The organism is Kribbella voronezhensis, assembly GCF_004365175.1.
Lineage (GTDB): Bacteria > Actinomycetota > Actinomycetes > Propionibacteriales > Kribbellaceae > Kribbella > Kribbella voronezhensis.
On the sequence record NZ_SOCE01000001.1, the window covers coordinates 3,041,074 to 3,156,416 of the forward strand.

At 68.6% G+C, this 115,343-nt stretch carries 95 protein-coding genes (2 of these 95 only partly in view); 48 read left to right on the forward strand and 47 right to left on the reverse strand.

Annotation, left to right across the window (positions count from 1 at the left end; translation table 11 throughout):
- Positions 1–82: the start of a type I DNA topoisomerase gene (gene topA / locus EV138_RS13895; RefSeq protein ID WP_133979336.1), read on the reverse strand. It extends 2,693 nt beyond the left edge of the window; the window shows 82 of its 2,775 coding nt (coding positions 1–82); it begins with the start codon at positions 80–82; its stop codon lies off the left edge, out of view.
- Positions 83–339: 257 nt separating this feature from the next.
- Entirely contained in the window at positions 340–1,665 is a 1,326-nt protein-coding gene (locus EV138_RS13900) for an alpha/beta hydrolase family protein (protein WP_166678586.1), read from the reverse strand.
- 259 nt (positions 1,666–1,924) lie between these two features.
- Here EV138_RS13900 and EV138_RS13905 point away from each other — a divergent pair, with 259 nt between their 5' ends.
- The 4 genes from EV138_RS13905 (at position 1,925) to EV138_RS13920 (ending at position 10,496) form a co-directional block, all read left to right on the forward strand.
- Positions 1,925–5,626, forward strand: coding sequence for an NPCBM/NEW2 domain-containing protein (locus EV138_RS13905; protein ID WP_166678587.1), 3,702 nt, complete (start codon positions 1,925–1,927; stop codon positions 5,624–5,626).
- 300 nt (positions 5,627–5,926) lie between these two features.
- Entirely contained in the window at positions 5,927–7,228 is a 1,302-nt protein-coding gene (locus EV138_RS13910; RefSeq protein ID WP_133979342.1) for a cytochrome P450, read from the forward strand.
- Positions 7,229–7,351: 123 nt separating this feature from the next.
- Entirely contained in the window at positions 7,352–8,911 is a 1,560-nt protein-coding gene (locus EV138_RS13915) for a GGDEF domain-containing protein (protein WP_238158124.1), read from the forward strand.
- A gap of 19 nt (positions 8,912–8,930) precedes the next feature.
- Complete coding sequence (locus EV138_RS13920; RefSeq protein WP_238158125.1) at positions 8,931–10,496, forward strand: GGDEF domain-containing protein; 1,566 nt, start codon at positions 8,931–8,933, stop codon at positions 10,494–10,496.
- Here the strand turns inward: EV138_RS13920 and EV138_RS13925 are convergent.
- On the reverse strand, positions 10,490–11,923 hold the full coding sequence (locus EV138_RS13925) for a DUF7059 domain-containing protein (RefSeq protein WP_133979344.1): 1,434 nt from the start codon (positions 11,921–11,923) through the stop codon (positions 10,490–10,492). The two genes, EV138_RS13920 and EV138_RS13925, sit on opposite strands and share 7 nt — an antisense overlap.
- A gap of 132 nt (positions 11,924–12,055) precedes the next feature.
- On the opposite strand from EV138_RS13925, the gene EV138_RS13930 reads away from it, so the two are divergent.
- The gene (locus tag EV138_RS13930) at positions 12,056–13,441 is read left to right on the forward strand and encodes a hypothetical protein (RefSeq protein WP_166678588.1); all 1,386 of its coding nucleotides are present in this window, start codon (positions 12,056–12,058) and stop codon (positions 13,439–13,441) included.
- A gap of 7 nt (positions 13,442–13,448) precedes the next feature.
- Here the strand turns inward: EV138_RS13930 and EV138_RS13935 are convergent, their stop codons facing one another.
- From EV138_RS13935 to EV138_RS13960, 6 genes are all read right to left on the reverse strand, one after another.
- A complete protein-coding gene (locus EV138_RS13935) occupies positions 13,449–14,240 on the reverse strand; it encodes a class I SAM-dependent methyltransferase (RefSeq protein ID WP_133979347.1) in 792 nt (263 codons plus the stop codon).
- Between the two features lie 3 nt (positions 14,241–14,243).
- On the reverse strand, positions 14,244–15,038 hold the full coding sequence (locus EV138_RS13940; protein WP_133979349.1) for a DUF2785 domain-containing protein: 795 nt from the start codon (positions 15,036–15,038) through the stop codon (positions 14,244–14,246).
- A gap of 339 nt (positions 15,039–15,377) precedes the next feature.
- Entirely contained in the window at positions 15,378–16,133 is a 756-nt protein-coding gene (locus EV138_RS13945) for a hypothetical protein (protein WP_133979351.1), read from the reverse strand.
- Between the two features lies 1 nt (position 16,134).
- Entirely contained in the window at positions 16,135–17,136 is a 1,002-nt protein-coding gene (locus EV138_RS13950; protein WP_133979353.1) for an ABC transporter ATP-binding protein, read from the reverse strand.
- Positions 17,137–17,517: 381 nt separating this feature from the next.
- Positions 17,518–19,824, reverse strand: a complete 2,307-nt coding sequence (locus tag EV138_RS13955; protein WP_133979356.1) for a sodium-translocating pyrophosphatase — start codon at positions 19,822–19,824, stop codon at positions 17,518–17,520.
- Between the two features lie 217 nt (positions 19,825–20,041).
- On the reverse strand, positions 20,042–20,401 hold the full coding sequence (locus EV138_RS13960) for an STAS domain-containing protein (RefSeq protein WP_439648982.1): 360 nt from the start codon (positions 20,399–20,401) through the stop codon (positions 20,042–20,044).
- A gap of 213 nt (positions 20,402–20,614) precedes the next feature.
- On the opposite strand from EV138_RS13960, the gene EV138_RS13965 reads away from it, so the two are divergent.
- The 9 genes from EV138_RS13965 (at position 20,615) to EV138_RS14005 (ending at position 32,066) form a co-directional block, all read left to right on the forward strand.
- Entirely contained in the window at positions 20,615–22,930 is a 2,316-nt protein-coding gene (locus EV138_RS13965; RefSeq protein ID WP_133979358.1) for a DEAD/DEAH box helicase, read from the forward strand.
- A gap of 39 nt (positions 22,931–22,969) precedes the next feature.
- Positions 22,970–23,602 carry a hypothetical protein gene (locus EV138_RS37990; protein WP_238158126.1) on the forward strand — a complete coding sequence of 211 codons (633 nt, stop codon included), beginning with the start codon at positions 22,970–22,972 and terminating at the stop codon, positions 23,600–23,602.
- 445 nt (positions 23,603–24,047) lie between these two features.
- Positions 24,048–24,815, forward strand: a complete 768-nt coding sequence (locus EV138_RS13975; protein WP_238158127.1) for an RICIN domain-containing protein — start codon at positions 24,048–24,050, stop codon at positions 24,813–24,815.
- Positions 24,816–25,406: 591 nt separating this feature from the next.
- Entirely contained in the window at positions 25,407–26,831 is a 1,425-nt protein-coding gene (locus EV138_RS13980) for an extracellular solute-binding protein (protein ID WP_133979360.1), read from the forward strand.
- The gene (locus EV138_RS13985) at positions 26,831–27,754 is read left to right on the forward strand and encodes a carbohydrate ABC transporter permease (protein ID WP_232828340.1); all 924 of its coding nucleotides are present in this window, start codon (positions 26,831–26,833) and stop codon (positions 27,752–27,754) included. Before EV138_RS13980 ends, EV138_RS13985 begins: the two co-directional genes overlap by 1 nt.
- Positions 27,751–28,572, forward strand: coding sequence for a carbohydrate ABC transporter permease (locus EV138_RS13990; protein ID WP_112241385.1), 822 nt, complete (start codon positions 27,751–27,753; stop codon positions 28,570–28,572). The genes EV138_RS13985 and EV138_RS13990 overlap by 4 nt, the downstream gene beginning before the upstream one ends.
- A complete protein-coding gene (locus EV138_RS13995; protein WP_133979362.1) occupies positions 28,572–29,657 on the forward strand; it encodes an ABC transporter ATP-binding protein in 1,086 nt (361 codons plus the stop codon). The genes EV138_RS13990 and EV138_RS13995 overlap by 1 nt, the downstream gene beginning before the upstream one ends.
- Entirely contained in the window at positions 29,657–30,907 is a 1,251-nt protein-coding gene (locus EV138_RS14000) for a CehA/McbA family metallohydrolase (protein ID WP_133979364.1), read from the forward strand. The genes EV138_RS13995 and EV138_RS14000 overlap by 1 nt, the downstream gene beginning before the upstream one ends.
- A 460-nt stretch (positions 30,908–31,367) precedes the next feature.
- Positions 31,368–32,066 (forward strand): response regulator transcription factor, encoded by a 699-nt coding sequence (locus tag EV138_RS14005; protein ID WP_133979366.1) that lies wholly within the window; start codon positions 31,368–31,370, stop codon positions 32,064–32,066.
- Between the two features lie 715 nt (positions 32,067–32,781).
- Here the strand turns inward: EV138_RS14005 and EV138_RS14010 are convergent.
- The 5 genes from EV138_RS14010 to EV138_RS14025 form a co-directional block, all read right to left on the reverse strand.
- Positions 32,782–33,186: an NYN domain-containing protein gene (locus EV138_RS14010; protein ID WP_133979368.1), complete on the reverse strand. Its 405-nt coding sequence runs from the start codon at positions 33,184–33,186 to the stop codon at positions 32,782–32,784.
- Between the two features lie 5 nt (positions 33,187–33,191).
- Entirely contained in the window at positions 33,192–33,671 is a 480-nt protein-coding gene (locus EV138_RS14015) for an Rv3654c family TadE-like protein (protein ID WP_133979370.1), read from the reverse strand.
- The gene (locus EV138_RS38590) at positions 33,668–34,096 is read right to left on the reverse strand and encodes a TadE family type IV pilus minor pilin (RefSeq protein WP_369410783.1); all 429 of its coding nucleotides are present in this window, start codon (positions 34,094–34,096) and stop codon (positions 33,668–33,670) included. The genes EV138_RS14015 and EV138_RS38590 overlap by 4 nt, the downstream gene beginning before the upstream one ends.
- A gap of 71 nt (positions 34,097–34,167) precedes the next feature.
- Entirely contained in the window at positions 34,168–34,377 is a 210-nt protein-coding gene (locus EV138_RS14020) for a DUF4244 domain-containing protein (protein WP_112241398.1), read from the reverse strand.
- Positions 34,378–34,478: 101 nt separating this feature from the next.
- Complete coding sequence (locus tag EV138_RS14025; RefSeq protein WP_133979372.1) at positions 34,479–35,318, reverse strand: aldo/keto reductase; 840 nt, start codon at positions 35,316–35,318, stop codon at positions 34,479–34,481.
- Positions 35,319–35,696: 378 nt separating this feature from the next.
- On the opposite strand from EV138_RS14025, the gene EV138_RS37270 reads away from it, so the two are divergent.
- Positions 35,697–35,861, forward strand: a complete 165-nt coding sequence (locus EV138_RS37270; RefSeq protein ID WP_166678590.1) for a hypothetical protein — start codon at positions 35,697–35,699, stop codon at positions 35,859–35,861.
- A gap of 115 nt (positions 35,862–35,976) precedes the next feature.
- The gene (locus EV138_RS14030; protein WP_133979374.1) at positions 35,977–36,273 is read left to right on the forward strand and encodes a YciI family protein; all 297 of its coding nucleotides are present in this window, start codon (positions 35,977–35,979) and stop codon (positions 36,271–36,273) included.
- Here EV138_RS14030 and EV138_RS14035 read toward each other — a convergent pair.
- From EV138_RS14035 to ssd, 4 genes are all read right to left on the reverse strand, one after another.
- Positions 36,266–36,991, reverse strand: coding sequence for a type II secretion system F family protein (locus EV138_RS14035; protein WP_133979376.1), 726 nt, complete (start codon positions 36,989–36,991; stop codon positions 36,266–36,268). The two genes, EV138_RS14030 and EV138_RS14035, sit on opposite strands and share 8 nt — an antisense overlap.
- Before the next feature lie 600 nt (positions 36,992–37,591).
- Entirely contained in the window at positions 37,592–38,443 is an 852-nt protein-coding gene (locus EV138_RS14040) for a type II secretion system F family protein (protein WP_133979378.1), read from the reverse strand.
- The gene (locus EV138_RS14045; protein WP_133979380.1) at positions 38,440–39,597 is read right to left on the reverse strand and encodes a TadA family conjugal transfer-associated ATPase; all 1,158 of its coding nucleotides are present in this window, start codon (positions 39,595–39,597) and stop codon (positions 38,440–38,442) included. The genes EV138_RS14040 and EV138_RS14045 overlap by 4 nt, the downstream gene beginning before the upstream one ends.
- A complete protein-coding gene (gene ssd, locus EV138_RS14050; protein ID WP_238158129.1) occupies positions 39,594–40,676 on the reverse strand; it encodes a septum site-determining protein Ssd in 1,083 nt (360 codons plus the stop codon). The genes EV138_RS14045 and ssd overlap by 4 nt, the downstream gene beginning before the upstream one ends.
- A gap of 248 nt (positions 40,677–40,924) precedes the next feature.
- Between ssd and EV138_RS14055 the strand changes: the two genes are divergently transcribed.
- Positions 40,925–42,679, forward strand: coding sequence for a glycosyl hydrolase family 18 protein (locus EV138_RS14055; protein ID WP_133979382.1), 1,755 nt, complete (start codon positions 40,925–40,927; stop codon positions 42,677–42,679).
- Positions 42,680–42,707: 28 nt separating this feature from the next.
- Entirely contained in the window at positions 42,708–44,261 is a 1,554-nt protein-coding gene (locus EV138_RS14060; protein WP_133979384.1) for a glycoside hydrolase family 18 protein, read from the forward strand.
- Between the two features lie 73 nt (positions 44,262–44,334).
- Here the strand turns inward: EV138_RS14060 and EV138_RS14065 are convergent, their stop codons facing one another.
- Positions 44,335–45,069, reverse strand: a complete 735-nt coding sequence (locus EV138_RS14065) for an SGNH/GDSL hydrolase family protein (protein WP_133979386.1) — start codon at positions 45,067–45,069, stop codon at positions 44,335–44,337.
- Between the two features lie 62 nt (positions 45,070–45,131).
- On the reverse strand, positions 45,132–46,004 hold the full coding sequence (locus EV138_RS14070) for a LysR family transcriptional regulator (protein ID WP_133979388.1): 873 nt from the start codon (positions 46,002–46,004) through the stop codon (positions 45,132–45,134).
- A 71-nt stretch (positions 46,005–46,075) separates the two neighbouring features.
- On the opposite strand from EV138_RS14070, the gene EV138_RS14075 reads away from it, so the two are divergent.
- On the forward strand, positions 46,076–47,293 hold the full coding sequence (locus tag EV138_RS14075) for an MFS transporter (protein ID WP_238158130.1): 1,218 nt from the start codon (positions 46,076–46,078) through the stop codon (positions 47,291–47,293).
- Positions 47,294–47,297: 4 nt separating this feature from the next.
- Positions 47,298–47,747 carry an aminoacyl-tRNA deacylase gene (locus tag EV138_RS14080; RefSeq protein WP_133979390.1) on the forward strand — a complete coding sequence of 150 codons (450 nt, stop codon included), beginning with the start codon at positions 47,298–47,300 and terminating at the stop codon, positions 47,745–47,747.
- 15 nt (positions 47,748–47,762) lie between these two features.
- On the opposite strand, the gene EV138_RS14085 is transcribed toward EV138_RS14080, so the two are convergent.
- Both EV138_RS14085 and EV138_RS14090 read right to left on the reverse strand, forming a co-directional pair.
- Positions 47,763–48,692 carry a helix-turn-helix domain-containing protein gene (locus tag EV138_RS14085; RefSeq protein WP_133979392.1) on the reverse strand — a complete coding sequence of 310 codons (930 nt, stop codon included), beginning with the start codon at positions 48,690–48,692 and terminating at the stop codon, positions 47,763–47,765.
- 5 nt (positions 48,693–48,697) lie between these two features.
- A complete protein-coding gene (locus tag EV138_RS14090; protein ID WP_133979394.1) occupies positions 48,698–50,422 on the reverse strand; it encodes a chitinase in 1,725 nt (574 codons plus the stop codon).
- 454 nt (positions 50,423–50,876) lie between these two features.
- Between EV138_RS14090 and EV138_RS14095 the strand changes: the two genes are divergently transcribed.
- Complete coding sequence (locus tag EV138_RS14095; protein ID WP_202866712.1) at positions 50,877–51,698, forward strand: HAD family hydrolase; 822 nt, start codon at positions 50,877–50,879, stop codon at positions 51,696–51,698.
- A 292-nt stretch (positions 51,699–51,990) separates the two neighbouring features.
- Here the strand turns inward: EV138_RS14095 and EV138_RS14100 are convergent, their stop codons facing one another.
- The gene (locus EV138_RS14100; protein WP_133979398.1) at positions 51,991–52,782 is read right to left on the reverse strand and encodes a Fic family protein; all 792 of its coding nucleotides are present in this window, start codon (positions 52,780–52,782) and stop codon (positions 51,991–51,993) included.
- Positions 52,783–52,861: 79 nt separating this feature from the next.
- Between EV138_RS14100 and EV138_RS14105 the strand changes: the two genes are divergently transcribed.
- From EV138_RS14105 to EV138_RS14115, 3 genes are all read left to right on the forward strand, one after another.
- A complete protein-coding gene (locus EV138_RS14105) occupies positions 52,862–55,096 on the forward strand; it encodes a bifunctional glycosyltransferase/CDP-glycerol:glycerophosphate glycerophosphotransferase (RefSeq protein WP_133979400.1) in 2,235 nt (744 codons plus the stop codon).
- Positions 55,097–55,232: 136 nt separating this feature from the next.
- The gene (gene argS, locus EV138_RS14110) at positions 55,233–56,939 is read left to right on the forward strand and encodes an arginine--tRNA ligase (RefSeq protein ID WP_133979402.1); all 1,707 of its coding nucleotides are present in this window, start codon (positions 55,233–55,235) and stop codon (positions 56,937–56,939) included.
- A 9-nt stretch (positions 56,940–56,948) separates the two neighbouring features.
- Complete coding sequence (locus EV138_RS14115; RefSeq protein ID WP_133979404.1) at positions 56,949–57,980, forward strand: alpha/beta hydrolase; 1,032 nt, start codon at positions 56,949–56,951, stop codon at positions 57,978–57,980.
- Here the strand turns inward: EV138_RS14115 and EV138_RS14120 are convergent, their stop codons facing one another.
- Entirely contained in the window at positions 57,981–59,183 is a 1,203-nt protein-coding gene (locus tag EV138_RS14120; protein ID WP_133979406.1) for a serine hydrolase domain-containing protein, read from the reverse strand.
- A gap of 212 nt (positions 59,184–59,395) precedes the next feature.
- Between EV138_RS14120 and EV138_RS14125 the strand changes: the two genes are divergently transcribed.
- Entirely contained in the window at positions 59,396–60,385 is a 990-nt protein-coding gene (locus tag EV138_RS14125) for a GNAT family N-acetyltransferase (RefSeq protein ID WP_133979408.1), read from the forward strand.
- A 49-nt stretch (positions 60,386–60,434) separates the two neighbouring features.
- Here the strand turns inward: EV138_RS14125 and EV138_RS14130 are convergent, their stop codons facing one another.
- On the reverse strand, positions 60,435–61,958 hold the full coding sequence (locus EV138_RS14130; protein WP_133979410.1) for an MFS transporter: 1,524 nt from the start codon (positions 61,956–61,958) through the stop codon (positions 60,435–60,437).
- A gap of 164 nt (positions 61,959–62,122) precedes the next feature.
- Here EV138_RS14130 and EV138_RS14135 point away from each other — a divergent pair, with 164 nt between their 5' ends.
- Positions 62,123–62,818 carry a TetR/AcrR family transcriptional regulator gene (locus EV138_RS14135; RefSeq protein ID WP_133979412.1) on the forward strand — a complete coding sequence of 232 codons (696 nt, stop codon included), beginning with the start codon at positions 62,123–62,125 and terminating at the stop codon, positions 62,816–62,818.
- 13 nt (positions 62,819–62,831) lie between these two features.
- Here EV138_RS14135 and EV138_RS14140 read toward each other — a convergent pair whose 3' ends face one another.
- The 3 genes from EV138_RS14140 to EV138_RS14150 are packed head-to-tail and all read right to left on the reverse strand — an operon-like array spanning position 62,832 to position 66,480.
- Positions 62,832–64,049, reverse strand: a complete 1,218-nt coding sequence (locus tag EV138_RS14140; RefSeq protein WP_238158131.1) for a DUF2786 domain-containing protein — start codon at positions 64,047–64,049, stop codon at positions 62,832–62,834.
- A 47-nt stretch (positions 64,050–64,096) separates the two neighbouring features.
- A complete protein-coding gene (locus tag EV138_RS14145; RefSeq protein WP_133979414.1) occupies positions 64,097–65,050 on the reverse strand; it encodes a sigma-70 family RNA polymerase sigma factor in 954 nt (317 codons plus the stop codon).
- Positions 65,047–66,480 carry a DHA2 family efflux MFS transporter permease subunit gene (locus EV138_RS14150; protein ID WP_133979415.1) on the reverse strand — a complete coding sequence of 478 codons (1,434 nt, stop codon included), beginning with the start codon at positions 66,478–66,480 and terminating at the stop codon, positions 65,047–65,049. The genes EV138_RS14145 and EV138_RS14150 overlap by 4 nt, the downstream gene beginning before the upstream one ends.
- 127 nt (positions 66,481–66,607) lie before the next feature.
- Between EV138_RS14150 and EV138_RS14155 the strand changes: the two genes are divergently transcribed.
- Positions 66,608–66,895 carry a hypothetical protein gene (locus EV138_RS14155; RefSeq protein WP_133979416.1) on the forward strand — a complete coding sequence of 96 codons (288 nt, stop codon included), beginning with the start codon at positions 66,608–66,610 and terminating at the stop codon, positions 66,893–66,895.
- A 121-nt stretch (positions 66,896–67,016) separates the two neighbouring features.
- Entirely contained in the window at positions 67,017–68,411 is a 1,395-nt protein-coding gene (locus tag EV138_RS14160) for an FAD-binding oxidoreductase (RefSeq protein WP_133979417.1), read from the forward strand.
- Here EV138_RS14160 and EV138_RS14165 read toward each other — a convergent pair.
- From EV138_RS14165 to EV138_RS14185, 5 genes are all read right to left on the reverse strand, one after another.
- Positions 68,398–68,796: a hypothetical protein gene (locus EV138_RS14165; protein ID WP_133979418.1), complete on the reverse strand. Its 399-nt coding sequence runs from the start codon at positions 68,794–68,796 to the stop codon at positions 68,398–68,400. The genes EV138_RS14160 and EV138_RS14165 overlap by 14 nt on opposite strands.
- Positions 68,777–69,523, reverse strand: coding sequence for an SDR family NAD(P)-dependent oxidoreductase (locus EV138_RS14170; protein ID WP_133979419.1), 747 nt, complete (start codon positions 69,521–69,523; stop codon positions 68,777–68,779). The genes EV138_RS14165 and EV138_RS14170 overlap by 20 nt, the downstream gene beginning before the upstream one ends.
- The gene (locus tag EV138_RS14175) at positions 69,516–70,772 is read right to left on the reverse strand and encodes an AMP-binding protein (RefSeq protein WP_133979420.1); all 1,257 of its coding nucleotides are present in this window, start codon (positions 70,770–70,772) and stop codon (positions 69,516–69,518) included. The genes EV138_RS14170 and EV138_RS14175 overlap by 8 nt, the downstream gene beginning before the upstream one ends.
- Positions 70,769–71,020, reverse strand: a complete 252-nt coding sequence (locus EV138_RS14180) for an acyl carrier protein (protein ID WP_133979421.1) — start codon at positions 71,018–71,020, stop codon at positions 70,769–70,771. The genes EV138_RS14175 and EV138_RS14180 overlap by 4 nt, the downstream gene beginning before the upstream one ends.
- Before the next feature lie 84 nt (positions 71,021–71,104).
- A complete protein-coding gene (locus EV138_RS14185) occupies positions 71,105–71,287 on the reverse strand; it encodes a hypothetical protein (RefSeq protein ID WP_133979422.1) in 183 nt (60 codons plus the stop codon).
- 172 nt (positions 71,288–71,459) lie between these two features.
- Between EV138_RS14185 and EV138_RS14190 the strand changes: the two genes are divergently transcribed.
- Positions 71,460–73,715 (forward strand): hypothetical protein, encoded by a 2,256-nt coding sequence (locus tag EV138_RS14190; protein ID WP_133979423.1) that lies wholly within the window; start codon positions 71,460–71,462, stop codon positions 73,713–73,715.
- Here EV138_RS14190 and EV138_RS14195 read toward each other — a convergent pair.
- The gene (locus tag EV138_RS14195) at positions 73,712–75,277 is read right to left on the reverse strand and encodes a glycoside hydrolase family 10-like protein (protein WP_133979424.1); all 1,566 of its coding nucleotides are present in this window, start codon (positions 75,275–75,277) and stop codon (positions 73,712–73,714) included. The genes EV138_RS14190 and EV138_RS14195 overlap by 4 nt on opposite strands.
- A 194-nt stretch (positions 75,278–75,471) precedes the next feature.
- Between EV138_RS14195 and EV138_RS14200 the strand changes: the two genes are divergently transcribed.
- Both EV138_RS14200 and pseI read left to right on the forward strand, forming a co-directional pair.
- Positions 75,472–75,993 carry a GNAT family N-acetyltransferase gene (locus EV138_RS14200; RefSeq protein WP_133979425.1) on the forward strand — a complete coding sequence of 174 codons (522 nt, stop codon included), beginning with the start codon at positions 75,472–75,474 and terminating at the stop codon, positions 75,991–75,993.
- A 5-nt stretch (positions 75,994–75,998) separates the two neighbouring features.
- On the forward strand, positions 75,999–77,057 hold the full coding sequence (gene pseI / locus EV138_RS14205; protein WP_133979426.1) for a pseudaminic acid synthase: 1,059 nt from the start codon (positions 75,999–76,001) through the stop codon (positions 77,055–77,057).
- Between the two features lie 88 nt (positions 77,058–77,145).
- Here pseI and EV138_RS14210 read toward each other — a convergent pair whose 3' ends face one another.
- A complete protein-coding gene (locus EV138_RS14210; protein WP_133979427.1) occupies positions 77,146–77,592 on the reverse strand; it encodes a GtrA family protein in 447 nt (148 codons plus the stop codon).
- A 120-nt stretch (positions 77,593–77,712) separates the two neighbouring features.
- Here EV138_RS14210 and EV138_RS14215 point away from each other — a divergent pair, with 120 nt between their 5' ends.
- Positions 77,713–78,666, forward strand: coding sequence for a glycosyltransferase family 2 protein (locus EV138_RS14215; RefSeq protein ID WP_133979428.1), 954 nt, complete (start codon positions 77,713–77,715; stop codon positions 78,664–78,666).
- Complete coding sequence (locus EV138_RS14220) at positions 78,667–80,148, forward strand: class I SAM-dependent methyltransferase (protein WP_133979429.1); 1,482 nt, start codon at positions 78,667–78,669, stop codon at positions 80,146–80,148.
- Between the two features lie 55 nt (positions 80,149–80,203).
- On the opposite strand, the gene EV138_RS14225 is transcribed toward EV138_RS14220, so the two are convergent.
- The 6 genes from EV138_RS14225 to EV138_RS14250 form a co-directional block, all read right to left on the reverse strand.
- Entirely contained in the window at positions 80,204–81,976 is a 1,773-nt protein-coding gene (locus EV138_RS14225; protein WP_133979430.1) for a hypothetical protein, read from the reverse strand.
- Positions 81,969–82,799, reverse strand: a complete 831-nt coding sequence (locus EV138_RS14230; protein WP_133979431.1) for a hypothetical protein — start codon at positions 82,797–82,799, stop codon at positions 81,969–81,971. Before EV138_RS14230 ends, EV138_RS14225 begins: the two co-directional genes overlap by 8 nt.
- Positions 82,799–85,126, reverse strand: a complete 2,328-nt coding sequence (locus EV138_RS14235; RefSeq protein ID WP_133979432.1) for a glycosyltransferase family 2 protein — start codon at positions 85,124–85,126, stop codon at positions 82,799–82,801. Before EV138_RS14235 ends, EV138_RS14230 begins: the two co-directional genes overlap by 1 nt.
- A 175-nt stretch (positions 85,127–85,301) precedes the next feature.
- Positions 85,302–86,093, reverse strand: a complete 792-nt coding sequence (locus EV138_RS14240; RefSeq protein ID WP_133979433.1) for an N-acetyltransferase — start codon at positions 86,091–86,093, stop codon at positions 85,302–85,304.
- Complete coding sequence (gene rffA / locus EV138_RS14245; RefSeq protein ID WP_133979434.1) at positions 86,093–87,238, reverse strand: dTDP-4-amino-4,6-dideoxygalactose transaminase; 1,146 nt, start codon at positions 87,236–87,238, stop codon at positions 86,093–86,095. Before rffA ends, EV138_RS14240 begins: the two co-directional genes overlap by 1 nt.
- Before the next feature lie 11 nt (positions 87,239–87,249).
- Positions 87,250–88,269, reverse strand: a complete 1,020-nt coding sequence (locus EV138_RS14250; protein ID WP_133979435.1) for a glycosyltransferase family 2 protein — start codon at positions 88,267–88,269, stop codon at positions 87,250–87,252.
- A 75-nt stretch (positions 88,270–88,344) separates the two neighbouring features.
- On the opposite strand from EV138_RS14250, the gene EV138_RS14255 reads away from it, so the two are divergent.
- A complete protein-coding gene (locus tag EV138_RS14255) occupies positions 88,345–90,696 on the forward strand; it encodes a hypothetical protein (protein ID WP_238158132.1) in 2,352 nt (783 codons plus the stop codon).
- Between the two features lie 12 nt (positions 90,697–90,708).
- On the opposite strand, the gene EV138_RS14260 is transcribed toward EV138_RS14255, so the two are convergent.
- The 5 genes from EV138_RS14260 to EV138_RS14280 form a co-directional block, all read right to left on the reverse strand.
- On the reverse strand, positions 90,709–91,638 hold the full coding sequence (locus tag EV138_RS14260) for a hypothetical protein (RefSeq protein ID WP_133979436.1): 930 nt from the start codon (positions 91,636–91,638) through the stop codon (positions 90,709–90,711).
- Between the two features lie 53 nt (positions 91,639–91,691).
- A complete protein-coding gene (locus tag EV138_RS14265; RefSeq protein WP_133979437.1) occupies positions 91,692–92,909 on the reverse strand; it encodes a hypothetical protein in 1,218 nt (405 codons plus the stop codon).
- Complete coding sequence (locus EV138_RS14270) at positions 92,906–94,597, reverse strand: hypothetical protein (protein WP_202866713.1); 1,692 nt, start codon at positions 94,595–94,597, stop codon at positions 92,906–92,908. The genes EV138_RS14265 and EV138_RS14270 overlap by 4 nt, the downstream gene beginning before the upstream one ends.
- Before the next feature lie 73 nt (positions 94,598–94,670).
- The gene (locus EV138_RS14275; RefSeq protein ID WP_238158133.1) at positions 94,671–97,007 is read right to left on the reverse strand and encodes a hypothetical protein; all 2,337 of its coding nucleotides are present in this window, start codon (positions 97,005–97,007) and stop codon (positions 94,671–94,673) included.
- Positions 97,007–99,280: a hypothetical protein gene (locus EV138_RS14280; RefSeq protein WP_238158134.1), complete on the reverse strand. Its 2,274-nt coding sequence runs from the start codon at positions 99,278–99,280 to the stop codon at positions 97,007–97,009. Before EV138_RS14280 ends, EV138_RS14275 begins: the two co-directional genes overlap by 1 nt.
- 162 nt (positions 99,281–99,442) lie before the next feature.
- Between EV138_RS14280 and EV138_RS14285 the strand changes: the two genes are divergently transcribed.
- The 6 genes from EV138_RS14285 (at position 99,443) to EV138_RS14310 (ending at position 107,580) form a co-directional block, all read left to right on the forward strand.
- Positions 99,443–100,168 (forward strand): class I SAM-dependent methyltransferase, encoded by a 726-nt coding sequence (locus EV138_RS14285; protein ID WP_133979438.1) that lies wholly within the window; start codon positions 99,443–99,445, stop codon positions 100,166–100,168.
- Positions 100,169–100,226: 58 nt separating this feature from the next.
- Positions 100,227–101,243, forward strand: a complete 1,017-nt coding sequence (locus EV138_RS14290) for a glycosyltransferase (protein ID WP_133979439.1) — start codon at positions 100,227–100,229, stop codon at positions 101,241–101,243.
- On the forward strand, positions 101,240–102,190 hold the full coding sequence (locus EV138_RS14295; protein WP_133979440.1) for an NAD-dependent epimerase/dehydratase family protein: 951 nt from the start codon (positions 101,240–101,242) through the stop codon (positions 102,188–102,190). Before EV138_RS14290 ends, EV138_RS14295 begins: the two co-directional genes overlap by 4 nt.
- Complete coding sequence (locus EV138_RS14300) at positions 102,187–104,556, forward strand: hypothetical protein (RefSeq protein ID WP_133979441.1); 2,370 nt, start codon at positions 102,187–102,189, stop codon at positions 104,554–104,556. Before EV138_RS14295 ends, EV138_RS14300 begins: the two co-directional genes overlap by 4 nt.
- A 68-nt stretch (positions 104,557–104,624) precedes the next feature.
- The gene (locus tag EV138_RS14305; RefSeq protein ID WP_133979442.1) at positions 104,625–105,239 is read left to right on the forward strand and encodes a class I SAM-dependent methyltransferase; all 615 of its coding nucleotides are present in this window, start codon (positions 104,625–104,627) and stop codon (positions 105,237–105,239) included.
- Between the two features lie 88 nt (positions 105,240–105,327).
- Positions 105,328–107,580, forward strand: coding sequence for a hypothetical protein (locus EV138_RS14310; RefSeq protein ID WP_133979443.1), 2,253 nt, complete (start codon positions 105,328–105,330; stop codon positions 107,578–107,580).
- Here EV138_RS14310 and EV138_RS14315 read toward each other — a convergent pair.
- Complete coding sequence (locus tag EV138_RS14315; RefSeq protein WP_133979444.1) at positions 107,565–108,593, reverse strand: PseG/SpsG family protein; 1,029 nt, start codon at positions 108,591–108,593, stop codon at positions 107,565–107,567. The genes EV138_RS14310 and EV138_RS14315 overlap by 16 nt on opposite strands.
- Positions 108,594–108,827: 234 nt before the next feature.
- Here EV138_RS14315 and pseB point away from each other — a divergent pair, with 234 nt between their 5' ends.
- From pseB to EV138_RS14355, 8 genes are all read left to right on the forward strand, one after another.
- The gene (gene pseB / locus EV138_RS14320) at positions 108,828–109,811 is read left to right on the forward strand and encodes a UDP-N-acetylglucosamine 4,6-dehydratase (inverting) (protein WP_112241505.1); all 984 of its coding nucleotides are present in this window, start codon (positions 108,828–108,830) and stop codon (positions 109,809–109,811) included.
- Positions 109,801–110,940 carry a UDP-4-amino-4,6-dideoxy-N-acetyl-beta-L-altrosamine transaminase gene (gene pseC / locus EV138_RS14325; RefSeq protein ID WP_238158135.1) on the forward strand — a complete coding sequence of 380 codons (1,140 nt, stop codon included), beginning with the start codon at positions 109,801–109,803 and terminating at the stop codon, positions 110,938–110,940. Before pseB ends, pseC begins: the two co-directional genes overlap by 11 nt.
- Positions 110,941–110,976: 36 nt before the next feature.
- The gene (locus tag EV138_RS14330) at positions 110,977–112,440 is read left to right on the forward strand and encodes a hypothetical protein (protein WP_238158421.1); all 1,464 of its coding nucleotides are present in this window, start codon (positions 110,977–110,979) and stop codon (positions 112,438–112,440) included.
- Positions 112,440–113,276 (forward strand): hypothetical protein, encoded by an 837-nt coding sequence (locus EV138_RS14335; protein ID WP_133979445.1) that lies wholly within the window; start codon positions 112,440–112,442, stop codon positions 113,274–113,276. Before EV138_RS14330 ends, EV138_RS14335 begins: the two co-directional genes overlap by 1 nt.
- Positions 113,273–114,001, forward strand: coding sequence for a cytidylyltransferase domain-containing protein (locus EV138_RS14340; protein WP_133979446.1), 729 nt, complete (start codon positions 113,273–113,275; stop codon positions 113,999–114,001). The genes EV138_RS14335 and EV138_RS14340 overlap by 4 nt, the downstream gene beginning before the upstream one ends.
- A gap of 38 nt (positions 114,002–114,039) precedes the next feature.
- Positions 114,040–114,834 carry a class I SAM-dependent methyltransferase gene (locus tag EV138_RS14345; protein WP_133979447.1) on the forward strand — a complete coding sequence of 265 codons (795 nt, stop codon included), beginning with the start codon at positions 114,040–114,042 and terminating at the stop codon, positions 114,832–114,834.
- A gap of 108 nt (positions 114,835–114,942) precedes the next feature.
- Entirely contained in the window at positions 114,943–115,284 is a 342-nt protein-coding gene (locus tag EV138_RS14350; RefSeq protein ID WP_133979448.1) for a DUF485 domain-containing protein, read from the forward strand.
- On the forward strand, positions 115,281–115,343 hold the beginning of the coding sequence (locus EV138_RS14355) for a monocarboxylic acid transporter (RefSeq protein WP_133979449.1). It continues 1,578 nt past the right edge of the window; the window shows 63 of its 1,641 coding nt (coding positions 1–63); it begins with the start codon at positions 115,281–115,283; the stop codon falls past the right edge of the window. Before EV138_RS14350 ends, EV138_RS14355 begins: the two co-directional genes overlap by 4 nt.

The window sequence follows — 115,343 nt, forward strand, 5'->3', positions numbered from 1 at the left end:
GCGACTCGACGATCACCAGACGTCGACTGGTCACTGCCTTGGTTCCGGATACCCCTGCCACTGCGCTCCTAGCTCTTGCCATTCGTCTCACGCCCACAACGCCGACGGCCGGACGACTGTTCCCCCGCGACTCCACCGACCCGTTCGAGGACAGAGTACGGCCGACAGCAACGCATTTCTCAACGCACGGTAACCGCTCGGGGCGTCCCGGACCTCATCAGCGTTCCAGAAAACGGCCGGAGAACGCGCCCACCGCGCGTCGGACGAGACCGACGGCACACCCCGGATCGATTGCTCCGGCTGCCCCGACAGTACGCCGTACCGCAACCCGGCCGCCGCTCAGCGGGCGAACCGTACCTCCGGGTAGTCGGGGGATTCCTTGCGCAGGAGCCTTTGCGGACGGTGCACGAGGAACTGGTCGAAGAACGCGGCCAGGTACGCCCGTTGCGCCGCGACGCTGCGGTCGGGATCGATGGTGCCGACGCGCAGTTCGATCGAGTCGTCGACGATCGAGCTGTCGCCGAAGATCTTGGGCAGCAGTTGTGGATAGACGACCTGGAAATCCGAGAAGGACTGGTTCAGCGCGCCGGGCAGTTGCAGGTTGAGCTTCCAGCCCTGCTGCGCCTTCCAGAACGCGGCCCACGACTTGTCGTAGTACGCGGACTTCGGGTCCGACCGCTGGCTGGTGTCCGAGCCGAACAGCAGGAACGGCCGGTCGAGTCCCTGCCGGGCGACCTTGCCCAGCGGACCGTCGTCGAAGGTGTACTGCAGCATCCCGTCGAGGTCGGCGCCGGCTTCGATCCGGCGGTCCGCGAGCATCGCCTCGGCGGTGGTGAACCCTCCGGCCGCGAAACCGAACATGCCGACCTTGTGCAGATCGAGTGCCGTCCGCAGACCGAACGGCAGAGCCCGCCGCTCGGCGTCCGGATTGAGGCCGTAGGAGAGCAGGGTGAGCTGATCGAGGACGAAGCGCACGTCGGCCGTCCTGGTCGCGATCGCCGCCTGGTACGCCGGTACGTCGGGCTCGTCCTCCAGTCCGGGCACGAACCGGCCGCCCGGGAACGTCACCGGGCCTTCATGGGTGTGATCGATCGTCACGACCAGGTAGCCGCGGCTGGCGAGATCCTCGGCCTGGGCCGTGTTGAGCAGCCGGCTGAACCCGTACGCCGGCGAGAACAGCACCACCGGGTGCTTGCCGGACTCGACCGCGACTCCGATCCGGCCGTGCGTCCGGCTGTTCGCGTAGTCGAAGGTGCCCTCCGGGAGCCCGGCCCAGACCCAGGGCGCCTGGACGGCATCGGCGGTCTTGGCCGGCATGTACTTGGCCACCGGCCCCTCGTCGTCGTCCCCGGCCGGGTACCAGATGCCGACCATCAGTTCGCGCTTGCGGCCAGGTGCCGTCGGGTCCGTCCGCCGGTGGTCGATCAGGTGCAACTCGGTGGTGCCGACCTCGTACCGTCCGGTCGGCGCCGGCAGTTTCACCTTGGCCGGCTTGACCTGCGGCTCGTCGGCCCCGCCGGAACCAGTCGCCCGTACGGCGGGCTGTCCCCCGCGCTCCGGGTCGCGCGGCGCTGCATGGGCGAGAGCGGGAACAGCCAACAGCGCGCTTGCCGCCAGCCCCGCGACCACGGCCCGGCGGCGACTGAAAACTTGATTGTTCGCCATGCGAATCATCGTCACCGGACCGATCGCGGCGTGGGCCCACCGTCCGATGGAGACCTGATCTCAACTTCGTGACAGTGACGCAGAGAGGACGCTGAGACGCGGGTAGGTGCCGACCTAGTGACAAGGGACGGTCCCGTGAGCTATCAATAGCGCAATCCTGTTCATAGATGCGTGAAGTGAGGCACTCGTGAGCATCTCTGTTCGCAAGAAACGTTCATCGCTATCGGTTAAACGTTCAGTAACTCTGCTGGGTACCGCGGTGGCTCTGGTTGCGGGTGCCCTGGTCGCCGGCGGCGTCCCGGCCTCGGCGCGAACCGCCGCCGGGGACACCTCGCTCGGCGCCGTGACCGACTTCGCCGCCGACGCCTCGACGTACACGTTCAGCGCCGGGCCCGCGAAGGTCCGCGTCGTGTTCCTCAAGGACGACGTGTTCCGGCTCTGGCTCGCGCCGGACGGGACGTTCGCCGACCCCGCGAACACGCCACCGACCGACCCGGGCGCGCCGGCGTCGAACATCGTCGTCAAGACCGACTACGCGAAGCCGAAGACCACCTGGCGCGACCTCGGCAGCTACTACTCGCTGAAGACGGGCGCGATCGAAGTACGGGCGAACAAGTCGCCGCTGCGTTTCTCGCTCTACCGGTCCAACGGTCAGCAGGTCTGGGCCGAGACCGCACCGCTGTCGTGGAACGACACCTCGACGACCCAGTCGCTCAGCCGCGGGGCGAACGAGCAGTTCTTCGGCGGCGGCATGCAGAACGGGAGGTTCTCCCACCGCGACCAGACCATCGCGGTCGCGCGCGACTTCAATTGGGAGGACGGCGGCAACCCGAACGCCTCGCCGTACTACATGAGCACCGCGGGCTACGGCGTACTGCGGAACACCTTCTCGCCGGGCAGTTACTCCTTCACCGACCCCGTCGTCACCACGCACGACGAGAAGCGGTTCGACGCGTACTACTTCGTCGGTGACCTCAAGACCTCGCTGGACCGCTACACCGAGCTCACCGGCCGGCCCTTCATGCCGCCGATCTACGGACTCGAGTACGGCGACTCCGACTGCTACAACCGCGGCCACTACGGCACGGACCCGGACCCCAGCAACGACTGGAAGGTCAACCCGGAGAAGGTCACCACCCTGGACGCGGTGAAGGTCGCCCAGAAGTTCCGGGACAACGACATGCCCGGCGGCTGGATGCTCGTCAACGACGACTACGGCTGCGGGTACTCCGCCAACACCGACTCCGAGCAGGTGGACGGCACCTGGTGGGGCAAGCGGGACATCCCCGCGCTCAAGGAGACCGGCGACGAACTGCGCAAGCGGAACATCCAGATGGGTCTGTGGACCCAGTCGTCACTCGACCAGCAGCCGGCCGAGGTGGGCGATGCCGGAGTACGCGTGCGCAAGCTGGACGTCGCCTGGGTCGGCCCGGGCTATCGCTACGCGCTGAGTGCCTGCGACACCGCACACGACGGCATCGAGCAGTACAGCAACGCTCGTGGGTACGCGTGGATGGTCGAAGGCTGGGCAGGTGCGCAGCGGTGTGCAGTGCAGTGGACCGGTGACCACAGCGGTTCGCTGGACGCGATCAAGTGGCAGATCCCCGCGATCACTGGCTCCGGCAACTCCGGGATCGCCTACAGCGCAGGCGATGTGGACGGCATCTTCGGTGGTTCGCCGACCAGCTACACGCGCGACCTGCAGTGGAAGGTGTTCAACCCGGCCTTCATGACGATGTCCGGCTGGGCCACCCCCGCGTTCAAGCAGCCGTGGACGTACGGCGAGCCCTACACCTCGATCAACCGCAAGTACCTCAAGCTGCGCGAGCGCCTGCTGCCGTACTTCTACTCGTACGCCGCCGAGGCACACCGCACCGGCTCGCCGCTGGTCCGCTCGCTGGTGCTGGAGTACCCGAACGACCCGAACACCTGGGGCGACGCCGCGAAGTACGAATTCCTGGCCGGCAAGGAGTTCCTGGTCGCGCCGTCCTGGAGCGCCGACGAGGTGAAGAGCGGCATCTACCTGCCCAAGGGCAACTGGGTCGACTACTGGACCGGCAAGGTCTACCAGGGTCCGACCACGGTGAACGGGTACCACGCACCGCTCGACACGTTGCCGCTGTTCGTCAAAGCCGGCGCCGTCGTACCGATGTGGAAGAGCGGCATCAACTCGGCCGCCGAGCAGGGCTTCGCGGACCGGCTCACTGTCGACATCTACCCGCAGGGCAAGTCGTCGTTCTCGCTCTACGAGGACGACCGCGTCACCCGCGACTACAAGCAGGCCAAGTCGGCCACGCAGCAACTGGAGGTCTCCGCACCGACAGCAGCCCGCGGCGACATCACCGTCAAGATCGGCGCCAGCTCGGGCTCGTACGCCGGTAAGCCGACCACCCGCCCGTACGAGCTGACCGTGCACACCGGCACCACCCCTCGCACCGTGTCGGTGGACAACAAGGGCCTCACCAAGCTGGTCAGCAAGAACGCGTACCTCGCGGCCTCGACCGGCTGGTACTACGAGAACGGCGTAGTACTGGTGAAGACCGCACCGATCTCGACGGCACGTTCTGCGACCGTCCTCCTGGCCGGAACCACTTCGGTAGGCGGCGGCAAGACGGTGGCGGACACCTTCGGCACCCCGGAGCTCACTACTCCTTCACTGTGGAACGCACCCGGCCAGGCGACCGAAGTGACGGCCAGCTTCCACAACGCCGGTACGACGACGATGCGCGACGTACGACTGGCTCTGAACCTCCCGGCCGGATGGACGGCCAGCGGTTCGAACACCTTCGCCGCTGTCGACCCGGGGAAGACTGTCACCACCAAGCTGCAGGTGACTCCAGGCGCCGACGTGAAACCGGCGAGCTTCACCTTGCGGCTCGACGCTACCTACCTGGCGCATGGCATCTCGTATACAAACAGTGCGGTGGCAACAGCACAGTTGCCGTACGCATCGTTGTCGCAGGCAGCGACCGTGGTCGGCGTGAGCGACGCGACGACCTATGCCCAGGGCAACTTCGACGGTTCCGGCGACAGCTTCAACGGCGAAGCACTCGCAGCGGCCGGCTACACACCAGGTGCCAAGGTCACAGTGCAGGGCGCGGAGTTCACCTGGCCGACGGGCGCACCCGGTACGCCGAACGTGGTGAAGAACCAGACCGCGCCGATCCTGGTCTCGGGTAGCGGCTCCCACCTCGCCTTACTCGGGGCCGGAGCCAGCCTGAACGCCAAGGGCAGCGTCACTGTCATCTACACCGACGGGACCGAGTCGCAGTCCACGCTGCAACTGCCGAACTGGTGCTGTCAGGACCCGACGACCGGTGGTGCCGCTCTGGCGGTCTCGGTCAAGGGCCGCTATACACCGTCCGGTCTGGGCAACACGACTACTGACTACCGGGTCTTCTACAGCGCGGTACCGCTGACCCCAGGTAAAACAGTGAAGGCGATCAAGTTGCCCGGTGGCGGTCTCGGGTTCTTCGCGGCCACCATCGCGGACAAGCCTTTGCCCCCGGCACCGACCGGGCAACCGTGGGTCAGCGACCTGGAGTTCCTCGACTCGACCAACGGCTGGGGACCGGTCGAGCGCGACCACAGCAACGGCGAGGACGCGGCCGGGGACGGTGGGCCGATCACGCTCGACGGTACGCAGTACGCCAAGGGCCTCGGAACTCACGCGCCTTCCTCGGTGAGTGTGCGGCTCGGTGGCAACTGCTCCACCTTCACCGCCAAGGTCGGTGTCGACGACGAGATGGAGGACCGCGGCAAGGTCAGCTTCAAGGTCGCGGTGGACGGCGTGATGAAGTACACATCGGATCTGCTCACCGGTTCCTCGCCCACCGTGGGGGTTTCGGTCGACGTCACCGGCGGCCAGACCCTCACCCTGCAGGTCACCGATGCCGGCGACGGCGTCACCAGCGACCACGCGGACTGGGCGGAGGCGAAGCTGACTTGCAAAAACCTCTGAGTCTGACCTGCGGGATCGCCTGACGCATCCGACTTTCGGCTGGTTCTGCCCTGAGATACCCCGGAACCCACCTGCTCGCCGTCCCAGGGGACGGTACAGGTGGGTTCCGGTGGCATCCCGGCCCTCCGACATGACAAGGTCTGACTGGCACGACGGCGAAACCATGGCCCCCTCCCATGGTGGTGCCAGCGCCACTACACAAGTAGTGCCAACACCATCAGAACTGGTCCGCGGAAGAGCTAGCTTCGGAGTATCCGAAAGCCGTCGGGGGCAGCACGTCAGAGAGGGCGCGTGGGAGTCATGGTTGCGACATACCTGAAGAGATGGGTCGGCAGCCGGGTACTGAGCAGAACCACCCGCAAGGGTGGTCTCAACCTGTCCAAGATGCGGGTGTTCCCGCGCCAGGTCTCGATGCCGTTGCGGCGCAGCGGCCTGGACCCGGTGCCGGAGCTCGGCGCGATCCGCGAGGTCGAGCCGGTGCACAAGCTGGCCAACCTGTTCGGCCTGAACGTCTGGGTGGTCAGCGGCCATGCCGAGGCGAAGGCCGTGCTGGCCGACAGCGAGAACTTCAGCAACGACATCCGGCCGCTGGTCGGCTCGGACCCGAACAAGCCGTCCGAGGGGATCGGCGGCCTGGGGTTCACCGATCCGCCGGACCACACCCGGCTGCGCAAGCTGCTCACGCCGGAGTTCACCAAGCGCCGGCTGGCCCGGCTGGAGCCGGCGATCGAGAAGATCGTCAACGACCAGCTGGACCTGATGGAGGCCAAGGGCCCGGTCGCCGACATCGTCGCCGACTTCGCCTTCAACGTGCCCTTCCTGCTGATCGCCGACCTGCTCGGCGTCGAGGAGTCCGACCGCGACCGCTTCCGGGCCCTCGGCCCGGCCCGGTTCGACCTGTCCGGCGGCGGGATCGGGGTGTTCGGCTCGGCGAGTGAGTCGCGCGACTTCCTCTTCGAGATCGTCCGCAAGCAGCGTAAGGACCCGGGCGACGGCCTGATCGGCTCGATCATCCGCGAGCAGGGCGACACCATCGACGACATCGAGCTCGGCGGCCTCGCCGACGGCGTGTTCCTCGGTGGGTACGAGACTTCCGCGTCCATGCTCGCCCTCGGCACCCTCGTGCTGCTGCGCGACCCGGAGAACTTCGCCCGGATCAGGAACGAGCCCGGCGCGGTCGACGCGATCGTCGAGGAGCTCCTGCGGTACCTGACCGTCGTCCAGGTCGCCTTCCCGCGGTTCGCCCGGCACGACCAGGAACTGTTCGGCCAGCAGGTGAAGAAGGGCGACCTGGTCGCCGTGTCACTGTCCGGCGCCGACCGGGACAAGGCCGTCTTCGGCCCTGACGCGGAGGACTTCTGGCCGCAACGGGCTCCTGCAGCCCACCTTGCCTTCGGGCACGGCATGCACCGCTGCGTCGGAGCCGAGCTGGCAAGGATGGAGTTGCGGGCGGCCTTCACAGCGCTCGCCCACCGGTTCCCGGACCTGTCACTGGCCGTGGCGGAGGAGCAGTTGCGGTTCCGCGACTTCTCCATCGTCTACGGCGTCGAGTCGCTGCCTGTGCAGCTGCACGCCACCGAGTCCCAGCAGGTCGCCGGCTGAACCCCAGCCGGCCCTCGCTTGCCGCTCTGACGACAAGGTCGTGACAGCGAGCCCCCACGCGGACACAATGGGCGGTCCGACCCGAACAAACGGGTGACCTCCGAGGGGACTGGCGAGCACTAGATGGCGATGGGCGGGGGCCGGCTCACCGAACGGATTGCCGCCGCGATGACCCTGGCGCAATCCGGCGGTCACGTCACGGCCGCTGCCGAACTCAAGGCGATCCGCGCCGAGCTCGGCAGCGAACCCAGCTACGAGCTCGCCGCCGCGGAGTACGTCCGCGGGGTGACCGCTCATCACGCCTGCGACGCCGACGAGGCCCTGGCCGCGGTCGAGGCCTGTCTGGCCGTCGGCCGGGCGATCGAGGAGCCGGGCTGGGAAGCGAACGCGCTGCCCATCCGGATCATCACCCTGGCCCGGAGCGGGCGCAGCGGCGACACCATCAGCGACCTGGTCAGCGCGGAGCACGCCCTCGAACGAACCACCGACGCGGGACTGGCCGCCTGGGCGCACACCGGCATCGGGTACGCGTACGACGTACTGCGGATGTTCGAGTTGTGCGTGCCGCACTACGAGCTCGCGGCGGCGGCTGACGCCGATGTGCTGGAGCTCGCCGAGGTGCCGGCGATCGACCGGTTGAACCTGTCGGAGACCCATCTGCGCTGGGCACACGAGCTCGAGCGGCTCGGCGACCCGGCGTACGAGACGGAGATCCAGGAGCGGCTGGCGTCGGCCGAGCACTGGGCCAAGGAAGCCGAGCAAGTGATCGTCGACGACGAGAGCCAGGAGTACTGGCGATTGAGCGCGCGGCTGTGGCTTGCGGCTGCCCGGACCGCAGCGGATCCGGCCCGTGCTGTCGCGGACCTGGAGGACTGCCGCGACGAGATCGGCAAGCTCGGTGAGACCGAACGGCTTGCGATCGCCGGGGCCTACCTGGCCAGGGGACTGGCCGCGCAGGGCCGGATCGAGGCGGCGACCGCGGCCGCCGATCGGGCCCTGGACGACCTGATTCCGCTGGCCGATCCGGCGACGGTGATGCTGGTGCTGCAGACCAGGTCGGAGCTCGCCGCCCGCACCGGCGAGTTCGGGGCCGTCAAGGGCCTGGCCTATGCGCGATCGGTGGCCCGGGGCTGGTGGAAGGAACGCCAGCGCGCGGTGAACGCCGTACGGCGTGCGCTGGAGACGCATGATCTGCCCGCCCGCCACGACGCGGAATGGCATGCCGCGCGGCAGGATCCGCTGACCGGCATCGGCAACCGGCGGGCCCTGGACGAGCGGCTCATGGAAGCCCGGGACTCCAGGCGCGCGGTGACGCTGCTGGCCATCGACGTCGACGACCTGAAGGTTGTCAACGACACCCACGGGCATGCTTGCGGAGACGAACTTCTGCAGGTTGTTGCAGATCTGCTGGTAGAACAGGCGCGAGCCACCGACGCCGTGATTCGATCGGGAGGAGACGAGTTCTTCGTGGTACTGGACCAACCGGACGCGAAGGGCGGCGCCCAGCTCGCGCAGCGGATCCGGTCTGCGGTGGGCACCGTCGCGGCGACGACCTCCAAGCCGTGGCTCAGCCGGCTGAGCCTGAGCATCGGGTACGCCGCGACCGCCGAAGGAGTGCCGGTGGAACTACTGGTCCAGGTCGCGGACAGCCGGTTGTACGAGGACAAGCGTCGCGCGCGGTGAGCGTGGCAAAGGAGGTCGGGTGCGCGAGACGTCGGGGGTGACCGCCCGGATCGCAGCGGCGATGACGCGCGCCCAGTCGGGCAATCCGGCCGAGGCCGCGACCGACATCCGCCGGCTGCTGAGCGAGCTCGGTCCGGAGCCGTCGAACGAACGCGCCGCCGCGGAGTACGTGCGAGCCGTCACGGCCCACTACCGCGCCGACACCGACGAGGCGCTGGACGCGGTGGACGGCTGCATCCGGGTGTCCCGGGCCATCGACGAACCGGGCTGGGAGGCGAACGCCCTCGCGCTGCGGATCGTCACGCTGATCCGGGCCGGCGAGGGCGGCGACTCGGTCGCCGATCTGGTCGCCGCCGAGAACGCGCTCTCCCAGACCCGCGACCGTGGTCTGGCCGGCTGGGCGCACACCGGGCTGGGCTACGCCTACGACCTGCTGCGGTTGTTCGAGTTGTGCATCCCGCACTTCGAGCTCGCCGCCGAGGCCGACGCCGATCCGCTCGGGTTGCCGGAGTCGCCCGCGATCAACCGGCTCAACCTGGCCGAATCGAACCTGCGCTGGGCCCACGAGATGGAACGGCTCGGCGACCCGGCGTACGACGAGGAGATCCGGCGCCGGCACGACGAGGCGCGGCGCTGGGCCGGTGAGGCGATCGAGGTGATCGTCGGCGCCGACCTGATCGGGTACTGGCCGATGACCGGGCGGATGTGGCTGGCCGCCTGCGACCGCGAGGCGGACCCGGCCGGCGCGGCGGTGATCCTGCGCGACTGCCGCGATCAGCTGGCCAAGCTCGGGTCGATGGAGCTGGCCGCGATCGCGGGAGCCTATCTGGCCAAGGCCTATGCGGCACTCGGCCGACTGGACGACGCGCTGGAGGCGGCGGACCGGGCGGGTACCGATCTCCCGCCGACGTCGGACCCGCCGGTCGAGGCGCTGGTGCGGCACACCGCAGTACAAATCGTTGCAGGTACGGGCGATCCCGGCGCTTCGGTCGGGCTGCAGTACGCGCGAGCGATCACGCGCGGCTGGTGGGCCGAACGCCTCCGCGGTCTGTACGCCGTCCGCAGCGCGCTCGCGAACCACGAACTCTCGATCCGGCACGACGCCGAGTGGCGAGCCGCGCGAGAAGATCCGCTGACCGGCGTCGGCAACCGGCGTGCGCTCGACGAACGGATGTCGCTCGCCGCCGACTCAGGACGCTCGGTCGCCGTGATCGCCATCGACGTGGACAATCTCAAGGTCGTCAACGACAGCCACGGCCACGCCTGCGGAGACGCAGTACTGCGCCGGGTCGCGCAGTTGCTCACCGAGCAGTGCCGCGCCGAAGACGTCGTGGCCCGGGCGGGCGGCGACGAGTTCGTCGTCGTCCTCGACAACCCCGACGAGCGCGGCGCCCGCGAACTGGTCGAGCGAATCAGGGCGACGGCCGAGCGGGTGGCAGCCACCGCTGTCGAACCGTGGTTCATGATGCTCCGGCTCAGCATCGGCCACGCCACCAGCACCGACGGCACCCCGATCAGCGCACTCCTCACCGAGGCCGACGCCCGCATGTACGCCGAGAAGCGCCGTCGCCGGTCCGCTCAGTAGTTCAAAAATCCTTCGGTGACGAGGGTTCTGATCTTCGGCAGGTACTCCGTGTGGACATCGTCGCGCCCCAGCAGGCTGCCGAGCGCGTCGAGGATCTGGCCGACACTGAGCTCACCGTCGCAGGCACCGACGAACCCGGCCAGCACGGTGTCGGCCTGCTCGGCCCTGCGCATCCCGCGCTGACGCCGAAGCACGATCGTCGCCGGATCCTCGGCACCCGGCTGCCCGGCGGTCTCCTGGACCACGTCGTCGGCGACCACGAGATGCAGGCCGGTCAGGTCGGCGGGCAACCCTTCGCGACGTTCGAACCGATCCAGCACGGCCGGCCCGATCGGCTGCTCGATCTCGTACGGCCATTCCTCCGCGTCCAGGCTGCCCGGGAGATTCCGCAGGTTGATCCAGCCCATCCCGATCGCCTCGACCCTCTGCTCGTCGAGCCACCGCAGCCAGGCGTCGTACCGGCTCGTGTACTCCGGCCGGCCGTGCAGGCCCGCGTCGCGCAACCACAATTCGACGTACTCCGCCGGATCCAACTGCTCGCGCTGAACCGCCCAGGCCGCCCGATCGCCTGTCCAGGAGGCTATTCGCTGCTGCCAGTCCTCGCCTTTGATACACGTCCAGTTGGCCAGAAGCTGGCACCAGCCGCCTTCGGTGAGCTGCCCGGGCGCCTGCCGGACCAGTTGCTCGACCACCGAATCCCCCGCGAACCCGGTCTCCCGATAGGTGAGCCGCCCATCGCTCGGCGGTGCGATCACGTACGGCGGGTTGCTGACGATGAGGTCGAAGCGCTCGCCGGCGACCGGTTCGTACAGACTGCCTTCGCGAACGTCCAGCTCGATCGCGTTCAGCGCGGCCGTCCAGCGGGTCAGCTGGAGGGCGCGTGGATTCACGTCCGTGGCGACGATGTGGTTGACGCGGTCGGTCAGATGCAAGGCCTGGATGCCGCAGCCGGTGCCCACGTCGAGCGCTGTCTCGGCCTTGACCGGAACGGTCAGCTTGACGAGGCTCAGACTAGCCGGGGCGATGCCGAGAACGTAGTCGGGTCGCATCGGCTCGCGGCGGCCGTCCAGTCCTGGCGTCAGGTCGGCAACGACCCACCACTGCCGCTCGTCTTCCGCATAAGGTCGGATGTCGACGGCGGCGATCACTTCGTCACCGTGTTGCTGGATGATGCCTAGGGCAAGTAATTGTGGATAGGTCTGCGGAAACGCCTTACGGACGGTCGTTTCCGGTACCGCCCGCTGCAGGAGGAAGAGCCGGATCATCGTGTCGATCGGCTCACCTACGGCCGTCCTGCTCGTGGCGAGTGTCGTCTCGTTCCGCGCCAGCGCCCTGTTGGCCTGGGCGCCCAGCCGCTCGGCGACCCCTTCAACCGTGTATCCCGCCGCGCCGAACTCGGCACGCAACTGCTCCGCTATCGCATCCACGGCTCCATCCTCCCAGACGTCCCGGAGGTCGCTCCCGGAGTTATCCACAGGTTGCGGATTCAGGCCGACGGGAGCGGGTCCGATGCTGGCATATTCAAAGCATCAGAAGGTCGCAGCTGAAGGGAATGACGGATGAAGATGCGTGCGGGGCTCGCCTTGACCGCGGGTCTGGTGCTCGTGTCCGGGTGCGGGGCATCAGGGCTGGAGACAGGCGCCGGGACGGTCGAGAAGAAGACGGCCGAGGCGTTCCTGACGACCGCCGAGTCGACTTGGCACCGCCAGGTCGACGACGAGTCGAACAAGAACCTCAGCGCCGAGGCGCGCTGCTATTTCGTCACCGGTGCCGATGGCAACAAATCTCTGGGGACGGTCGCCTGCGGCCCGCTCCGCCGCCTGGGCAGCGCGGAGCGCCAGGTGTGGGACGTGGCCCGGATCGAGACGACAGGAGCGGACAAACCAGGGCTGGAGCTGCCCGAGGACGAGCCATGGAAGCTCTCCCAGGTCAGACCGGACAACAGTGAGCTCTGGCGTCCGGACAACAAGAAGGCGGCGGACGACGCGGACGCCTTGGCGGCGCCACCCGCGCCGGCTGCTCCGGCAGGCCTGACCGAGGTGAGTGACAAGAGCCAGACTCTCGACCTCGAGCCGGCGGGCGACAAACTCGTCGTACCGGACGGAACCCTTACGCTGAAAGGGATTGCTACCCCCGAGACGATCGGCAGCGGTGCCGAGGTGCGGGCACCTGCCAGTGGTGAGAAGTTCATCGCCGCCGTGTTCGGCACCGCACCGACCATGGATCCCTTGACGGGGCGCGAGCTCGTCGATCCTGCGAGCGGCGACGCAAAGGCCGTTGCGACGAAGTGGACCGTCACAGTAGGTGGTCAGCAACGACCGGTCGACATCTTTCCCGATGCGGCCGGCTCGGCCGTCGTGCCGGAGCGGACCCTGATCGCCTCGGTTCCGAAGGACGCCGCCGAAGTGTTGCTGACAGCAACCAATGGACCAGTAGTCCAGACCCTGTCCCTGGCCACCGGGAAGCGCACCAGCACGACCGCGGCAGCCTTCTACCGAACGGGAACGATGGCCACGCTGAACAAGTCAGTCCCCGCCAAGTCGATCACCCTTGGGTACAGCTTCCGGAGCAAGTTCTCGTATTCGCTGGGCCGGGCCGCCTTGATGCCCTGGGACCCCGCGGCCGGGTGGGCGCCGGACGGCCAGACGTGGATCCGGGTGGAGCTGAAATCGAGTCTGGAGTACACGTTCCTCCAGTACGACAAGTCATGGGCCGACCCGATGCTGACAGCCACCGCCGACGGCACCTCGGTCGGGAGATCGGCCGGCGTCAACTCTCCGGAGGCCGACATCATCGCCATCGCGGTACCGGCTGGGGCCAGATCCATCCAGCTCAAAGCGCAGCCACGACTGAACTTCACCAGCAACAGCTTCAGCCCTCACAACTCACCCAAGTCAGGCACGGCCGTCTACCCACCCCTGACCGCCACAGCCACCTTCAACTGAGCTGTGGTCAGCGGGCGGTCGTGTAGAGCACGGTGCCGGACTCGATGAACGCTTCTGGAGGGAGTTCGGCCAGTTGCCGCTCGGCATCCGCCAAGCATTCCGCGCGGAGGTCGGCCGCAAGCAGGGCGATCCGCCGCGCCATCGCTCCGATGACCTGGGAGTGCGCCAGGAACTCCTCGGCCGTCGGGTGATGGTGAAACCGCTCGACGGTGATCTCGACCTGGCCGAAGTTCGCGGCCCGCAGAGCCGCCTCGAGCTCCACCGGGTCGGAGGTGACCGCGTTGGACGGCATCTGCGGCGAGGGATCGGGCGGGCCGCCGTACTCGTCGATCACCCGCACCCAGACGTCGTACGCCGGATGCGGGTCGTGGCCCGACCAGGTCACCGCGGCGAAGGAACCACCAGGCGCCACCACCCGGCGTACCTCGGACAAAGCAGCAGGGAGGTCAGGGAGATGGAACAACACGAACGGCATGACGACGGCGTCCAGACTCGCCCCGGCGAACGGCAGAGCCTGGGCGTCGCCGACCACCCGGGCGAACCGGGCCGGCGCCTGCCGGAGCATCGCCTCGGTCAGGTCGGCACCGATGACTCGCGCCCTCGGAGCGAGCTGCTCGAGATGAGGCAGCAACCGGCCCGGACCACATCCGAGCTCGGCGACGCGACGGGCCTCGCCAAGGTCGAGCCGATCCGCGACAGCCCGTGCGTGCACGGCAAGCACATCGGCCCACTTCCCGGCGTACGCCGTGGCGACGGCGGCATAGTTCGCCCGGATCGCGGCGGTGACGGGTTCGGTCATCGATCAGAAATAGTAGGGCGTCGCGGCATGGAAAACCTCGACGAGCTTGGCCTTGATCGCGTCGCGACGAGGGACCTGGACCGGTGGCTTCTCGCGGTCGAGCACCACGCCGTTGTCGACCATGGCGTAGACCACGCGCAGGGTGCGGAGCGTGTTGGAGGACTCGGGAGCGATCCCGCCCGAGGTGTGCATGCTGATCGCGCGGACCGCGGGGTCCAGCCAGCTGGTCGCGTCCGCCGCACTGAGGTCCGGCCGGGTCAGGGCGGCCGACAGAGCGAATCCCAGCCGGTCGTCCTCGAGATCCTGCATCACGTGCTCGGTGGGGGTCAGCAGGCGGCCGATGCCGAGCCGGAGCATCTCCACCGGCTCGACGGCGGGAACGAGCGCCAGCGCCCCCAGCAGGTCGCTGCCATGGGCCATCGCGTGCAGCCAGCCGAGCTTCGGGTCGTAGCCGCGCAGATCCTCCTCGGCCACGTACCAGCGCTCGAACGGCGGCACCCAGGCCGGCTCGAAGACCCCGGCCGACACGATCGAGTCGAGGATCAGCGGCGCGAACGTCCGGGCCTGGATCTCCTCGTCCCCGAACCGGCTCACCATCTCGTCCCCGAGCGCCCGGAGCTGCTCGGTGCTCAGCACACCCTTCCCGATCCAGGTCGCCAGCGTCGAGTACGCCTGGCCGTCCCGAACCGCGGGATCAGGCGACCGCAACATCCCCGACAGCTCACCCACCAGTTCGTCGAGCGGACGATCATCCGGTACAGCGAAGCCCCCGGCACGAACCCGCGCCCAATCCGTCATGCAGCGCAGGCTAGACGCTCCACCGGTCCACCCACCAGCGCCCCGCCCACCGACCGACATCCGGAGCGAAATCACCCTCGACCACGCGACTCCGCAAAAGGAAGCGGCCCGTGGGGCATCTGGTGGATGCTCCACGGACCGCGGCGACCAGGACCCCTCAGCCCGGCCGTGCCTTCATTCTCCCCCGCCGCCGGTCCCCCACCGACCGCGCCCTTTCAACTCCCTCGGCCTCCACCGCTCGAAGGCCGCCCCCTCGACCGATCTCCCCTCAGCCGATCTCCCTCGACCGATCTGCCACTGGCCGATCTGCCACCGGCCGATCGACTGCGAACGCGACTGTCAGGCGTCGCGCTTGCTGGCGCTGATCAGAGCGATCGTGAGCAACGCCGCCGCCCAGCCGGCGAAGTACAGCAGTGCCAGCCAGGGACCCATGGCGTAGTCCCCCTGGGCGCCGGCCAGACCGAAGTCCTGCCCTTGGTTCAGGAAGGAGCTGCCATTGGCGAACGGCGACCACTGAGCCATGTCGTCGCCGACCTTGGGGATCAGGTTGAAGAGGTTCTCGACCAGTAGCGGCCAGAGGATCAGGATCGCGATCGCGCCCGCGCTCTGCCGGATCAGGATGCCGATCGCGACCGCGATGACGGCCGAGAGAGCGAAGATCAGACCCTGTCCGGCCAGCAGCCGCCATTCGGCGGGTGTGTCGATGGACAGGTCGGCACCGCTGACGAACAGGTTGCCGATACCCCACGCCCCGAAGGAAGCGATCAGACCGACGACACCGGCCAGGAAGGCGACCACAGCGGTCTTGCCCAGGAGCAGCGCAGTGCGCTGCGGCACGGCCTGGAAGCTGGTCCGGATGGTGCCGAAGCGGTACTCGGTGGTGACCGCCAGCGCGGCCATCACCATCATCACCATCTGGCTCAGCTGCGCGCCCGGCTGGGTGATGAAGATCGTGGCCCGTTGCTCGTCCGCGCCCTTGAGGAACCCGGTGGTCAGCGCGGCGAAGCCGATGGTCAGCACGGCGGCGACGATCATGCACCACCACGGTGAGCGGGTGGAGAAGAGCTTGATGCGCTCGACTGTGATCACCGACATGTCAGTTGTCCTCCTTCGGCCCGGCGGCCACCTCGGCGCCGGAGACCGGCGGAACCGCGGTCACGTCGGTGACTGCGGCAATCTCGTCGTGCGCGTGGTACTGGACCGAGTCGCCGGTCATCTGCATGAACGCCGCTTCCAGCGAGCCACGCTGCAAGGTCAGCTCGTGCAGGACGATGCCCTGTGCGGCGGCGGCCTCACCGACCTGGTCGGTGGTGGTGTCGCCCTCGACGAACAGCACCTTGCCCTCGTCCTCGACGTCCTCGATCCGGGTCACCAACTGCTGCTGGTTCAGCACGCCCTGGAGCTGGTCGAGTTGTGGGCTACGCACCTTGACGGTCGTGCCGCTCGCGCGGTCGACGAACTCCGTGGTGGTGCTCTGCGCGATCAGTCGGCCGCGGCCGATCACGATCAGCTCTTCGGCGGTCAGCGCCATCTCGGACAGCAGGTGGCTGGAGACCAGCACGGTCCGGCCCTCGTCGGCCAGCCGGTGCATGAAGGTCCGGATCCAGACGATGCCCTCGGGGTCGAGCCCGTTGACCGGCTCGTCGAAGAGCAGGATCTCCGGGTCACCGAGCAGGGCGCCGGCGATGCCGAGGCGCTGCGACATACCCAGCGAGTAGGCCCCGGCGCGCTTGTTCGCGACCGAGGTGAGGCCGACCATCTCCAGGACCTTGTCGACACTCGACTTCGGCAACTTGTTGGAGGCGGCCATCCAGGCAAGGTGGGCCCGCGCCGACCGGTTCGGGTGCACCCACTTGGCGTCCAGCAGGGCGCCGATCTTGGTCAGCGGCTGCCGCAGATCGCGGTAGTGCTGGCCGTCGATGCGGACGTCGCCGGAGGTGGGGGTGTCGAGTCCCAGGATCATCCGCATGGTGGTGGACTTGCCGGCCCCGTTCGGGCCGAGGAAGCCGGTCACCTTGCCGGGCTTCACCTCGAAAGACAGGTTGTCAACGGCAACAGTTGCGCCGTATCGCTTGGTGAGGCCTTTTGCCTCGATCATCGCCGTACTCCTCGTTCGGTGGCGCGCCAGTGAATCCTCGGGCGGGCTGTTGCTATCAGTATCGAGGCCAGGTCGGGTCATCACATCGGACCCCGGGCGGATCCGGTGTGTCCACCTCTGGGTGGATTCTGCCGTTGTCCCCGTGGGGACCGCCATCGGTTAACTCCCTGACCTGCCCCCGACGATCCCTCACTCGCGCGGCCCACGCATCAGCCGAAAGTAGACGGCTGCCGGCCGAAAGTCCGTCGGACGGTAGCGGCCGCCGAACAAGCCCGCCCCGCCAGAAGTCCCGGTATACAAAGCGCAAAGCCCGCCGGAGAGACTCTCCGACGGGCCTTGCGGTTCACTGCTGGGTGCTGTTTGTCCTGACCTGCGGTCAGATCACGCGGCGGCGTTCACCTCGGCCGGGGTGTCCGAGATGACGGACTCGCGGCGCTTGGAGACGATCACGGCCGCGGCGATGATCACCAGCGCCACCAAGGAGATGGCGATCCGCAGCGCGGTGTTGGTGTCCTCGCCGATGGTCGACATCCCGACGACGGCCGGAGCGATCAGCACCGACACCAGGTTCATCACCTTGATCAGCGGGTTGATGGCCGGGCCGGCGGTGTCCTTGAACGGGTCGCCCACGGTGTCACCGATGATGGTGGCCTCGTGTGCCGGCGAACCCTTGCCGCCGTGGTTGCCGTCCTCGACCAGCTTCTTCGCGTTGTCCCAGGCGCCACCGGAGTTGGCCAGGAAGACGGCCATCAGGGTGCCGCTGGCGATCGCGCCGGCCAGGTAACCGGCCAGTGCCGAGGCGCCGAGGCCGAAGCCGACGGCGACCGGGGCCAGGATCGCGAGCAGACCCGGGGTGGCCAGCTCACGCAGCGAGTCGCGGGTGCAGATGTCGACGACCTTGCCGTACTCCGGCTTGCCGGTGCCCTCCATGATGCCGGGGATGTCCCGGAACTGGCGGCGTACCTCGTACACGACCGCACCGGCGGCGCGGCCGACGGCGTTGATCGCGAGACCGGAGAACATGAACACGACGGCCGCACCGATGATCAGGCCGACCAGCGTGGACGGGTCGAAGACCAGGGCGTCCGCGTTGAACGCGGCGTCCCCGGCGTCGTTGAGCACCGCGTAGATCGAGTCCGTGTAGGAACCGAACAGCGCGGTCGCCGCCAGTACGGCGGTGGCGATGGCGATGCCCTTGGTGATCGCCTTGGTGGTGTTGCCAACGGCGTCCAGCTCGGTCAGGATCTGGGCCGCCTCGCCGTCGACGTCACCGGACATCTCGGCGATGCCCTGCGCGTTGTCGGAGACCGGGCCGAAGGTGTCCATCGCGACGATGACGCCGACGGTGGTGAGCAGACCACAGCCGGCCAGCGCGATCGCGAACAGCGCGACCACACCGGAACCGCCGACCAGGAACGCGCCGTACACGGCGGCGGCGATCACGAGCGCGGTGTAGACCGCGGACTCGAAGCCGACCGAGATGCCGGACAGGATCACGGTCGCGGCACCGGTCAGCGACGTCTTGCCGACGTCCTGGACCGGCTTGTCCTCGGTACCGGTGAAGTAGCCGGTCAGCGCCAGGATGATCGCGGCCAGCACGATGCCGATGATCACCGACACCGTGGCGATGATCCGGGGGTCGCCGTCGTGGCCGGCGATCGCGTCGGTCGCGCCGGTCAGGTCGCCGAACTTGCCCGGCAGGTAGACGAACGCCGCGATCGTGCAGAGCACGGCCGAGATGAAGGCCGAGATGTAGAAGGCGCGGTTGATCGTCTTCAGGCCGTTCTCGCCGGTCCGCGGCTTGGTCAGGAAGACACCGATGACCGCGGTGACGGCGCCGATGGCCGGCACGATCAGCGGGAAGATCAGGCCCTGCTCGCCGAAGGCGGCCTTGCCGAGGATCAGCGATGCCACCAGCATCACGGCGTACGACTCGAACAGGTCGGCCGCCATACCCGCGCAGTCACCGACGTTGTCGCCCACGTTGTCGGCGATGGTCGCCGCGTTGCGGGGGTCGTCCTCGGGGATGTTCTGCTCGACCTTGCCGACCAGGTCGGCGCCGACGTCGGCGGCCTTGGTGAAGATACCGCCGCCGACCCGCATGAACATGGCGAGCATGGCGGCGCCGAAGCCGAAGCCCTCGAGCACCGTCGGGGCGTCGCCCTTGAAGAACAGCACCACGGCGGCGGCACCGAGCAGACCCAGGCCCACCGTCGCCATGCCCACCGTGCCACCGGTGCGGAACGCGACGCGCATGGCCGGCTCGCGCCCTTCGTTGCGGGCAGCCGCGGCGACGCGGACGTTGGCCCGGGTCGCGAGCCACATGCCCAGGTAGCCGATCGTGGCGGAGAAGCCCGCACCGACCAGGAAGAAGATCGACCGGAAGATCTTCAGCGTGGTGTCGTTGTCGCCGTCACTGTGCACAGGCAGCAGGAACAGCAACAAGAACGCGACCACGGCGAAGACCGACAGCGTCTTGAACTGGCGGTTCAGGTAGGCGGCAGCACCTTCCTGGACCGCCTGAGCGATCGTCTTCATACTTTCGGTGCCATCGTTCGCGGCAAGCACCTGACCGCGGAACACCATCGCGATGGCGACCGCGAAGATCGCGATCACTCCGACGACGATGACCAGCGTGGTGTTGCTCGACGAAAGATCCACCGCTTGTACAGCAAGCGACGCGGACATCCGTCCTCCTTGTTGGCAACCCCTGTGGACTTGACGGCCCCCGTAAGCCGCTACCGAAGGGTTGGGAAATACGAAACAGCACCAATGACCTGGCGCGGTGGGTCACTCTAACGGGTAATCCGACCAGACCTGACGACAGGGTGGTCTACGTCATACCCGGGCCTGAGGGCAAGGCCGGCACCCTCTGTAGTCACAGCAACACCTGAACCCGGCCGACTCAGATGGCCGAGGCGACATCGGGGTGGATGTCGAAAACCTTGGTCAGGCCGGTGATCCGGAAGATCTTCAGCAACCGTTCCTGCGTACAGACCAGGGACAGCGACCCGTCGTGGGTGCGGACCCGTTTCAGTCCGCCGACGAGCACGCCGAGCCCGGTGGAGTCGAGAAAATCCACTCTTTCAAGGTCTACGACCAACTCGTACTGCCCCGCGTCGACCAGCGAGACGAGGGTCTCGCGCAGCTTCGGCGCGGTGTAGACGTCGATCTCCCCGCCCACCTCGACGACGGTGCGCCCGCCCTCCGAGCGCGTCGTCAGCGACAGATCCACTTCGGCCTCCGATCCCGTGAACTGTTGCATTCAACCATGTACGGACCGTGAGTAGGGCCGTTGCGGAAAACTCTTTCATTCCGGCTCATCCCGCGTCGACCTCCTCGACAGAACTGTTGTGTGCATCCGCATTTGCAGCCGCCTCCGGCGTCCGACCGTGCACGTTCCGGCACCCTGCGTCGTCCGAAGTTGTCGACGGCCACGACTACGCTCGCGGTATGCGTGAGGGCGGTGAACAGGCAGATGCACGACAGCGGTGAAGCGGCACTCGTACTCAAACGCTTGGCTGCCGGACCCGGCCGGGCCGAGAGGCTCACCCACGTCGAATCCGTGCCGCCACGACAGGGCCGGACCGGCGCCTGGCCACGCTGGGTCCCCACGGAAGTGCTGACCCAACTCGCCGACGCCGGCGTGACCGAGCCATGGACCCATCAGGTCGCGACAGCCGAGGCCGCCTACAGCGGCAAGCACGTCGTCGTCGCCACCGGGACGGCGTCGGGCAAGTCGCTCGGCTACCTGCTGCCCGCCTTCGCCACGCTGAGCATCGCCCAGTCGGCGTCGCCCCATCGGCGTACGGCGTCAGTTCTGTACTTGTCGCCCACCAAGGCGCTCGCGCACGACCAGTTGCGCGCGGTCTCGGCGTACTCCGTGCCCGGGTTGCGGCCCACAACGCTCGACGGGGACTCGGAGCGGACCGAGCGGGACTGGGCCCGGGACCACGCCACCTATGTACTGAGCAATCCGGACATGCTGCACAGGTCGGTGCTGCCCAACCACCAGCGCTGGGCCAGGTTCCTCGGCTGCTTGCAGTACGTCGTGGTCGACGAGTGCCACCACTACCGAGGGGTGTTCGGCGCGCACGTCGCCGGAGTACTACGCCGCCTCCGGCGCGTCTGCGCGCAGTACGGCGCTCATCCGATCTTCATCTGTGCCTCTGCGACGGTCGCGGAGCCGGCCGTGTCGGGCGAGCGACTGACCGGCCTGCCGATGGTGGAGGTGGTCGCGGACGGCTCGCCCCGAGGCGGCATCTCCTTCGGTCTGTGGGAGCCGCCGCTGACATCGGCCAGAGGAGAGAACGGAGCCGCCGTACGCCGTTCCGCTACGGCTGAGGTCGCGGATCTGCTCACCGACCTCGTGGTGTCCGGCGTCAGGACCGTGGCGTTCGTCCGATCCCGGCGGGGCGCCGAGACGGTCGCGCTGACCGCGCGCGACAACCTTGCCGAAGTAGACCCGGCGCTGGCCGACCAGGTGTCGGCGTATCGGGCCGGTTATCTCCCGGAGGAGCGGCGACGGCTGGAAGGCATGCTGCAGAGCGGGGAGCTCACCGGCGTCGCAGCGACCAACGCGCTCGAGCTGGGCATCGACATCGCCGGGCTGGACGCAGTACTGCTCTCTGGTTGGCCGGGGACGCGCGCGTCGCTTTGGCAGCAAGCGGGGCGAGCAGGACGAACCGGTGGCGATGCGCTGGCTCTACTGGTCGCCAGGGACGACCCGCTGGACACCTATCTGGTCCGGCATCCGCAAGCGATCTTCGGGCGACCGGTCGAGGCGACGGTGTTCAACCCGGAGAACCCGTACGTGCTCGGTCCCCAGCTCTGTGCTGCAGCCCAGGAGTTGCCGCTCACGCCGGCCGACTACGAGATCTTCGGAGCCACCACCGAGAACGTGATCGGCCAGCTGGTCCGGCAAGGCCTGCTGCGGGAGCGACCGCACGGCTGGTTCTGGACCAGGCGCGATCGGGCCGTCGACGCGATCGACATCCGCTCGGCCGGTGGCAAGACCGTGCAGATCGTCGAGGACCAGACCGGTCGGCTGCTCGGAACGGTCGACGGCGGCTCGGCTCACGCCAGCGTGCACGAGGGCGCGGTCTACGTCCACGCCGGCGAGTCGTACCTGGTTCGCAGCCTCGACCTGGAGGGGCACGCCGCCATCGTCGAGCAGGCCTCACCGGACTACACCACTTTCGCCCGCGACAAGACGGACATCAGCATCCTGGCCGCCGAGCAGACCCGGGCCTGGGGCTCGGCGGAGTTGTCGCGCGGCTGGGTCCAGGTGACCAGCCAGGTGATCTCGTACCAGCGCAAGGAGCTCGGGACCGGCAACATCCTCGACGAGCAGCCCTTGGATCTCCCGGCGCGAACACTGCGCACCAAGGCCGTCTGGTGGACCATGCCCGACGCGCTGGTCGAAAGTCTCGGGCTGACCGACGTACCAGGGGCCGCGCATGCGGCAGAGCACGCGTCGATCGGGCTGCTGCCGTTGTTCGCCACCTGCGACCGCTGGGACATCGGCGGGGTCTCCACCGCCAAGCACGCCGACACGGGCCGGCTGACCGTCTTCGTGTACGACGGTCACCCGGGCGGAGCGGGATTCGCCGAGCACGGCTATGCCGCGGCGCGCGATTGGTTGACCGCGACACGTGAGGCGATAGCACACTGTGAGTGCGTGGACGGGTGCCCGTCGTGCGTACAGTCACCCAAATGTGGGAACGGGAACAACCCACTCGACAAGGGCGGCGCAGTCGCGCTGCTCACCGCACTTCTAGGCAGTGAGGCCTAACCGTCCAGCAGTCCGGCTGCTGGAAGAAAGGCAGCGATCATGCTGGCCCTCGGAATCGTCCTGATCGTCCTGGCCGTCCTGTTCGGTCTCGGCGTCTCGGTCTCGTCCGGCGACACGACCAAGATGTCGGTGTTCGGCGTCGACTTCGGACTGGCCGTGCCGACCCTGTTCCTGCTCGGCGCCGCGACCGGCATCGCCCTGTTCCTCGGCCTGTGGCTGACGAAGAAGGGACTCGGACGTGGCTACCGCCGGCACAAGGAGGTCAAGGAACTCCGCCAGCAGGTCGCCGCGACCCCAACCACCACCGAGCCTGCCGACGGCGCGACCGCAGTCGACGACGACCGTACCGACCTGGACCGCGACACCAGGTCGGCGGCGGCAGGGGACCGAGTGGCAGGGGGCCCGGTGGCAGGGGACCCGGCGGCAGGAGACCCGGTGGCCGGGGGTCCGGTGGCCGGGGACGAGGTCGTACCGCGGCATGCCGCCACCTCCGGTGACTCCGCCCGCCTCGGATCCTCCGACACCGCCAACGGCACCGGCTCCGGCCGGGTCAGGGAGGGCCTCGGCGACGACGGGAACAGCCGCACGGTCGACCTCGACGAGGCGGACCGGCTCGCCCGCGAACGACACACCGTTGCCGACGGCACCGAATCCGGGGAGCACCGTCCCTGACCTCTGGGGAACTGAACGACCTTCACCATCGCGCCCTTGCGGAGAAGTGCAAACTCCTTCCCTGCAAGGGCGCAGTGCCGCGCAGGAGAAGTTGCAGTATCTCGATCGGGCCACAGCCGCCACTCGATCCCGGCACGGCAACCCCGCAACCAGATTTCGATGCCTCGCGCAACCATTCGACCCCTGGCAGTTAGTTGCCATTGGCATCAAGTTTCCCTGATTGTCCATAACCACCTCCGGGCCTCTTGTGCATTACTGGTCGTGGCGTCAACGTCGCGTTGAGTCACTGTCGGCCTTCCGGGCCACACCACCTCCTCACGGAGGATCGACCCGCACCGCATCCCACGCGCAAGGGATGTCGTCGCGGCCCCCGGAACCGGCTCGCTCTCGCCTCGGGGTCCCGACGACCTGACGCCGCGAGATAGCACGACCTCTGGAGGTTGTCTTGATCATCCGTAGATTGTTGAGCCGTACCGGCGTCGCAGTGCTCGCCGTCAGCGTCGCCCTGGCCACGGCCATCCCGGCGCAGGCAGCCGCACCGGCCACACCGGCCGGCCCACCGCCCGGCGTCGAGGTAGGCGTCGTGAAGCAGATCGCCAGCCGGGCCGACACCCGCTACTGCCTCACCTTCGTCACCGCGAACAAGGTGCCGATGGCGGTGATGATGGCCTGCGCTCCCGGCAAGGAGGGCAAGACCCAGGAGTGGGTGTACACCGAGAAGGGCCAGTTGCAGGTCGCGATGAGCAAGAGCGTCGGTGGCGCCCTTGCGAAGACCGGGGCCTGCCTGGACACCGGCGCGGACCTGGTCACACCGCCGGCCGACGCGCCGGTCCTGGTGCTGCCCTGTCGTGACGGTGCGGGCCAGAAGTGGAACTACGACACCGCTGACGGCTCCTTCACCAACGCGGCGAGCGGACTGGCACTCAGCTCGCTGCTCGGTAAGGGCAAGGCCAAGCAGGCTCAGCCCACCGGTGACCTCAAGGCCACCGGTGCCCCGTACCAGGGCTGGAGCGCGTTGCCGCTGCCGGGCCTGGACATCCTCGGCGCGGTGCTGGCACTCGTGAACGCACTGCTGGCATCGCTGGGCCTCGCCCTGCCGCTGCCGATCGCGAACGCCGCGACGAGCCTTCTCGACCTGGTCCGGGCGAAGAACCCGGTCCCGGCGCAGATGACGACACTGCCGAAGCAGATGATGCAGCTGGCCAGGCGCTGATCGAGGAGGATCCTCAGGTACCACGAGGACGGCCGGCCCCGACGATGTCGGGGCCGGCCGCTTCTTGTCGGTCCTTTCTGTGCGAACCGTGTGTTCAGTTGTGAACCGTTGCGGGTTCGGGTGGTGGAGCGGTGGATCCGGTCGGCATCCGCTGCTTGCGCGTCAGCGGAGACTTCCGATCACCGCCGTGGGATCACCACCAGCAGTGGTGGTGCCAGTGGTGCCAGTAGCCACAGCCGAGAAGGTCGTCCAGAAGTCCGAGCAACATGTCGTCACCTCCGATCCAGGGAACCCGATCGGCACTGACGCTACCTCCCGCTGTCACCCTGTGTATCTAGATCTGGACTGTTTGTGACAGAACCGCGAGCTAACTTCAACTTCACCGCAATGCTTGCCGCCCGCATCTAATTTGACGAAGTTTCGTCACTCTGAGAAGTGGCTACCGGCAACGGTGGGTAGCTCCGGCGGGCACCGCGGTAGGAAAGTGACAACGTTTTCCTGTCGGATGGGCAAAAGTCTTCACATAGTCGCCGGCTAGTGCCAAGGTGGACCGGCACTGGCTGCACCGAAACCCCCGCAAGGAGCCCCCTGATGCGACGAATCTCGCGGTTGTCCCGGCTGGCCGTCCTCGGCTCTGCCACCGTTGTCCTGCTGACCGGTTGTCTCGGGTCGTCCGGCGACGGCTCCGGCGACCAGGACTCGAACCGCAACGCCGATGCCAAGAAGGTCGAGCTGACGATCGGCTCGAACTCGGTCAAAGGCGGCAAGAGCAGCGCCGGCGCCACGTTCACCGAGGACGTCCTGATCCCGAAGTTCGTCGAGGCGCAGAAGGCCAAGGGCGTCGACGTCACCGTGAAGTTCCAGGGCGACGGCTCGGACGACGAGGTCTACAAGCAGAAGCTCGCGCTCAGCCTGTCCAACAAGGCCGGCCCGGACCTGTTCAGCCTGGACGGCATCTGGGTCGGCGAGTTCGCCCAGGCCGGTTACATCAAGCCCCTCACCGACACCGTCGGCGACGCCGCGAAGGTGAACGACTGGGACGGCTGGAAGCAGATCCCGGAGTCGGTGCAACAGCTCGGCTCGTTCGACGGCAAGCGGTACGGCGTACCGGGTGGGACCGACGGCCGGGTGCTGTTCTTCAACAAGAAGCTGTTCCAGCGGGCCGGGCTGCCGGCCGACTGGCAGCCGAAGTCGTGGGACGAGATCATCAGTGCGGCTCAGGCGCTGAAGAAGGTCCCCGGCGTCACCCCGGTCCAGATCAACGCCGGTACGGCGATGGGCGAGGCCACCGCGATGCAGGGCGTGCTGCCGCTCCTGGTGGGCACCGGCGCGACCATCAACAGCGACGGCAAGTGGCTCGGCAACACCCCGCAGCTGCGGCAGGTGCTCGACTTCTACAAGACGATCTACGGCAGCGGGCTGGGCGATCCGGTGCTGCAGCGTGAGGCCAAGGGCCGGGACAAGTCGTTCGCCGAGTTCGCCGCGAACAAGATCGGCATCCTGCTCGAGAGTGACTACTTCTGGCGCAGCGTGGTGGAGCCCAAGGAAGGCGTCGCCAAGATGGCCGACCGGGACACCGCCGTGGGCTACGCGCTGATCCCGGCCGGCAAGCCGGGCGCCGGCGTCAAGGGCCAGGACTTCGTCTCGATGTCCGGCGGCGGCGCGACCGCGATCAACCCGAACACCAAGTTCCCGCAGCAGGCCTGGGAACTGCTGCAGTTCATGAACTCGGCGGAGATGGTGAAGGCCTCGCTCAACGGTGCCGCGAAGATCACCCAGCGCACGGACGTCAACACCGAGGTACTGGCGGGCGACCCGATGCTCAACTTCGTTGCTACCAAGGTGCTGCCGATCACGCAGTTCCGGCCGGGCCTGGCGGAGTACCCGAAGATCTCTGCCGCGCTGCAGCAGGCGACCGCTGACGTGGTCGGCGGCAAGTCCGCCGACGCGGCCGCGAAGAGCTATCAGGCCGCTGTCGAGGCGGCCGCCGGCAAGGACAAGGTCACCAGCAGCTGATGACCACCGCACCTGCACCCGTGCCGGGACGCCCGGCACGGGTCCGTGGTCCGGCCCAGGACGTCGCGGGTCTCGGCGTGGCCCGAGCCGTCGGCTTCCTGGCCCCGGCCTTGTTGCTGATCGGCGCCTTCCTGGTCTTCCCGGCCATCTGGACGATCTACATCGGCATCACCAACTACCGGCTGACGGGCGTCGAGGCCGTCTCACCGTCGATCGTCGGGCTGGCGAACTACACGAAGGCTCTCAACGACGCGCTGTTCCACAACGCGCTCTGGCTGACCGTGCTGTTCGTGCTCGGCTCGGCGATCGTCGGCCAGAACATCCTCGGGTTCGCGCTGGCCTGGACGATGCGGCGCGCACGACCGGCAGTACGCCGTACGGTCGAGGGGCTGGTGTTGCTGGCCTGGATCCTGCCGTCGACCGTGGTGGCCTACTTGTGGATCGCGTTCTTCGACCGGGACACGGGCACGCTCAACAGCATCCTCGGTACACAAGGCACCGCCTGGCTGATCGACTACCCGATGGTCTGCCTGATCGTGTTCAACACCTGGCGGGGTACGGCCTTCTCGATGATGCTCTACTCCTCCGCGCTGCAGGCCGTACCGCCGTCGCAGTTGGAGTCGGCGCGCATGGTGGGCGCTTCGGGCTGGCAGACGCTGAGGGACGTGGTGTTTCCGCACATCCGCGGGCACGTGCTGACCAACACGCTGCTGATCTCACTGTGGACGGCCAACGACTTCTCGCCGTTCCTGCTCACCAAGGGCGGCCCGAACCACGAGTCGGAGACAGTGCCCGTCTACATCTACAACGTCGCGCTGCAAGGCGGTGAGCTCGGCTACTCGTCGGCGATCTCGTTCCTGCTGCTGATCGCGAACCTGCTGGTGGCACTGCTCTACCTGCGGCTGCTGAGGAGGCGGTCATGACTCCGGCCTTCGTCGTACGCCGGATCGGCTTCTACGTGCTGATCTGTGCGATCACGCTGTTCTTCGCAGTACCGATGCTGTGGATCGCTTCGGCGCCGTTCGACAAGTCACCCGGGCTCGGCGTGCACTGGCCGGACTGGACGCTCGACAACGTGCGCAAGACGCTGGACCATCCGTATGCGATGCACTCGATGGTCAACTCGCTGCTGATCTGCGTCACGACGGCAGTGGCCGTCACTGCCTTCGCGGCGCTCGCGAGCTACGCGCTGTCGCGGGTGCGGATCCCTGGCCGGGACGCCTTGCTGTACGGGCTTCTGCTGCTCTCGTCCGTGGTCACCGGGACTGCGGCGATGGTGCCGATCTTCGTGATGATGTTCCAGCTCGGGTTGATCGACTCCCGGTTCGGGGTCGCGCTGGTGATGACCGGCGGCCTGTTGCCGGCGGCAATCTTCATCCTGAAGGACTTCGTCGACGCGGTACCGAAGAGCTACGAGGAGTCGGCGCGGGTGTTCGGCGCCTCCACGCTGCAGATCCTGCGGGACGTCGTACTGCCGGTGGCCCGACCGGGTCTGGCCACCATCCTGGTGTGGGCGTTCGTGAACTCGTGGGGCAACTTCCTGGTGCCGTTCCTGCTGATCCGGTCGATCGACAAGCAGCCGGGCGCCGTCCTGCTGCAGACCTTCACCGACGAGGGCGGCAGCGCCAACCTCTCGGTGATCCCGGTCTTCTCGTTGCTGTTCTCGATCCCGGTGGTCGTGCTTTATCTGTTGGTGAACTCGCGGTACGGGTTCCGCTTCCATGGAGGGATCAAGAGCTGATGGCCGGTATCGACATCGAAGGCCTGGCGACCGTCTACCCCAACGGCGTGCGCGCCGTCGACGGGCTCGACCTGACGGTCGCCGACGGCGAGTTCTTCGCGCTGCTCGGTCCGTCCGGGTGTGGCAAGACGACGCTGCTGCGGACCATCGCGGGGCTGGAGTCCGCGACCGAGGGCACCGTCCGGATCGACAGCATCGACGTCACCCGGCTCGAGCCGGGCAAGCGTGGCGTGGCGATGGTCTTCCAGGACTACGCGCTGTTCCCGCACATGAACGTCTCCGAGAACATCACCTATCCGTTGAAGGTACGGCGGGTCGCCGCGGCGACGCGTGCATCTGTCGCCGAGAAGACCGGCGACGAGCTTTCCCTGCAGGGGTTGCTCGAACGGCGGCCGGGACAGCTGTCCGGTGGTCAGCAGCAGCGGGTCGCGCTGGCGCGGGCTATCGCGTCCGAGGGCAAGGTGCTGCTGCTGGACGAGCCCCTGTCGAACCTGGACGCGCGGCTTCGGCTGGAGGCACGGACCTTCCTGAAGAAGCTCCAGAAGGACCTCGGCATCACGACGGTCTTCGTGACGCACGACCAGGCCGAGGCGTTGGCTCTGGCCGATCGGATCGCAGTGATGCAGTCCGGGAAGTTGCGGCAGCTCGGTAGTCCGCGCGAGGTGTTCGCCCGGCCGGCCAACACCTTCGTGGCCAACTTCATCGGATCGACGCCGATGAACCTGCTGCCGGGGACCGTCGGCTCGGACGGCGTCACGATCGCGGGGGGATCGTTGCCTGCGGCCACTGGTTCGGTCCCGGCCGGCGCGGAGGTGACGGTCGGCGTACGGCCGGAGTACCTCACCTTGTCGACCGGCGATGTGAGTGGGCCCGCGGTTCGCGGCTCTGTGGTCGTGGCCGAGAACCTGGGAACGCAGTCACTTGTCACGGTGGACTGCGACGGCACACTGATCGGTGTCACCGTGCCGGAGGAGGACGAGCCTTCGCCCGGTACGCCCGTGGTTCTGACGGCCTCGGAGCAACGAGTCCTCGTGTACGACAAGGAGTCCGGCGAACTGCTGGCCCGGCAACCCGCGGTGGTCTGATGGCTGTCACCAGCTACCGCCAGCGCTGGACCCTCGACGACCGGGCTTCGTCGGTCTGGCATTCGCTGCCGGTCGACATCCCGCCCGGCTGTGCCGGGTTGTCGGTGACGTTGACCGTGCCGGCGGTCGAGGGTGCGGTGATCGATCTCGGGTGTGAGGGCGCCGCCGGCTGGCGCGGCTGGTCGGGTGGCGCGCGGCGGTCTTTTGCGATCACTCCTACTGCGGCGACGCCCGGCTACCTGGCTGGTGAGCTGGAGGCCGGCACCTGGTTCGTGGTCATCGGACTGCACCGGGTGCCTGTCGAAGGTGTCGAGCTGGTTGTCGAGGCCGTCACCGGCCCGGTCTCGGTGATCCCCGGCCAGGAGGAGTACGGCGCGTTGACGGCTGCCGTCGGCGTACCGGCTCGGCCGCCGCGTCGCGAGTTGCCGGCTGCCGACGGGCTTCGATGGGTGGCTGGTGACTTCCATGCCCACTCGTTGCACTCGGACGGCTCGACTCCGGTCGCCAACCTCGCGGCGCTCGGAGTATCGGCGGGGCTGGACGTCATGGCCATCACCGATCACAACACCGAGGCGCATCACTGCGAACTGCCGGGGGTCGGCCGGCAGTTCGGGATCGGGCTGATCCCTGGTCAGGAGGTGACCACGGACACCGGCCATGCGAACGCCTTCGGCGCGATCGGGGTGGTCGACTTCCGTCGGCCTGCTGCTGACTGGGTTACCGAGGTTGCCCAACGCGGCGGGCTGCTCTCGATCAACCATCCGCTCGGCGGGGACTGCTCGTGGCGGTATCCGCTGCCGGAGCATCCGCCGCTGGCCGAGGTGTGGCACTCGTCCTGGCTCGACCATCAGTGGGGTGGGCCTGTCGCCTGGTGGCAGGCGTGGGGGCTCGGCTCGACCACTCCGATCGGTGGCAGCGACTACCACAACCCGTCGTCGCTGACGACGCCCGGAATCCCCACCACCTGGATAGCTATCGACGCCGCCGCCGAAGGCCCGGACGAACTGGTCCCCGCCGTACTGGAAGGCCTGGCCGCCGGCCGCACCGCCATCTCCGCCGGCTACGACGCCCCCGTAGTACTCCACAACGGCAACGAACTGGCAGTCATCGACGCCCCCAACACCCTCCTCCTCACCGCCGACGGCACCCGCCACCCCATCCGCACCCCCTACGAAACCATCCCCGCCCCCACCACCCCCGGCACCGCCCTCATCACCCACACCAACCGCTTCCTCTCCCTAACCACCTAACCGCCCCCACCGCTCGCTCCATCAACGCGACCCGCTGACCAGCACCGCCGGAGCCAACCGCCACCAACCACTCCACCCGCCCCACCACCTAACCCGTCCGGCCGCCGAGCCGCTGTGGGCGGCGCTGACGCCACCACTCGGACCGCTGACGCAACCGCTCGAACCGCTGACGCCACCACTCGAACCGCCTCACCACCTGACCACTGAGGCCAGCACTCGAACCGCCTCACCACCTGACCGCTGACGCCACCGTTCGAAGGCTCCACACGGCCCGCTCACCTGTCCGCTCATTGCTCAGGGCCTCTATCCCTCGTCTTGATGCGACAGAGGGTTGGTGGCTGCGGTGTGCTGATGAGTCGAGTGAGGTGGTCGTTGGGCGGCAGGTCCCGGTGGGTCGCGATCTGGTCGCAATCTGGTAGAGATGGGGCGTTGATGTGGACGGCACCAGCCGGCTGCGTTCATGATCTGGAACCGAAGTCCTGCCCAACTCCTCCGGACGCACTTCCCCGGCGCCCGGACGGTCACCCCGGAGGCTCGTTTGCCCGACCGCATCCGGCTGCTCCTGGTCGACGACCAGATCCTCAGCCGAGGCGTCCTCAGAAGCGGCCTGGAACGCGAACGGGATCTGGAGATTGTCGCCGAGATCAACCGGACCGACGACGTCGTCGGCGCCGCCAAACGCCATCGCGCGAACGTCGCGTTGCTCGACGCGGCCGGTCCTGGCTACGACAGCATCCACGTGACCACCGAGCTACGTACGTCCATGCCCGAGTGCCGCGTACTGATGCTCACCACCTACGGCCGCCCCGGTCACCTCCGCCGCGGCCTCGATGCGGGCGCCAAGGGCTTCGCGCTCAAAGGCAGCCCGACCCCGCAACTGGCCGACGCCGTACGCCGGGTGCATCTCGGCCTCCGCGTCGTCGACGCCAACCTGGCCGCCGAGACCCTGCTGTACACCGAGACGCCTTTGACCGAAGGCGAAACCAGCACCCTCCGCGCCGCCCGCGACGGCGGCTCCGTCGCACTGATGGCGCAGAAACTCGCCGTCTCCGAACGCGTCGTCCGCACCCGCCTCTGGTCCGCCATCGGCAAAACCGGCGCCCGCACCCGAGCCGACGCCATCCAAATAGCCGAACACAACGGCTGGCTAGCCGACTAACCACCTCACCAGCTAACCCCCTCGCCAGCGACGCAACCGAGCAGTCCCCCGAACCGATGGAGCGGCCAAGCAATTAGCTCGTCGGGCGGCTCCTTCCAGAACGACGATCTCGGCCAGTGGCTCCCCCGCACCGACGGCCCGGCCGAGCAGCGTCTCCGAAGCCGGTGGGCCGGTCGAACATCGTTCCCGACGCCGTCGTCCGGTCGTCCGCTCGTCCGCTCGTCGGGTCGTCGGGTCGTCGGGTCGTCGGTCGTCGGTCGTCGGTCGAGCAGCGTCCCCCGAACCGATCGTCCGGCCAAGCACGATCTCCCGACCCAACGGTCCGACCAAGCAGTCTCCCCCCCGGAACCGATGGACCGGCCCAGCAGCATCCCCCGGAACCGGTGGTCCAGCCCAGCAGCATCCCCGGAACCAGTGATGCAGCCCACCAGCATGCCCGGGGTCGATCGTTCGGTCGAGCAGCGTGCTCTGGGGCCGGTGGGCGGGAGGCGGTGGGCGGCGCGGCGACCCGGCGTTCTCCCGGGTTCCATGCCGGGGGGAACGCCGGGTTCCATGCCGGGGGGAACGCCGGGTTCCATGCCGGCCTCGCGGATTGCGCAGGTATCGCGCGATCGGGTGGTAGGTCGCGGATCAGCGGCGGTGATTGCAGTTGGGGCGAGGCCGGCGTACGGCGGGTCGGTCTGTTGTCGATTGGAGCTCGGGTGGTGGCGGGTGGCTACTGGTCCAGGTGGTCCCAGAGCCAGCGGGGGCCTGTGGGCTCGGCGCCGTGGGCTTCGATGCGTTCGCGGAGGGCGCGGTCGGCGGTGACGACGGTGATCAGACGGTCAGGGTCGGCGGTGGCAGCGGTCTTCACGACCTCGACGATGGCGTCGTCGCCTTCGTGGTCGGCGAGGACGATTCGCAGGTCGCCCAGTGGCGGAGCGTCCTTCATCGCTCGTCGGGCGGCTCCTTCGAGGACGACGACGATCTCGACCGGTTCGGACAGCTTCGGTCCGAGCATGGTCAGCTTGTCGAGCAGCCGCCGGGCTGCGCCGGGGCGATCACGCCACCAGCCGTCCGGACGTGACCCCACCACATTCGCCGCGTCGACCACGATCAACCGCTCGCGTTCTGATGTCATCTCACCTAGTTTGCTCCTTCGTCATCAATAGGACCGGCGCGGGCGGGAGTGTTGATGGACGGAGATCCCAGGACGCCCAGGCGCAGAACGATGCGGACTTCGACTGCGACTGTTTCGCCTTGGAGTTGGCAGGTTCGTAGGTCGACGTGCTGGGTGGCGGCGATTCGTTGCGCTGTTCGGCAGGGGTCGGGCTCGCCGGCTTGTAAGGCTTGGGCTGCGCTCAGCGCCACCAGATCCGCGGCGGCCGCCGCACGATGCGTGCCGATCGAGACGGCAGCCCACAGCACGGCGACGACTCCCGCAGTCAAGAGCACCATGGCAACCCACAGCCCTAGCAACGTACCTGCGCCCCGCTCTGAACGACGTCCCCCTCGGCGCTCGAGATGACGGCACTTGAACCGCTGTAGTTGCCGACTGCGGGCGCGCCCTGCGAGACCGATCGGGGAGCGGTTTGGGGGATAGGTTTTGGAGCCTGGTGAGGTCATGGGAGTGGGCGGGCGGTGGCTGGTTCGGATTGGATTGTTGCGTTGGCTTGGGCGTGTAGGGGTGGGAGCTGGGCTAGTAGGGGCCAGTCGGGGGTTATCGGGGCGGAGACGGTTACTTGGATGTCTGGGTCTGATTGGGTGATGGTGATCGTTGCGTCTCGAGGAGCTGTGCGGCTGCCGAGTTGCTGGGCTGATTCGAGGGGTTCGCCGCGAGCTACTGCGCGGGCCACGTCTCTTGCTGTGTCGATACAGCGGACGTTGGCTATCACCACGCCGGCGAGCCAGACGCCGAAGAGCATAGTTGCCAATAGCACCGGTATCGCGAAGGCTACTTCTGCGGTGACGGCACCGCGCTCTCCTGAGCGAGATGCCGGTCGGACACCTGCGGGCATCTGCGGGTCACACCCATCATCAGTTTCGAACATTCCGGACCTCTCCTCGCTTGGTGGACCGGACCCGCCGCGGCGGCACTGGGGACGCCACGGCGGGTCCGCGGTCAGATCTGGACGCCGTCGAGTCCTGCGGCCTTGAGGGCGAAGTTGATGATTGCCTTGAGCAAGGACAGCATCGCGGGCGACTTCAGCAGCGCGATGAGGATGCCGCCGATGCCGCAGGCGGCGACCATCGTCACTGCATACTCCGCGGTCGCCGCGCCGCGCTCGCTGAACTTGTGAAGGCGGCGGACGGCCACCAGCGCCTTGGACATATGAAACCTCCTGATCTGCCGACCGGCTGCTCCGATCGACTCACTGACAAGGTGCCGTGACCGGAACCCTTGCAGAGAAGGAGATTTCAACCTGGGGACAACTACCGCTCCGAACCGACGGAATCCAACCGATCGAGCTGATCCGCCGTCAGCTCCAGTTGCGCCGCCGCAACGTTCTCGACCAGGTGAGCCTCCGAACTGGTCCCCGGAATGGGCACCATCATCGGTGATCTGTGTAGCAACCAGGCCAGCGAAACCTGCGCCGGCGTCGCGCCCGCCTCGGTGGCGATCTCGACCAGCAGCGGCCGTGCTAGGTGATCGCCGTTCGCGATCGGAAGCCAAGGCACAAAGGCGATCCCGTGTAATTCGCAGTACTCGATGACGGGATCGTGTTCGCGGTCGGTCAAGTTGTAGCGGTTCTGCACACTGACGATGTCGACCATCGCGCGAGCCTGCTCCAACTGCTCGACCGTCACCTCGGAGAGACCGATGTGCCACACCTTTCCCTCTGCCTGCAGCTGCGCGAGCGCGCCGAGTTGATCCGCGAACGGGACCAACGGGTCGACGCGATGGAGTTGCAGTAGGTCGATCCGCTCGAGCCTCAGCCGGCGCAGACTCAGCTCTGCTGCCTGGCGGAGATACTCCGGCCGGCCGACCGGCTTCCATTCGCTCGGGGACGGCCTCGTGTGGCCCACCTTGGTGGCGATCACCAGGTTCTCGGAGTACGGATGAAGGGCCTCTGCGAGAAGCTCCTCGTTCGCGCCGACACCATAGGCATCGGCCGTGTCGATGAAGTCGACTCCCAGCTCGACGGCTCGGCGGGCGACCTTGATCTGCTCGGTGCGATCCCGCACCGGGCGGAATTCCGTCAATCTCATCGCGCCGAACCCCAGCCTGTGCACTGTGAGTTCGCCGATCCTCAGTGTCGGTTCGATCTGCATCTCGACTTCCTCTCCTCGGGCGCCGTGTGCAGCGCGAGCCCCATCGTCAAGCTGTACGGAAGTCGCTTTGAAATGATTTAGTCAGAGCTAAATCATCTTGGGTGGAGATCGAAAAGCAGACCGAGCGCGGTGCCTTCGCGGGTGATCCGCTCCGTGGCGATTCGTGCCCACCGGGCATGGAAGTGGCGAGCACGCGGCGTCTTCAGCCGTCGGATGCTCGAACATCATCACGCCCGGTCCGCTCGCGACCACCTGCCAAGCGGCGATAGCGCCAGCCTCGTACGCCTCGGCTCGTCGGACCCGACGCCGGCAGGGCTCGCCGGGGTACTCGGTCGGTCGCGTGGGGAGCTGCTGGCTCAGATCGAGGCGCCGCGGTCGATGGCGGAATTGGTAGCGCGGACAGGGCTGACGGCTGGTGGAGTCTCCCAGCACCTGAGCAGCTTCCGCGCAGGTGGACTTGTCACTGGACACCGGATGGGCCGGGCGGTCCAGTACGCCCGGATGTCGGTCGCCGAAGCTCTGCTTGACGCCGCGGCGAACTAGCGTCCGGCGTCTGGAGTTGGATGTGTCGCTTGCGTTTGGCGCGGGTGGTCGTGCGGGTTTGCGGCCGGGCGACGAGAACCGCGGGAGTGTCTGACCGACGGCTAGGCTGACGTGCATGTTCGTTTTGGAGCTGACCTACACCGCACCGCTCGAACGGGTCGACGAGTTGATGGCTGACCACGTGACCTGGCTCAGGGGGCACTACGACTCCGGTACGTTCCTGGCTTCCGGGCGCAAGGTGCCGCGCGATGGTGGAGCTATCCTGGCGGTCGGCGAGGATGCGTCGGCGATGGAGGAGTTGGTGAAGACCGACCCGTTCGCGATTGCCGGTGTCTGTGAGTACCGGGTCATGCAGTTTGTGGCGAGCAATGTCGCGACCGACCTCGAGAAGTACCGCGAGACGCTCAGCTGAAGAGGTGAAGGACTCCTCCCAACGAGCCGGCGACGGTCGGTACCACGCCGAGCAGGACGAAGGCTGGGAGGAAGCAGAGGCCGAGCGGCACCACTGCTCGGGACTCGACAGCACGAGCCTGCTCCTCGACGGTCCAGCGCCGGGCGCGTCGAGCGTCGTCGGCGAGGTGTTCGAGTGATTTCGCCAGAGGGGCACCAGAGCGCAGGGCACGTTGTACTGCGCGGGCGAGGCTGGCGCAGGGTGGCTCGGCGAGGAGTGTGGACCAGGCATCGACTGGGTCCGCACCTAGCCCGAGGCGATGACCAACTCCGGCCAGTAGCTCGCCGAGGGGGCCGCTGATCGCCTTCGCGACTGTGCCGACTGCAGCTTGAGGTGGTCGTCCGGCTCGCAAGCAGGCGGCGAGGAGGTCGACTGCCAGAGGGAGGTCGGCTGCGATGCGGGTTCGACGCCTTCGTTCGGAAGCTGGTTCGAGCCGGCTGAGACCGATGGGGACGGCGAAGGCGATGATCGGTGCCAGGAGGGCGCCCAGCGGGAAGCCGAAGAGCAGCAGCGCACCGCACGCCGCGATGATCGCTACCAGGCGATGCCGGCGGGACGTCGCCGGAAGGGTGAACCGGCGGGCGAGTCGAGCAGGGCGCCGAGCAAGACGACGCGTCCCAGGTGGTCCCGGCACCAAGAGCGCCACCGCCAGCCCCGCCAACACCACGGCTATCAGCATGACAAGCACCTTTCTGTCTCTAGAAGATCAGTCAACGCCAGCACCACCAGAAGGACGGGCGTTGGGAGGGCGAGTGGCGCCCGGGGTAAGCGGTAAGAAGGTGGGTGCCGAGGAGCGGGTGGCAGCAGGGCGGCGTAAGGAGGCGGGGTGCCAGCAAGCCAAGCGTCCCGAGGGCCGGTGACGGCGCGGTGGGCGTCGCCACAGTGCGGAGCAGCGTGGCCGGCGTGGGGAGGCGGGGGGCCAGCAAGGCAGGCGTCCCGAGGGCGGGTGGCGGCGGGGCGGGCGTCGCCACAGTGGGGAGCGGCGGGGCGGGCGTGGGGAGGCGGGGTGGCAGCACGGCAGGCGTCCCCAGGGCGGGGTGGCGGCGCGGTGGGCGTCGCCAGAGCGGGGAGCAGCGTAGCCGGCGTGGGGGAGGCGGGGGTGCCAGCAAGGCAGGCGTCCCGAGGACGGGCGGCAGCAGGGCGGGCGTGGGGAGGCGGGGGGCCAGCAAGGCAGGCGTGCCGAGGGCCGGTGGCGGCGGGGTGGGTGTTGCCAGGGTGGGGGGCAGCGGGGTGGGCGTGGGGAAAGTGGGTGGGGGCGGCCTGAGGGGTGGTGGTTGGGTCATGGGGTTTGTTCTTTGGCTAGGTGGTCGGTCCAGGTGAGGCCGGTGATGGAGAGGGCTAGGCCTGCTGCGAGGACTGCTGCTCCTGGGTGGGTGGCGGTGAGGAAGGTGATGGGGTCGGCACCGAGTGCGTAGCCGAGGGCGGCGCCGAAGAAGGGCAGTACTGCGAGTAGGCGGGCTGTGGCTCGCGCGCCAGCGAGGCTGGCGGCGGTTTGGCGGCGGATCGCCTCGTCGGCTCGTAAGGACTCGGCCAGGCGATCGGTGATCGCCGCGAAAGGGGCACCTGATTCGTCGGCTACTCGCCAGGCGGCGGCCAGGGCGCGGAGGCCTTCGGCGCCAGGGTTTTCGGCGAGCAGTTCGAGAGCGGCCGGCACGTCGCCGCCGAGGCGGCAGGCGGCGGAGGCGATCTGCAGGTCGGCGCAGATCGTGGCGGCTCCGTCGAGCGCTTCAGCCGGTGGCCGGCCCGCGGTCAGGTCGGCACTGAGAACGTCGCACGCCTCGATGACCTGAGCTCGAAGAACGGCAGCGGCTGACCGGCGACGATGCTTGGCCCGCTGCCAGAAGACAACCGTGACGATGACCCCGACAGCAGCGACCGAGACCAGCACGTGCAGGCCCAGAGAGCCCAGGAAGACGGCAGAGATGGCAGCCGCGAGCGTGAGCCTGCCGAGCCGACGGCCCGTAGTACGGGTGAGGTCGGTGCCGCCCAGGGAGAGCTTTCGGCGTCGATCGACCAGCCCGGGCGGCGAGGAAGAGGCGGCGGCCAAGCGATGAAGACCGCGGCCGCGGGGCGGCAGGATCATCAGCAGGGCGACGAGCACCAGTGCGCCGGCTGCGGCGGCGGCGCTCATGCGGCACCTGCGAGCAGTTTGGTGAACCGACTGGCTCCGTCGCAGAGCTCAAGCTTGCCATCGGCAACAAAACGGACAGCCGGCAGTGTCGTGGCGAGCCCGTCAGCCGTTCGGCCGACCACCCGCACCTCGGCGATTCGTCGTCTGCCATCGGCTCCCCGCACCAGATGGATGACGGCCTGCAGTGCCGACGACACCTGACTGTGCAAGGCGTCGCGCCCCAATCCAGCCATCGCGCCGAGCGCCTCCAGGCGGGCCGGCACATCCGAGGCCGAGTTGGCGTGGACCGTGCCGCAGCCACCCTCATGCCCTGTATTGAGCGCACTCAGCAGATCGACGACCTCGGCGCCTCGCACCTCTCCGATCACGAGCCGATCGGGACGCATTCGCAACGCCTGCCTGACCAGGTCTCGCATGGTGATCTCGCCGGAGCCCTCGACGTTGGGCGGCCGGGCCTCCAACCGGATCACGTGCGGGTGATCCGGACGCAGCTCGCTCGCGTCCTCGACCAGCACCAACCGCTCGGACTCGTCCACCAGCGACAGCAGGCAGTTGAGCAGCGTCGTCTTCCCCGTTCCCGTGCCGCCACTGATCAGGAAGGCCAACCGCGCATCCAGCAGATCCCGCAGCACGGAAGCTCCACCAGGAGGCAACGAACCGGCGGCCACCAACTCCTCCAAGTCGAAGACCTTGCGGGACGGCACGCGCAACGACAGACAGGTCCCGGGTGCGGCGACCGGCGAGAGCACGGCGTGGAATCGCGTCCCGTCCGGCAGTCGCACATCGACGTACGGCGTCGCGTCGTCCAGGCGACGCCCGGCTGCTGCGGCGAGGCGGGTCGCCAATCGGCGTACGGCGGATTCGTCGCCGGTGCGGAGGGCTACTCGCTCGAGCCCTGAGCCGCGATCGACGTAGACCTCGTTCGCGCCGTTCACCAGGATGTCGGTGATGCCGGGCTCGGACAGTAGGCCGTCTAGTGGCCCTGCGCCCAAGGCCTCTCGGCGCAGGGCCGCCACCACCGCGAGGACAGTGGAGTCGCCGAACACCCCGCCGTCGGCACGGAGCGCGGCGGCAACCCGCGCGGGCGTCGGCTCGGATCCCTGCGCAGCAAGGGTCTTGCGGACTCGCTCGAGCAGCTCGGCCGAAACGTTCATGCGGCGACCTGTCCGTACAGACCGAAGAGATCCAGCAGCTCTGCGGCTGCTCGCCCGTACGCCGTTCGCGGCCGGGGATCGAAGCGCCCCTCGTCCATCTGAGCAGCCAGCTCACGCTCGGCGCGGCCGACGCTGGCGGCGAGAGGCAGCGACAGATGATCCGCCACGTCGACGGCCGACAAACCGCTCAGCGCGGGCTCTCGCGCCACCAAACGCAGATCGGTGGCAACATCCCGCAGCGGCAGCACCAGCCGGGCCGCCGCGGCGCACGCCCGCACATTCCGCGGGACGACCAGCAGCGTCGACGTGGCCCGGACGAAGGCTTCTTCCGAGGCCGGATCAGGCCGGCGCGGCATGTCGAGCACCACGAGGTCGCTGCTTCGCTGCGCGGCACCCACCACCGAGCGCATCGCCTCGGGTGGCAACGCCGGCGCGTCGGACTGATCCCACGACAACACGGCCAACCCATTCACCAAGGGCAGAGCAGCCCGCAGTGCGCCGGAGCTGACCCGACCGGCAGCGTTGATCAGCTCCGGCCACCGTGAGCCCTGCTCGGCTTCGCTGCCCAGGGCGAGGTCGATGCCACCACCCAACGGATCCCCGTCGATCACCATGGTCCGCAGCCCTCGCCTGCTTCCGGTCATTGCGACGGCAGCGGCCAGTGTGGTGACGCCTGCTCCGCCACAACCACCGACGAACGCCAGGGTCACAGCAGACCGCACCCCGCCGTCCAAGGTGTCCGCGAGTTTGTCACCGAGCGCAGCTTCTTCGGCCGGCAGCGGAAAGACGCCTTCGGCACCGATCGCGAACGCGCGGCGATACGCCTCGGGGTCGTCGGCGTCCACGCCGGCCACGACGACGCCGGACCGGCGGACGGGTTGGGCGCGGGCCAGTGGCTCGACCAGGTCCTGGCCGACGACAACGAGAACCGGCGATTGCCAGCAGCGGCGCAGGCCGAGCAGGTCGTGCTCCACCTGAGGGGTCACCTCGACCGCCGCGGCCAGGCGCAGCAGGTCGTCGAGCAGCATCTCGTCGGCGGTGGCGAACAGGACCGCCGGCGGCAGGGAAGTGTTGTCCATGCCTAGAACGTGCCGTCTTCGGACGGCCCCGGGGACGCCGATCGAAACCTGTGGACAACCGGTGTCGGATTTCCGTCAGCTGCGGCAACCCGCCAGCCCGAGCCCGCGACCAATGGGCGGCAAAACGCTACCGTTCGTTTTTGAAGCGTCTTTAACTAAATTGCTCGCAGAAGCTCCGCCCCCGTCCACTGATGGACACCTGCAGGACATCCGTGTCCTGCTTCGCTCCTGACCGGAGGACCGCCCCCATGAGTCGAACGCGCACCTTTGCCGCAGCGGCCACAGTCGCCGCAACCGCCCTGATCGCCGTCGCCGGCGTCGCCACCGCCGGACCACCCGAACCGCAGACCGCCGCCCAGGCCGTCGCCGCCACCAGCGGCGGCGTGAAGACGGCCTACTTCACCCAGTGGGGGATCTACCAGAACGCCTTCTACCCCAAGAACCTGATCACCACCGGCGCCGCGGCCAAGCTGGACTTCCTGAACTACGCGTTCGCGAACATCCACCCGACCACCCACACCTGCTTCATGGCGAACAAGGCCGCTTCCCAGGACGAGAGCAACCCCAGTGCCGGTGACGGCGCCGGCGACGCCTTCGCCGACTACGGCAAGTCGTACGGCGCCGACATCAGCGTCGACGGCGTCGGTGACGTCTGGAACCAGCCGATCCAGGGCAACTTCAACCAGCTGAAGAAGCTCAAGGCGAAGTACCCGAACCTGAAGATCCTGATCTCGATCGGCGGCTGGACCTACTCCAAGTACTTCTCCGACGCGGCCTCCACCGATGCCAAGCGCAAGGCGCTGGTCAGTTCCTGTGTCGACATGTTCATCAAGGGCAACCTGCCGGTCGTCGACGGCTTCGGCGGCCCCGGCAGCGCGGCCGGGATCTTCGACGGCATCGACATCGACTGGGAGTACCCCGGCTCGCCGAACGGTCACGTCGGCAACCACTACAGCGCCGCGGACAAGCAGAACTTCACCCTGCTACTGGCCGAGCTCCGGTCGCAACTGGATGCCTATGGCAACAGTGTCGGCAAGAAGATGTGGCTGTCCGCCGCCACCCCGGCCGGGCAGGACAAGATCGCCACCATCGAGACGAACAAGCTCGGGCAGTACCTGGACTACAACAACGTGATGACGTACGACATGCACGGCGGCTGGGACGCCACCGGGCCGACCAACTTCCAGGACCCGCTGTACCAGGCGCCGAACGACCCGAGCACCCCGATCCCGCCGGGCTCGGCCAAGTACTCCGTCGACGGTGCGGTCAAGGCCTGGACCACCGGCGATCCGGCGTACGGGATCCCCGGCGGCTTTCCGGCGAACAAGCTGACGATCGGATATCCCTTCTACTACAGGGGATGGAAGGGTGTCCCGGCGACGGCGAACGGCAAGTACCAGACCGCTACCGGACCGGCCGACGGGCACGCGCTGAGCGGCAACGTGCCGGGCGTCTCCTTCTACAAGGAGCTGACCGGCTTCGTCGACAACCCCGCCAGCACGTACTTCGACGACGCGACCAAGGCCTCCTGGTTCTACAGCAACGGCACCTTCTGGACCGGGGACAACGCGCAGTCGATCAAGGCGAAGGCGGACTACCAGCACTGCAAGGGATTGGCCGGCGCGATGATGTATTCGCTCGAGGCCCTGGACCCCGGCGTCACGCTCTTCAACGCAGTGGTCGACTCCGTCAACGCGGACACCGCCGGCTGCACCGGTCCCACCCCGCCGCCGACCACCCCGCCGACGACTCCCCCGACCACCCCGCCCACCACGCCACCCACCACTCCGCCGACGACGCCGCCGACGACTCCCCCGACCACGCCTCCCACCACGCCGCCGCCGACCACCCCTCCGACGGCAACCCCGTGGGCGCCCAACACGGCGTACGCGACCGGCGCTCTGGTGTCTTACAACGGCATCACCTACCGCTGCATCCAGGGCCACACGTCCTTGACCGGATGGGAGCCCCCGAACGTCCCTGCCCTGTGGGGACGGGTCTGATCACGTACCGCCCACTGATCGGAGCATCATGAAACGCAAGAAGTACCTGTCCGTCGCAATAGCCGCGATAGCCGCCGTAGTGGCTTCGCTGATCGTCATCCCGGCAGCACAAGCCGCCGGAGTGAGCGCCGCCTTCACCAAGGTCTCCGACTGGGGCAGCGGGTTCGAAGGCAAGGTGACCATCACCAACGGCACCACCAGTTCGCTCAGCAGCTGGACGGTGGCACTGGACTTCCCGTCCGGCTACACCATCAGCAGTTCCTGGGACGCGACCAGGAGCAGCAGTGGCCAGACCCACACCTTCACGCCGCCCAGCTGGGCGGGCCCACTGGCACCAGGCGCCACGGTCACCTTCGGCTTCAATGGCAGCCCGGGCAACTTCCCCGGTGTCACTGGCTGTCGCCTGAACGGTGGCTCGTGCAGTGGAGGCGGTGGAGGTACGGTGCCAGGCGCACCCGGAGGACTCACGGGTACGTCGACCTCCTCGTCGGTGAGCCTGTCCTGGTCGGCAGTCAGCGGTGCCACCAGCTACAGCGTCTACCGCAACGGTACGAAGGTGGGCACTCCGACCGGTACGTCGTACACGGACTCCGGACTGACCGCGAGCACCAGCTACAGCTACCAGGTCAGCGCCTCGAACTCCGCAGGCGAGGGCGCGAAGAGCGGCGCCATCTCCGTCACGACGCAGTCCGGCGGCAATCCCGGCACCGGCTCCAAGAAGGCTGCCCCGTACCTCTACATGGGCTGGGGTGACCCGCCGAACCCGGTGACGGTCATGAACGCGACCGGCATCAAGTGGTTCACCATGGCCTTCATCCTGTCGTCCGGCGGCTGCAACCCGGCGTGGGACGGCTCCCGTCCGCTCCAGGGCAGTGCCGACGCCAACGCGATCGCTGCGATCCACGCGGCCGGCGGCGACGTCGTACCGTCGATCGGTGGCTGGAGCGGCAACAAGCTGGGGCCGAACTGCAGTACGCCGGAAGCACTGGCCGGCGCGTACCAGAAGGTGATCAGCGCCTACGGCCTGAAGGCGATCGACATCGACATCGAGAACTCCGACGAGTTCGAGAACGAGGCGGTCCAGGACCGCATCCTCGGCGCGCTCAAGATCGTCAAGCAGAACAACCCCGGCATTCAGACGATCCTGACCTTCGGTACCTCGACCACCGGCCCGAACTACTACGGCAACCGGCTGATCGAGCGATCGGCGGCTCTCGGCGCGAACATCGACATCTTCACGCTGATGCCGTTCGACTTCGGCAGCAGCAACGTCTACAACGACACGGTCGGCGCCTCCACGGGCCTGAACAACAAGCTGAAGGCGACCTTCGGCTGGACCACCGCACAGGCCTTCGCCCACCAGGGCATCTCCGGAATGAACGGCCTGTCGGACCAGCAGGAGCTGACCTCGACGGCGACCTGGCAGAACATCACCAACTGGGCCCGTAGCAACGGACTCGGCCGGCTGGCGTTCTGGTCGGTGAACCGCGACCGCGGCTGTGCCGGTGGCGGCGTGGTCTCCAACTGCAGCGGCATCGCCCAGCCCGACTGGGAGTTCACCCGCATCACCGCGGGGTTCTAGAAGTCACCGCAGGGCTCTAGAAGCAAGTACGGCGGGCAGGCGCCCCACTGCCCGCCGTACTCCCCCTGTTCGGTCAGGTGATGGTCTGGGCGATCAGTTCGTTGCGGGCGTCCTGGCCGAGTGGCACCGTCGTGTGCACACCGTCGCGCAGGTACATCGTCGGGGACATCCGCGACGGCTTGGCGGCCAGGAACTCGGCCCAGTGCACGATCTTCAGGTTCGGATACCGCTTCTGCGCGTCGGCGAGCTGCAGGTTGATCCAGCCGCTGTTGCGCTGGTCCGCAAGCCGCACCGCGTCGGTGACGCTGGTCCGGGCGACCTGCACGTTCACCCAGTACACCGTCCGGGTGGAACCGGCGATGCTCATCGTCCGGTCGATCTGGGCGGCCATCACCGGCGGGTTGAAGATGTCGTTGGACCCGGTCGCCATCAGGATTCGCTGCGGCATGCCGTAGGTGGCCGCCCAGTCGGCCAGCGCGTCGACGGCGGGTGCCGTCGGCCGGCCTGACCAGTTGTTGACGGCGAGCAGGATTCCGTCGGTGTTCAGCCGCACGGCCAGGGCATAGCCGTCCTGGACCGAGATGCTGTCGCCGAACATGTAGATCCCGTTGGCGTCCCGGACCTGCCGGATCGTCGTCGGCGTGGCGATCTTGTTCGAGTTGCCCTCCCACGGGCCGAGCTCACCCGAACCGTAGTCGTCGGCCGCGTAAGCGGCAGTGGTCGAGGCAACCGATGCGACCGTCGCTACCGCGCCGGCTGCGAACAGTTGCCGTCTGCTGGGCTTCAGGGACTTCCATGACTTCTCCACGCGAAGACCTTGCCCGGCCGGGCTCCGCCACGCCAAGACTCGTTGCAGCAACCTGCAGAGAATTACCAGGCCCGCACGAAGGACCGAAAGCGTTCGGCAGCCGGGGACAGCTGGCGGTGCAGACACCAGGCCAGGCCGATGTCACGACGAGCCCGTACGCCGGCCAGGGGCACCCCGCTCGCTCCGCTCTCCGTACCTCGGACTGCGCCGCCAGGCAGCACCGCAACGCCGAGTCCTGCGCCGACCAGCCGGTCGATGGTCGTGAGGTCCGTGCTCTCGAAGGCGACCGCAGGGGTGAAGCCCGCTGCTCTGCAGAGCTCGTCGGTGACTCGGCGGAAGCCGAAGTCGGGGCGCAGCGCGATGAAAGGCTCGTCGGCCGCCTCAGCCAGCCGCACTCGGTCGCGACCGGCCAGGGCGTGTCCTGGTGGGACGTAGAGACAGAGCCGTTGCCGTTCGAGCAGATGCCAGCCGAACGTGTCCTTGTCGGGTCTGGGACCGGTGATGCCCAACTCCGCTTCGCCGGACTCCAAGTCCCGGACGAGGTCGTGCGACGGCTGTTCCCGCAGCGCGAAGCGGATCGAGGGTGCGGACTGCCGGAAGGCAGTGAGCAGATCGGGCACCACGCCGGTAGCGACGGAGTGCAGGAACGCCAAGCGAACTGTGCCGGACTCGGGATCCAGCAAGGCATCGATGCGCTGCTGAGCCGACTCCACTGCACCAGCGGCAGCGCGGGCGCCCTCCAGAACGATCCGGCCGTACGGGTTGAGCCGTAGCCCGCGATGCTCGCGTTCGAACAGCCGAGTGCCGAAGGCCTCCTCCACGCGGCGAAGAGAGCGCGACAGATTCGGCTGACTGGTCTGCAGCGTCGCGGCCGCTTCGGTCAGATGCTCCGTCTCGGCCAGCACCACGAACCACCGCAGGTCGGTGACATTCATGCGGAAAGCGTATCGGTCCTCGCTGCCAACGACATTTTACGTATGTCAGCACATCTGGCACCGTCTCCTAGGTGCAAACAGTGCCCGAGACCGGCTACCTGCCCGGAGACGCCGGGTATCGCCGCCTGTCGGTTGCGTTGTTCGCAGCGGGCCTGGCAACCTTCGCGATGCTCTACAGCACCCAGCCGCTGCTACCTGAGCTGGCCGCGCAGTTCCGGGTGTCGCCGGGCGAGAGCGCATTCACCGTGTCGCTGGCCACTCTCGGGCTCGGTGTCGCGCTGCTGATCGCAGGTCCGGCTTCTGAGGTCTTCGGCAGAACGAAGTTGATGCGGTGGTCCGTGGCGATCGCGGCCGGCATCGCCGTACTGTGTGCGCTCGCACCCAACTGGCCGGCCTTGCTGGCGCTGCGGGGCGTCCAGGGCGTTGCGCTGGCCGGGTTGCCGGCCGTGGCGATGGCGTACCTGCGGGAAGAGGTTGACGAGAGCAGTCACGCTCGGGCAAGCGGCCTGTACGTCGCCGGCACTGCGGTGGGAGGGATGACGGGTCGCCTGGTCGCGGGTGGCCTGGCTGAGCTGGGTGGCTGGCGCACGGCACTCGGCGGTATCGCCCTGCTCGGTGTGACGTGCGCAGTACTCGTGGCCTTTCTCCTCCCTGCGTCGCGCAACTTCGTCGCCACTCCGCCCAGTCCGCGCAGGTTGCTGGAGCAGACCGCTCGCGTACTGAAGGACCCGGCGCTCCTTGCTCTCTACGGCATCGCCGCGACCGCGATGGGGGCCTTCGTCGCGGTCTACAACGCCACCGGCTTCCGGTTGGCGGCAGCGCCGTACGGGCTGGGGCCTGGGTTGGCGGGGCTTGTGTTCGCTGTTTATCTGGTGGGCTCAGCGGCCTCTGCAGTGGCCGGCAGACTGGCGGACCGGTACGGGCGGCGCGCTGTGGTTCCGATCGGCTGCCTGATCACCATGGCCGGTGTCGCGACGACGTCGGCCGCTCCACTCCCCTTGATCGTCCTCGGCCTTGCAGTGATGACAGCGGGGTTCTTCGCGGTCCACGGCGTAGCGAGTGGCTGGGTCGCTGTCCGTGCCCACGCCGGTGGAGGAGGCACCGGCCAAGCCGCAAGCCTCTACCTGTTCGCCTACTACCTGGGCTCCTCGGTCTTCGGCGGCCTGGCCGGTACTGCGTGGAGCCGTGGCGCCTGGCCCGGTGTCGTCGCCGAGGCATCAGCCCTGCTCCTGCTGACTCTCGCCCTGGCACTGCTGATCCGCCGGATTCCCAGCCGGATGCGAAACTGACCAGGTGACCAGAGCAAGCGATGCAGCCGACGAATTGGGCCTTGCCTACGAACTCACCCAGCACGGCCGGGTGAACTCGCTCGAAGAGGCAGCGGCGGCCCGCGGAATCGAACCGGCCAAGCTGATCAAGACGATCGTGGTCCGGCTGTCCGACAGCGACTACCGGTTCGTGCTGGTTCCTGGTGACCGCGAGATCGCGTGGCCGAAGCTGCGCGCGTTGCTGGGGCTCAGCCGCATCTCGATGCCCAGTGCCGAGACAGCACTCGCCGTCACCGGCTACGTGCGCGGGACGATCACACCGCTGGGCAGCACGAACGCGTGGCCGGTGATCGCCGACGAGCGGATCACCGGGACGATCTCGATCGGCGGCGGCGAGCACGGCGCCGGGCTGACCGTAGACGCCGAGGACCTGGTCAAGGCGCTCAACGCGACGGTCGCCGACGTCACGGACTAGCAGCCGAACCAGGCCCTAGATCAGCAACCCGCGCTGGCCCGCTCTCAACCCGGCCTGGAACCGCGTGGTGGCATCCAGCGACTTGAGAATGCGCTGCATCCGCCTCTCGACCGTCCGCTGGGCGACCCCGAGCCGCCGGGCAATAGCCTGATCAGTGAGCCCGGCAGCCGCCAGCGCAAGCAACTGGTGATCCTCTGCACTGAGCGGCCCATCACCCGACGACTCGGGCGTCAGCGAGGTCGCCTGTTGCCAGAGCAGCTCGAACAGCCGGACCAGCGCATCCAGCAGACTGGACGGCCCCAGCTCGATGACCTCCTGTCCGGTCTGCAACAGCCCCGTACGCCGGTCGGCTACCACCAGCTTCAGGGGTACGTCGCTGAGCATCCGGCAACTGGCCCCTGCACTCCGAGCGGCAGCCAGCTCGGCCGGGTTGCCGAGAGCCGCCATGTCATAGATCGTCCGGTAGCTCACGCCGTACGCGCGACGCGGTTCCACCGGCAACACGGCGTACGGCGGCTTGTCCAGCACCAGGACCTCGGTCTGGGCGCTCTGCTGGGCTTGGTAGAACCGCTGGGCGATGGCCTGTTCGCCACGGATCACGGTGAACGGTCCGGACTCGTGGGCAGCCCGGAACTCCTTGGTGAGGACGGAGGCGCTCAGCCTGGCCTGGACGATCGCGGCCTGCTTGCGGAGAGCGAGTAACTCGACCGCGGCTTCCGGGACGGCCGGGGTGTACCGGGCCGGGCGCCCCGCAGTACGGGACGCCAGGCCGAGTGACAGCAGCGACCTCAGGTGCCGGGCCACCCGTGCGGTGGGCCAGCCTGTGTCGTTGACCAGGTCGGTCGTAGTGGCTTCCGGCCGGGCCAGAAGCGCTCGGTAGAGCTGCTCGTCCTCGTAGCAGACTCCGAGCGCCTCCAGCACCTGCACGGGTCGGTAGTTGTGCATGCCTGTCAGGGGAGTGAGTGCACGTGGGAGCCGACCGTGCTGGAGAACCCGTTGCCGTTCAGCGCGTCCCAGTTGGTCGACCAGGTCATCGCGCCGCGCAGCGAAGGCCACGTGGTGCTCGGCTTGAAGCTGCCACAGTTGGTACCTCTGGCGAGGCAATCGAGCGCGTTGTCGACGATCGTCGGCGACACGTAGCCGCTGCCGGCTGCGCGGGAGGACGCAGGCAGGCCGAGGCCGACCTGGTCCGGCCGCAGTCCGTTCTGCAGCATGATGCAGGCCTGCGCGGTGATGAAGTCGACGGTGCCCTGGGAGTAGACCTGACCGTTGCAGCCGTTCATCGCACCGGAGTTGTAGTACTGCACGTTGACGATGGTCAGGATGTCCTTGATGTTCAGCGCCAGCTTGAAGTACTCGAACGAGGTGGCCTGCATGTCGATCGTCTGCGGCGCCATCGTGATGATCAGGCCACTACCGAAGCTGCTCTGCAGGCTCCGCAGCGCCTGACCCATGTACTGCGCGTTGACGCCGTTCTCCAGGTCGATGTCGACCCCGTCGAAGCCGTATTCGCGCAGGATGCCCAGCGCACTACTGGCGAAGTTGGCGGCCGCCGTCGCGTTGGTGACCGAGATGGTGCCGTTCTGGCCACCCACCGACAGGATGACCCGCTTGCCGGCCTGGTGCTTGGCAGTGATGTCGGCCTTGAAGTCGGCGGCCGTGTAGCCACCGAGACGGCTCGACAGGGTCGGGTCGAGCGTGAACGTGATGCCGCCCGGCTTGCTCGGGTCGGTGTCGGCGAAGGCCACCGCGATCAGGTCGTAGTTGGCCTGCACGTCCCGGATCCGCTGGACCGTGGCACCGTTGTCGAAGTTCTGCCAGTAGCCGGTCAGCACGTGCTTCGGCAGAGTGCCGCCACCCGGCGGCGGGTCGGTCGGCCCACTCGACGTCGTACCGGACGCACTCGCACCGTACGCCGAGCAGTTGCCGGCCGCGTCGCACGCGCGCACCTTGAAGCTGTACGTCGTACTCGGGCTCAGGCCGGTCGCTGTCCAACTGGTGACGTTGCCGACGCTCTGCCCGCTACCCGAGCCGCGGACCACGTCGTAGTGGTCCACACCGTTCGCATCCGACGAGGCAGACCAGCTGAGCGCCAGCGAGCTCGAGGTCGGGCTTCCCACGGTCAGACCACCGGGAGTGGTCGGCGGAGTGGTGTCCGGCGGCGGGGCGGTGCCGCCGGGACCGTCCAGGACGACGTCGTCCGCCTGGTACGCCGGGAGGCCGTACCAACCGTGGACGTAGACCGTGACCGTGGTTGCCGACGAGCTCGTGGTGAACGTGGTCGTCAGCTGGTTCCAGGAGTCGTTGGTGCTCCAGGTGCTGGTGCCGCCGTCGGCACCCAGGTACACGTTCGAGCCCTTCACCCAGGCCGAGAGCGTGTAGGTCGAACTCGGCTTGACCGAGACCGACTGGCCGCAGCGGGCGTTGTCGCCGGAGGTTGGACTGCCCTGCAGGGCCCAGTTGCCGGTGTGCGCCGAGCCGCTGACGGCGGCGCCGGTCCCGGACGAGCAGGACCAGCCGGACAGCGTGCCGGTCTCGAAGCTGCCGTTCGTGACGAGGTTGGTCGCCGCCGAGCTCGTCGGGGACAACACGGGCACGCCGGCGAGGGCGACAACAGCGGACAGCAGTGTGGAGATGATCGCGATGGTGGTGCGGGGGCGGGTTCGCGGTTTCATGTCTCACAAACTGTGACCAGTCAACTACATTGTCAAGACCCTACATAAAGTGGAAGCGCTCTCACGCGCGGGAAAAGCAAAAAATGAACAGTTTTCTAACCTTGACCGAACCGGCGGCCAGAGAGCACGCGCTCGATCTGGAGGAGGAAAGGCGACGGCCCCCGGCGGGGGGGTGACCGGGGGCCGTCTTCGGCCACGGGCTCGGGGGGAGGAGCCGGGGGCCGATCAGGAGGCGACAGTCTGCCACTGTCGAGGAGTATCTACCCCCCGAAACCGGATCCCACACATCTCAGTTCTGTAAAACCGAGAGCCTGCTCACCGGGCGCTCGGAGACCCCTCAGGAGGTCGCCCGAACCAGTGTCACTGTCACACTGCTCAACAGTCTAACGGGAGAGCAGGCCACACGAAAGGCCGGGCCCCTCGGCGTTTCGCGCCAGCGCCTATCCTCGTCTCCATGGAGCACCTGGGGACGTCCCGATCGGCCGCCTTCTTCGATCTGGACAAGACCATAATCGCCCGCTCCAGCACGCTGGCCTTCTCCCGTCCGTTCTACGCCGGCGGGCTGATCAACCGGCGCACCGTGCTGCGCAGCGCCTACGCCCAGTTCGTCTATCTGCTCGGCGGCGCCGACCACGACCAGATGGAGCGGATGCGCGAGTACCTGTCCGCTATGTGCACAGGCTGGGACGTCCAGACGGTCCGCGCGATCGTCGCCGACACCCTGCACCACATCGTCGACCCGATCGTGTACGACGAGGCGGTGACCCTGATCGAGGAGCACCGCGCGGCCGGCCGGGACGTGGTGATCGTGTCCTCCTCCGGTTTCGAGGTGGTCGAGCCGATCGGCGCGATGCTCGGCGCCGACAAGGTGATCGCCACCCGGATGGTAGTTGCCGACGGCAAGTACACCGGTGAGGTCGAGGAGTACGTCTACGGCCCGCACAAGGCGACCGCGATCACCGCGCTGGCCGAGGCGGAAGGCTATCTGCTGAAGGATTCCTACGGGTACTCCGACTCGATCACCGACGAGCCGATGCTGGCCGTGGTCGGCCATCCGTTCGCGGTGAACCCGGACCGCGCGCTGCGCCGGGTGGCGATCGCGCGCGACTGGCCGGTGCTGGATTTCAGCAAGCCGGTCGCCCTGGGCGAGCGCACCCGCTTCCACGAAGTACGCCGTCCGGCCGTCGCCGCGACCGTCGTCGGCGCCGGGCTGGCAGCGGCCGGCGTCCTGCTGTACGCCGCTCGCCGACGGGCGCGCGGCAGCGGCACTGCGTGACGGATCCTCAATTTTCACAGCTTCATGAAGACCGGCTTAGCCCTTCCCAGGAAGGGTTTTGCGGAGTACAAAAGAAGCACAAAGGACGGAGCCTTCCAGCGAAGTCCCGCAGAGAATCGCACGGCAGCCAGGCACCCACGCGGCGACCAGCCCATCCCAACCGGGCAGCACGACCTCACGTCAGGTTCGCGAGAACCACGACCGAGGCGGCAGACAAGGTGCACGCTTGGTAACCAGGATGGCGTGCCAGCGACGGCGCTCTCAGCTGAGAGCGCCGTTCGCATGTCGGCCGCTATTTCTCTTGCTGGGCAGAGATGTTGAGCGGTGACCGTTCGGCACCGAGGGCCACCACCTCACACGATCGCAGCAACCAGTCCCGTACGCCGGTCAGCCCGCCGCCGGCGTAGTCGCGCAGGCCTTGCGCGTACGACCCGGCCAGTTCGAGATGCCCCACCTCGGGCACCGTGACCGACACCGGGTCGATGCCCCGGGCAACGAGCAGGGCGCGCTCGGCGGCCCGGGCGACCAGGCCGTTCGCGGTCGGGAACGGCCGCAGGACGGCGAGTTCGGCGTGCACGATCGCGGCGACCACGATCCCCGGCGCGCTCGTCGGCCGGCTCAGCGCACGGGCCAGGCCGTGCAACCTCTCCCACATCTCGTCGGCGCCGGGCGCCTCGGGCAGGCCGGGAAGATCGTCCGGCAGCGGCTCACGACTGGTACGCAAGTGGCCCAACTGGTCCTCGGTGCCGAGTTCAGCGGCCGCCAACTGGTGCAGCCTGGTCCAGACCTGTACGGGCGTCTTCTCCAGCTGTGGGGCGAGACTCATCAATTCGCCGGTCATCCGGACGGCACCGACCGAGCGCGGGTCGCCCGCGCCCCGGCGTACCTGGTCCAGGGTGTCCTGGCTGCCGGCCAGCGCCGCTGAGGCGTGCGCGCCGCGGAGCAGGGCCTCGGCGGTCATGTCCGAACCGACCTTGCGCAGCCCGCGGTCGCGGAGCAGTACGTCGACGGCGTCCCGCGCGGCACGGGCGGCCGACCCGACCCCCTCCAGCGTCGCCAGCGGCTCGAACACATCAGCAGTCATGGCCTGCAGCCTAGGCTCCGGGGTGAACATCACCGGTAGTGGCCTGGGGCCTGCCGTCCGCAACCTAGGATGGCGTCTCATGGCCGCCAGCACCGACTCCGCCGGGGTCCCGAGGTTCAGCATCGTGGTCCCGTGTCACAACGCACGGGCCTGGCTGCGGCCGTGCCTTGATTCGGTCCTCGGCCAGTCCTTCACCGACCTCGAGGTGATCGGGGTCGACGGCGCGAGCACGGACGGTTCCGGCCGGATCCTGGACGAGTACGCCGCAGCCGATCCCCGGGTCCGGGCGGTGCACCTGAGCGACGACGTCGGGCTCGGGCTGACCCGCAACGCCGGTCTCAAGGAGTGCCGCGGCGAGTACGTGCTGTTCCTGGACGCCGATGACGTCTACCTGCCCGGCTCGCTGGCGGCGATCGCGGCCCGGATCGACGACACGTCCCGGCCGGACCTGGTGATGTTCGACTACGAGCGGATCTTCTGGGACGGCAAGGTGGTCCGCAACCAGCGGCACGACGCGTTCGCCCGGGAGGGCCAGGGTGTCTTCACCGCGGCGGAGCGACCGGTCTTCCTGACCTTCCTCGAGGTGATCTGGAACAAGGCCTACCGGCGCGACTTCCTCAGCCTGCACGGCTTCGTCTTCACCACCGGGTACTACGAGGACGTGCCGTGGACCTACTCGACGATGCTCACGGCCGGGCGGATCGCCACCTTGGACCGCGTCGTGGTGCACTACCGCCAGCACCGGACCGGCGGGAACATCCACGCCACCCGGACCCAGCGGCAGTTCGACATCTTCGACCAGTACGACCGGGTGCACGCGTTGATCTCCGCCGATCCCGAGCTGGCCGGCTGGGGGCGGTTCGCGTTCGACCGGTCGCTGGACCACATCCTGGCCGTGCTGGCCAAGCCCGAGCGGATCGATCCGGACGACCGGGCCGAGTTCTTCCACGCCGGCGCCGCGTTCGCCAAACGCTGGAAGCCGGACGGGTACGCCGCCGACCGGACCGGCCGCGGTTTCCGGCGCTGGCTGCTGATCCACGACGACTACGCCACCTACTCGACGCTCAAGCTCAGCTCGAAGGTGCTGCGTGGCAGTGCCTCGCTGCCGAGTCCCCGCAAGGCCGTCGACAGGCTGCTGCACCGGGAGCTGGATCCGAACCTGGTCCTCTACGCCGCGTACTGGTTCAAGCAGTACGCCTGCAACCCGCGCGCGATCTTCGAGAAGGCGGCCGAGCTCGCACCGCAGTTCCGTGGTGTCTGGGTCGCCGACGCGGACCATGTCGACGCGATTCCGGAGGGCGTGGAGTACGTGGTGGCCGGCTCCCCGGCGTACGAGAAGCTGGTGAACCGGGCTACGTACTTCGTCAGCAACATGAACCTGCCGCGCGAGCTGGACAAGCGCGAGGGACAGGTCCACCTCCAGACCCAGCACGGCACGCCGCTGAAGACGATGGGGACGGATCTGAGGCACTTCCCGATCGCGGCGAAGGACCTGGACCTGGAGGAGCTGATGCGCCAGGTCGACCGCTGGGATTACAACCTCTCGTCGAACCGGTACTCCTCGGAGATCTGGGAGAGGACCTACCCGTCGCACTTCGAGGAACTCGAGTACGGCTTCCCGCGGAACGACCGGTTGCTGACGGCGACGCTGGACGAAGTACGGGCGATCAGGGCGTCGTTCGGGTTCGACGACTCGCATCTGGTCGTGCTGTACGCGCCGACCTGGCGGGACGGGCAGGACGCCGTACGGACTCCTACCGGTCTCGTCGATCTCGGCGGCACGGGCATCCACCTCGACCTGGACCGGCTGGCCGCGGCTGTCGGTGAGCACGGGCGGGTGCTGGTCAGGACGCACTACTCGCTGTCGCAACATCCCTCGGCGCACTCGAGCCGGGTGGTGGACGCGTCGGACTACCCGCGGGTGGAGGACCTGATGCTGGCGGCCGACGTGCTGATCTCGGACTACTCGTCGATCACCTTCGACTACGCGAACCTGGACCGGCCGATCATGCTGCTGGTCGACGACAAGGGCACGTACGAGAACGCCCGCGGGACGTACTTCGACATCACCGAGTTCCCGCCCGGGCTGGTGGCGCGCTCGGCGGAGGAGTTGTTCGCCGCGTTGCAGACCGGCCGGTTCGCCGCGGCGGAGGCGGCCAAGCACCGGCAACTGTTCCGCGAGAAGTTCTGTGAGTTCGACGACGGGCAGGCCGCCGAACGCGTTGTACGGCGGGTGTTTCTCGGCGAGACCGAGGTGCCGCCGGTGATCCCGCTGGCGGACCGGCGGCCGGCTCCGTCGCCACATCGGCTCTGAATCGTGCATACTTGGAGCCATGTCGACCTCGCCGGTGATCGCTAGCGCTGTGAGCGCTGCTTCCGGCCTGCGACGACGACGCACTGTCTGAACACCTCAGTCCTGTTCCAGTGCCTCGTTTCGAAGGATCTTCGTCATGTCTTCTCTGCTGCCTGTCCTTGCCCTGCGGTTGTCCGCTGCCGCCGGAACCGCCTTCGGTACGGCGTACGCCGAGCTCGACCCTGAGTTGCGGGCGGCAACCAAACCCGAGTTCGGCCACTTCCAGACCAGCCTCGCGCTCCGGCTCGCCAAGTCGCTCGGGCTGCCGCCACGGGTGATCGCCGAGCGGCTGGTCGCGGCTGCCGACCTGGACGACCTGTGCTCGCTGTCGATCGCCGGACCGGGTTTCGTCAACCTGACCGTGCATCCGCCTGCGCTGGCCGACGCCGTCAATTCGCTGCCCGGCCGGCTGCCTGCGCGCGGACAGCGGGTCGTCGTGGACTACTCGCAGCCCAACGTGGCCAAGCAGATGCATGTCGGGCACCTGCGGTCGACGGTGATCGGGGACGCGCTGTGCAACGTGCTCGCGTACGTCGGGTACGAGGTCGTCCGGCAGAACCATGTCGGCGACTGGGGCACGCAGTTCGGAATGATGGTCGAGCAGGTCCTCTTCGAGCAGCTCGGGGTGGAATCCCTCGATATAGAAGGGTTGCAGCAGCTTTACCAGCGGGGCCGGAAGCACTTCGACACCGAGCCGGCCTTTGCGGATCGGTCCCGGGCCCGGGTGGTCCTGCTGCAGTCCGGCGACGCGGAGACGCTCGCGATCTGGGCGCAGATGGTCGAGGTGTCGCTGGTGGAGTTCGACCGGCTGTACGCCGTACTCGGCTCTCCTTTGACGCGGGCCGATGTCGTGGGCGAGAGTGCGTACAACGACGACCTGCCGGTGATTGTCGACGAGTTGGCCGCGGCCGGGTTGCTGACCGAGTCCGAGGGTGCGCAGTGCGCGTTCCTTCCTGGGTTCGTCGGCCGGGACGGCTCGCCGTTGCCGGTGATCGTGCGGAAGTCGGACGGCGGATTCGGCTACAGCGCAACGGATCTGGCGGCCGTGCGGCATCGGGTGTCCGACCTGCACGCGGACCGGATCATCTATGTGGTCGACCATCGGCAGGCGTTGCACTTCCAGCAGATCTTCGCGCTCGCCCGGACGGCCGGCTGGCTGCCGGAGACCGTGCCGGCCGAACATGTTGCCTTCGGCACTGTCTTGGGACCGGACGGAAAGCCCTTCAAAACCAGGGACGGCGGGACGGTCCGGCTGGCCGCCCTGCTTGCCGACGCCGTGGCACGGGCTTCGGCGTTGCTGGCCGGACGGGATGACGCCCTGTCGGAGCCCGAGCGGTTGGCGATCGCCGAAGCCGTCGGGATCGGCGCGGTCAAGTACGCCGACCTGGCGAGCGACCGGATCAACGACTACGTCTTCGACCTCGACCGGATGGTCGCGATGGCGGGCAACACCGGGCCGTACCTGCAGTACGCGCACGCACGGCTGACCCGGCTGCTCGAGAAGGCCGGCGAAGCGCCCGGCCGGGTGACGCAGCTGACAGAGCCTGCCGAGCAGCGGCTGGCGTTGCTACTGACCGGCTTCGGCGACACCGTCGTACAGGTGGCTTCGTCGCTGCAGCCGCACAAGCTCTGCACGTATTTGTACGACGTCGCGAGCGCGTTGTCGGCCTTCTACGAGACGTGTCCGGTCCTGACGAGTGCTGGTGAGCAGCGGGCCAGCCGGCTGGGGCTGTGTGCGGCGACCCGGACGGTGTTGCACGATGGCCTGGGCCTGCTCGGCATCACGGCCCCCGACTCGATGTGAGGTTGCCTGATGTTGCCCTGGTCCGCGGAGCTTGCCGGCCGGTTCGAACAGCCCGTCTTCGACAGCACGGTACTGCGGGGGAACACCCTCGGCGATCCACATCAGCGACCGGTGCTGGTCTACCTGCCGCCTGGGTACGACGAGGGCTCGCGCCGGTATCCGACGGTCTACGTGGCGATGGGCTACACCGGGCACCTCGGGATGTGGTTCAACCGACCACCCTTCCGGCAGCCGTACCCGGAGTTGCTCGACGCGATGTTCGCGGCCGGTGACGTGCCGCCGGCGATCGTCGTCTTCGTCGACGGCTGGACGCGCCTGGGTGGCAGCCAGTACCTCGACTCCCCCGGCACCGGGCAGTACGAGACCTACCTGTGCGACGAGATCGTGCCGTGGATCGACGGGCGGTACCGGACCCTGGCGGATCGCGATCAGCGAGCCCTCACCGGGAAGTCGAGCGGCGGGTACGCCGCGATGGTGGTCCCGATGCATCGCCCCGACGTCTTCGGCGCGCTGGCGACGCACGCCGGTGACGCCTTGTTCGACGTGGCCTACCGGCCCGAGTTCGCCCAGCGTGCGCGGCAACTCCGGGACCTGTACGACGGGTCGTACGAGAAGTTCTTCGCCGACTTCGAGAGCCGGCCGGGGCAGAACACCCGCGTCGATCTGGAGTTGCTGGAGATGTACGGGTACGCCTCGGCGTACTCGGCCTTGCCGGACGGGACCGTCCAGCTGCCGTTCAACGAGCTCGGCGTGGTGATCCCCGAGATCTGGGAACGCTGGCTGGCGCTCGATCCGGTGGAGATGGCCCGGCAGCCGGCGTACGGCGAGGCGTTGCGGTCGATGCGCGCCGTGTGGATCGACGCGGGCAAGCAGGACGAGTACTACCTCGACCTGGGTGCGACCGCCTTCCGCCAAGCCGTCCGCGAGGCCGGCGTACCGGATGAACGGGTGTACTTCGAGTTGTTCGAGGGAGCGCACGGCGGCATCGAGTACCGCTATCCGCTGGCTGTCGCGTGGCTCTGCCGGCAGCTGGCCGACTAGCTACGGGCAGAGGGCCCGCTCGATCAGGGCGTCGACAGCGCTGTCCGTTGAGTTGCGGTCCGGCCCCCAGGGCGTGAGCGAGACGGTGACCTGCCGACGACGGTCGGCAGTGGTGAACGAGTAGCTGAGGTAGGCCAGTGCGTCACCATCGTTGCCGTACGCCGTGACGTGCGCTGCCGGCCGATTGCTTCCGGCCGGAGCGGCGCAGGTGAGAGTGCGTTTGCGTAGGCCGGCGCCGTAGGTGCTGCCTTCGGGCGGCTGCGTCATGAGATGCAGCAGATCGCGCCGCACCACCTTGCCGTACAACAACGCGGCGAAGAACCGGTTGAGGTCACTGGTGGAGGAGACGAGCTCACCTGCCGCACCGAACACGGACGGGTTCAGCTCGGTCAGGTCGACCGGCCGGATCATGCCGTTGTCCTCCACCGGCAGGTAGCCGTGCGGATGCGGGCCGTGGATGACCGGATCGGTTCCCGGCATCGTCGTCCGGTGGAGACCGAGCCGGTCGATCACCCGGTGCTGGATCTCGCTGCCGTAGGAGTGACCGGTGACTCGCTCGACCACCATCCCTAGCAGCAGATAGCCGGCATTGGAGTAGTGGTACTGGCCCGGAGTCGTGGTGGGGTGCGCGGAGGCAAGCTTCACCAGCTCCCAGGGATCCCAGGTCTTCCACCGGACGGCGAGGAACGCCGACGGGGGCCGGAGCGGTAGATCGCTCATGAAGTCGCCGAGGCCGCTGGTGTGGGTGAGCAACTGCCGAACAGTGATGCGCTCGGCGCCCGGAACCACGCCTCCTGACTGAGGTAGCAGGTCGGCCAGGTGGTCGTCGAGGCCGAGCTCGTGTTCGGCGACCAATTGCAGAACGACTGCCGCGAGGAAGGTTTTGGTGATGCTGCCGGCCCGGAACAGGCCGCGAGCCGGGACGGGCGTGGTACTGCCGAGCTCGGCGACTCCGCTCGTACCGCGCCAGGTGCCACGGTCTGTTCGCACCTCGGCGAGCGTTCCGACAGCGCCGGCCGCGACGATCGCGTCCAGTGCTTGCTGCAACCCCGCACTCCGCTGCGCCGAGGCAGTCGCGACTGCGTCGACGGCGGGTGTTGCTGGGGTGGGGCTTGCGGTGGCTGTGGTGGCTGTGGTGGCAGCCAGGGCGGCAAGGGTGCCGACGGCGGTGGAGGCAGCAAGGATTCGGCGCAGGGTGGGCATCGTGCGGTGGTCCCGTCTGTGCGGCTGTAGCGGCTGAAGAGCAACGTCCCCGCCATCCTCGTGATGCCCTGCCCCCGTCACATCCGGAACGACCCCCAGCACGGCCCGGTGTCCGCCTCCGTCCACCCCTGACCGCCACGGTGCCGCGACCCTGGAATCCCGTGCGGCTAAAGGAGGTGCGGAGGTGATCGCCGCGGTCTACCGTCGGCTGCATGGTGACATTCCAGGGGTGGCCGGCCGGGGTCGAGGCCCGCCCGATCGACAAGGCGGACACGCCGGCCTGGGCGGAGCTGCTGGCGGCGAAGGAGAAGGTCGACGCCGAAGGCGAGAACTACGACGCCGCCGACCTGCTCGAGGAGCTCGAAGACCCCAGCCTGGACCTGGGACGCGACACGATCGGGCTGTGGGCGGACGAGGTGCTGGTCGGCTACGGGAAGGTGCACGCGCCGGACCAGGTCGTCGACATCCACCGGATCCGGACCGAGGGGACCGTGCATCCCGAGTGGCGCGGCCGTGGCCTGGGGGCCGCGATCCTTGCCTGGCTGGAGCGCAGAGCAACCGAACTCCACTCCGCTCGGCAGCCGGGCACCGCCGGTGAGCTCAACACCCAGGCGATCTCCACGAACACCGGCGCCCACGAGCTGTTCACCAGCCGCGGCTTCGAGCCCTGCCGCTACTTCTTCCACATGCACCGCTCGTTCGACCTGCCGATCCCGGCGGTCCCGCTACCGGACGGACTCCGCCGGCTCACCTTCGAGCCGTCGTACGACGAAGCCTTGCGGCTGACCCACAACGAGGTGTTCCTGGACCACTGGGGCTCGACGCCGAGGAGTCCGGAGTCCTGGCGCACGTGGTGCACCGGCACCCGGGCTCTCCGTCCGAACCTGTCGTTCCTGATCCTCGACGGCGATCAAATCGTGAGCTACGCGCTCAGCTACGAGTACGAGGCCGACACGGTGGCCACTGGGATCCGCGAGATCTACATCGGTCAGGTCGGCACTCGTCGAACCCATCGCGGCCGCGGGCTGGCTCGGGTCGCGCTGGCCCGGGTGATGACCGAGGCCGCGGAAGCGGGGTACGGACGCGCGTCTCTCGGTGTCGACGCCGAGAATCCGACCGGCGCCCTCGGCCTGTACGAGAACCTCGGCTTCACCACCAGCGCGAAGATCGTCAGCTACCGGCTGGCGCTGACCGAGCGCTGACGTCCGAAGAACCGGAGTACGACGTAGCTCCGGTTCTTCGGACCTTGGCTCAGATGTGCGAGTCCACGACCGCGGGCTCTACCGCGGCCGGCTCGGTGGCGACATCAGCGGCCGGCGCCTGGTTGCGCCGGATCCACGGACGGACGCCGAGGACGATCACCGTGAGCGTCAGGGCGGCGTACACCATCGAACCGATGAAGGCGGCGTGCACGCCGTCGGTCAGGATCTCCCGGGCCCGTTCGGCCGGGTTGGCGGATCCGCCGTCCGCGATGGACGCGCGGCTCGCCGTACCGAAGATCGTCACCAGGATGCCGAGGCCGAGTGCGCCACCGACCTGCTGGAGAACGTTCAGCAGACCCGAGGCCGCGCCGGCGTTCTCCGGCTGGACGCCGGCCAGCGCGCGGCCGGTCAGCGGGATGAAGATCATTCCGGCGCCCAGACCGAACAGCACCAGCGGACCGACCACCCCGGTGAGGTAGTGGCTGTCGATGGTCAACCGGGTCAGCCAGACCATGCCGGCCGTCACCGAGACGGCACCGGTGATCATCAACTTGCCGCCGTCGACCCGGCCGAGCAGGCGCGGGACGATCCGCGACGAGGTGAACAGCAACCCGGTCAGCGGCAGGAAGGCCAGGCCGGCCTGCAGCGGGCTCAGGCCGAGAACGCCCTGCAGGTACTGGGTGAGGAAGAAGAACATCCCGAACATCGTGCCGACCAGCAGCAGCATGGTCAGGTACGCCGCCACGCGGTCACGGTCACGGAAGAGCCGCAGCGGCACGATCGGGTGGGTGGCGCGTCGCTCGATCAGGACGAAGGCGGCCAGCAGCACCAGGCCGGCGCCGAACGCCACCAGTACCTCGGCCGAACCCCAGCCGGCCTCGGCGACCCGGATGAAGCCGTAGACGAGCGAGGTGATGCCGAGCGTCGAGGTCAGTGCGCCCGCGACGTCGAACTTGCCGGTCTCCGGCGGGGTCTCGGCCAGCACCTGCCGGGCGGCGATGACCAGGCCGATACCGATCGGGACGTTGATGAACAGGCCCCAGCGCCAGGAGACCCAGTCGGTCAGCATGCCGCCGACGACCAGGCCGACGCTCGCGCCACCGGAGGAGACCAGGCTGTAGAGACCGAGCGCCTTCAACCGCTCCGGGCCTTCGCGGAAGGTCAGCATCAGCAAGGTCAGTGCGGCCGGAGCCGCGATCGCTCCGCCGATGCCCTGTAGGACCCGGGCGGCGAGCAGTAGCTCGGCGCTCGGGGCGAGGCCACCGAGCAGCGAGGCGCCGGTGAAGACGGTGACACCGGTGATGAAGACCCGGCGGCGGCCGAGCAGATCGCCTGCGCGGGCGCCGAGCAGCAGCAAACCACCGAAGGCGAGGGCGTAGGCGTTCTGCACCCAGGAGAGGTTGGACGGGCTGAAGTCGAGGGCGTGCTGGATCTTGGGCATCGCGATGTTCACCACGGTGCCGTCCAGGATCACCATCAACTGGGTGACCAGGATGACTGCGAGAACTACCGACGGCCGCCGCGCGGGCGTGCCGGTAGAGGCGCCGCTCGGCGCCGCGGATGTTGCCGACATAGGGTGACTTGCTCCTTACCCCGAAGGGGCTAGAGTGGAAAACAGCAGAAGTGGAGCGCTCCTCCGGATACGATACGGAGGACACCTCCGCTTTTTCAAGTGATTTAACGGAGTGACTTTCCGAGCGCGCCCCGCGGGCGCCCGAGCACGGCGAGGAGGCCGGCATGAACACCAGGTCGTCGGCTGCTGCGACATCAACGGCACCGTCGGCGGACCCGGCAACGTCCGCTGCTGCGGCACCGTCGGCGGAGCCGGCAGCGAGTGCCGCCGGTGGCCGGGGCGACGTGAAGTCGTGGCCGTGCACGCGGCCGTCGCGAGCCGATGCCGCGCGTAACTACGACCTGCTGGTGACGGCCGCGCGGAACGCGTTCGCCGACCATGGGACCGACACGTCGCTGGAGGAGATCGCCCGGCGGGCCGGGGTCGGGATCGGGACGCTGTATCGGCGGTTCCCGAGCCGGACCGCCCTGCTGGAGGCGGTCTACGTCGACGAGATCCAGTCGGTCTGCGACCGGGCCTACGGGTTCGCCGACGAGCTCGGGCCGTTCGACGCGCTGGCGGCCTGGCTGCGGAGCTTCGTCGGCTACAGCGTCTCGAAGAAGAGCCTGGCCGGTGAGCTGACCGTTGCTCTAGGCAAGAATTCCGAGTTCTTCACCGCCTGCAAGATGAACGTGCGCCAGGCCGGTGACCTGTTGCTGAACCGGGCCAAGGAAGCCGGCACGGTGCGGCCCGAGCTGGAGCTGATGGACATCCTCCGGCTGGTCGGTGGCATCACCATGGGCCGCGAGATGGAGCCCGACCAGGCCAACCGGCTGCTCGACATCGTCCTGGCCGGGCTCAGGTCCGTCCCCGAGAGCTGAATCGGCCGGCCCGTCAGCGGCTCACCGGGCGGCGGGTTTGCAGGTGGGCGCGGTCGGCGGCACTCAGCCCCGCGGCCCAGCCGGCACCGTTGGAGACCCTGGTCCGCCGAAGCGTCGTCTCGGGGAACAGCTTGACGAACAGTGCGTCCACCTGCTCCTCCCGTTTGCTCAGCACCGGTAGCAGCCGGCCGGCGTCCGCCTCCGGCACTGCGGCCCGCGTGGCCTCCGTGGTCGCTTGCAGTCGCTCGCCGATCCGTTGTGCGTAGGCCATCAGGAACGACTGGCGGAACGACCTCGTCCGGGACTCGCCGCGACGGCCGAAGTGCTTCCCGGCCGCGAGCATCGCCCTGTTCGCCTGGACCAGCAGCGACGTACTCAGCAGCTCGGTCAGCTGTAGGTCGAGCTCGGCGCCCACGATCGTCACCACCGCGAGCTGCTCCATCGACACCGTGCGGCAACTGTTCGCCGAGGCGACCGCCGCGACCAGCTGCGCCTTGGCCGACACGTACGGCGTTTCGACCCAGATCCGGCGCGCTCCGGAGTCGTCGTCGAGCACGTGCTCGGGATCGGCGTCCACCAGCGCCCGATCGAGGGAGAACTTCGCCATCAGCTCCTGGGCCTTCGCCGACAGTGCCTCGGCCTCGTCGGGAAAGTCGGTCGCCTCTGCCTTCGCCAGCAGCCCACGGATCCTGGCCAGCATCTTGCCGCTCGCGACCGGCGCGGCAGGGCCCCTGCGAACGGGGGCGGCCGCACCCGGTAGCGGAAACAGCCGGGCGATCCCGGGCAGGGTCTGCAGGAACCCGGTCAGCACCAGGGCATGATGCAGCGCCAGATAGCGGCCGAGTCGCCGGTCCGCGGCCCACGAGGTCAGCCCGAACTCGGCGTACGGCGGCTCGATGCCCAGCTCGGTCAACTGGTCCAGCCAGCGTGGATCGATGGCGGCCGCCGGATAGGACCGGTGCTCCGACGAGATCACCGCGAGCAGCAGGGACTCGATCATCGGCTCGAGCTTGCACCGGCCGTGCTGGACGACATCTCCCGGCGACCAGCCTCGCGACCAGGCGGCGCGGACCGATCCTTCGAGCGTCACCTGGACACAACGATCCACCTGCGCCTGGTCGCGCTCGTCGTACTGGCCGAGCTGGGCCAGGTACTGATCGGCCAGTCGCTCGTCCAGGGCGATCGCGGTCGCCGCCATCGGCAGCATCCGCAGGATTTCGTCGTCGGTCACGCACCGAAGTCTCGCATCCGCGGCCAACCCGGCGCTCGGGCTCATGCTCAGCTTGTGGACAACCGGCTCACCGGCAATCCGAAGGACGGGAACAAGTCGGGCCGATGGAAGGAGAAGACGGACGACACCCCCGCCTTGGTGAGAGTCAGCACCGACAGCGAGTGCGCATGGAACGCGTCGTCGCGACCGCGCACGTACCAGGCGAACGCCGGCTGCCCGTTCGCCGAGGTCTCCACCAGGATCCGCCGGCCCTCCCCCTTGACGACCTTTGCCTCGAGCAACCGTAGTACGTCCGCCCGTCCGTTGAACCAGGTGGGGATGGGCGGCATCTCCCAGCGGGTGTCCTGAGTCAGCAGGCCTTCCAGAGCGGCCAGATCGGCCTCCGCGAACGCCTTTGCGTACTGGTCGAGCAGCGCACGGCGTACGGGCTCTTCCGGTTCGCTGAACTCGTCCTCGGCCGGGGCGAGCCGGGCGATCTCGGCACGAGCGCGCTGCAACGAACTGTTCACCGCAGCGGTCGACGTCTCCAGGAACTCGGCCACTTCACCAGCAGGCCAGGCCAGCACCTCCCGCAGTACCAGTACTGCGCGCTGCCGCGGCGGCAAGTGCTGCAGCGCGGCAACCATCGCCAGCCGAAGGCTCTGCCGGTTACCGACGACCGCGGCCGGATCGGCGTTGAGCATCCGGTCGGGGAATGGCTCCAGCCAGCTGACCTCGAGTGCCGCGCCCCCTATGTCGTCCGGGTCGGTACCAGGGGCTCCCAGTGCGGACGGGACCATCCGGCGACTGCTGTGCTGCAAGGCGTTCAAGCAGACGCGGGTGGCGATCCGGTAGAGCCACGTCTTGATCGACGAACGCCCCTCGAAGTCCGCGAAGCCCCGCCACGCACGCAGGTAGGTCTCCTGTACGGCGTCCTCGGCATCGTGCAGCGACCCGAGCATCCGGTAGCAGTGCGCGACCAGCTCACCGCGGTACTGCGCGAACTCCTCCTCCAGGTTCATCCCACCTCCTGAACCAAACTGTCGACCACAGCAGGAGCAGGAACGAACGGAGGTTCCGTACGCCGACGCGCGATCCCCGCTCCGGCAGCAGCTCCGGCCAACGACAGGACGCCGCAGACCACCATCGCCCGGGTGAAGCCCGCACTGAACAACGCCGCCGAGCCGTAGCCGCCGTTTGTCGCGAACACAGCAGCCAGTATGGCGACACCGACAGCGCCACCGAGCTGCCGCATCATGCCGTAGATCCCGGAGGCGATCCCCACCGACTCGCGCGGCAGCGACCCGGTGCCTGCACTCTGCGCGGCCGGCATCGCCATGGAGACGCCGCACCCCGCGACGACCATCGGAGCCACCAGCGCGCCGTAGTGCACGCCCGGATCCGCGACCAGGCCGATCCAGGCCATGCCGATCGCGTTGAGCAGCAGGCCGGTCACCACCAGCGGGCGCTCACCGATGCGGTCGACCAGTCGTCCGGCGATCGGTGCGACCACGAAGAGCGTCGCAGTCCAGGGCAGTAGCTGCAGACCGGCCTTGAGCGGTCCGGAAGCCAGCACAGCCTGCATGAACTGCGCGACGAAGAAGACCGCACTGAACAGGGCTGCCGACAGGAAGAAGCCTGCCGCGTTGCCCGCGGAGAACGCCCGGTTGCGGAAGAAGCTCAGCGGCACCATGGGCTGCTCCGCACGCTTCTCCCACGCGAGGAAGCCGCACAGCAACAAGGCTCCCACCACGAACGAGCCGACCACCTCAAGGCTCGACCAGCCGGCTGCCGCTCCACGCACGACACCCCAGACGAGGCCTAGTACCGCCAGCGTGATCAGGGTCGCGCCGCGCGGGTCCAGTCGACGTGCGGCGCCTCTGCTCTCCGGGATCCGCCGCAGTACCAAGGGAATCGCCAGCAGGCCGACCGGGACGTTGATCCAGAAGATCCACTGCCAGGCAAGGCCTTCCGTGACAGCGCCACCGATCATCGGGCCGCCGAGAACCGCCAGGCCCGTGATGCCACTGAAGATGCCGATCGCCCAGCCGCGGCGTTCGGGTGGGAAGGCGGCGCCGAGCAGTCCCATCGCCAATGGCATCACCACTGCAGCACCGGCACCCTGGAGTGCGCGGGCAGCGATCAGCAGTGGCACCGAGGTCGCCAGTGCGCAGCCGACCGACGCCAGCGTGAACAGTGCGAGACCGGCCGCGAAGGTGCTTCTCCGACCCAGTCTGTCGCCGAGTGCGGCGGCGGTCATCAGCAACATGGCGAAGCTCAGGCTGTAGGCGTTCACCGTCCATTCCAGTTGTTCCATCGTCGCGCCCAGGTCCTGCCGGATCGTGGTCAGCGCCGCTGCCACCACCAGGACGTCGAGCGCGACCATCACCGAGCCGATCGAGGTCAGCGCCAGCACCCAGCGCTGTTCGACCGTGGTTCGTTCCTTGCTCACAGCTCCTCCAGAAACTCGCAGTCACTGGTACAGACAAGTGCGAGCGGCCGGAATCATCGCTGCGATGAGTTCCGCTCTCCGACGCGGTCTGAACCAGTGAGAGCAACCGCTATCGACGGAGGATGAGATGAGTACTTCGGTGATTCGTTACCGGACCAAGCCCGAGGCGGCCGATGAGAACCAGCGGCTGATCGAGATGGTCTTCGCGGAGCTGGCGGTCAAGGCTCCGGCCGGGCTGCGCTACAGCAGCTACCGGCTGGACGACGGCGTGAGTTTCCTGCACATCGCCGACGGCGACGGGCTGCAGGACCTGCCGGCCTTCCAGGAATTCCAGCGCGGCCTCGCCGACCGCCTGGTCGAGGGGCCCACCCGAACGCAGGCGACGCAGGTCGGCGGCTATGTCACACAGAGTTAACGATCCGGAGGTTTGAGGCTGCTTTAGGGGGCCGGAGCAACTATCTCCCCAAGAAAGCTACCGCTGGGGTCGGACCAGATCTACGGTGAAAAAGCTGGACCAACCAGGGGGAGGACCACTCATGACCCAACTTGCCGACAGCGGCATCGGAGACCTGAGAACGACGATCGGCGGGGCGGTAGTCGCCCCGGCCGATCCCGGCTACGACGACGCGCGCAAGGTGTGGAACGCGACGATCGACCAGCGCCCGGCGGTGATCGTCCAGGCGCGCAGCGTTGAGGACGTCAGTCGTGCCGTCGGCTTCGCGCGCGAGAACGGTCTGGAGATCGCCGTCCGGGGCGGGGCGCACAGCCCCGGCGGCGCCTGCACGGTCGAGGACGGCCTGGTGATCGACCTCAGCCGGCTCAACCAGGTCACCATCGATCCGGTCGCGAAGCGGGCCCGGGTCGGCGGCGGCGCCCTGCTCGGCGATCTCGACGCCGCGGCTCAGCAGTACGGCCTGGCGGTGCCCGCCGGCATGGTCAGCCACACCGGCGTCGGCGGGCTCACACTGGGTGGCGGGATGGGCTGGCTGACCCGCAAGTTCGGGCTCAGCATCGACAACCTCGTCTCGGCCCAGGTCGTCACCGCCGACGGCCGGATCCTGCGCGCTGCCGAGGACGAGAACCCCGATCTGCACTGGGCGCTGCGCGGTGGTGGCGGCAACTTCGGTGTCGTGACCGAGTTCGAGTTCCACTTGCACGAGGTCGACCCGATGGTCCGGTTCGGCCTGCTCTTCTGGGAGCTCGACAAGGGTCCGGAGATGTTCCGGCTGGCCCGCGAGGTGATCGCGAAACTGCCCCGCGAGGTGAACATCGTGATCGGCGGACTGAACGCGCCGCCGGCGCCGTTCGTCCCCGAAGAGCACCACTTCAAGCCCGGCTACGTCATGATCGTGACCGGCTTCGGCGAGGCCGAGGAGCACGAGCAGGTGCTGGACGAGCTCCGGCTCTCGCTGCCGCCGCTGTTCGAGTTCGCCACCCCGATGCCGTACGTCGCGCTGCAGCAGATGCTCGACGAGGCGAACGCGTGGGGACAGCACACCTACGACAAGGGCACCTACCTCGACGACCTGACGGACGACGTCATCGAGGTGCTCACTGATCAGCTGCCGCGCAAACAGTCGCCGCTGTCGGTGATGTTGTTCTACCGGCTGGACCAGGCGTACTCGGAGGTCGCCGACGACGCGACCGCCTTCAGCGGCAGCCGCGCACCGGGCTACGCGCTGTTCCTGGTCGCGATCGCCCCGACGTCCGAACTGCTCGCGCAGGACCGGGCCTGGGTGCGATCGTTCTGGACGGCGCTCCAACCGCACAGCCGGGGCATCGGGAGCTACGTCAACGCGATCAGCGACGAGGCGGCCGACGACCGGGTCCGTGCTTCGTACGGGGCGAAGTACGACCGGCTGGCCGCGATCAAGACCAGCTACGACCCGGACAACGTGTTCCACCGCAACGCGAACATCAAGCCCGCGTAGGGGCCAGCGCCACCGTGACGATGAGCGGACCGAGCTCGAGGGTCCGCCATCGCCCGGTGAAGTCAGCCGGTACGTCGAGGCCGTGCTCGGGCCACCACGCGAGCATCGGGACGTCGGCGAGTTTGCAGAAGCACTCCGCCCGGGTCCACCGCTGCCAGAACTCCTCGTCCCCGAACCGGCGCGCGAGCGGCGCGGGGACCACCTGGTCGGCGTACTCGGCGTCGATCGCGACCGACCAGCCGGCCGGCGGTACGCCGTACCAGCCGACGCAGCGGAAGTCCGGCAGGTGCGAGCGGGTGACGGCGCCGGCCATCTCCTCGACCGATCCCACCCGCAGGTGGTCCGGCGCCGAGGCGAGCAGGTCGTCAGATGGAAGCGGCACCATCGATGACGAGCACCTGGCCGTTGATGTTGGTGTTCTCCAGCAGCAGCATCCGGACCACCGGAACGACCTCCTCCGGCTCGGTCAGGTGACCGGTCGGCGTACGGCGGACGATCTGGTCGAGCTGGGTCTGGCCGAGCACGGCCGACATGTCCGAGGCGAAGAAGCCGGGAGCGACCGAGTTGACCAGCACGCGGCCGCCGAGTTCGCGGGCCATCGAGCGGGTCGCGGAGTCCATCCCGCCCTTGGTCGCGGAGTACGCCACCAAGCCGGGGTAACCGCGCTGGGCGCAGATCGAGGTGACGTTGACGATCCGGCCCTTGAGGCCCTTGGCCATCATCCGGCGCAGGACGAACCGGGTCAGCACCAGCGGCGCGGTCAGGTTCGTCTGGATGATGCCGGCGATCTGCTCGGCCGAGGTGTGCACGTGCAGCGAGTCCTGGCCGACGGCGGCGTTGTTCACCAGGCCGTCGATCGGACCGAGTTTGCCCTCGACCTCCTTGACGAAGTCCTGGGCGGCCTTGGCGTCGTTGATGTCGACCGAGCCGACGTGCACCTGGTCCGGGTACTTCTCGGCCAGCGCGGTCAGCTCGGGCGTGACGGTCCGGGCGAAGGCAGCCACCTTCACGCCGGCGTCGATCAGGTCGTTGACGAAGGCCAGGCCGAGGCCTTTGGACCCACCGGAGACGAGGACCACCTTCGAGGGCGGCACCAGAGTTGGTTCAGACATCGCTTTTCAGGGTCTCCTTCTGGGGAATCTCGTCCAGGAAGCGGATCCGGCGCGGTACGCCGTAGTCCGGCAGCCGGTTCGTGCACCACTGCACCAGGTCGGCGTCGGTGATCGGCCCGAGGTCGGGCTCGACCACCACCTCGGCGGCCACCATCCGGCCGACCAGCGGGGCCTTGCGGGCGAACACCCGGGCCCAGGCGACGGCCGGGTGGGCCATCAGCACGTTGCGGACCAGGCCGGCCGACACCTTCGACCCGCCGACGTTGATCTCGTCGGTGTCGAGGCGGCCGGTGATCAGCACCCGGTCGTCGACGAACTCGACCCGGTCGCCGGTCCGGTGCGCGCCTTCGAGACCGGCACCGTGGTGCGGCGAGCTGATCACCAGCTCGTCACCGTCCACGTGCAGGATCGGCCGCTCGGCCTCAGGATCGGGGTCTCGGTCCAGCCAGGCCTTGGGGAAGCCCGCCTTGCCGTCGTGGACGACGATCGAGGCGCCGACCTCCGACGAGGCGTAGATCCAGGAGATCCGGGCGTCGGGGAAGATCTCGTGCAGCCGGTCCAGGATCGCCTGGTCGACCGGCTCGCCGCCGAGGGTGATCTGCTCCAGCGGGACCTTGGCCAGCGCCTCGGTGTCGCGGTAGATCGTCTGCCGCCAGAAGGTCGGCGTACCGGAGGCCGCTGTGACGCCGTGCTCGGCCGCGATGGCCGGCCAGGTCTCCAGTTCCGAAGGCTCGATCACGACCAGGCCCTGGTCGGCCTGGGTGAGTGAGATCGTGATGACCTGCCACCACGCGTAGGTGCCCGGGGAATACGGCACGAGCCAGGTGCGGGGCTGCTGCTGGCCGCGGACCGTCGTCAGCGACTCGAGTGTGTGGCCGATCCGCTTGGGCCGGCCGGTGGAGCCGGAGGTGAGCAGCCAGACGCGGCCGGATTCCTCCACCCGCTTGAGTTTCGCGGGGGTGACGGAATGCTCGTCGCCGTTGGCGATCACGACCGCGAAGCCGGACTCGCCGAGCTCCTCGCGCATCGCGGGGTCGACCCGCGACGAGGTGGCGACCAGCAGTTCGGTGCCGTGGACGGCGTGGTGCCGGACGGCCGCGAGCGCGTCGGCGCCGTTGTCCACCAGGACAGCCGCCGGGGAGGGCAGCTGCGGCAGCTTGTGCAGGGTCCGCCAGGTCAGCGTCTTGCCACCGACGACGACACGGTTGTCGTCACCGATCAAGGCGGTCGTACGACGCCGGCCGGTCACGCCGACTGAAGCTGCTCGATGAAGTCGAGGACGTCACCGACCTTGGCGATCTGCCGCAGGCCGGGGGCGTCGAAGTTCAGCTCGTCGCCGATCTCGTCCTCGACCCGCAGGGCCAGCTCGGAGAAGTCCAGCGACCGGAAGCCGATCTCACGCAGGTCCGCGCCGTCATCAGTCGGCAGCGTCTTGCCCTGCGCCTTCATCACCTCACCCATCAGGTCCCGGATCTGCGCGCGCGTCAACTCACTCATGACGCCAGAGCCTAGCGGCTCCCGCCCGTGTGTCCGACTTCGCGGCAGGACGGTGGTGGTCCAGGTCACTGACCGGGCCTCCGCTCAGGGGGTTTCGGGGGCCGGTTGCTGGTCGGCAGCCTCGGTACGGCGCAGAGCCGATCTGAACCGGCGGAGGCGGTCGCGGATCTCCCAGCCGATCAGGGCGATCACCGGGGTGGCTGTGGCGATGGCGGCGAGCAGCAGTTCCTCGACCGGCATGCCCGCGATGTGCTCGCTGATCAACAAGGTGCCTCCCGGTGCTGTGCATGACAGATTGAGAGGAATCGCCTACTCAGTGTAAGGAGATCGGTGCACGGGGTAAACAGGTCGTATCGATCGGCCTGTCATCGTGACGGATGGGGAACTTTCTGCCGCCGAGGGTCCTCTTGATGGGTAGGACGCGGACGAAGGGACCAGGGTGAACAAGGGCGGGCGGGCCGCGGTGATCGCGGCACTGGCGAGCGTGCCGGTGCTGCCGCTCGGCTGGTTCGCCGGGCTCCAGGCGCAGGACGCCTGGATTCCGGCCGCGTACCTCGGCTACCTGCTGGTCGTCATCGCCGTTCCTGGCACCGTGTTCTGGCGACGATTCACCGGTGGCACGGGCTGGTTCGCGGTCGACGCAGTCCTGGGTACGACGTTCGGCCTCGCCTGCGAAGCTCTGATCTATCCGCTCGGCCGCTGGCTGGGCATACCGCTGCTCGCCTTGGTCCTGCCGGCGCTGGCCCTGGGGATGATCCTGGCACTGCCTCGACGGCAGGAACCGGTCCGGCCGACGCCTTGGTGGGCCGTCGCCGGGGTGATGGTGTCGGTCGGGGTGGTGTCGGCCTGGTTCATCCGGGTCGGCTCCAGGGTGATAGCGCTCGACGGCCCGGCCGCCCTCCGGCCGAATTCGGACTCGCCGTTCCAGCTGTCGCTGGCGGCCGAATTGACGCATCACTTCCCACCACAGGTCCCGTACGTCGCGGGCGAGCCGCTCGCCTACCACTGGATGGTCTACAACCACCTCGCCTCCGCACATTGGATCACCGGGATAGAACTCGACGTGCTGACCCAGCGAGTGGTCCCGTTCGCGTTCATGCTGCTGACAGCGATGGGCGCCGCCGCAGTCGGCATGGTGCTGACCGGGCGGGCGGTAGCCGCGCCGATCGGGGCCGCGCTGACGGTGATGGCCGGAGATCTGTCTCCGTGGTCGTGGACGACGACCCACACGCTCTACAACGACGGCCCGCTCTCGATGGGCCAGATGATCAGTCCGACGCAAGCGTTCTCCAACCTGCTGATGCTGCCGCTGATCGCGGTCACCGCCCTGATCCTGCGCAGGAGACCCGGGCAGTCCCGAAGCCGCCTCGCCGGGCTCTTCCTGGTCGCCGCCGTGCTCATCGCAGTCCTGGCGATCACCAAGGCGACCGCACTGCCCGTGTACGCCGCAGGGCTGCCCGCCGCGTGGATCTACCTGTCCGTGCGTGCTCGCCGGCTCAACCTGCGCGCTCTCGTCCTCGCTGTGCTGGTCGCCGTCGCCTACGGCGTCAACTTCCTGGCGGTCCTCGGCGCCGAGAACCAAGGGATGGTGGTCAAGCCCGCCGAGACCTTCCGATCCATGCTGCAAGGGATGACCGTCGGCCTCGCCCCCGCTGTCCGGCCGGGTCCCTCGGTGCTGGTCATCGTCTCGACCGCGCTGCTCGTCGGCTGGCTGATGCCGGTCGTCGGCGCGCTCCTGATCCGTCGCCGGATTCCGGGCGATCCGATGGCGGTGTTCCTGGTCTTCAGCTTCGTCCTCGCGATCGCGGCCGCCTCGATCATGTACCAGTTCGGCCAGGCCCAGGTCTTCTTCGCCCGGAACGCGTTCCTCTACGGGGTTCTGATCGCGACCTGGGGTCTGTCGTCACTCGACCGTCGCGTCTACCTCGCGGTGGCACCCGCCCTCGCGCTCGGGGTCGCGGCGATCTACTACGGGAGATCGCGGTCCCCCGGCGTGATCACGGCCTGTCGCGATACCGGTTGCCTCGACCGGCTCTTCGCCGAACCGCTGGTGGTCGCGCTGATCGTCGTTGCCGTGGGCATCGTCGTACTCGGCCTCGTTCTCCGGGCTTCACGCCGTACCTGGGCGGCGATCGCGGTGGCGGCCCTGCTCGGGCTGACGGTTTCGCCGACCATCGTGAGCCTGCAGAAGTTCGCGGGACCGAGCACCTCGAAGTACGAGTCCATCGCCCCGGGTGGGATCGAGGCGGCACGCTTCATCCGCCGGCAGTCCGGGCCCGATGACCTGATCGCCACCAATATCCACTGCCGCCAACCGCCCACCAAGGCCGTCGAAGGTGGGCCGGGTGTGAACAAGCGGGCGGCCGAGAGATGCCACAGCGGTTCCTTCTGGATCCCTGGCTATGCGGAGCGGCGCGTGCTCGTCGAAGGCTGGGCGTACACGGCCAAGGCCAACAACCACGCCGTCACCTCGAGCGACGCGCTCTACGGCCCGTTCTGGGACCAGGAGAAGCTCCGCCTGAACGACGCAGCCTTCACCGCCCCGACCCGGGAAGGCCTGGAAACCCTGCGCACGAAGTACGGCGTCACGTGGTTGTTCGCCGACTCACGGGTCAATCCCATCCCCGACACCCTGAGCAGACTGGCCGAACTGAGATTCCGGTCCGGCACAGTCAGCGTCTATCAGCTTCGCTAGTTGACGGTCGGGATCGGCAGGCTCTGGTTCCACGTGCGGTCGAGCGCGGTGATTGTGTAGAGGTAGTGGTGGCCCGGGACTGCGGTGGTGTCTGTGTAAGTGCTGGTTCGCTGGGTGGCGAGAAGGTTGCGGGCGTCGTTGTCGGGGCACCAGTCGCCGGCGGTGAGGTCGCGGCGGTAGATCGCGTACGACGTGGTGTCGGCTGAGGTCGGGCGCCACTGCAGGCGTACGCCGGTGGTGGTGTTGCTCGCCTTGACTGCGTGCACCGGAAGCGGCGGGCGGGCGTCGAGGTGCGGCATGGGCGGCACCAGGGCGGGACGCGTGTACCAGTTGCTGTTCAGCAGCGTGGTCGCGCCGAGCCGGTCGGCGCGGACGTCCTTGGCGGAGAAGTAGATGTCGCCCTTGACCTCGGGAACCGTTGTATTGAAGGCCAAATGGTCACTCAGCTCGGCAGGGTCGGACCAGTCGGGCGACTGCGTCGACGTACCGACCTTGTAGGTGGCCTGGCCGATGTAGAGGTGTACGTCGGTGCCGCGGACCTGTTCGGCCCACCAGGGCACGATCTTGTTGTAGTCGGCCGGAGCGAAGCCGCCGGCCCAGTAGACCTGCGGGACGATGTAGTCGATCCACTCCTCACGCACCCAACGCCGGGTGTCCGCCGCGAGGTCGTCGTACGTCTGGACGCCTGCGGTGGTGTCCGAGCCGAGCGGGTCTGTCGCCTTGTTCCGCCAGACCGCGAACGGGGAGATGCCGAACTTCACCCACGGCTTGGCCGCCTTGATCCGATGTTGGAGCTCCTGGATCAGCAGGTTGATGTTGTTCCGCCGCCACTCGGCCAGCGTGGGGATACCGCCGCCGTACTGCGCGTAGGTGGCCGCGTCGTCGAAGACCTGCCCTGCCACCGGGTACGGGTAGAAGTAGTCGTCGAAGTGCACACCGTCGATGTCGTAGTTCGACACCGCGTCCATGATGGCGTCCTCGACCAGCTTGCGGACCGCCGGGATCCCGGGGTTGTAGTAGAGCTTGCCGCCGTACGGAAGGACCCACTCCGGGTGCTGCCTCGCCGGGTGCTCGGGGACGAGCGCGCTGAGGTCGGTGTTCATCGATACGCGGTACGGGTTGAACCACGCGTGCAGCTCGAGGTTCCGCTTGTGCGCCTCGGCGACTGCGAAGACCAGCGGGTCGTAGCCGGGGTCCCCGCCCTGTACGCCGGTCAGGTAGCGCGACCACGGCTCCACCTTCGACGGCCAGAACGCGTCGGCAGTGGGACGCACCTGCAGTACTACGGCGTTGTGGTGCTGGCGGACTGCGTCGTCCAGCCAGCCGACCAGCTCGGTCTGCTGCTGGGCCGCGGTGAGCCCGGTCTTGGACGGCCAGTCGATGTTCACCACCGAGGACACCCAGGTAGCCCGGAACTGCCGTAGCGGCGTACTGGGGTCAGCCGCGCAGGCCGTCTCGGCCTCCGCCGGCGGGGCGCCCGTCGTACGGGCTGAGGCAGGTAGGGCGCCGAGGACCAGGCCCGCTGTCGCGCCGAGTACGCCGAGGATCCGCATCACACTCATGTCACTCTCCGACCGAACCGTAGATGAAGGCGGAAAAATAGTTACACGCCTGGGCTCCGAGCAGAAGAGGTTGCGGCCGGCGATTCGATCCGGTGATGGCCCGATGCGGTAGCTGTCTAGCGGGCGAATGGCTGGTCACGACCGCCAGCCAGTACCGTGGGGACCGGATCAACCAGGGATCGAGAGGGCGGAAAGTGCTGCGTACGGCCACCGACGGCGACGTCGACATCATCCGGGTCCTGCGCAACCAGGAGCCCAACCGCGAGGTCAGCGTCAACGCCCACGAGATCTCCGCCGGCGAGCACGCGGCCTGGTGGGCCAAGGCCAGCGTCGACCCGACCCGGCGGGTGCTGATCTACGAACGCGACGGGGTCACCGCCGGAGTGGTGAACTTCTTCGACCTGGAGCTCGACGCCGAGCCCAGGACCGGCGCCTGGGGCTTCTTCCTGGACGCCGAGGGCCTGGCCGAGCGCGGCGAGACGCTGCCCGCGTGGATCGAGGTCATGAAGGATGCCACCAACTACGCGTTCGACGAGCTCGGCCTGGACGAGCTGCACGGCGAGGTGCTCGAGCACAACGCCGTGGTCCGGCAGATGAACCGGCGGTTCCGCTTCGTCGAAGGTGAACCGCAGACGCGGTACGCCGACGGCCGCGAGATCACCGTGTTCCCGATCAGCCTGCACAAAGACAACCGGCGCAAGCCGAAGGGAAACTGAACCTCATGAGTGCCAGCAAGACCATCAACTTCGGCGACGTCCCGGTCGGCCCGGACCACCAGCCGTTCATCATCGCGGAGATGTCCGGCAACCACAACGGCGACATCGAGCGGGCCAAGGACATCGTCCGCGCGATGGCGGAGACCGGCGTCCAGGCGCTGAAGCTGCAGACCTACACCGCCGACACGATCACCCTCGACGTGGACCTGCCGGCCTTCCGGCTGCCGTCGGAGCACGAGCTGTGGGGCGGCGCCCGGCTGTACGACCTGTACCAGGAGGCGCACACGCCGTGGGAGTGGCACGAACCGCTGTTCGAGCTGGCCAACTCGCTCGGCATGCTGGCGTTCTCGTCGCCGTTCGACCCGACCGCGATCGACTTCCTGGAGAAGCTGAACGTGCCGGCGTACAAGGTCGCCTCCAACGAGATCGGCGACCTGCCGCTGGTGCGCGGGATGGCCGAGACCGGCAAGCCGATCATCATCTCGACCGGTTCGGCGACGCTGATGGACATCGACGCGGCGGTCCGGGCGGCCCGGTCCACCGGTAACGAGCAGATCATCGTGCTGTCCTGTACGGCGAGCTACCCGGCGCCGGCCGACCAGTCCAACCTGCGCTCGATCCCCGTCCTGCGGGACGCGCTCGGCGTCCAGATCGGTCTGTCCGACCACACGATGGGCATCGGCGCCTCGATCGCGGCCGTGGCGCTCGGCGCGACGGTGATCGAGAAGCACGTCACCCTGTCCCGCGCCGACGGCGGCGTCGACTCGGCGTTCTCGCTGGAGCCGGCCGAGGTCAAGCTGCTGGTCGAGGGCACCAAGGTCGCCCAGCAGGCCCTCGGCGAGCCGATCGTCGGCCCCAAGCAGGCCGAGCAGAACGTGCTCCGCTTCCGCCGCTCGCTCTACATCACCCGCGACGTCAAGGCCGGCGAAAAGGTGGCCCCCGACAACGTCCGCTCCGTCCGCCCGGCCGGCGGCCTGGCCCCCGACGCCTTCACCTCGGTCGAAGGCCGCGAATTCCGCGTCGACGCGGTAGCCGGCACCCCGCTCACCTGGGACGTCCTCTGAGCTAGCACCACGAGAACGGGCCCCGGGATCACCCGGGGCCCGTTTCTCGTTCTGCCGCTGACAACCAAGTGCCCGGCCGGGGCATCTATCAGTTGTGGGATTTGTCGCGGAAGGTCCAGAAGTGGTGCAGGAGGTAGGAAACCACCGGGACGGCGCCGATGACCAGGGCCTGGGCGACGAGGACCGGGACGCCGAGGACCTCGATCAGCAGCGGCATGCCGAGCAGGGAGCAGCCCAGGCCGAACAGGTAGACCGTGTAGAACTTGGCAAAACCGCGGATCCAGCCGGCCGAGGTGGAGCCGAAGACGAAGTCGCGGTACAGCGGGTAGACGATCAGGGCGGTGGTGAAGTTCGCCGCCGCGGTGACCGCCAGGTACGGGATCGAGTGCTGGAGGAAGTGCCAGCCGAGCCAGAACAGGCCGAAGTACAAGGCATTCGTGCCGACGCCGACGATCAGGTAGCGGACCCGGTGATCCGCGGCGACCTTGGCGACCCTGCTCGCGGCGGGCTTGGGGCCGAGTTGAGCGACAGAAATGGCAGGACCTCTTCAAGTCGGTGGAAGAATCACGGTAGTTCGAATGCATGGAAGAATCGCAGCGGCGGAACCGCCGTGACCGCCTCCCCCGCGCCTGTGTCACCAGCAGAAGGGCCAGCAGTGTTCGTCTCCGTCGTCGTGCCATGTTACCGGTCGGCAGCCACCCTGCCGCGCCTCGTCGAGAATCTGACCCAGGTCTTACCCGACGTGACATCCGGCTACGAGATCATCCTGGTCGTCGACGGCAGCCCCGACGACACCTGGCAGGTCGCCAGCGAACTGTCGAACAAGTACCCCAAGACCCGGGCGATGCGGCTGGCCCGCAACTACGGCCAGCACAACGCTTTGATCGCCGGTGTGCGCAACGCGCGGTACGAGGTGGTCATCACGATGGATGACGACCTGCAGCACCCCGCCGACCAGATCCCGGTCCTGCTCAGGGCGCTCACCGACGACGTCGACCTGGTCTACGGCGTGCCGGTCGAGGAGGAACACGGCGTACTGCGCAGCTTCGCCTCCCGGCTGGTCAAGGGGGCGATGTCGGCCACGCTGTCGGTGAAGGACGCCAGGTCCATCAGCGCCTTCCGGGCCTTCCGGACCTTCCTGCGGGACGGGTTCGACGGGCTGGACGGGCCGCACGCGTCGGTCGACGTGGCGCTGTCGTGGTCGACCACCCGGATCGCGCAGACCACGGTGCGGATGGAGGATCGCGCCGAGGGCAAGTCGAACTACACCACCTGGATGCTGGTCAAGCACGCGCTCACCCTGATCACCGGCTACTCCACCGAGCCGCTGCGGCTGGTCGGCTACCTCGGCTTCATCTGCGCGGTGTTCGGGGTCGGTCTCTTCGGCGTGATCATCTACAAGTACATCGCGGGCGCGACGACCGTGGCCGGTTTCACCACGATCGCCTCGATGGTCGCCCTGTTCTCCGGTGCCCAGATGCTCGCGCTCGGCGTCCTCGGCGAGTACGTCGGGCGCCTGCACTCCGGCTCGATGGGCCGCCCGACCTACGTGATCCGCGAACGCACCGACGTCGACGCGCACCCGGACATCACGAGCGAGAGCGACTGAATGTACCTGCTCTTTCCCGGCCGGCATCACGTACTGACCCGGTTCCAAGCCGCGTTCCTCAAAGGACAAGATCGCACTGTCGTCTGGGCCGTGACGTCGGCGAATCACCACACCACCAAGCGAAATCCGGTTCCGTACCACCGGCGCGAGGCGGCGATCGAACGCTTCAGCCTCCAGACCGGCCTTCGGTCGCTGGTGATCGGCGTGACCGACACCCCGCCGACCGACGACTTCGCCGACGTCACGATCAAGGCGATCGAGGCCGGCACCGACGACCAGGTCCAGCTCGACCCCGCCAACACCGTGGTCGCGTGTTCGACCCCCGAGGTCGCCAAACTGTACGAACAACTCGGCTACCAGGTGATCGACGTCGAGCCGCCCGGCGAGTCGCGGCCGTGGGACGTCCTGCTCATGATTGCTGAGGGAAACGATGAGTGGCGGGAGCTCGCACACCCAAGCACCGTTGACGTCTTCGACCGGTACGCGCTGGACGCACACATCCGCCGCTGCGTGAACGACCCGGTCGTCGGCGACGACGGCGGGCTCACCACCACCCGCGACTACAAGACCTACGCGGACGCCTTCGAGACCGCGGCCGACCGGAAATGGCTGCAGATCAAGGACTTCGTCCGCCCCGGCCGGATCCTCGACATCGGCTGCGCGACCGGCGCCACCCTCCAGCTCGTCGACGCGGACCCGCGCTTCCACGAGTCCGACCTGATCGGCGTCGAGGTCGCCCGTCATCTGTACGCCGAATGCGTGCACAAGAAGGAACAAGGGCTCTTCCACAACCCGAACGTGTACTTCTACCAGCGCAACATGCTCGGTTCGGCCGTCTTCCCACCGAGGTCGATCGACACCACGCTGACGCTGGCGCTGACCCACGAGATCTGGTCGTACGCCGACGGCTCGCGGGCCGCCACGGTCCAGCGCTTCGCCGACGCCCTCTACGCGCACACGGCTCCCGGTGGCGTCTGGGTGAACTCGGATGTCTGCGGACCGGCCGAGCCCGAGCGCCCCGTGGTACTGACTCTCGACGACAGCGACGGGGCCAACCCGGACGTCGTCACCGAGTTGGAAGCGCTGCAGGATCCGGCCGCGTACGTCGCCGGATTGTCAACCAGGGCACGGTTCTTCCAGTTCGCGCACGACTTCCGGCGGAACGCGAGGGTGCCGTTCGCGTACGCCGAACGCGACGGCAAGCTGGTCCTGCGGCTGGCCGACGCGATGGACTTCCTGACCCGCAAGGACTACGTCGACAACTGGCTCAGCGAGACCCACGAGCAGTTCTGCGGACTGAATTTCGACGGCTGGTCCGCGGTCGCCAAGCAGGCCGGTTTCACCATCGACCCGGCGTCGAAGCCGTGGCGCAACGACTGGGTGATCATCCACCGGATCGCGCCGGTCGCCGCCATCGCCACCGCCACCGGCGACCCGATCGACTGGCCCGACACCCATCAGCTGCTGATCGCCCGCCGCTGAAACGGCAACGCCCGAAGAGCCGATCGGCTCTTCGGGCGTCAGTGGCTGAGAAGGATCAGCCGAGTTTGTTGCGGAGCTGGCGGTTCACCTTGCGCTTGACCTTGCCGGCGAACTTGCGCGGGTTGCGGATCATCGCGGCCTTACGGATCAGCTTGACCGCGGTATAGGCCTTGGAGTTGCGCAGCCGGGTGCGCTCCGCGTTGGCCTTCTGCACCTGGGTGCGCATCTCGCGGATCCGGGTCTCCCGCGTCTTCAGCGCCTTGTCGCGGAAGCCGAGGGTCCGCTCCAGGCCGAAGATCTGCCCGGCCAGTTCGAACGACTCCTGCTTCGCCCGCTCGGCCTCCACCAGCGCCGTCCGGACGTCCGGGGTCTGCGAGGCATCCGCCGGAATACCCAGGACGCCGGCCAGCGCCGCGGCCAGCTCCTTGCCACGGGCAACGTGTGCGACCGAGGCGGACGGAGTGTCCGCGGCGGTGGCCGGGACGGGCTTCGGTGCCTCGATACCGGACATCGCGACCCAGGCCGAGACGAGGTCGTCGCCGACCATCCACGGCGGCCACGGGTGCCGGCGGTGGCCGCCGATCAGCCGGTCGTGGAACCGCGCCCAGGCCGCTGCCAGCAGATCCTTGTCGCTCTCTTCGGCCACGGTCTGCCAGGGCGAGACGCCGAACGCGAAGCTGTCGCCGTCGACGACCACGTCGTCCCAGCGCAGCAGCGTCCGCGAACCGGTCTGCGAGCGGGCCCAGTCCCCCAACCGCGCCGCGAGGTCGCGGAAGCCGGGCACGTCCTCGGCCGCGGCAAGACGGAACAGCAGGGTCTCGGCAGTGACGCCACCCGGCACCGAAGCAGGCACAGCCGCCGCGTCGAACTGCAGCAACCCTTCAGCCTCAGCAGGTGCAGCATCCACCGCAACAGCCCAGCCGGCCTCGACAGCGTCCGCAGTCAGTACTGCGGTGTGCCCGGGCGTCTTCGCGTAGACACTGTGGCCGTCAGCGCCTCCGGTGACCGCGATCCAGCCGCTGGGCGTAGCTCCGAGGAGCCCAGCGCGAGCAGCAGACTCCGCACCCTCAGCAATCGGAGCCAGCAGCGGTACTACGGCGGCCGACGCCTCCAGGGCCTCCACGGCGAGCCGCGCGGGCAGCTGCCCCGGGCGAGCAGCGGCAGCGACCTCCGCACCCACCAGCGCGAATGGCGTCTCTTCGACCGAGAAAGCGGCGTACGAGACCGCGATGCCGAGGCCGACCCGCGACAGCTCAGCAGCGAGCTGGTCGGTGGAGACCGGGCGCGTCGGGTCGTCGTGCAGCGGGCGCCACTCGTCGTCGCCGTGCCGCTCGTCCGCGGGCCGCCGGTCCAGCAGGTTGGTCAGGGAGAACTCGTTCTCCAGCCCGAGCACCACCACGGCGCCGGGAGCGGCCACTGCGGCCAGTGCGTCCAGCCGCTGCGTCCAGCTCAGGTCGTCGCTGTCGTACCCGAGGACGCGGTCCAGTCCGTCAGCGGCAACCACTACGTCGAAGGGCGCCCGGTCGTCGCCGACCAGCCCGTCCAGGGCGCCGGCGATCACCTGCACCTGACCGAACTGCTCAGTGAGCTCAGTGGCGTCGGAGACGGACCGGACCAGCACAGTCGTCTCGGCAGCCTTGGCGACCACCGCCTCGACCAGGTCGGCGGCGTGCGGACCGAGGATCAGCGTGCGTCCCCCGTCGGGCAGTACGTCGGACAGGAGCGCGCGCAGTACCGGTCCCTGGACGGCCCCCCGCTTGCCGCTGTAGTCGCTCCACGGCTGCATCTCGCCGCGGACCACATCGACGGCCAGCTGGTTGTCAGACACGCTCTCTCCAATCGAACAACATGCGCAGTTCCTCGGCCGGCATCATCCATGGGACGCCGAGCTCGAGGTCGGTGGTCGCGCGGGCGGCGGCCAGGTCGATCTCCTTGCCGAGCATCTCAGGCCACAGCCTGGCGATCCGGCTCTGCCCGCCGAACAGCGGGTTCTCGCCCTCCATCTCCATCGGGTCGCCGTACACGGCCGGCTCGCAGCCGGCGGCGATGCCGTAGAAGATGGCGGTGGACAGCCGGTTCGCGGCCACCCGCTTGTGCTTGCGCAGCTCGGCCAGCTGCTTGTACAGGAAGCGCGGATCCGTGCCCTCGTAGGAGAACCCGCGACGGCCGAACGAGACCACCCGGAAGCCCGCGTCCTCGTAGGACTTGCGCACCTCGGGCCGGTCGTACTCGGTGTAGTACAGGCTGAACGTGACCGGGCCGGGCTCGGTCTCGCGGATCTCGTCGATCAGGCGCTTGTGGTCGCCCTGGATCTTGCCGCCCTCCCAGCCGTGGAAGAGGAACCAGAGCGTTCCTTCCCGCTCCTCCTCCGGCACCACGCCGAGGTCGGGCTCCAGCTCCTGCAGGTACAGGAAGGGGGCGCCGATGCTGTGGTAGTTCCGCCGGCCGAGGGCGTGGCCACGACGGCGCGGGGCGTCGCTCCAGGTGAACCGCCAGGCGCCGTCGTAGAACTCGTGCACCGGGTTCCAGCCGTCGGCGATGTTCCAGCCGTGCTGCAGGTAGCCGCGCAGACGGGGCGGGTACTCGTCGTCCAGACCGGCGTACCTGGCGAGGATGTGCGCCTGGCCGTAGTAGTGGTTGTGGTGATGCATCAGCGGACCTCGACGTGGAGAGTGCCGGCGTGCGGGCGCAACGCGGCGGTGTGGCCGTCCTGCTCGAGCTCGATCGGCAACCGGCTGGACAGGAACGGCTCGCACTGGACCGCGTGCGACGACCCGTCGGGCGCGGTCGCGAACAGGATCCAGTCCGCCAGGCTGGCCAGCGGGTCGGCCGAACTGACGGTGACCTCGGCCGGGACCAGCTCGGTCAACCCGACCGAGGCGGTCCAGACACCGTCGGCCACCGTCCGACGGCACTCGATGTCCTCGTGCTCGTCGTTGTCGTCCAGGTAGCGCCGCCAGCAGAACGAGTACGCCGCCTCGCCGTCGAGGGCGGCCCCGGTGATCCGGAGTTCCGGTCCGTTGCTCCCGGCAACCTCTTCGGCCCGGTCGGCGGCCAGCCGGAACGGCGACTCGTGCAGGTTCACGTAACCGCCGGTGGAGCGGGTCAGCGTCACCAGCCGGCCCTGCTCGGTATGGCTGGCGGCCCGCTCCGGAGCGGTCCACAGCAGCAGCCGGTCCTCGCCACCGGTGCCGACCAGCCGGAACGCCCAGGTGGTCCGCTGGGTGAACGGGTCGTCGGGGTTGGTGTCCTCGATGATCGGCCGGATCGGGATCCGGGCGGAGAAGTCGCGGCCGTCGCCGGACAGCGTGAGCGGCACCGACTGGTCCTGACCGGCCAACGGCCTGGTGACCTGCAGCTTGGGGTCCGTCAGGTCGGCCGGGACGCGGCCGTGCAGCACCAGCGCGTCGGCGGTCTGCTCCACCGAGGTGAGCCGGCACGGGTCGACCATCCGGCGCAGCACGAACGCGCCGTCCGCGCCGGGACCGGGCTGGATCCAGCTCTTGGCGTCGATCCACGCGCCCGGCGGCCAGCCAGGGCTGCCGGGCCGCTGGCCACGCAGCTTGCCGTGCCGCCGCAACCGTCCGGAGCGCATCCGTACGACGAAGTGCGCCGGGGCCGCGGTGTCCTTGAGCTGGCCCAGCAAGGCCTTGTCGAGGCGGACCTCGAACCCGACGAGCGCGGGGTCGCCGTGCGTGTCGGTCGCGTCGTACCGGCGTACGGCCAGGGGGGTTTCGGCGCCGGCGATGACGAGCGCGATCCGCAGGCTGGACGACGTCTTGGTCTCCAGGTGCCGGATCTCGGCGGTGCCCTTCACGGACAGCTCGCTGCCCTGCCAGGCCACCTCGGTCACGCTGGTCGCCAGCGTCAGGTCCTTCATCGGCAGCCGGTAGAGCTCCCGCGGCACCGAGCTGTTCTGATCGTGGACGCCCGGGTAGTTGTGCTCGAACTGCCAGGAGCGGCGCGGACGCGCCAGCGCGCGGGCACCGCCGCGCAGCCCGCCGTCGTTGCGGAAATTCGCCAGCCGGCGGAGCAGGTCGACGTCACCGGCGCGCAGCGCGGAGTGCTGCAGCCGGTCGTAGCTGTGGGCCCGCTCGAGCACCTTCTCGTCCAGCCGGTCCAGCAGCCGCCGGGCCAGCTTGATCAGGTTCTGCTCTTCTTCGGGCGGTGCGGCGCCGAACGCCATCATCAGCGTGAGCATGTCGATCTGGGTGAAGTGCGCGTGCACCCGCGGCCGCACCTCGCCGATCGCGTTCTCCACCAGGTCCATCACCATCTCGGCGGACCTGACCCGGTCCTCGAGGTTGCCGAACTGGAACTTCTGCTGGGTGATCGACTCACCGGACTCGCGCTCGCGCCAGTAGTAGACCGGCACGGCCAGCGCGTCCACGGTGACGGCGTCCAGGTGCGCCTTCAGCGTGACGGGGTAGTCCTCGTAGCGGATCGCGGGGAACTCGTAGCCGTACTCGTCCCAGAACGACCGCCGGTAGACCTTGTTCCAGACCATCCGGTCCAGGATCAGGTCCGGCGTCTCGATCACGTGCGTGGCCAGCCGGTCCTTGGCGAACGGCAGCCGGTGGATCCACGACGGCCGGACACCGGAGGAGTTGTTGAACCGCCGCGCGTTACCGCCGGCGAACGACGAACCGGTCGTGTCCAGGGTCCGGATCAGCTTCTCGAAGCCGTGCCGGGTGACCAGGTCGTCGCTGTCGACGAAGGTGATGTACTCCCCGTCGGCGTGCCGGACCCCGGTGTTGCGGGCCGGGCCGAGGCCCTGGTTCTCCTGCGTCACGATCCGGAACCGGGGATCGCGGCCGCAGAACTCCTTGGCGATGGCGGCACTGTCGTCGGGGGATCCGTCGTCGACCAGGATCGCCTCGAAATCGGTCCACGTCTGCCGGGCGATCGAGTCCAGACACTCCCCGATGTAGTCGCGGACGTTGTAGAAAGGCACAACGACACTCAGCCGCGGCGTCACAACGGCGTTCTCCTCGGCTCAGTCGGCAGTTCGGTCAGCATCGACATCCCGGTCGGCATCACGCCGGACCCGATGCTGCTGCGGCACGCTCGCTCCGGAGCAACCAGAGGCCGGGCGGCGACCAAAGATCTCGCGGTCATGTTAGCACCGGGCAGGACCGTCACCGACCTGTGCATCACCCTTCGCGACCGGCCGCTTCCGGTTCACCGGACAGCAATCCGGGCGTCACGAGATGGACAGTCAGCAGCGTGTGCACGGGTTCGAAGCCGTACCTCGCCCAGGCCCGCTGCACCCCGGTGTTCTGCCCCTGGGTGGAGATCACCAGCCGGCGCGACGTACTCGCGTCCTCGACCGCGGCCAGCAGGTGCCCGTAGCGTCCGCGACCCTGTTCGGCCGGTACTACGCCCGCGAGCTCGATCTCGGTCCAGGACTCCTGCTGGTCGACGGTCGCCAGTGCGAGCACCCGGTGGTCCGGACCACGCAGTACGACCGCACCCTCGTCGGCGATGCTGCGTCGCGCCCACTCCTGGTAGCCCGCGAGGGCCAATGCCCTGTCGAACAAGGGATTCGCGCAGTAGTGATTGCCGTAGTCACCGAAGATGTCGCCGACCAGGTCGTCCACCAGGTCGTCGTCGATCGCCCGCTCCAGCCCGGCGTTGAACCCCGCCAGTGGAGCCGGGCGGCGGCCTTTGCCGACCGGGAGCGACCAGTAGACCAGGCTGTCGGCCAGCAAGGCGGTCCGCGGCCCACTGGCGAGCGCGGCGAACCACTGCACTTCGCGAGCCGGATAACGCAGTACGACGACGTCGGCCGTCGACTTGTCCACCGCTGTGAGCACCTCGGCCAACTGGGTTCCGGCCGAGGCCGAGACGGTGACCCGGTCGACCGAGACCCCGAACCGCTTCGATTCGTACGCCGAAGGCGCGGTGATCAGCTCGCCCGCCTCGAGCGCGTCGTACCAGCCCATCAGAGCGGGTACGAGAACAGGCCGTCGAGCACGCGGTCCTGTTCTGTCTCGGTGAGCTGGCTGAACAGCGGGAGTCGCACCAGCCGGCTGCTGAGGTCCTCGGTGACGTCGCAGCCGCCCGGACCGACCCGGCCGTACTTCTTCCCGGCCGGAGCCGAGTGCAGCGGCACGTAGTGGAACGCCGCGGTGATGTTGCGCTCGCGCAGGTGCGCGATCAGCCCGAGCTGGTGCTCATGGGAGGGCATCACCACGTAGTACATGTGCGCCGGGTGCACGCAGTCAGCAGGGACTGTCGGCAGGCCGACACCGTTCGCTTGGGCCCACTCGGGGAGCTTGTCGTGGTAACGCTGCCACATCGTCAGCCGCGGTGCCTGGATCTCTTCGAACAGCTCCAGCTGGGCGGTCAGGAACGCAGCGAGCGGGTCGGCCAGCAGATAGCTGGAGCCGATGTCGATCCAGCGGTACTTGTCGACCTGGCCGCGGAAGAACTGGCTCCGGTTCGTGCCCTTCTCCCGGATCACCTCGGCACGGTGCAGCAGGTCGGCGTCGTTCAGCACCAACGCGCCACCCTCGCCGCAGTGCACGTTCTTGGTTCCGTGGAAGGACTGCGTCGCCATCTGCCCGAGCGAACCGAGCGGACGGCCCTTGTACGAGCCGCCCAGACCGTGCGCGTTGTCCTCGATCACTGTCAGCCCGTGCTTGTCGGCGATCGCCAGCACGGTGTCCATCTCGACCGCGACGCCGGCGTAGTGGACCACCACGATCGCCTTGGTCCTGTCGGTGATCGCGGCCTCGACCTGCGTCTCGTCCAGGTTCAGCGTGTCCGGCCGGATATCTACGAACACCGGTACGGCGCCGCGCAGCGCGTACGCGTTGGCCGTCGAGACGAAGGTGAACGACGGCATGATCACTTCATCGCCGGGCTCCAGGTCGAGCAGCAGCGCGGTCATCTCCAGCGCGTGCGTGCAGGAGGGCGTCAGCAGCGCCCCGACGCCACCGGCCAGCTTCGTGAGCAGCTCGGAGGCGCGGGCGGTGAACGGGCCGTCCCCGACCACCGCGGCCGAGGCGAAGGACTGGTTGACGTAGGCGAGTTCGTCGCCCGCCACAAAGGCCTTGACGAAGGGGATCGGAGACAGGTCGGGCATGGTGGAGGAGCCTACCCGTGGTCGGTAGCGCGGTCCGAAACAGCTTCAGCAGCAGCGTCGTCGAGGGCTTCGGCGTACGAATGGTGACCGGGGTCCTCGAGGCTGTCGTAGCCGATCATGAACTGCGGCCGCCGCTGGCTGGCCTGGAACAGGCGGGCCACGTACTCCCCCAGCAGGCCGAGGCAGAGCAACTGAAGCGCACCGATCGTCCCGACAGCCAGCACCGTGGAGGTCCAGCCGGGAATGCTCCGGCCGGTCAGCTTGATCGCCAGCGCCGCCAGCACGACCCCCACCGACAGCAATCCCCCGAGTAGCCCGAGCCAGGTCGCGAGCCGCAGTGGCGCCGCTGAGAACGCGGTCAGGCTGTCGAAGGCCAGCCGGAACATCTTGGACACCGTGTACTTCGTACTGCCGGCAGCCCGCTCCGCCCGGACGTACTTCACCTCCGCACTCGGGAAGCCCAGCCACGGGATCACCAGCCGGAAGACCCGGCCGTCCTCGGGTAGCTGGTTCACTGCGTCCACCACGCGCCGGGAGACGAGCCGGAAGTCACCCGCGTCGAACGGCAGATCCCGGCCGACCAGCCGGCACATCAGCCGGTAGTAGAGCCGCGCGGTGGTCCGCTTCGCCCAGCTGTCACTGGAGCGGTCGGAGCGTACGCCGTACACGACATCGACGTCGTCCTTCCGGGCCGTGGCGAGCAGCTCGGCGATCACCTCGGGCGGATCCTGCAGGTCGGCGTCGATGGTGACCAGGTACTCACCGCGAGCCAGCTGGAAGCCGGCCGACAGGGCGGCCTGGTGCCCGCTGTTGCGCAGCAGCCGGACCAAGCGGAGCTCCGGCCAGTCCGCGCTCGCGCTGGTGAGCAGTGCGGCGGTCCGGTCGCGGCTCCCGTCGTCGACCACCACCAGCTCGTAGCCGAGCCCGAGACCGTCCAGCAGCGGATGCATCCGCTCGAGGAAGATCGGCAGCACGTCCTCCTCGTCGTACATTGGTACGACGACGGACAGCACGGGCCGAGTGGTTTGCATCGAGAAGCCCTCCTCCGGCGAGGTTACCCGGCCCGGCTCACCTGGGGATCCCGCTACCCTCTGGTGGTGCCGACGATGACCAATGACACCGCCAGTAGCCTCGCTACTGCGGAGCGTGAGGTCAGCCGGACCGTCCCGTCGCTGCTCGGTCTGTTGCCCTGGCGGGCCGTCGGCGCCGGTGCGGTGAAGGCGGCGGCCGGGATCGCCCTGGCCTGGTTGACGATCTGGTTGATGGCCGGTCACTCGTCCAGCCACGACATCGTCGCGCTGCTGCGTTTCTGGGTCTTCGGGATCACCCTGCCCGGCACGCTGCTGTGGCGCCTGGCCAGCCCGTTCCGGCACAACCTGATCGAGGACTTCGCGGCCGGATCGCTGGTCGGCGTGTCCCTGCTGATCCTGGTCTATTTGGGCGTTGCCCCGCTCGGCGGCCAGCGGTGGGCCTGGCTGTGGGCGGCGCCCGTGATCATCCTGGTGACCGTCGTGCCGAGCTGGCGACGACGCTGCCTGCAGCGCGTCGAGCGGCCCGTCTCACCCTTGACCGCCTGGTTGGTCGCCACCACGCTGGCGCTGCCGCTCTACGCCATCGGGCGGTACCGCGTGCTGGCTCCCGCGCCGTACACCGATGCCCGCTCCCACGTGCCGGACATGGCCTTCCACCAGGCGCTGGCCGCGAGCGCGAAGTACGACGTACCGCTGCAAGCGCCGTACGTCAACGGCGAGCGGATGGACTACCACTACTTCTGGCACCAGTTCACCGCCGCCACCTCCTGGGCCACCGGGGTCGACCTGACCGACCTGATCTACAACATCGGCTGGATCCCCCTCCTGCTGGCCGGCTGTGCGCTGATCTACGCGCTCACCGATCGGATCGCACCAGGCTCTCGCTGGGCGGGCCCGCTCGCCATCGCCGTCGCCGGTATCGCCGGCACCGTCGATGCGTACCCGGCCGTGCGGCTGCCGGCAGAGAGTCTGATCAGCTACTACTGGGGCAGCCCGACACAGAACCTCGGCGGCGCCCTGATCACTTTGCTGGCCCTGATCGGTGTCGATCTGCTGCGCGGGAGAAGCGGGCCCGCCACCTGGGTCCTCTTCGTCGTGATCGCCGCGGCCGCGTCGGGTTCGAAGGCGACCGTGCTGCCGATGATCATCTGCGGGCTCGGGCTGGTGGTGTTCATCCGGCTGCTCTACGGCCGCTTCGCCAAGGGCGCCCTGCTGATCGCGATCGTGCTCGGCGGGATCTTCGTGGCCGCCATCTTCGTTGTCTTCGGCAACAAATCGTCCGGCCTCGCGGTCCGGCCCTGGGTCACCTTCGCGAAGGTCGGCCTCTATCCGCTGGTCGCCAAGCCGGTGGACGGCGGCGGATTCGACCACGCGGCGATGTGGATCGGCGGCATCACCTTGTGCCTCGGCCTGCTGCTCGGCTCGGCCGGCCTGCTGGTGCTGCTCGGTACGGCGGCCCGCTGGTTCCGCGATCCGGGGATGATCTTCCTGGTCGGCATCGCGATCGCCGGCTTCGGCGGGCTGGTACTGACCGACCAGCCGGGCACCAGCCAGCTCTACTTCCACCGCACCGCGGTGCCGATCATCGCCGCGCTCGCCGCCGCGGGCGCGTGGATGCTGGTGTTCTGGTTCGCCGACCGGCGATCGGGCGTGCTCGTGTTCGTCTCGCTGCTCGGCGGGATCGGAGCGACCGCCGCGGCCCGGGCGATCGTGAAGGCCCACCCGGGCGACGGCAAACCGTTCCGGACGCCGGACGGCAGGCTCACCGGGCTGATCGCCCCGTGGGTCTGGACCATCACCTTCCTGCTCGCGGTCGCGATCCTGGTGACCGTCCTGTGGAAGGTCGCCAAGCGGCGAGGGCGGCCGACCAGAGTGGCGACAGCATCCTTCGTCCTGGCGGGGATGGGCGCCGGGCTCTTCCTGCCCCTGCAGGCGATGGCCTCCTATCACCGCACCGACCTGCCTCCGCTGTCCGACGACTTCAAACTCGGCCCGTCGGCGACCCAGACCACAGCCGCCCTGTGGCTGCGCGACCACACCGCGCCCGGCGAACTGATCGCCACCAACGCGCACTGCACGATGAAGAACACCACCGGCTGCGACTCCCGGCACTTCTGGATCGCCGCCCTGAGCGAACGCCACGTGCTGGTCGAAGGCTGGGGCTACACCAACACCATCAACGAACTCGTCGCGGACACCGGGATGAGTCCGAACGGCCTGCCGTTCTGGGACCAGCAGAAACTCGAGGACAACGACCGCGCGTTCATCACCCCGACCCGCGACAACCTGCGGCTCCTGAAGGTCAAGTACGGCGTCCGCTGGCTCTACGCCGATCCCGCGCAGACCGTGGTCGAAACGGCCAAGCTCGACACGCTGGCGACGCTTCGTTTCAAGGCGTCCGACGCGCTGATCTACGAGCTTCCGTAACCGCAGCAGCGCTCACGCGGGCAGCACCCGGACTCCACCGACATCCACCGATCCGGCGTCCTCGACCACGATCGGCCGGCGCCCTCGGCGCGGCGGCGGGTTGCCGACCTCGACCGGCAGCGGCTCGACCGTCACGTCGCGAAGATCGAGGTCGACGAACGGGCGGGTGCTGACGGCTCCGTCGACCTCGCTCCGGCCCCAGCCCGCGACCCGGATCGCGTAGAGATCACCGCACCAGCCGATGGCACAGTCGCGGATCGACAACCCGTGATTGATCCCGCGCCCGGCACCTTCCTCGCGGTACCGGTCGGTGTTGTCGCCGGGCAGCAACCTGAAGCCGATCTCCACCCGTTCGCAGCGCACGTCACGGACCTCGACGTCGTGCACCGAGCTGAGACAGAAAGCCTCGAAAGCGTCGTACACCCGGAGCCCGTCGACCTGGAAATGATGCGGGTGCAGCGAATGCCCGGTGATGTCGCTGACTCCGGCGCCGACGGCACCCCAGTGCGCGATGAACGCCGTACCGCCGCCGTGTACCTCGAGATCCGACAAGCGCACTTCCCGGACCGCGCCGATGAGGGTGAGGTTGTTGGCCGCACAGCGGCCGGGGCGCCGGACGACCAGCCGCCGTACGGCGATCCGCTCGATCCACTCCGGCTGCTCGGCATAGAAGTACCGGCCGATCGTGACGGCGGTCCATTCCGCTCCGTCGTGCGGACCGGGTGAGGCGTCGGGGAGCTGGAGGGTCAGGTCGGTGACGGTGACGTCGGAGCCGAGGACGTGGATCAGCGGCGCCGACTCGGCCTGCGCCCGGCACAACGTCGTACCGGAGCCCGACAGGGTCCACGAGTCGGTGAGCACGAGACCGCCGGTGATCGGATAGGAACCGGCAGGCAGGAGCAACCGTCCCGGCTCGGACTCGGTCAGCAGGCGGCGAAGCAACTCGCCGTTGTCGTCACCGTCGTCACCGAGCCGTGGCCGGTAGTCGCGAACAGTCAGGACCCGGCCCGTACGACGAGGTCCCAGCGCACCGTCGCGCCTTCGGCGATGTCAGGCACCTCGCTCAGCCCTGACGGGTCGACCGTCAGCCGAACCAGCGCCGGAACCGTCAGCGGTCCGTCGGTGACGATCTCGATCTCGGTGCCCTGCTGCGCCCGCACCTGCACACCCGGCACCGGACCGGCTTCGAGACCGGCCAGCTCCACCTGGACGACGTTCCTGCTGACCAGGTCTGCCATCGCCTCGGCGAGCGGGTTCGGCGGCGGGCCGGGCGGAACCACTGGCGCGGGCGGTGGGGGCGGGGGCGGCGGTGCGACCGGTCGGCCCTTGGCGGCGCGCACGATCCTGCGCTTGAGAGCGGCCGCACGCCTGCTCGTCCTCCTCGCCACCGGAACCGCGGCGACCGGGACGACCCAGCGGGCCGCACGCTTGACCCTGCGCTTCAGCAGGCGGGCGGCCCCCGGGCGCCGCGGCACCGGCGGAGGAAGTGGTTGGGGCTCGGGTTCCGGCTCGGGCTGGGGCGGCGGTTCGATCAGGGTCGCCCGGGCGATCCAGCGCCGCGGGCCGCTGCCGGGATTGGCCACGAAGTACCCGCTGTGGATCGGCAAGGTGCTGTCGGTCTCGGCCGGGACGTTGCCGGTCGAGACGAGACCGGCTGTCTGTTCGCCGTCCACCTCGGTGAACTCGACCCGCTTCACCAGAACGCCGACCGCTCCGACCGAAGCGGCCGGAGCCCACGACGGCCGGCCGTGGTCGACGCTGACCACCTCCAGGACGAACAACCCCGCACTGCTCAACTCGTCGGGGCGGAGGTCGAAGGTGACCACCCCGTCGGCGACTCCCGAAGCCGCTCCCTGCCGGTTCAGCAGCACGGCACCGCGGGTCCTGCCCTGCGAACGAACCAGCAGCAGGCGCGGCAGACCGGTCTCCCGCGTCGACACGTCCAACGGGACGTGCTCCTGCCACCAGCCCAGGGCCATCCCGTCGAAGCTGAAGTGCGCGGTCACCCGGACGGGCCGGCCACTCGGGGCGACCTTGGCGCCGAGCAGGGCCGGCGAGGCGACGAAGCGGCCGATCACGGCGACGCCGCGAGACATGCAGTCGATCAGCATCAGGTCGCTCGGCCGCCCGGAAGTCAGCACGCCGGGCACCGCGAGCGGCTGCGGCACGGAGTCGAACGCGGTCTGGAAATGCGGTGTGGTGAAGACCTTCACAGCTCGTTCACCCCGCCCAGTGCCATCGCGAACTCCTCGGCCGACAAGGTCAGATCGGTCCGGGTCAGGAACGGATCCTTGCGGACCCACATCCTGCGCACGGCGGTGAAGGCCGGGTCGGCATCGGCCTCGATGTGCTGCATGGCCACCCGCAGGGCAACCATCAGGAACTCCATCCGGCCCATCTCCCAGTGCTGCACGAGCGGTGTCGAGACGTCCGCTCCGCTGCGGTAGAACCAGGCCCAGAGCCGCGCCCGCTCGATCTGCTCGTCGGTCACCAGCCGCCGCCCGGCCAGCAGACTCTCGATCGATTCGTCCAGCTTGACCCAGTAGTCGTCGGCGTCCTCGGCCAGGATGGTGAAGCCGCAATGGCTCCACTCCGACCAGCCGGCCTGGATCGCGGCGATGCCGTACGCCGGCAGCTCGGTGCTGATGCTGCCGCGCACGGTGACACCCAGATCGACCAGGCTCCACATCACGTTCTTGCTCATCTCGAGGCTGGGCAGGAAGACCAGCGGCGTACCGGCGTGCTTGTCCTTGAGGTTGTCGAAGAAGCCGGTCGAGTCGTAGAGGTGCTGGCTCGGGTGGTCGATGAACAACCAGTTGACGTCGTCGCGCTTGGCCGCGAAGTCGGCCGTCGCCTCGTACCAGGCGCCGAGGTCCTCGAAGCACTCGACGTTGGTGTTGAGGGCGTCGGAGACGGCGTGGTTGTACACCGCGATCACCGGCTTGTCCGGATCGAAGCCGTACCTGGCCAGTGCGTGCTCGCGGACCGAGAGCCGGTCCTCGGGCGTCTGCAACTCGATCGCCGAGATCGAGCCGCCCCGCCACCACGACGGCTTGCCCCAGGTGCCCTTCACCCGCGAGGCGGTCAGCTCCGCACTGTTGCGCAACTGGTCGCGGTTCGGCCAGACGTAGGACTCGAAGAAGTCGGCGATCTGGTGGGTGAGCTCGGCCCGGAAGGTCGGCGCACCGCGCTTGGTCTCCGGGAAGAGCGCGTACGCCTTCAGGCTGCCGGTGCTCTGGACGTGCACGGTCGGCACGTTGAAACGGCCGGCCGACTCGACCGCCAGGCCCCACAGGTTGTAGTCGACGTGACTGGTGATCAGCGCGACCGGATCGAGCCCGGCGAACAGGGCGTCGTACACGTTGGAGAACTCCGCGCTGCGCTCCTGGACCTGCGCGTACTTCGCGCCGGCCCGGATCTCGTCGGTCACCCGCGGAGTCTTGAGCACCCGGCAGACCGTCGCCCGGACGATCTCGGCCAGCACGTCCGGATCGATCCCCGACCCGGTGACCGGCAGGTCCTGGCCGGCCACGTGCAAGGCGCCGGGGTCCGGATTGCCGATCCTGCTGTCGACCAGGTCGTGGATGTCGATCACGTCGACGGCGCCGTACGCGTTCGAGATCGCCGACAGCGCGTCGCTCTCGAAGAACGTCCAGAGGATGTCGTGCCAGTCGTCGTCCGCGCCGGTGAAGACGACCAGCCTGGCGGGGACGAACCGGCGCAGCGCGTTCGCCACGGTCAGGTTGCGCAGCGTCACCCGGAGGTCCTGGCTCATCGCCTCGACCAGGATCACCCGCTCGGAGTCCGGGAGCACGTTCCGCTGCCAGAACTCGGAGGCCGCCGCCAGGAAGAGCGGGAACTCCTTGATGTCCATCGTGCGTTTCGGAACGGTCACTGTCACCAGAGAGTTATAGCAGTCAACCCCTGTTTGTGTTATTTGTGCCACGTCACTGATCCAGACCAGTTCGGGTTTTTCACCGTCCGGGGAGCTCGTAGACCAACACCTGGGACTCCCGATGCCGCAGTACGGCCAGCTGGCCCAGGGTCGCCGAGACGGGCCCGTCCCGAAGGTCCGCGTAGATCCAGCGCACGCCGTACTGCGAGCGTAGGCGGTCGAGCAGTTGCGGGGTCGGAGCGGTCAGGGCCTGGCGGGTGAGCTCGACCCGATCCGGCCAGGGCGAGGGCTGGAAGAAGTACTTGATGCCGTTCACCCCGTTGTTCGCCATCCCCTGCTGCGTGTAGGCCCAGCCGTCCAGCAGGACGCGCCGGCCGGCGATGCCGCTCACGATGAACCCCCGGGCATCGCACCCGGGTCGCTGCGGACCAGCAGGACGGCAGTAGGTGTTGGCGAGCACGACGTCGTCCGGCGCGGAGTTCCTTGCCAGCCAGCGCGCTGCGGCGAGCTCGTCGGGGTAGACCCGCCAGCCCGCCGATACGAAGTGACCTGAGCCGTGCAGGTGGCGGACTCGCCACGCATCCGTGGCGACCGTGCCGATCGGCAGTCCGATCACAGCAAGCATCGCGAAGGCCATGCCCAGGCCGGTGAGACCGGACCGACGGCGAGCCGACAGCCAGCCGACCAGCACCAGTACGGCGAGCAGCACAGTCACCAGGATGGGACGCGCCAGCACCTCGATCTGGGCGGTGCGGAACCCGGTGGCGTTCTTCCTGACCAGCCCTGCGCACACCGCGATCGCAGTACCGGTCCCGAGCCCGGCCAGGCCGGTACGAAGGATCGTGCGCCGGCTGCGGCCCCGGACGCCGACTGCGATCAGCCAGCCGAGCGCTGCGGCCGCGAACGGCAGACCGGAGCGCAGGAAGTAGTACTGACTCGCAGAGGGATGGTTCACCAAGCTCACGCCGAGCCACGAGGCGGTCAGTCCTCCGGCCAAGAACCACGCGACGGGGTTCTGCCGCAGCGCGCGGACCCCGATCAGACCGAATCCGGCCAGCAGCCCCGCGTGCGCGAGCGCGAACCCGGCCAGGATCACCAGGGCCCCTGCCACCGCCACGTGGTCCCCGGTGAGGGACCGGAGTACCAGGCCGCCGGTACCGGCCAGCGAAGCGTCGCCGGTCGCTCCTCGATAGCCGGGCTGGAACTTGGCGATCGCGAACAACTGGATCCCGGACCCGCTCGTGCTCCCGGCCACGGTGAGCATCGTCCAGACGGTGATCGCGACCAGCAGTCCACCGATCGCGACGGCCCGCCACGGGATCCGGCGTTCCTTCAGCAGCAGGAACAAGGCCGACAGACCGACGCCACCGATCAGGATCGGCAGCACGGTCGGCTTCGAACCACCACCGACGACCGCTGCCGCCACAGCCAGCACCCAGACACCTCTGGCGCCACCGCGGTAGAGGGCGACGACGACGAAGTACGCCGCCGCGCTGAGAACCAACGTCGCCAAGGTCTGCGACGGAGTCATCAGACCGGCCGGGCCGACCAGGTCCACCTGAGGCCAGGCCGGTACGAAGAAGCCCAGTTGCGGTACGACGAAGGCCAGGGCAGCCAGCACGCCGGTCCACCAGGCCTTGCTGACCTGACGAGCCAGGGCGGCTCCGGCCAGCAGACCGGCGAACGTCACCGGCAGCAGCCACAACCGGTACATCACCAGGATCGACGAGAGCCTGGTGATGTCGACGGCGCCCGCCATGTCGGCATTGGGGAACCAGTGGTACTCCAGCGCCTCACCTGCCACCTGGGGCAGTTGCGGCGGAACGCTTCGGAGCAGTTCGTTCACCATCGACAGGTGGTAGAGCCCGTCGGGGTAGTACGCGATGCCGTGCGGTGGTGGCGCATGATCCGCCATCACGCCCAGCGTGGTCGCCAGCGCGAGCAACGTCAGGCAGACCGACAGGCCCCAGGACCAGGCCACCGGCAACGGCTCGGGCTCGGCTATCAGCCAGTGCTGCCGCAGCCTCGGCACCAGGGCGAAAGCCAGCAGGACCAGCAAAGGCCAGACGACCAGGAACTGCTGCAGGCCGAGCCAGGTGAAGAGAGCCCAGCCGCCAAGCTGGTAGGCGATCCCGACAGCGGCCCCTAGGCCGACATCCTCGGCCCAGTTCCCGGTACTGCGCCACAGGGCCCGCATGAGCAGGATGCCCGGCAGCGCCACGCACACCCCGAAGTAGATGCCGTACCGGACGATCGCTCCGAGCGGCACGTCGATGATCAGCAGCCCGGCCACGGAGGCCGCGGCGGGGAACAGCCAGGGCAGCAACGACAGGAACCACCGTCGAACCCGGGCAACCGGCTGCGGGGGCTCAAGGGGCAGGGCGCGCGCCTGCTCGTGCGGAGTGACCGTCGCCATCAGCCTGCACCGAGCTCGTAGATTTTGACTTCACCCTCCTGGTAACGCAGTACGGCCAACTCGTCCAGCTTCGCGGACGTCGGTCCGTCCCAGCCGTCAGCGTAGATCCAGCGCACGCCGTACTGGTGACGAACCTCCGTCAGCAACTGCGCGGTCGGCGCCGTCAGGATCTGTTCGGTGAGCTGGACCCGGTCGGGCCACGGCGAGTCCTGGTACGCGTACCTCTTGCCGCCGACTCCACTCAGCTCCAGCGCCTGCTGGGTGTAGGCCCAGCCCTCCATCAGGGTCCGGCGACCGGCGATCCCAGTGACGAGGTACCCCCGCGCATCGCAACCGGACTGCCGTGCTCCGGGCGGCTGGCACCAGGTGCCGGTGACCACCACGTCGGCCGGATCGGAGTTCGCGCCGAGCCACACTGCGGCGCCCTGCTCGTCGGGATGGACCTGCCCGCTGACCGCGCGGTACGTCCCATCCGCTCGAAAGGCGGAGTACGAATACTTGGCCATGCCCACCAGAGACACTGCGATCGCCACGAGGACGGGCACAGCCGAGCCGAGTCCTGGCTGCTTCGCCCAGCGGCGCCTACTGAGCAGCCACCCGCAAACAAGCAGCACGGTCAGTACGGCGGCCAGCAGCAGTGGCCGGGCCAGCGCGTCGACCTGAGCCGCTCTGGAATCCTCGGAGCGCAGCTTGGCGGGCTGTGTGACCAGGAAGAACACGACGCCGAGCAGCAGTGCAGCCGTGCTGACCAGCAGGATCGTCCTGCCGCTGCGGCCTTCGAACGCGACGGCCACCAGCCAAGCCGCCGCCGCGGCCGCGAACGGCACCACACTGCGCAGGAAGTACTGCTGGCCGGCGGCTGGATGGTTCGCCACCAACAGGCCGATCCAAGCGCTCGCGAGGGTTCCGGCCAGTAGCCAGGCGACCGGATCACGCCTGGTCGACCGGACGAACAGCAGGCCGAAGCCGGTCAGCAGTCCGGCCGACGACAACAAGATCAGTCCCAGCAGTACGGCGACCCCGCTGATCGCCGTCGAGTCACCCGAGGTCATCCACGACGGGACCAGCCCCCCGGTGCCCGGCACCGACAAGTCGCCGGTGATGTCCGCATACGCCGGCTGGAACCTGGCGATCGCGAAGAGCTGGAATCCCGATCCGCTCGGTCCCGCAACGAAGAGCAAGGTGGCGAGCATCGCCACCGCCAGGACCAGGCAGGCGACGACCGACCGCCAGGGCAGCTTCCGCTCCCGGATCAGTACGAACAGCGCGGCCAGACCGACGCCGCCGGCCAGGATCGGCAGCATCGACGGCTTCGATCCCCCGGCGACGATCGCCAGTGCGGCGGCGAGCACCCAGGCACCACGACCACCACTGCGACGGAACACCGCGTCGACGACGAAGATCGCCGCCGCGGTCCCGGTGACGATGCTGAAGGTCAGTGAAGGGCTGAGCAGACTTGCGGAGCCGGTCGGCAGCACCACCACTGCGGCCAGCACACCGGTCCACCACACCTTGCTGACCTGCCGCGCCAGCGCAGCGGACACAAGCAGCACGACAACCGCCTGCGGCAACAGCCAGAGGCGGAACAGCACCAGAGCCGGTGAAAGCCGGGTGATGTCCACGGCGCTCGCCATGTCAGCATCGGCGAACCAGTGGTACTGCAGCGGGTCGCCGGCCGCCTGCGGTAGCTGCGGCGGCACCGACCGCATCACCTCGTGCACCAGCGACAGATGAAACAGCAGGTCCTGGTAGTACGACGTACCGCTCGGCGGCGGCTGGTGATCGGCCAGCACGTTGAAAGTGGTGACGAGGATCAGCACCGTGGCACAGCTCGCCACGCCCCAGGACCAGGCCACCGGGAGCGGCGCCGGCGCCGCGATCCGCCAGCAGCGCCGCAACTGGGGCACCGCCGCGAAGACGACCAGCACGAGCACCGGCCACGCGACCAACCAAGACTGCAGCCCCACCGCCGTGAAGATCGCCCAGCCCAGCAGCTGGTACGCCGCCCCGACCGCAGCACCCAGGCCGAAGTCCTCAGCCCAGTTTCCAGTGCTCCGCCAGGCACCGCGAAGCAGCAGTACGCCGGGCAGGACCACGCAAGAGACGAAATAGCCGCTGTACGTCGCGATCGCCGCCAGTGGCACGTCGATCGCGAGCAGTCCACCCACGCCCGCGGCAACCGGGAGCAGCCACGGAAGCAACCGGCGAAGACCAGCCGGACCGGACGCACGGGGACTCGCGGCAACGGCGGGCTCCGCTTCGATCGCCGTCACGCCTGATCGCTCCCCTGCGTGCGCACCGACCCATTGGAGCACGACGGACCTCTCCCGGCGGCGCAGTTCGCGGCCCCGGCCACGGACCCGCAGTACCGGCAGAGGCCGGGTTTCGGGTGACCTCGTCGTGCTCCTCGGCCCCGATCTCAGTAGGGTGTGCCAATGACCGAAGCCGGATCGCCGTCGATCCAGAGCCCTGACTACTGGTGGTACCGCGCCCGCGCCCAACTGCTGGAGACCGTGCTGAGCGAGCACGTCGGGGAGCCCCGCCGGCTGCTGGACGTCGGCAGCGCCGACGGCCCCAGCGTGTCCTGGCTGCGCGGACACGGTAAGCAGGTCGCGCTGGACGTCGACCCGCGCGGGCTCGGACCCGGCGGGGTCTGCGGCTCGGCGCTCGAGCTGCCGTTCGGCGACGAGGTGTTCGACGTGGTCGCCGCGTTCGACGTGATCGAGCACTGCGAGCCCGAGGAGCAGGCGCTCGCCGAAGTGTTCCGCGTGCTGTCTCCCGGTGGGCGCTTCCTGATGTCGGTGCCCGCCTACCAGTGGGCCTGGACCCACTTCGACGAGCACAACCACCACTTCCGCCGGTACACCCGCGCCCGCGCGACCCGGGCCCTGCGGGCGAGCGGTTTCGAGATCCTGCGGGCGACCCACATCTTCGGTTCGACCTTCCCGATGTTCGCGGCGAACCGGCTGCGTACCCGGCTGCAGGAGCGCGGCCGCGACGTCGCGACGCTGGATCCGGACGCCGTACCGGGCCTGCCGCACGTGCCGCCGGCGGTGGAGAAGGCACTGCTCGGACTCGCGGACCTCGATCGGTGGGTGCTGCGCTCCCGCGACCTGCCGTTCGGCTCGTCGGTCGTGGTGGCGGCACGGAAGCCCTACTGAGCGACCTCGCGGGCTCGGCGTTCTCGCCGCGCCACCGCCGAGGGCTATAGTCCGGCAGGTGAGTGACGTCGACGGCCACGATCAGGTTCCTGCACACGACGTATCCGTCGTGGTTCCGGTGTACAGGGGCGAGCACAGCCTGCCCGGGCTCCTCGAGGAGATAGTGCCGCTGCACGACGAGTTCGTGACCCAGGGCGGCCACCGGGTCAGGGTGGCCGAGGTCGTCCTGGTGCACGACCACGGTCCGGACGACTCGGCCCGGGTGATCCGCGAGCTGGCGGCGAAGTACGAGTTCGTGCATCCGGTCTGGCTGAGCCGGAACTTCGGCCAGCATGCCGCGACGCTGGCCGGGATGGCCTCGTCGGGCGGCGACTGGATCCTCACCATCGACGAGGACGGTCAGTACGACCCGGGCTTCCTCGGCGCGATGGTCGACACCGCGCTCGCCCAGCGGGCCACCGTCGTCTACGCCAAGCCGAGCAACCCGGCGCCGCACGGCCCGCTGCGCAACCTGGCGTCCAAGATCGCGAAGACCTTCATCGAGACCGTGCTCGGCAGCCGGGGCACCTCGGTGTTCCACAGCTTCCGGCTGGTGCTCGGCGAGGTCGGCCGCAGCGTCGCGGCGTACTCCGGGCCCGGCGTCTACCTCGACGTCGCGCTCAGCTGGGTCGCCGGCGAGGTCGCGACCTGCCCGGTGGAGCTGCGCGGCGAGGCCGACCGCCCGTCCGGCTACAACCTGCGCAGCCTCACGTCCCACTTCTGGCGGATGGTGCTCACCAGCGGCACCCGGCTGCTCCGCGTGGTCAGTGTCGTCGGCGCGCTGACCGCCTTGTTCGGGCTGCTGGTCGCGCTGGTACTGATCGGCAACCAGCTCTTCGGTGCCGACCTGCTCCGGGGCTGGACCTCGACCATGGTCGTCGTGCTGCTCAGTACGGGAGCGATCCTGTTCTCCCTGGGCGTCGTCGCCGAGTACCTCGGGGTCGCGGTGAACATGGCGATGGGCAAGCCGCTCTACCTGATCGTCTCCGATCCCGCCCAGGGGCCGCTGGGTCGTCGGCGGGAAACGAGGCAATGACCGCAGCGACCGTCACCTGGGTCGTCGGCGCCGGCGGCCTGCTCGGCCGGCAGCTGGTGCGCCGGTTGCGGGACCGCGGTCATGAGGTCGTGACGGTTCACATCCCGTGGCAGGACCGCGACGCCTCTGCGGCTGCGCTGCGGGACGGCTTCGCCGAGCTGCTCGCCCGCTCCGGCGGTGGCGAGTGGAACATCGCGTGGTGCGCCGGTGCCGGCGTCGTCGCCAGCTCCCCGGAGGTCCTCAAGGAAGAGGGCGAGACCTACTCCCGGTTCCTCCGGCACCTGGCCGACCAGCAGGACCTCGGCGCCAGGGGTGCCTTCTTCCTCGCATCCTCCGCCGGAGGCCTGTACGCCGGGTCCAGCGACCGCCCGCCGTTCACCGAGGACAGCGAGCCACGACCGCTCGCGCCGTACGGGCAGTTGAAGCTGGCGATGGAGCAGGAGCTGAGTGAGCTGTCCCGGGCGACCGGGATGCCGGCGTTCATCGGCCGCATCGCGAACCTCTACGGCCCCGGCCAGAACGTGAACAAGCCGCAAGGCCTGGTCTCCCACCTCTGCAAGGCCCATCTCACCGGGCAGCCACTGTCCATCTACGTCCCCCTGGACACCTTGCGCGACTACCTGCTCGTGACCGACTGCGCCGCCATGGTCACCGCCGGACTGGAGGACGTACGTCGGGTCGCCCGGGCGGCCGCGGACCCGGTGGTGGTGAAGGTGCTCGCTTCCGGACGCGGTACCTCGATCGGGGCGTTGATCGCCGAGTCGAGGCGGGTGTTCCGCCGCCGGCCCCGGATCGTGCTCGGTTCCTCGCCACTGGCGTCGGTCCAGCCGCGCGACATCCGGTTGCGGTCGGTGCGCTGGCCGGAACTCGACTGCTACGCCCGCTCGACTCTCGCCGCCGGGATCGCCTCCACCGCGCGGGAGCTCGGTCGGCAGCGCGTGTCATGACGGACAGTTCTCGCAGCTCCGGCGTCCTCGTGGACGAGGCACCCAGGTCGGTCCCGCCGGCGGACGAATCTCGCCGGTCCAGGTGGCCGCAGGTCGTCAGTACGCTCATCTGGCTGATCCCCGCGGCGACCCTGTACTGGGTCCTGGAAGGCACAGGGGTAGGCAAAGGCGACATCGTCCGCTACACCGCCTACTTCGCGGGCTGTGTGACGCTGCCCGGAGTGCTGCTGTTGCGGGCTTTCGGGCCAGGCAGACGGACGTGGCCGGAAGACATCGGCATCGGCATCGTCGTGGGCCTGTCCTTCGAGCTCCTCGGCTGGGCCCTGTTCACGGCCGCCGGGATCCAGCAGTGGCTGATCGTGTGGCCCGCGGCGCTCGTGGTCGTCTTCGCCGCCGTACCGCGGTTGTGGCGCTGCTGGCGGGCGCAGAACGCACCGCGACTCCCGCTCGCCTGGGCGGTCACGCTGGCGCTCCTGCTGTCGGCCACCCTGCTCCTGTACTACGGCGGATCAGTCAGCACCTCGCCGGTCCCGAAGGCCGGTGGCAACCCCTACCAGGACCTGCTCTGGCACCTTTCGATCGTGCACGAGCTGGGCCGCTCCGTCCCGCCGCAGATCCCGCAGGTGGCGGGCGAGACGATGCAGTACCACTGGTTCGCCGACGCCCACTTGGCCGCGGCCGCCCAGATCACCGGGATCGACGCCCGCCTCGTGCTGTTCAGGCTGTGGTTCGCCCCGATCATCATCGGGCTCGTCCTGGCGGTGGCTGCCCTCGCGCGCCAGGTCAGCGGCGCCTGGTGGACCGCGCCGTTCGCGGTCGCGCTGACGACGATCGTCCAGCGGATCACGATCTGGAAGTTCGCCGGCGGCGTCGGCGGCTCACCCCTGGTCTTCCTGAGCCCTTCGCAGTCCTTCGGTACGACGCTCACCGTCGGCGCAGCGGCGCTAGTGATCGGCGTCCTCTACCGCGGTGCCCCACGGCGGTCGTGGGTGCTCGTGCTCCTGGTCGTCTGCGCCTGCGCCGGCTCCAAGCCCACCGCAGTGCCGCTGCTGCTCGGCGGGACCGGTCTGGCCGCGCTGTTCCTGCTGGTGCGCAACAGGCGCATCCCTTGGCCGACCGTCGCCTTGGGCGCCGCACTGGCCTTCGTGACGCTGGCGGCGAGTGCGACGGTTTCGGGCAGCACCGCGGGTACGCCGATCCGCCTGTTCGGCTTCCTGAGGATCTTCCCGGGGTACGCCACTCTGACCGGCTCCGGGCCGATCGCGCCGCCTGGTGGCTGGATCATCCAAGGACTCAGCGATCCCACCCCGGAGACGCTGAACTGGGCGATCGCGTTCGTGATCTCCGTTGTGCTGAGCAGGATCGTGGTGGTCGTGGCCTTCGTCGGGCTGGTCCAGCGCCGGGTCCGTACCGATGCGGCGCAGTGGTGGCTGGTCGGAACACTGATCGCCTCCATGCTCGGATTCGTGGCGGTCGACCACCCAGGCCTCGGTCAGTTCTACTTCCTCGGCAGCGGCCTGCCCTTCGCCGCGGTTGCCGCCGGCTACGTGATCCACGGCGCGGTCGCCGGACGCCGCCGTCCGGCCCGCCGAGCGGTCATCGCTGGTGGCCTACTGGCCGGAGCAGTGCTCGCTGTGGTGATCCGGGCTGTCGGCAACATCGACGGCAAGCCTCTCTCCCCGGCCGACTTCACGCGGGCGGCGACCGAACCGATGCTGTGGCTTGCCGGTGCACTGGCCGTCGGGCTGATCGGCTGGCTCGTACTCCGGACCGTCCACCGGCCGCTGCGCGGCGTCGGCCTGGCGCTGCTGCTGTGCGTCGCGGTCGGCCTCGCACTGCCGAGCCGGCCACGGTCGGACTACCGCACCGCGGTGGACGCCGTCAGCGGGAAGGCCAGTCCGATCCCGGAGCCGGCGAGACCGTGGTTCAGCACGGACGAGGTCCAGGCCGCCTTGTGGCTGGACCGTAAGGCCGGACAGGACGACGTCGTCGTGACGAACACCGCCTGCATGGGACAAGCAGGTCGCCGCGGCTGTGACGCGCGTGGCTACCTGGTCAGCGGTATCGGCGGGCGCCGAACGCTGATCGAGGGCTGGGCCTACACGCAGCAGTCGCTCGCCAACCAGGGCAAGGACAACGTCGCCTCCAGTTACCTGCCGTCGCCCTGGCCGGACCGGGTCGCGCTGACGACGAAGACACTCACGGCGCCGACGCCTGAGCTGCTGGCCGGCCTGTACCGCGATCACGGCGTCCGCTGGATCTTCGCGGACAAGCGGACCGGCAAGGTCGCCGAGCACACTCTCGACCGGCTCGCCACCCGCAGATTCACCCGAGGGCCGGTCGTCATCTACCAACTGAAGAACTGAGCGGGCTCGTTTGACTTAGCGAGTCGCCACGCTGGAGCATTGTCAATTCCCCGAGCGAGGAGATACCCATGGAGGGGCTGAAAGGCCTGCTCAGGCACGTGCCTGCTTACGTCCTGTTGCAGCGCGTCGTCGGTGCCGACAAGTTGCGGTACCGCTGCATCGACGAGGTCAAGGCGGGCGAAACCGTCCTGGACATCGGCTGCGGCCCGGCGTACTACTTCCCGCGGCTGCCCCAGCCGCTGAAGTACCACGGCTTCGACACCGACGCGCCGTACATCGACTGGGCCACCCAGCACTTCGGCGGCGAGAACGCCAGCTTCCACTGCGGCATCTTCGACGAGGCCGCGGCCCGGTCGCTGCCGCAGATCGACGTCGTGCTGCTGCTCGGCCTGCTGCACCACCTGTCGGACGAGCAGTGCACGGACCTGCTCAACCTGGCCGCGAGCGTGCTGAGTCCCGGCGGCCGGGTGGTCAGCGTGGACACCTGCTTCGAGCCGAGCCAGGGCCGGATCTCGCGGTGGATGTCGGAGAACGACCGCGGCGAGTACGTTCGCGATCCGGCCGGGTTCGAGAAGCTCGCGCTGCAGTCGTTCGGCCAGGTGGAGGGCGAGGTCATCAACGACGTCACCCACATCCCGGCCAGCTACTGGATGATGAGGATGACTGCGCCGAGCAGCCTCTGAGCCGTCCGGTCCCCCGCCCGCGGCATCGACCACGGTTGGTGACGCTCCGAGTGCGCAGTGAGATCACAGCACCGTTAAGGTTGCGCGCATGCACTCGAGGGCAAGACGGCGGGGGCCGAGGAGCATCGGCAACGGGACGGCGGCCGGTCGGGCCGCCGCCCTTCCACTGCTGGTCCTCGCCGTCTGGATGATGGCTGCCCGGGCGCCGGTGCTCGACGTGCTGGTGTTCACCGCCTACGTCGGGGCCGGAGTGATGCTGCCCGGGTTCGTGCTCTGGAGGCTGATCGGCGCCTACCGGCGGAATCTGGTCGAGGACTGTGCCGCCGGGTTCGCGATCGGTACGGCGGTGCAGCTGATCGTCTATCTCGCGAGCGCGTCGGTGGGTCTCCAGCAGTGGTCGTGGGTCTGGGCGCCCGTGGTGCTCGTGGTCGGGCTGCTGGACCGGGACGCGCGTGCCCGGGTCTGGCAGCGGGTCGAGGCTCCTCTCGCGCCCCTGACGGCTTGGCTGCTGACGATGTCGACGGGCGTCGTGCTGCTCGCCGTCTACCTGAAGGGCCCGGGCCGGTACGCGCCGGCGTACGTGGATCCGGGCCGGAGCAACCAGGATCTGGCCTTCCATCAGGCGCTCGCGGCGAGCGCGAAGTTCGACGTACCGATCAAGCCGCTGTGGGTCGCGGGCGAGCCGATGAAGTACCAGACCTTCTTCCATCAACTCGCCGCCGCGACCTCGTGGTCGACCGGCGTCGGGCTGACCGAACTGATCTACGCGCTGCTCTGGGTCCCGTTCGCGCTGGCCGGTTGCCTGCTGGTCTTCGTCCTCACCCAGCGGTTTCTCACGCCGCCCAAGGCGGAGCCGCTCACCGGCGCCCGCTGGGCCGGCCCGCTCGCCGTACTGATCGCCGGTCTCGGTGGCGCGATGCAGCCACTGCACGACGTCGGTCTGGGTAGCGCCGCGATGGCGCTCTCCGCCTATCTCAGCCCGACCCAGAACCTGGGCGTGATGCTCGCTCTCCTGCTCGCGGTCCTGGCCATCGACGTACTGCGGAAGCAGGGACCCGCAAGCCGATGGGTGCTGCTGATCCTGGTCGCGCTGGCCGCGTCGGGCGCCAAGGCGACCGTGTTGCCGTTGGCCGGATGCGGCTTCGGTCTGGTGTTCTTCGCCCTGTTGTCGCGGCGTAAGCCGACGCGGACGGCTGTCGTCGGCGGGCTGGCCGTGCTGGCGATCTTCGTCGGATCGGTGATCGTCGTCTTCGGTGGCGAGTCGTCCGGCCTGCAGGTCGATCTCGGCGGGATCTTCGCCCAGCTCGCGCCGTACTCGATGCTCCGGCACGGCTCGGGAGTGGACCGCTCGGCCCAACTTCTGACGGCCGCGGTGACGTTGGCCGGCTGGGGAATCGCGGTCCTCGGGGTCGTGTTCCTGCGATGGTTCTGGCGGGACCGCGGCGTGGTCTTCCTGGCCGGCGCCGCCCTCGGCGGCGTCTTCGCCACCGCTCTCACGTCCCAGCCCGGTGTGAGCCAGGCGCCCTTCTACAGAACGGCTTTCCCGTTCCTGGCCGTGCTGTCGTGTCTCGGACTGTCCCGGCTGGTCGGCAAGCTCGAGGATCGCCGCGGTGCTCTGCTGGTCTCTGCGGCAGGTTTGGCCGGGCTCGCCGCTTGCGATGTGGCCCGGTTCGGCTCAGTAGACCAGCGTGGCTTGAAAAGCCCGTTCAGCTGGATGATCGCGGCGTTGCTGGCCGCCGCACTGATCGTTGCTGTGGCTTGGAAGACGGCCAGGCGCAACGGCAGCCTGCTCACGGCGTTCCTGGCCAGTCTGGTCGCCGCCTGCACAGTGGGCGCGACCTTCCTGCCGCTGGCCGGCCTGATCTCGGAGCACGCAAGCACCGTGGCGTACGGCGAGGTCGCCCAGGGCGGCCCGACGAGCTCGGAGGCCGACGCTGCCCGTTGGCTGCAGAAGAACACACCAACGGGCGATCTGGTCGCGACGAACGCTCACTGCGTGGTCTCGCACGGCGACAGCTGCGACAGCCGCCATTTCTGGATCGCCGCGTTGTCCGAACGCCAACTGCTGGTCGAAGGCTGGGGCTACACCAACCGCGTCAACCGGCTGTCGGTGACAACCAGCGTCAACACCAACCTGGTCCCGTACTGGAACCGCGAACTGCTGGCCATTAACGATGCGGTCTTCACCGCGCCCTCACCGGCCCTGATCGAGAGGCTGCGGCGTCGCGGGGTGCGCTGGCTGTACGCCGACAACCGGGCCGGCCAGGTGTCGCCGAACCTCAAGCAGTACGTGCGGCTGCGGCAGGCGACCCTGGACGCGACGATCTACGAGATCAGGTGAAGGAGGGCGTCGGCGACGCGGACCCGACCCTGGCCGTCGACGAGTTTCCAGCCGGCGGCGGCGACGCGGGCGCGCTCGACCGGATCGGTGAGGAGCTTACGTAGTACTGCGGCAGCTGAGGTCGGGTCGACCTTGAGGTCGGAGAGCACTCCGATGCCGACGGCCGCGCCGGTGGCGACGGCTCGCTCGTAACCCATCACCTGGTTGTCCACCACGCAGACGAGGCCGGCGGTCGCGCCGAGACACAGCAGCTCCCAGGTCGACGTACCGGAGGCGCTGACCGCCAGGTCCGAAGCCACGACGGCCTTGGCGAGCTGCGAGGTCGGGCCGATCACCTCGACGTGCTGGTCAGCGCCGAGCTCGACTGCGTTGATCGCGTCGGCCAGATCCTCGCCCGGCGCCACCACGGTCGCCTCGAACGGCACGCCAGTCGCCGCGAGCGCTGCCACGACGTGCGGACCGGCACCGAAGGCGTCCGTGCCACCGAAGAACGCGAACACCCTCGGTACGCCGTCCGCTCGCGGTACAGGTGGTGCTGCGGGCCGGAGCGAGAGCACCTCGTCGCGCAGCAGCACGTAGTCGAGCCCGGCCAGCCTGATCGCGCCCTTGGGCAGCTCCGGCTCGTCCAGCTCGGAGCCGAGGTTCTGGTCGACGAACACGTCGGCCTCGGCACCCCGCAGGTCCCCGTCGACGATCGCCACCGTCGGTAAGCCGGTCGCCCGGACCGCGGTGAACACGTCACCGCCCAGGTCGTAGGAGTCGAACACCACCGCGTCCAGCCCGAGCCGGCCGAACAGCTCGACATGTTCGTCCGGCGTCCAGACGGCCGGCTCGACCGGAATGTCCCGGGCCAGGATCTGGTCGTTCGCCCACGGCACCGTGTGGCTGTCGCAGACGAACACCACCTCGGCCCCGCGCCCCTTCAACTCCTCGGCCAGCGCCAGACTCCGCATCACATGCCCGACCCCTCGCAGAGGCCCCACATCACACCTGATCCCGATCCGCAAAGTCACCCCCAGACCGTAGCCGCTCCACCCCAGGCCACCGCCATCGCCACCGTCGGTGCGGCCGGTGACTCTGCGTGGCCGCCGGCCGGGTCCGAACCAACCGCGTCCGGGGGTCGTCTATCCCCGGGCAGGCTGCTGTTCGGGTCCGGGATTGAGGGTTCGGTGGAGTGGCCCGCTATCGTACGGAGTTGCGCTCCGTGCGCTGTCCGGAACTGTCCCCTCAGAAGGGTCCTACTCGACGTGTCCATCCTCACCGGCTCCGACATCCTCGTCACCGGAGGCACCGGCTCCTTCGGCAAGGCGTTCATCCGCTACGCACTGGACAACCTGGACCCGCGCCGGATCATCATCTTCAGCCGCGACGAGCTGAAGCAGTGGGAGGTCCGCCAGCTGTTCGGCGACGACCCCCGGCTGCGGTTCTTCATCGGCGACATCCGCGACCGGCAGCGGCTGAACCGCGCGATGCACAAGGTCGACTACGTCGTGCACGCCGCCGCGCTCAAGCAGGTCGACACCGCGGAGTACAACCCGTGGGAGTTCGTCCAGACGAACATCGTCGGCTCGCAGAACGTGATCGAGGCCAGCATCGACTCGGGCGTGAAGAAGGTCGTCGCGCTGTCCACCGACAAGGCGTCCAGCCCGATCAACCTGTACGGCGCGACCAAGCTGACCGCCGACAAGCTGTTCATCACCGGCAACCACTACGCCGCGGCGTACGACACCCGCTTCTGCGTGGTCCGCTACGGCAACGTGATGGGCTCGCGCGGCTCGATCATCCCGAAGTTCCGCGCGCTGCACGAGGCCGGCCAGTCGCTGCCGATCACCGACCTGCGCTGCACCCGGTTCCTGATCACGCTGCCCGAGGCGGTCCAGTTCGTGGTCGACTCGTTCGAGCAGATGATGGGCGGCGAGCTGTACGTGCCGCGGATCCCGTCGATGAAGATCACCGACCTGGCCCAGGCGATCGCGCCGGGCGCCAAGATGCACGACATGGGTCTTCGCCCGGGCGAGAAGCTGCACGAGGAGATGATCAGCCCGGAGGAAGGCCGTCGCGCGCTGGCCATCGGCGACCGCTACGTGCTGCAGCCGGATCTCGCGACCTGGGGCTACACGCCGCCGGCGAACGGCGTACCGGTGGCCGACGGGTTCCACTACACGTCGGACAACAACGACCAGTGGTACTCCATCGAGGAGATCACCAAGATCCTCGAGAGTGACGTCTGAGCCGATGCTGCCGTACGGACGCCAGTCGATCTCCGAAGAAGACATCGAAGCGGTCGCCGCGATCCTGCGTGGCGACTGGCTGACCACCGGCCCGGCGGTGACCGCGTTCGAGAACGCGATCTCCGAGCTGAGTGGTGGACACCGAGCCATCAGCTGTACCTCGGGCACCGCCGCGCTGCACATGGCGTACGCCGGACTCGGCGTCGGCCCTGGTGACGAGGTCGTCACGACGCCGATGACGTTCGTCGCCACCGCGTCCTGCGCCGCGATCCTCGGCGCCAAGATCGTCTTCGCGGACATCGAGGACGACACGGCTCTGATCGACCCGGCGGCCGTCGAGGCGGTCGTCACCGACCGCACCAAGGTGATCGCGGCTGTCGACTACGCGGGTCACCCCGCCGACTACGACGCGCTGCAGCCGATCGCGGACCGGGTCGGCGCCAAGACGCTGGACGACGCCGCCCACTCGGTCGGCGGGTTCTACCGCGGCCGGCCGGTCGGCGACCTGGCCGATGTGACCACGCTGTCGTTCTTCCCGACCAAGAACCTGACCACCGGCGAGGGCGGCGCGGTCGTCGCCAAGGACCCGGCGGTCGCTCAGCGGGTGCACGAGTTCCACCACATCGGCGTGGTCCGCGACACCGAGCGGTTCGAGGTCACCGACGAGGGCGCGTGGTACTACGAGGTCCACGAGCACGGCCTGAACTACCGGCTGACCGACATCGCCTCGGCGCTCGGCCTGTCCCAGCTCAAGCGGTTGGACGCCTTCAAGAAGCGCCGTACCGAGATCACGGCGCGCTACAACGAGGCGCTCGCCGGCGTGGACGGTCTGCGCACGCCGACCCAGCGTGAGGATGTCGACCCGGCCTGGCACCTCTACCCGGTGCGCGTGCTCGGCGGCCGTCGGCGCGAAGTCTTCGAAGGCCTCCGGGCCGCGGGCATCCTCGTCCAGGTGAACTACATCCCGGTTCACTGGCAGCCGGTCTTCGCGAACGCGGGCTACCAGCGCGGCCTGTGCCCGAACGCGGAGCAGTTCTACCGCGAGGAGATCTCGCTGCCGATGTTCCCGGACCTGACCGACGCCGACGTCGACCGCGTCATCGAGACGCTCACGAAGCTGGTCTCCTAACAATCTCAGCTGTGGAAAGTCAGAGAATTGACCACTGTGACACCTGATCGGTCCTCGCAAGACTCCGGTGGCGAGCCGCTGGCTCGGTCGGTGATGATCGCCGGGGAGATGCTGAACTGGTCCGATCTGCACCCCGAGGACGGCGAACCGGCCACCGGCGGACCGGTTCCCTCCGCGCTGCTCGATGCGGTCCTGCGCCCGGAGGACACCGTCCTGGTCGCCGGCCCGCACTCGCTCGAGGTGCTGGCTCTGATCGCCGAACGGGTGCCGAAGCTCGACGTCCTGGTCCGGTCCGCGCCCGATGCCGAGGAGATCGCCGACCAACTCGAGGGGCACCCGGTGCGGGTGTTCTGCGGCTCGCTCGACCACTTCGCTCCCGAGCACGGCGAACCGGCGTACGACGTGGTGGTGGCCCTCGACGGGCTGCCGCGGCTGGTGGGTCCGGACACCATCGCCTTGACCTGGGCCGACGCGCTCGCGGCTTTGAAGGCGCGGCTGGCTCCGCAGGGACGCCTGCTGATTGCTGCGGCGAACCCCTTCGGCATCGAGCGCCTGGTGCTGCCCGGCGTGACGACCACCGTGCCGCGCGACGAGGCCTGGCCCCGGGACCTCCGCGGCAGCGTGGAGGCTCCCGCCGGCCTGAAGGCCGTCCAGGCCGCTCTGGGCGGCACAGCCACGGCGTACGCGGTCTATCCGTCGCTGGTGGACGCCAAGGTGGCGCTGGTTGACGCCGGCGATGCATTGGCAGGCGCGGTGGCCGCCCGGTCCGTCGCGGAGCGCTTTGCCGGTCCGACGCTGATGGACCCGTATCGCGTGGTCCAGGACGCTTTCGCCGCCGGGCTCGGCGCCGAGGTGGCTGCCGGCTGGTACTTCGCCCTCGGGAGCGCCGACCTTCCCGGTGTACTCGGGGAGGTGCTGCAGGGTTCGGGCGTGCTGCTGGAAGAGGAGCTTCTGGCCGCGCTGAGGATCGACGACCACGCGGCACTCCGCCGTACGGTGCCGGGTTATGCGGCGTGGTTGCGGTCGCTCGACGCCGAGGCAGCCGCGGCTGCTTCTCCTGACAACGTCCTGGTCGACGGTGCGGCGTACAAGGTGTTTGCCGATAGCAACGATATTGCCGGCCAGGGCGACGCGCTCGTGGTCGGGCAGCTGGCCCGCTTCGTCCGCCGGTCGCTCGAAGCAGCTTCGCGGGAGCCGTGGGCCGGGAGCCCCCGCGATCTCACCGCGCGGCTCGCCGCGATGGCCGGAATCACTGTCACCGAAGAGCTTTGGGCGACTGTTGCTGATGGCAATGAGCCGGTCGCGCCGGCCGGCCATGCCGAGCAGCTCGCCACGATCGCCCGGCTGACCCAGGAACTGGCCGACGCGAGCGCGCAAGCCTCGTGGTTCGAGAGCCAGCTCGACGGGATCCGCCGGTCGCGCCCGTACCGGATCGGTCAGGCCGTGCTGAATCCCGCCCGCGTCGTGGTGAAGCGCGTACGCCGGACGACAGGTCGCTGATGCACCACGCGAACCACTTCTACGGCCACGCGCACATCATGGCCCGGTACGCCGGGCTGGGTGGCGGCGAAGCTCCGCGCATCTGGGGTTACCTGCAGCACGGCTGGAACATCCTGGACGGTTTCGCGTACAACACCGCTTTCGTCGACGGGATGCCGAAGTTCGTCTGGTCGGACACCGTCCGCCGCCGCGGCTGGTCGATGGGCCTGCGCAACTACGACGTGATCGGCGCGACCTGGCTGTACCTGCTCGAGCTGCACCCCGAGCTGGCCAAACCCGCACCCGATGCGGCCGGCACCATCTTCTACCCCTTCCACGGCTGGGAAGGGCAGAACGTGCTCGGCGACCACGGCCGGATCGTTGCCTCGATCAACGAGCACGAGACCGGCCCGATCACGGTCTGCCTGTACTGGAACGAGTTCGAGAACCCGGCCATCCGGCAGGTCTACGAAGACGCCGGCTTCCGGGTGATCACGCACGGGTACCGCGGCCTGCACTGGCGCAAGACCGACGAGGACTTCCTGCTCAAGCAGCTCCGCGAGGTCCGCAAGCACACCAGGGTCGCCTCCAACCGGCTCAGCTCCGCCGTCCTGTACGGCGCGTCGCTCGGTCTCCAGCCGGGCGTGTACGGCGACCCGATGCTGCTGGAGAACGAGCACCCGTCCTTCGGCGGCCAGGCCCGGATCCGGCGGCTGTGGCCGGAGATGAACCAGGCCTACGTCCCGCTCGAGGTGGCGAAGGCCTTCACCGACGTCGAGTTGGGCGTCGACCACATTGCCCGGCCGGAAGAGATTCGCGAGATGTTCCGCTGGAATACTGCAAAGGTTGCCTCATGAAGATCGGCATCATCACCCAGGCCCGGGCCACCAGTACGCGGCTGCCGGCCAAGGTGCTGCTCACCGCCGGCGGGCGCACTTATCTCGAACACCACCTCGACCACCTGCAGGCGACCGGGCTGCCGGTCATCGTGGCCACCACGACGAACGAGGCCGACGAGCAGATCGTGGAGATCGCGGCGAAGGCCGGCGTACCGGTGTTCCGGGGCAGTGAGCTGGACGTGCTGAGCCGGTTCGCCGGCGCGATCCGTGAGCACGAGCTGGAGGGCGTCGTCCGGGTCACCTCCGACTGCCCGCTGATCGACCCCGAGGTCGTCGTCGCGGGCGTGGACCGGTTCCGCGCCGAGGCCGCCGAGAACCTCTACGTGTCGAACTGCCTGGAGCGCACCTACCCGCGCGGGATGGACTACGAGGTCTTCTCCGGTCCCCGGCTGCTCAAGGCCGACGCCGAGGCGACGCTGCCGGCCGACCGCGAGCACGTCACGTCGTACCTGCACCAGAACCGCACCGGCGACATGCGGCTGGTGAACATGCCGTGGACCGAGAGCGGTTCGCAGTACCGGCTGACGCTGGACACCGAGGACGACCGGTTGCTGCTCGCGACGCTGATCGAGGACTTCGGGGCGGCCGAGCTGAATGTGCACGATCTGGTCGCGATCATGGACAAGCATCCCGAGCTGCACGCGCTCAACGAGCACATCGAACAGAAGAAGCTCGGCGAGTAACCGCGCTCCGGGGCGTGCCTACGGCATGATTCAGGGTGATGACAGGCGATGATTCAGCTCGCGCGCACTCGTTCGGTGCCGTCGCGGCCGCGTACGACGCGGGCCGGCCGACGTTCCCTGCCGACGCGCTGACCTGGATCCTCGGTCCCGGCCGGCTCCAGATCCTCGATCTCGGGGCGGGCACCGGCAAGCTGGCCGCGGTCGCCGCCGCGCTCGGCCACGACGTGGTGGCGGTCGATCCGTCCGAGGAGATGCTCTCGGTCTGCCGCCGGGTGCCCGGCGTCGACACGATGGTCGGCGCGGCCGAGAACATCCCGCTGGCGCACGCCTCGGTGGACGCGGTCATCGTCGGCCAGGCCTTCCACTGGTTCGAGCACGCCCGCGCGCTGCCCGAGATCGCCCGGGTACTGCGGCCGCACGGCGTACTGGGTCTGCTCTGGAACAACTACGACACGGTCGTCCCCTGGGTACGGCGGATGCACCGGGCCATGGTCGGCGAGGACCACCTGGCCGGCGGCGACGCGTTCGATCCGATGCCGATCCTGCTCCAGTCCGACCTGTTCGCGGGGGTGGAGACGGCCCGGTTCCGGCACTGGCACGATCTGGACCGTACGGGCCTGCGGCAACTGGCAGAGTCGCATTCGCGGGTCGCCGTACTGACCGAGTCGCGGCGCGAATCCGTGCTCGAGCAGGTCGACGCGATCTACGACAGCACCGCGCGGCCGCCCGAACCGCTGCGGATGCCGTACCTGACGAGCTGCTACCGGACCCGCCCGAGCGATCTGGCCAACTACCAGCGAACCCTCGACGCGCCGCTGGCTCCCCCGCTCTGATCCGGGCTGTCGTTTTTTTGCGCCCGAATTGTTGCCGTCGCATTCGGTCACAAAAGCGCAACCAACCGCTAACGTGCACCTGATCGCGTTCCCTACGGAGGGGTGCAGATGGAAGAGGAAACGGGGCTCCAGCGGCAAGCTCGAGCTTATGAGGCGGTGCACGAGGCGGCGGACTTCACCGAACTGAAGCGCCGGTACAAGAACTTCGTCGTGCCGTGGACGATCGCGTTCATGGCCTGGTATCTCGCCTATGTGGCCTGCAACAACTGGGCTCGTGACTTCATGAGTCACAAGGTGATCGGGCACGTCAACGTGGCGCTGATCTTCGGCCTGTTGCAGTTCGTGTCGACCTTCGTGATCGCCGCCGTCTACGGGCGGTTCGCGAACCGCAAGCTCGACCCGCTGGCCAGCGGGCTGAACGCCAAGTACAAGAGGGAGCGCCGCCGGTGAACGCATTGCTGCTCCCCCTCGCGGACTCGAAGCCTGGAAACCAGGCGCTGACCATCTCG

Coding starts and splice junctions, on each gene's coding strand:
- EV138_RS13900 (WP_166678586.1), bottom strand. CDS start 1,665: ATGGCGAACAATCAAGTTTTCAGTCGCCGCCGGGCCGTGGTCGCGGGG.
- EV138_RS13910 (WP_133979342.1), top strand. CDS start 5,927: ATGGTTGCGACATACCTGAAGAGATGGGTCGGCAGCCGGGTACTGAGC.
- EV138_RS13915 (WP_238158124.1), top strand. CDS start 7,352: ATGGCGATGGGCGGGGGCCGGCTCACCGAACGGATTGCCGCCGCGATG.
- EV138_RS13930 (WP_166678588.1), top strand. CDS start 12,056: ATGAAGATGCGTGCGGGGCTCGCCTTGACCGCGGGTCTGGTGCTCGTG.
- EV138_RS13935 (WP_133979347.1), bottom strand. CDS start 14,240: ATGACCGAACCCGTCACCGCCGCGATCCGGGCGAACTATGCCGCCGTC.
- EV138_RS13940 (WP_133979349.1), bottom strand. CDS start 15,038: ATGACGGATTGGGCGCGGGTTCGTGCCGGGGGCTTCGCTGTACCGGAT.
- EV138_RS13945 (WP_133979351.1), bottom strand. CDS start 16,133: ATGTCGGTGATCACAGTCGAGCGCATCAAGCTCTTCTCCACCCGCTCA.
- EV138_RS13950 (WP_133979353.1), bottom strand. CDS start 17,136: ATGATCGAGGCAAAAGGCCTCACCAAGCGATACGGCGCAACTGTTGCC.
- EV138_RS13955 (WP_133979356.1), bottom strand. CDS start 19,824: ATGTCCGCGTCGCTTGCTGTACAAGCGGTGGATCTTTCGTCGAGCAAC.
- EV138_RS13960 (WP_439648982.1), bottom strand. CDS start 20,401: ATGCAACAGTTCACGGGATCGGAGGCCGAAGTGGATCTGTCGCTGACG.
- EV138_RS13965 (WP_133979358.1), top strand. CDS start 20,615: ATGCACGACAGCGGTGAAGCGGCACTCGTACTCAAACGCTTGGCTGCC.
- EV138_RS37990 (WP_238158126.1), top strand. CDS start 22,970: ATGCTGGCCCTCGGAATCGTCCTGATCGTCCTGGCCGTCCTGTTCGGT.
- EV138_RS13980 (WP_133979360.1), top strand. CDS start 25,407: ATGCGACGAATCTCGCGGTTGTCCCGGCTGGCCGTCCTCGGCTCTGCC.
- EV138_RS13985 (WP_232828340.1), top strand. CDS start 26,831: ATGACCACCGCACCTGCACCCGTGCCGGGACGCCCGGCACGGGTCCGT.
- EV138_RS13990 (WP_112241385.1), top strand. CDS start 27,751: ATGACTCCGGCCTTCGTCGTACGCCGGATCGGCTTCTACGTGCTGATC.
- EV138_RS13995 (WP_133979362.1), top strand. CDS start 28,572: ATGGCCGGTATCGACATCGAAGGCCTGGCGACCGTCTACCCCAACGGC.
- EV138_RS14000 (WP_133979364.1), top strand. CDS start 29,657: ATGGCTGTCACCAGCTACCGCCAGCGCTGGACCCTCGACGACCGGGCT.
- EV138_RS14005 (WP_133979366.1), top strand. CDS start 31,368: ATGATCTGGAACCGAAGTCCTGCCCAACTCCTCCGGACGCACTTCCCC.
- EV138_RS14010 (WP_133979368.1), bottom strand. CDS start 33,186: ATGACATCAGAACGCGAGCGGTTGATCGTGGTCGACGCGGCGAATGTG.
- EV138_RS14015 (WP_133979370.1), bottom strand. CDS start 33,671: ATGACCTCACCAGGCTCCAAAACCTATCCCCCAAACCGCTCCCCGATC.
- EV138_RS38590 (WP_369410783.1), bottom strand. CDS start 34,096: ATGTTCGAAACTGATGATGGGTGTGACCCGCAGATGCCCGCAGGTGTC.
- EV138_RS14020 (WP_112241398.1), bottom strand. CDS start 34,377: ATGTCCAAGGCGCTGGTGGCCGTCCGCCGCCTTCACAAGTTCAGCGAG.
- EV138_RS14025 (WP_133979372.1), bottom strand. CDS start 35,318: ATGCAGATCGAACCGACACTGAGGATCGGCGAACTCACAGTGCACAGG.
- EV138_RS37270 (WP_166678590.1), top strand. CDS start 35,697: ATGGCGGAATTGGTAGCGCGGACAGGGCTGACGGCTGGTGGAGTCTCC.
- EV138_RS14030 (WP_133979374.1), top strand. CDS start 35,977: ATGTTCGTTTTGGAGCTGACCTACACCGCACCGCTCGAACGGGTCGAC.
- EV138_RS14035 (WP_133979376.1), bottom strand. CDS start 36,991: ATGCTGATAGCCGTGGTGTTGGCGGGGCTGGCGGTGGCGCTCTTGGTG.
- EV138_RS14040 (WP_133979378.1), bottom strand. CDS start 38,443: ATGAGCGCCGCCGCCGCAGCCGGCGCACTGGTGCTCGTCGCCCTGCTG.
- EV138_RS14045 (WP_133979380.1), bottom strand. CDS start 39,597: ATGAACGTTTCGGCCGAGCTGCTCGAGCGAGTCCGCAAGACCCTTGCT.
- ssd (WP_238158129.1), bottom strand. CDS start 40,676: ATGGACAACACTTCCCTGCCGCCGGCGGTCCTGTTCGCCACCGCCGAC.
- EV138_RS14055 (WP_133979382.1), top strand. CDS start 40,925: ATGAGTCGAACGCGCACCTTTGCCGCAGCGGCCACAGTCGCCGCAACC.
- EV138_RS14060 (WP_133979384.1), top strand. CDS start 42,708: ATGAAACGCAAGAAGTACCTGTCCGTCGCAATAGCCGCGATAGCCGCC.
- EV138_RS14070 (WP_133979388.1), bottom strand. CDS start 46,004: ATGAATGTCACCGACCTGCGGTGGTTCGTGGTGCTGGCCGAGACGGAG.
- EV138_RS14085 (WP_133979392.1), bottom strand. CDS start 48,692: ATGCACAACTACCGACCCGTGCAGGTGCTGGAGGCGCTCGGAGTCTGC.
- EV138_RS14090 (WP_133979394.1), bottom strand. CDS start 50,422: ATGAAACCGCGAACCCGCCCCCGCACCACCATCGCGATCATCTCCACA.
- EV138_RS14095 (WP_202866712.1), top strand. CDS start 50,877: ATGGAGCACCTGGGGACGTCCCGATCGGCCGCCTTCTTCGATCTGGAC.
- EV138_RS14100 (WP_133979398.1), bottom strand. CDS start 52,782: ATGACTGCTGATGTGTTCGAGCCGCTGGCGACGCTGGAGGGGGTCGGG.
- EV138_RS14105 (WP_133979400.1), top strand. CDS start 52,862: ATGGCCGCCAGCACCGACTCCGCCGGGGTCCCGAGGTTCAGCATCGTG.
- argS (WP_133979402.1), top strand. CDS start 55,233: ATGTCTTCTCTGCTGCCTGTCCTTGCCCTGCGGTTGTCCGCTGCCGCC.
- EV138_RS14115 (WP_133979404.1), top strand. CDS start 56,949: ATGTTGCCCTGGTCCGCGGAGCTTGCCGGCCGGTTCGAACAGCCCGTC.
- EV138_RS14120 (WP_133979406.1), bottom strand. CDS start 59,183: ATGCCCACCCTGCGCCGAATCCTTGCTGCCTCCACCGCCGTCGGCACC.
- EV138_RS14125 (WP_133979408.1), top strand. CDS start 59,396: ATGGTGACATTCCAGGGGTGGCCGGCCGGGGTCGAGGCCCGCCCGATC.
- EV138_RS14130 (WP_133979410.1), bottom strand. CDS start 61,958: ATGTCGGCAACATCCGCGGCGCCGAGCGGCGCCTCTACCGGCACGCCC.
- EV138_RS14135 (WP_133979412.1), top strand. CDS start 62,123: ATGAACACCAGGTCGTCGGCTGCTGCGACATCAACGGCACCGTCGGCG.
- EV138_RS14145 (WP_133979414.1), bottom strand. CDS start 65,050: ATGAACCTGGAGGAGGAGTTCGCGCAGTACCGCGGTGAGCTGGTCGCG.
- EV138_RS14155 (WP_133979416.1), top strand. CDS start 66,608: ATGAGTACTTCGGTGATTCGTTACCGGACCAAGCCCGAGGCGGCCGAT.
- EV138_RS14160 (WP_133979417.1), top strand. CDS start 67,017: ATGACCCAACTTGCCGACAGCGGCATCGGAGACCTGAGAACGACGATC.
- EV138_RS14165 (WP_133979418.1), bottom strand. CDS start 68,796: ATGGTGCCGCTTCCATCTGACGACCTGCTCGCCTCGGCGCCGGACCAC.
- EV138_RS14170 (WP_133979419.1), bottom strand. CDS start 69,523: ATGTCTGAACCAACTCTGGTGCCGCCCTCGAAGGTGGTCCTCGTCTCC.
- EV138_RS14180 (WP_133979421.1), bottom strand. CDS start 71,020: ATGAGTGAGTTGACGCGCGCGCAGATCCGGGACCTGATGGGTGAGGTG.
- EV138_RS14195 (WP_133979424.1), bottom strand. CDS start 75,277: ATGAGTGTGATGCGGATCCTCGGCGTACTCGGCGCGACAGCGGGCCTG.
- pseI (WP_133979426.1), top strand. CDS start 75,999: ATGAGTGCCAGCAAGACCATCAACTTCGGCGACGTCCCGGTCGGCCCG.
- EV138_RS14220 (WP_133979429.1), top strand. CDS start 78,667: ATGTACCTGCTCTTTCCCGGCCGGCATCACGTACTGACCCGGTTCCAA.
- EV138_RS14230 (WP_133979431.1), bottom strand. CDS start 82,799: ATGCATCACCACAACCACTACTACGGCCAGGCGCACATCCTCGCCAGG.
- EV138_RS14240 (WP_133979433.1), bottom strand. CDS start 86,093: ATGGGCTGGTACGACGCGCTCGAGGCGGGCGAGCTGATCACCGCGCCT.
- rffA (WP_133979434.1), bottom strand. CDS start 87,238: ATGCCCGACCTGTCTCCGATCCCCTTCGTCAAGGCCTTTGTGGCGGGC.
- EV138_RS14250 (WP_133979435.1), bottom strand. CDS start 88,269: ATGCAAACCACTCGGCCCGTGCTGTCCGTCGTCGTACCAATGTACGAC.
- EV138_RS14255 (WP_238158132.1), top strand. CDS start 88,345: ATGACCAATGACACCGCCAGTAGCCTCGCTACTGCGGAGCGTGAGGTC.
- EV138_RS14275 (WP_238158133.1), bottom strand. CDS start 97,007: ATGGCGACGGTCACTCCGCACGAGCAGGCGCGCGCCCTGCCCCTTGAG.
- EV138_RS14285 (WP_133979438.1), top strand. CDS start 99,443: ATGACCGAAGCCGGATCGCCGTCGATCCAGAGCCCTGACTACTGGTGG.
- EV138_RS14295 (WP_133979440.1), top strand. CDS start 101,240: ATGACCGCAGCGACCGTCACCTGGGTCGTCGGCGCCGGCGGCCTGCTC.
- EV138_RS14300 (WP_133979441.1), top strand. CDS start 102,187: ATGACGGACAGTTCTCGCAGCTCCGGCGTCCTCGTGGACGAGGCACCC.
- EV138_RS14305 (WP_133979442.1), top strand. CDS start 104,625: ATGGAGGGGCTGAAAGGCCTGCTCAGGCACGTGCCTGCTTACGTCCTG.
- EV138_RS14310 (WP_133979443.1), top strand. CDS start 105,328: ATGCACTCGAGGGCAAGACGGCGGGGGCCGAGGAGCATCGGCAACGGG.
- EV138_RS14335 (WP_133979445.1), top strand. CDS start 112,440: ATGCACCACGCGAACCACTTCTACGGCCACGCGCACATCATGGCCCGG.
- EV138_RS14340 (WP_133979446.1), top strand. CDS start 113,273: ATGAAGATCGGCATCATCACCCAGGCCCGGGCCACCAGTACGCGGCTG.
- EV138_RS14345 (WP_133979447.1), top strand. CDS start 114,040: ATGACAGGCGATGATTCAGCTCGCGCGCACTCGTTCGGTGCCGTCGCG.
- EV138_RS14350 (WP_133979448.1), top strand. CDS start 114,943: ATGGAAGAGGAAACGGGGCTCCAGCGGCAAGCTCGAGCTTATGAGGCG.